This is a genomic window from Microbacterium sp. NPDC055903, assembly GCF_053615555.1.
On sequence record NZ_JBSHCA010000002.1, the window covers coordinates 169182 to 279916 of the forward strand.

A 110735-nucleotide genomic window follows, 5' to 3' on the forward strand; every position below is an offset into this window, starting at 1 on the left:
CGACCGTGTCGGCGTCGAGGACCTCGCTCCAGATGTACGAGTAGTACCCCGCGCTGTAACCACCGGCGAAGACATGCGCGAAGTAGGTCGAGGAATACCGGGTCGGCACGGCGGGGTTGTCCAGGCCCGCCTCCGCCAGCGCGGATGCCTCGAAGGCGGCCACGTCCGTCACGGCATCCGCGACGGTCAGCCGGTGCCATGCCTGGTCGAGCCAGGCGGCGGCGAGATACTCGCTCGTCGCGTGGCCCTGGTCGAAGGTCTCGGTCGCGCGGAGTCGACGGACGATCTCCGCATCCAAAGGCTCGCCGGTCTCGTGGTGCCTCGCGTAGTCGGTCAGGACCTCGTCCCAGAGGATCCACATCTCATTCACCTGGCTCGGGAACTCGACGAAGTCGCGGAACACGTTGGTCCCCGCGAAATGCGGATAGGTGACCTCTGCGAACAGACCGTGCAGCGCGTGACCGAACTCGTGGAACAGCGTCGTGACCTCGTCGAGCGTCAGCAGCGTCGCCTCCCCGTCGGCGGGCTTGGCGACGTTCAGGTTGTTCACCACCACCGGGGCCGTTCCTCGGAGGCAGGACTGGCTGACGATCGGATTCATCCACGCGCCGCCGCGTTTGGAGTCCCTGGTGTACAGATCGAGGATGTACAGCCCGAGAGCGCTGCCGTCGGCCTCGTGCACCTCGAACACGCGCGCGTCGGGGTGGTAGGCGACGAGATCCGTCCGTTCGGTGAAGGTGACGCCGTACAGGCGGGTGGCCGCCGAGAAGACGCCCCTCTGGAGCACCCGCTCCGCTTCGAACCAGCTGCGCAGCGCCGCCGTGTCTATCTCGTACTCCGCAGCGCGGACCTTCTCGGTGTAGAACGCCCAGTCGTGCGCCTCCAGAGGAAACGGCTCCGCCTCCGTGGTGTCGATGATCCGCTGCAGCGCGGCCTGTTCGGTGCGGGCGTTCGCCGCTGCGGAGGGAGCCAGTCGGAGCAGTAGATCCGCGACCGCTTCGGCGGTGCCGGCCGTCTCATCGGAGGTGACGTAGGCGGCATGGGTCGCATGGCCGAGAATCGCCGCTCGTTCGGCTCGCAGACGGGCGATCTCGGTGAGGACCTCTCGATTGTCGTTGGCGCCGGCGCGGGATGCACGAGAACGGGAGGCGTCCATGATCCGCCGCCTGCTCGTGCGATTCGTGAGGGACGCCAGGTACGGGTGGCCGGTGAACAGCGGGAGCGTGACGAGCAGCTTGCCGTCGAGACCGCGGTCGGCGGCTGCACGAGACGCCGCGGAGAGCTCGCCGGCGCTCAACCCATCGAGCTCAGAGGCGTCGTCGAAGACCACCGCGAGCTCGTTCGTGTCGTTGAGCAGGTTCTTCTCGAACGTGGTCGTGAGCGTGGACAGCTTCTGGTTGAGGACGGTCAGTCTGTGCTTCGCCGTGTCATCCAGCGCCGCGCCGGCATGCGTCATCTCCCGGAAGTGACGTTCGACGAGGTAGCGATCCTCCGGTCCGAGGTCCAGCTCATCGAGACCCTCGTGGAGGGTGCGGATCCGCCAGTACAGTGCTGCATCCAGCGCGACGGCGTCCTGGTGGGCGGCCATCAGCGGAGCGAGCTGCTCGTCGATCTCCTGGATCTCGGCGGTGGCATCTGCGGAACTCACGGTGTAGAAGGCATGCGCAACGGCCTCCAGGAGAGCGCCGGACTGCTCGAGGGGCACCATCGTGTTCGCGAATGTCGGCATCGAGCGCACCATGGTGATCCGGTGGATCTCGCCCAGATGCTCTTCGAACGCGCGACGGAACGCGGGGAGGTAGTGCTCGGGGCGGATCGCCGCGTAGTCGGGGAGCGCGTAGGGAAGCGCGGATGCGGTGAGCAGCGGGTTCGTGGCCTCGGTCATCCCCTGAGCCTATGCGCTCCGCAGCCTCGCCGTCCGGCGGCTTCGGGCGTTCGGGTCATGCGCGGAAGAATGCAGAGAGAGTTATGCAAAGAAACACTTGCAAAACGTGTACTGCAAAGATATCTTTGCTTTATGACCGCAGCCGAACCGCAGAGAACTCTCGACGCCAGGGCGCTCAAGGCGCTCGCGCATCCGCTCCGGGTGCGGATCTACGACCTGCTCAGCGAGCGAGGGGCGCAGACGGCCAGCACGCTCGCGAAGCTCATCGGCGAGACCTCCGGGGCGACCAGCTACCATCTCCGTGCTCTCGCCGCGCATGACCTGATCCGTGAAGTGCCCGACCGGGGGACCGCGAGAGAGCGATGGTGGGAGCTTCCGAAGGGGGCCATCAACCTGCCGGGTCCCGGCGAGATGTCATCGCCGTCGGCGAGAGCGGCTTCCCAGGTGGTCATGAGCGAGTTCTTCCGGCTGCGGAACGATTCCCTGCTCGAGTACCTGAATCGCTCCTCCGCCGATGAGTCCGAACAATGGCGCCACCTCGGGCTCGTTCATACCTCGCGTCTGGAGCTCACCCCCGAGCAGATGGTCGCCGTGCGCGACGAGCTCAAGGCCGTTCTCGACAATGCGGTCGAGAAGTACAGCGGTCAGGTGGGGGAGCCGGGCACGCGCCGGATCTCCATGCGCATGGAGATCTTCGACCTCCCCGATGGACCGGATCGTCTTCCCCCGATGAAGGAGACATCATGACTGCTGCGATGGTGAGCATCGCCGCGCCCACGCTCGTCGAGCGCACCCTCCTGCGACTGGCCGACCGGCTCACCGCGTACGTGGCGCATCGTCGTGAGCGCCGCGCCGAGCGCCGTGAGATCGCTCTGGACCTGCTCCGAGAGCAGCAGGCGCGCAGGCAGGATCCGCACGCCGTGGAGCACCTGCTCGCGCAGATGGGCCTGCCGAGGAAGTGATCCCTCTGCGTCAGTCCTCGAAGGGGCGGGCGACCAGCTCGCCGGATGACGTGACGAGCACTTCCCAACCCGCGTCGAGCTCGGCGATCGGCCGGCCTTCGAGCCAGGTGAGCGTCCAGGAACCGCGGTGGCCGTCGGCCTCCACACCGGCGATGCCGGGGCGGAGCGATGCCGGCACGGATGCCGGCGGCTCCGACCCCGCAGTCCAGCGGGTGCCCAGCTGCATCATGCCTCCTCGACGGGCGCGAGCTCGATCTCGGTGACGGCCAGCGCTTCGCCCTCCGTGATCTCCAGCGCAGCGATCCGCCCGACGGCGGACAGATCGGCCGCGGCCGCGCGCAGTGCCTCGAGCCTGTCGGCCGGTGCCGTGATCACGGCCCTGGCCACAGGCGTCTTCTGCGATGCCTTCGCCTCCGTCTTCGCCCTGCGGATGCCGATCAGCGCCTCGCTTGCGACGGCGAGCACCGAGGTGTCGCCCGCCGCGCCCAGGGCGGTCGGCCATGTCGCGGTGTGGATCGATCCCTCCTCGAACCAGCTCCACGCCTCTTCCGTGGCGAACGAGATCACCGGTGCGAGGAGCCTCAGCAGCGTGGAGAGCGCCGTGCGCAGCGCGAGCGCCGCCGAAGGCTGCCCGACATCGGAGCGGTCGTAGGCGCGCTCCTTGACGAGCTCCAGGTAGTCGTCGCAGAAGGTCCAGAAGAACGCCTCGGTGATCTCGAGCGCCCGTGCGTGGTCGAAGGCGTCGAAGGCCTTGCCCGCCTCGTCGATGACCTCGTCGAGGGTGGCGAGCATCGAGGCGTCCAGGGCGTGCGTGATCTCCGCTCCCTCCGGGACGGGGAACGACAGCACGAACTTCGCGGCGTTGAGCACCTTGATGGCCAGGCGTCGGCCGATCTTCATCTGCGTGGGGTTCTGCGGGTCGAAGGCGGCGTCCACCCCGAGCCGGCTGGAGGCGGCCCAGTAGCGCACGGCATCCGAGCCGTGCTTGTCGAGGATGTCTGCCGGCGTGACGACGTTGCCCTTGGACTTGGACATCTTCTTGCGATCGGGGTCGACGATGAAGCCGGACACCGAGGCGTTCGCCCACGGGGAGCGGCCGTCTTCCAGCGTGGAGCGCAGCATCGTGGAGAACAGCCAGGTGCGGATGATGTCCTGCCCCTGCGGCCGCACGTCGAACGGCGCCACCAGGTTCCACAGCTCGGGGTCGCGCTCCCAGCCTCCGGCCAGCTGCGGAGTAAGGGACGAGGTCGCCCACGTGTCGAAGATGTCGACCTCCGCCTCGAAGCCGCCCGCCGCGCCGCGCTGCTCCGCGGTGTAGCCGGGCGCGACGTCCGTGGTCGGGTCGATCGGAAGGGACGCCGCGTCAGGGACGATCACGCGGTCGTAGTCCCTTTCACCGTTCTCGTCGAGGCCGTACCAGACCGGGATCGGCACGCCGAAGAAGCGCTGGCGGGAGATAAGCCAGTCGCCGGTGAGGCCGCCGACCCAGTTCTCGTAGCGCACGCGCATGAAGTCGGGGTGCCAGGTCAGCTCCCGTCCGTGCGCGATGAGCGTGTCGCGGAGCTCCTCGTCGCGAGCGCCGTTTCGGACGTACCACTGGCGGGTGGACACGATCTCGAGCGGGCGGTCGCCCTTCTCGAAGAACTTCACCGCGTGGTTGAAGGGCTTGGAGACCTCGAGGAGCTCGCCCGAGGTGGTGAGCAGCTCGACCAGCTCCTTGCGTGCGCTGAACACGGTCTTGCCGGCGAGCGCCGCATAGGCGGCCCTGCCCGCATCGGAGGTGATCGCCTCCGGCGCCTCGGCGATGACCCGGCCGTCCTGACCCAGGATCGTGCGGTTGGGCAGGTCGAGCTCGCGCCACCACACGATGTCGGTCACGTCGCCGAAGGTGCAGACCATCGCGATGCCGGATCCCTTGTCCTGCTGGGCGAGGTGATGCGCCAGCACGGGCACCTCGACGTCGAAGATCGGGGTGCGGACGGTGGAGCCGAAGTACGGCTGATAGCGCTCGTCGTCCGGATGCGCCACGAGGGCGACGCAGGCGGCGAGGAGCTCGGGCCTGGTCGTCTCGATGTGGATGTCGCCCGAGCCGTCGCTCTTGTGGAAGGCGAGACGGTGGTAGGCCGCCTGCTGCTCGCGGTCCTCGAGCTCGGCCTGGGCGATCGCGGAGCGGAAGTCCACATCCCACAGCGTCGGCGCGAGGGCCTGGTACGCCTCGCCGCGCTCGACATTGCGCAGGAATGCGAGCTGGCTCTGGCGGATCGTCTCATCGGAGATCGTGCGGTAGGTCTGGGTCCAGTCCACGCTGAGACCGAGCTGGCGGAAGACGTCCTCGAACTGCTTCTCGTCCTCGACCGTCAGCTTCTCGCAGAGCTCGATGAAGTTGCGGCGGCTCACCGGGATCTGGTCAGCGGCCTTGAGGCTCTTCGCGTCGCCCTGGAAGGGCGGGACGAAATCGGCGTCGTAGCGGAGCGAGGGATCGCAGCGCACACCGTAGTAGTTCTGCACACGGCGCTCCGTCGGCAGGCCGTTGTCGTCCCAGCCGATCGGGTAGAACACGTTCTTGCCGCGCATGCGCTCGTAGCGCGCCTTGACGTCGGTGTGCGTGTAGGAGAACACGTGGCCGATGTGCAGCGAGCCGGATGCCGTGGGCGGCGGGGTGTCGATGGAGTAGACCCCGGCGCGGCCCAGCTCTGCGGCGCGCAGCCGATCGAACAGGTAGGTGCCCTGCTCGGTCCAGACGCCGTCCCACTTCGCTTCGAGACCTTCAAGTGCGGGCTTGTCGGGAATCACGGACATCTGGGTCTCCTCGAGCGATGTATGCGGCACGGTGTCTACGTGCCTGAGTGTGGTGGGTGCGTTCATTCTATCCGGAACGTCCTCTCGGCGATCCTGCATAGATCGACCGCGTCCAAGAATCGGCGGTAGACTCGATCCATCCCTTCCGACTCTCCCGAGGTCCCGCATGCCTGCTGCGTTCACGCGTCGTCTCCTGCCCGTCACGGCGATCACCGCCGTCGCCGTCCTCGCGCTCGGCGCCTGCGCGACTGCTTCCTCGGGAGGTGGAGCAGATGACCAGGGCGAGATCGTCTGGGCGATCGAGGGCGCGAACCTGTCCGCGGGGCACATGGATCCGCAGACCAGCCAGCTCGATGTCTCGGCGATGGTCCAGCGCGTCGTGCTCGACTCCCTCGTCTTCCAGGAGGCTGACGGCACGTTCTCGCCCTGGCTCGCCACCACCTGGGACGTCTCGGACGACGCGACCAGCTACACCTTCCAGCTGCGTGAAGACGTCACCTTCACGGACGGCGAGCCCTTCGACGCTGCGGCGGTGAAGGCGAACTTCGACCGCATCGCCGACCCTGAGACGGCGTCCGCGCAGGCGGCCAGCATGCTCGGAGGCGAGTACTACGCGGGCACGGAGGTGCTCGGAGACTACGAGGTGCGGGTGAGCTTCTCGCAGCCCTACGCGCCGTTCCTGCAGGCCGCGAGCACGGCCCTGCTCGGCTTCTACTCGCCGGCCGTGCTGGAGAGCTCGGCGGACCAGCTCAAGGCGGGCGGGCCTGGAATCACCGTCGGTACCGGCCCGTTCGGGCTGACCGAGTACACGCCGGATCAGGAGATCGTCTACACGCGCAACGAGGACTACGCCTGGGGGCCGGATGGCGCAGGCTCGGCGGCGTTCGAGACGCTGCGCGTCGAGATCCTTCCCGAGGCGGCCGTGCGCACCGGCGTCGTGGAGAGCGGCGAAGCCGACCTCGCGAGCCAGTTGCCGCCGAACCTCGTCGCCGACCTGCCCGCGGAGCTCACGGTCGACTCGATCGAGTACCCCGGTCTGCCGTACTCGCTGTACCTGAACGAGAAGTACGGCGTCTTCGCCGACGAGAAGGTGCGACAGGCCTTCGCCCGCGGCATCGACATCGATGCCGCGGTCGAAGAGATCTTCTTCGGTCAGTTCCCCCGCGCATGGAGCATCCTCGGATCGACGACGCCCGGATACGACGCTTCCCTCGAAGGGAGCTGGCCCTTCGACCAGGACGAGGCGAACCGTCTGCTCGACGAGGCGGGCTGGACGGAGCGCGACGGCGACGGAATCCGCATGAAGGACGGACAGCGGCTCTCGGTGCGGTGGATCGCGTGGACCCCCGTGCCCGATGACCGCGGGGCCCTGGCCGATGCCATCCAGTCGGATCTGGCCGGCATCGGCTTCGAGGTCGTGCGCGAGGTCCTCGAGCCCGGCGCCTACAACGAGCAGTACGGTCCGAAGACCTTCGATCTGACGGACTGGGGATTCTCCGGCGTGGACCCGGACCTGCTGCGCAGCCATCTCGCGACGGACGGTTTCCAGAACGCGTCCCAGGTCTCCGACCCCGCCGTCGACGGCCTGCTCGAAGAGGGTATCGCCACGACCGACCAGGATGCCAGGAACGCCGTCTACGCCGAGCTTCAGCAGTGGAACGCGGTGCACACGGCGATCGTGCCGCTGTACAGCCCTTCGCTGATCACCGCGGTCGATCAGGATGTGCATGATCTGTCCTACGATCTGTACGGCCGACCGCTGTTCTACGAGGCGAGCGTCGGCTGAAGGAGCCGCATTCCGTGAACGAGCCGCACCGACGGGCAGCGGTCCTCGCGCGCGTCGGCGGGATGCTCGTGAGCGCGGTGCTCGTGCTGTGGGGGGCCGCGACGCTCGCCTTCCTCGCCTTCCGCGTGATCCCCGGGGATCCGGTGTCCGTCATGCTCGGCCCGCAGGCGCAAGTGGACGAGAGCGTCAAGGACGGCATCCGCGTGGAGCTGGGGCTGGATCGTCCGGCGCTCGAGCAGTATCTGTCGTACCTCGGTGGCGTGCTCCGCGGCGACCTGGGGGAGTCGTACCAGCTCAGGATGCCCGTCGCCGAGGTCATCGGACGACAGCTCGGCGCGACGCTGCAGCTGTCGGCGCTCGCGCTCCTGCTCGCGGCGATGATGGCCTTCGCCGTCGTCCTGCTGGCACGGGGGCGCGTCTCTCGCGCCGTCGCGGCGGGCGTCGAGCTGATCGTGCTGTCGTCGCCGGTGTTCTGGATCGGACTCGTCCTGCTCAGCGTGTTCGCCTTCGGCCTCGGCTGGTTCCCGGTCTCCGGTACTCGAAATCCCGCCACGATCGTCCTTCCTGCTGTGACGCTCGCCCTGCCCGTCGCCGCACTTCTGGGCCAGGTGCTGCGGGATGGCGTGGAGCAGGCGGAGCGGCAGCCGTTCGCGGAGACGGTGCGCGCGCGCGGCGCCGGCCCCGTGTGGCTCACGCTGCGGCACAGCATCCGGCACGGCGCCGCAGGGGCGCTGACTCTCGCCGCCTACCTCACCGGATCGCTTCTCGGCGGGGCCGTCCTCGTCGAGACCGTCTTCGCCCGCCCCGGACTCGGAAGGGTGACGCTCGCGGCGATCACCGACCGTGATCTGCCTGTCATCAGCGGGATCATCCTGCTCAGCGCGCTCGTGTTCGTCGTCGTGAGCATCGTCGTCGAGCTCGCTCATCCGCTCCTCGACCCTCGCCTGCGCCGGGCGGTGCGTCCATGAAGACCTCTCGGAGGATCCTCGTCCTGGCCGCGCTCGTCGTGCTGGCGTTCGTCACCCTCGCGGCTGTCGCGCCCGGCCTGCTCGCCACACACGATCCGCTCCAGACCGATGTGCGCGCCGCCCTCCTGCCTCCGGGCGCGGAGCACTTCTTCGGGACGGACCGCAGCGGCAGAGACGTGTACTCGCGCGTCATCCACGGTGCAGGGCGCTCCGTCGGGATCGGACTGCTCGCCACGGCGATCGCCGTGCTCGCAGGGCTCGTCGTCGGATCGTTGTCCGGGGCTGCGCCGAGGCCGGTCGACGCGGCGTTCATGCGTGTGAACGACGTCCTGATGGCGTTTCCCGAGTTCCTCGTCGCTCTCGTCGTCGTCGCCGTGCTGGGGCCGGGGCCCGTCAACGTCGCGATCGCGGTCACGATCGCCGCCATCCCCGTGTACGTCCGCCTCGCGCGGGTGCAGACGCGCACGCTGCGCCTGGCAGAGCACGTCGAGGCTGCGCGCATCCTCGGCGTGGGCCGCGTCCGTGCGTTCGTGCGGCACGTCATGCCGGGCGTGCTCGGATCGCTCAGCGTGCTCGCCACGATCGGCATCGGCTCCAGCATCCTCGCCGCGGCGGGTCTCAGCTTCCTTGGCCTCGGTCCGACGGACCCGACTCCGGAGTGGGGCCTCATGCTCTCCAGTGGACGGAACGTGCTCGGGCAGGCCTGGTGGATCTCCGTCTTCCCCGGAGCGGCGATCACCCTCACCGTCATCGCCGCGACCGTCGTCGGGCGGACACTCCGCGCCAGTGCGGAAGGGAGGGTGTCATGACCGTGCTCGAGGTGGAAGGGCTGCGCGTCCGCTTCGGCTCCTCGGTCGTCGTCGACGACGTCTCCCTGGCCGTCGAGCCGGGAGAGTGCCTGGCGATCGTGGGCGAGTCGGGAGCGGGCAAGTCGCTCACCGCCCGTGCGCTGCTGGGGCTCACTCCCGACGGAGCGGTCGTCGAGGCCAAGACCCTGCGTCTGGACGGGATCGATGCGCGCTCCCTGCCGGAACGTCGGTGGCGCGGCCTGCGTGGTTCGACCGTCGCCCTCGTCGCGCAGGACGCGCTCGTCTCGCTGGACCCGCTGCGGCGGATCGGCTCCGAGGTCGCGGAGCCCATCCGCGTGCATGAGCTGGCGGTCGGCCGTGCGGAACGGCGGCGGCGTGTGCAGGATCTCCTCGAGCGCGTGTGGATGCCGGATGCTGCGCGGCGCGCACGACAGTATCCACATGAGCTCTCGGGTGGTCTCCGGCAGCGCGCGCTCATCGCCTCCGCACTGGCGGCCGCCCCGGCCGTGCTCGTCGCAGATGAGCCGACCACGGCATTGGACGCCACGGTTCAGGCCCGCATCCTCGATCTTCTCCGTACGATCGCCGATGCCGGGACTGCCGTCGTGTTCGTCAGCCACGACCTCGCCGCAGTCCGGCGCCTCGCCGATCGGATCGTGGTGATGCGGGCGGGGCGGATCGTCGAGGCCGGTGCCGCCGCGGAGATCCTGGACGACCCGCGGCACGAGTACACGCGGCAGCTGCTGGCCGCGACGCGGCACCGGCCGAAGGCTGTGGCGGGGGATCCGGCGCGGCCGATCGTGACTGTCTCGCATGTGACGAAGAGCTTCGGCAGGATCTCGGCCGTGGCGGATGCGTCCTTCGAACTCGCGCGCGGGCGGACGCTGGGCGTCGTCGGCGAATCCGGCTCGGGCAAGACCACGCTGGCGCGGATGATCCTCGGCGTGGAGCGACCGGATGCCGGTGACGTCCGGTGGCACGGTGACCACCGGGTCCAGTTCGTGCACCAGAATCCTCTCGGCGCCTTCGATCCACGCTGGAGCGTGAGCCGTTCGCTGCGCGAGGCGCTGCAGGCCGCCGGGGTGCCGCGGGCGCAGCGCGCAGAGCGAGCCATCGAGCTCCTCGAGGAGGTCGATGTCGACCCAGGGCTCGGCTCACGTCGTGCGCGGCAGCTGTCCGGAGGACAACGTCAGCGCGCCGCGATCGCGAGGGCGCTGGCCGCAGACCCCGAGGTGCTGATCCTCGATGAGCCGGTCTCGGCCCTCGACCCGTCGGTCCGTGAGCGTGTGCTCCGCCTGCTCCGTCGACTGCAGATCGAACGAGGCCTGACCATGATCTTCGTCTCGCACGACCTGGATGTCGTCGCCGCGGTCGCGGACGAGGTCGTCGTCATGCAGGAGGGGCGCGTCGTGGAGCAGGGCGCGCTCTCCGCAGTGTTCGCGGCGCCGCAGCATCCGTTCACCCGTGAGCTCCTCGCCGCCGGCGGGATCCGCGGGATGGACCCGCCCGCACAGGCCTGACGCCTGGTCAGTCCGTGACGTGGATCCCGACGCCGGCGGCGAGCACGCCGGCGAGCTGCTGCACCTGGAATGTCGACAGCGTGACGCCTCGCAGACTGTTGGCGTCGGTGTAGGCGAGGGCGTCGAGCCCTCGCAGGTCGACGTCGGTGGCGCGCAGGCCGCGCGGATCGACCTCGTCGCTGCGGCAGGAATCGAAGCGGACGCGGGTCAGCGTGGCCTGCGGCAGATCCAGAGTGCGGATGAACGAGTCGGCGATCCGGATGTCGGCGCCCTTCGCTCCGGCCAGCGACAGATAGTCGATCCTGACGTCACGCAGTTCGAGTTCGTCGATGCGCGCGCCGCTGAGGTCGAGAGTGCCGATGCGCCCACCGCTGATCCGCACGCGCCGGACGCCCGCGTCGCGCATGCTCAACGAGGCCGCCTTCGGTGCGGTCATCTCGACGTCGAGCAGTGTGGCTCCGACGAGGTCGACGACGCCGGCCTCGGCCGCCACGGTGCACTGCTCGATGACCGAGTGTGCGAGATCGACGTCGCCGACCAGCGTCAGGCGGGCGGCGATCAGGTCGGCGCCTCTGGCCGGCCGGCCGTCGTGGAGGACGGATGGGATGTCGGGTGCCGAGACGCGGGGCGCTGCGGGGGAGTCCGGGAGACGTGCCATCCGTCGAGCGTAGGCGCGACCGGCGACATTCGCCCGCCGAGCTCTCCACTGATAGATTGCTAGCATGACAGCATCCGACCCGAAGGTGCAGTTCAACGTCTATCTGCCGCCGGACCTCGTCCGCAGCGTGAAGCATCGCGCGATCGACGAGGGCGCCAGCCTCTCCGCCCTCGTGGAGAAGGCGCTGCGGACATATCTCGAGGAGGGCTCATGACCGTCGTGCAGCAGATCGTGTACACCGCAGCCCCGGAGCGCTGGTGGGCTCTTGCCGAGGCGCTCGGATTCGTCGCGGCCGCTCCGCCGTCGCCGGAGTGGGGCGAGTTCCACGCCGACGGCATCCTCGCCGTGCACCGCGCGTACGCCGATCGCGCTCCAGGCCGCGCCGATATCCATCTCCTCGTCGACGACCTGGATGCCGCCGAGGCTGCGCTGTCCGGCTTCGACGTCTCCCGCGCCGAGATGGTCGGCGTGGGAGAGCTCCTCACGGTCACGGCCGGCTCGGGAGTCGCGATCACGGTCGCCGCGGGGTCGGCTCGGACGTCTGGCCCGATCTCGGTCCAGCCGATCTGGTTCCAGTCGGACCTCGCCGAGCCGCGCGCCGTCCTCGCCGCGCTCGGACTCCACGCCGACATCGCCGCAGACGGGGGCGGATGGGTGGAGTTCCGGGCGGATGCCGGTTCGGTCGGCCTGCATGCGGGGGATCCCGGCATCGGCGCGAGCTTCGAGGCGAGGGGAGATCTCGAGGCGCTCGCTGCGCGTCTGGGGGAGGCGGGGTTCTCGGCATCCGTCGTCGACGAGGCCTATGCCCGCACCATCCGCATCGCCGACCCGGACGGTGGAGAGGACATCTGCGTCAACGGCGTGCAGGAGGACCTGTACGGCTATCACAGGGAAGGCTGATGGCCTTCGAGAAAGACCTCGGAGACGGTCTCGCGCTCGCACTGCGCACACCGGAGGTGGGGCGGGCGCTCCGGCCGGTCATCGCCGCGAACATCGAGCGTCTGCGGCTCTGGGAGCCGTGGGCGCACGGCTTCGACCCGGATGAGGCGCATGACGACTACAACAGGGAGCAGCTGCGGCGCTTTCTCGACGGCACCGCGCTGCCCGCGGTGCTGATGCGAGACGGCCGGCCGGTGGGGGCGGTCTCGGCGCAGATCGATCGCTATGCGGGCACCGCCGAGCTCGGCTACTGGATCGATGCGGAGTCGGAGGGCAAGGGCGTCGTCCGGCGCGCCTGCCGAGCCGTCATGACAGACCTCTTCTCCGATGGCGTGCAGCGCATCGAGATCAGGACGGCGACGCACAACCGGCGGAGCATCCGCCTTGCGGAGCGGTTGGGGTTCGAGCGAGAGGGGACGCTGCGCAGCGCTCTCCCCGTCGGCGGAAGCCGCCACGATCTCGCCGTGTTCGGATGCTTGCCCGGCTGAGTACAATAGATCCAAAGCATCGATCCGGCCATCACCGGGGAGCTCTCGGAAGAACGCCTCGACCCGCGGTATGAACGGTCGTGGTCATTAGAACCGAGCGGGGCAGGCCCGTCATCGCCGCAGTGAGAGTGGCTCGGTCTCCTTCGGCCTGCTGAGGGGAATCGAGCACGCGGGGTGGTACCGCGGTCCTCGGATCGTCCTCGCAGCAACCGCCACGACGAGCACTGCGAGACACGATGACCTACCCCCGCCCTTCGACAAGCTCAGGGACCGGATCCTCCTTCGGCCCCGCCGCCGACTCCGTCGCGCCGAGCCCCCGCTTCCCGCAGATCGAGGAGGACGTGCTCGCCTTCTGGAAGGCGGACGACACCTTCCGCGCCTCGATCGAGCAGCGCGAGGGCGCCGAGGAATGGGTCTTCTACGACGGCCCGCCCTTCGCCAACGGTCTCCCGCACTACGGGCACCTGCTGACCGGGTACGCCAAGGACCTCTTCCCGCGTTTCCAGACCATGCTCGGCAAGAAGGTCGATCGTGTGTTCGGCTGGGACACGCATGGCCTGCCCGCCGAGCTCGAGGCGATGAAGCAGCTCGGGATCACCGAGAAGAGCGAGATCGAGGACATGGGCATCGATGTCTTCAACGGCAAGGCCAAGGCCTCCGTGCTCGCCTACACCCGCGAGTGGCAGGACTACGTCACCCGCCAGGCGCGCTGGGTGGACTTCGAGCGCGGCTACAAGACCCTCGACCTCGGCTACATGGAGTCCGTGCTCTGGGCGTTCAAGACCCTCTACGACAAGGGCCTCGCCTACGAGGGCTACCGCGTGCTGCCGTACTGCTGGCGCGACGAGACGCCGCTCAGCGCGCACGAGCTCCGCATGGATGACGACGTCTATCAGGACCGTCAGGACCCATCGGTCACGGTCTCCTTCCCGCTGACGGGGCCGGATGCCGGTGCCACAGGGCTCGAGGGCGTCAAGGTCGTCGCGTGGACGACGACCCCGTGGACGCTGCCGACCAACATGGCACTCGCCGTCGGGCCCGAGATCGTGTACGCCGTGATCCCCGCCGGGCCCGGAGGGGCCGCGGCAGGGGCGGGGCGCTACCTGCTCGCGCAGGACCTCCTCGCGGGCTACGCCAAGGACCTCGGCTACGAGGATGCCGGAGAGGCGGCCGCCGCGGTGGAGCGGACGCTGACGGGCGCGGAGCTCGGCGGGCTCGCGTACGAGCCGCTGTTCGACTACTACGCCGACACGTCCGCATACGGCACCGAGAACGCGTGGCATGTGCTCGTGGACGACTACGTGACCACCTCCGACGGTACGGGCGTCGTGCATCAGGCGCCTGCCTACGGAGAGGACGACCAGCGGGTCGCGACCGCCGCCGGCATCCCGACCATCCTGTCCCTGGACGACGGCGGACGCTTCCTGCCGAACGTCACGGACGTCGCCGGTGAGCTCTGGATGGACGCCAACACGCCGATCATCCGCCTGCTCAGGACGAAGGGGCGGCTGCTGCGCGAGCAGAGCTACGTGCACAGCTACCCGCACTGCTGGCGCTGCCGCAACCCCCTCATCTACAAGGCCGTGTCGAGCTGGTTCATCCGTGTGCTCGATGTCAAGGACGACATGCTCGCGAACAACGAGCAGATCACCTGGGTGCCGGAGAACGTCAAGCACGGCCAGTTCGGCAAGTGGCTCGAAGGCGCGCGCGACTGGTCGATCAGCCGCAACCGCTACTGGGGCTCGCCCATCCCGATCTGGAAGAGCGACGATCCGGCCTACCCGCGCGTCGACGCCTACGGATCGTTGGAGGAGCTGGAACGCGATTTCGGCACGCTCCCGCGCAACCCGGAGGGCGAGGTCGATCTGCACCGCCCGTACATCGACGACCTCACCCGTCCCAACCCCGACGACCCGACCGGCAAGAGCACGATGCGGCGCATCGAGGACGTCTTCGACGTGTGGTTCGACTCCGGGTCGATGCCGTATGCGCAGGTGCACTACCCGTTCGAGAACCAGGAATGGTTCGACTCGCACTCCCCGGCGGACTTCATCGTGGAGTACATCGGTCAGACCCGTGGCTGGTTCTACGTGATGCACGTGCTGTCGACAGCGCTGTTCAACAGGCCGGCCTTCACCGGGGTGAGCTGCCACGGCATCGTGCTGGGCAGCGACGGCCTGAAGATGTCGAAGTCGCTGCGCAACTACCCCGACGTCTCAGAGGTCCTCGACCGCGACGGCTCGGATGCGATGCGCTGGTTCCTCATGTCCAGCTCCGTGCTGCGCGGCGGGAACCTCTCGGTGACGGAGGAGGGCATCCGTGCGGGCGTGCGCGAGTTCCTGCTGCCGCTGTGGAGCTCGTGGTACTTCTTCGCGACCTACGCCAACGCTTCGACAGGCTCAGCGGGGGCCGCTTCGACAGGCTCAGCGGGGGCCGCATCCGGCGGATACGAGGCGAGCTGGCGCACGGATTCCACCGACGTGCTCGACCGCTACATCCTCGCCAGGCTCGGCGATCTCGTCCGTGACGTGCAGGCGGATCTCGAGGGACTGGATTCGACCACGGCATCCGCGCGGCTGCGCGACTTCGCCGAGGTCCTCACGAACTGGTACATCCGTCGATCGCGTGACCGCTTCTGGGTGGGCGTCACAGACGACCCGAAGAGCCGTGAGGCCTTCGACACGCTCTACACGGTGCTGGAGACCCTGACCAGGGTCGCCGCCCCGCTCGTGCCGCTGATCAGCGAGCGCATCTGGCAGGGTCTCACCGGGGGACGGAGCGTCCACCTGCAGGACTGGCCGGATGCGGCCGCCTTCCCTGCAGCGGACGACATCCGCGATGCGATGGATGCGGTGCGTGAGCTTTCCAGCGTCGGCAACGCGCTGCGCAAGAAGGAGAAGCTGCGCGTGCGTCTTCCCCTCGCCCGCCTGACGGTCGTGTCGCCTCAGGCGGCGTCGCTCAGCCGCTTCGAGGACATCCTGCGCGAGGAGCTGAACGTCAAGACCGTCGAGCTGGTCGCTCAGGGCGACGGCACGGCGGCCGAGTACGGCATCAGCCACCGTCTCAGCGTGAACGCCCGCGCGGCGGGACCGCGGTTGGGCAAGCAGGTCCAGCAGGTCATCCATGCGGCCAAGGCCGGTGACTGGTCCGAGGCGGCCGGCGTGGTCACCGCGGGCGGCATCGCCCTGGAGCCCGCCGAGTACGAGCTGGCCCTCGAGACGACCGGCCGGCCGGAGGGCGAGGCGCTGGCCATCGTGCCCAGCGGCGGCTTCGTGCTGCTCGACACGCAGACCACTGCGGCGCTCGAGGCGGAGGGCGTCGCCCGCGACGCCGTCCGCGTCGTGCAGGAGGCGCGCAAGAACGCCGGGCTCGAGGTGAGCGACCGCATCGTGCTCGCGCTGAACGTCGGTGCGGAGGAGGCCGCCGCGCTTCAGGAGCACGCCGAGTTCATCGCCGCCGAGACGCTCGCGGTCGCCTTCTCCGTGCAGTCCACCGCTGAGATCGAGTCGCTGGTCGATGGTGTGACCAGCCCCGGCGACGGCGTGTTCCGCTCCGGCGCCCGTGCTCTCGGCACGGCGAAGGCGGCGGTCATCGTCACGATCGACACCAACGGCGTCGAGGAGGCGGGAGCATGAGCGATCGCAGCAGGGCGGATGCCGTCTACGAGGCGCTGCTGACGCGCGCGGGAGAGCGATGGGTGCAGCCGCGCAAGGAGCGCACCGCGCGCATCCTCACGCTCCTCGACGACCCGCAGCGCACCTACCGCGTCGTGCACATCACCGGCACGAACGGCAAGACCTCCACGGCGCGGATCATCGAGAGCCTCCTGCGCGCGCACGGCCTGCGCACGGGGCTGTTCACCAGCCCGCATCTGGAGCGCTTCACCGAGCGCATCATGATCGACGGCGAGCCGATCGCTGATGCCGCAGTGGCGGATGCCTGGGACGAGATCGAACCTTTCGTCGACATCGTCGACGCCGAGCTCGAGGCCGCCGAAGACGCGCCGCTGACCTTCTTCGAGCTGCTCACCGTCCTCGCCTTCGTCGCCGCAGCCGACGCGCCCGTCGACGTCCTCGTGCTCGAGGTCGGCATGGGCGGGGAGTGGGATTCCACGAACACCGCCGATGGCGATGTCGCGGTGTTCGCCCCGATCGACATCGACCACGCCGACCGGCTCGGGGAGACCATCACGGAGATCGCCGAGGTCAAGGCGGGGATCATCAAGGAGGGCGCGGCCGTCGTCTCGGCCCAGCAGCCCGCCGAGGCGGAGGCGGTGCTGCGGCGTGTCGCCGCTGAGAAGAGCGCGACCATCGCCTTCGACGGCGCCGACTTCGGGCTCGCGGAGCAGAAGCTCGCCGTCGGGGGACAGCTGCTCACGATCCGCGGCCTCGCGGGCCAGTACGTCGAGGAGTATCTGCCGCTCTACGGTGCGCACCAGGGTCACAACGCGGCCCTGGCCGTCGCGGCCGTCGAGTCGCTCATCGGGGGAGGTGCGCAGGCGATCGCCGGCGACATCATCACCGAGGGTCTGCAGGGGGCGACGTCGCCGGGGCGGCTCCAGCTGCTCGGCATCGCACCGACGGTGGTCGTCGACGCCGCCCACAACCCGCACGGCGCCGCAGCGCTCGCCCAGGCGCTCGGCGACAGCTTCGACTTCGACGAATGGGGCCTGGTCCTCGGCATCCTCTCGGACAAGGACGCCGCGGGGATCGTCGCAGCGATCGCGCCTGCCGCAGCCCACGTCTTCGCCACGGCGCCGGACACCGATCGCGCCAGCGACGCCGATGCCATCGCCGACCTCGTCGAGCAGGCCGGGCATCGGGCGACCGTGCACCCCTCGCTCGCCGATGCCGCCGATGCGGCTCGCGAATGGGCGGCGTCCTCGGAGCGTCGCGCCGTCGTGATCGCCGGTTCCGTCGTGCTGGCCGGTGAGGCCATCGCCCTGGCGGAGGAGGAGGACTGGAAGGCGGGGTGGCGGGCATGAGCGGTCCAGCGCCCCGCCGGCAGCGCACCCTCGTGCAGAAGCTGGCACCCATCGTGCTCGGCTTCGAGGCGATCGTCGTCTTCCTCGCCGGCCTCACCGTGTTCGGTCTCAAAGCGCTCCCTGATGCCGTGCCCGATTGGTGGGGAATCGTCGGAGGAGGCGTCCTCGCGCTCGCGTGCATCGCCGTCGCCGGCATGATCACGAAGCCGTGGGCGATCACAGCGGGCTGGGTGATCCAGGTGCTCATCGCGGTCTCCGCGATCCTGGTGCCGGCCATCCTCGTCGTGGTGCTGGTCTTCGGGGGCATGTGGGCGTATGCGACGATCATGGGAGCCCGTTTGGATGCGCGGCCCCCGCAGGAAACGGACCCAGCGTCCCAGACAGAGAGTGAATGACATGGCCACCGAAGAAACCCTCGTCCTCGTCAAGCCGGACGGCGTCGCGCGCGGCCTGACCGGCGCGATCCTGGCCCGCATCGAGGCGAAGGGGTACGCCCTGGTCGACATCCGGCTCGTCGAGCCCGACCGCGACCTCCTCGCCGCCCACTACGCGGAGCACGAAGGAAAGCCCTTCTACGAGCCGCTGCTGGAGTTCATGCTCTCCGGCCCCTCCGTCGCGATTCGCCTGGCCGGCAACCGCGTCATCGAGGGCTTCCGCTCGCTTGCCGGAACGACCGACCCGACCACGGCGGCCCCCGGCACCATCCGCGGAGATTTCGGTCGCGACTGGGGTCTGAAGGTTCAGCAGAACCTCGTGCACGGCTCCGACAGCCCGGAGTCCGCCGCGCGTGAGCTCGCGATCTGGTTCTGAGCGCCGACATCACGCAGAAGGCCCGTTCCCTCCGGAGGGAACGGGCCTTCTGTGTCCGAGCGTCAGAACAGCAGGTCGGCGATCGCTCCGAGGAAGTCCATGTGGTTCACCTGCATGAGCAGGATCACCAGCGCGTAGGCGAGGAAGGTCGCCAGCGGCACCCAGGACATCGCCTTCGCGCCGAACGCGGTGACCTTCTCGTTGCGGGTGAAGGTGCCGTTGCGCACGAGGTGCACCATCGTGGCCAGGAACGTCGGGATCGTGACCGCCCAGGTGATCAGGCACCACGGGCACAGCACGAAGAGCTCGAACACGGTCTGCCCGATCAGCCAGCAGACGAAGCCGAAGGCGAATGTGATGCCGGCGCCGAACAGCGCCCAGAACCACCGCGGGAACCGTGCCCCGGCGATCAGGGCGACGCCGACGACGAGCGGCGCCATCCACCCGGTGAGCCCGAGGAGCGGATTGGGGAAGCCGAAGACCTCGCCCTGCCACGAGCCGAGGTTCGTGCTGCACTGCAGGAACGGGCTGATGTCGCAGGCCAGGGGATCGCCCGGGTTCTCGAGGAGGATGAACTTCTCGACGGTCAGCTGGAACGCCGCCCACCAGCCGACGACGCTCGCGATGATCAGCCAGATTCCGTACACGACATGACGTGGGCGCGCTTCGCTCATAGCGTCAGTATCTCAGCGGTTGCTATGGGCCGGGCGTGAGCCGGCCATGACAAAGCGGGTGCGGATGCCGCGATCGGCGCCACATGATGCGATAATGACCTGTGATGCACTTCGCGGCGCCGCCGCCGAACGCATCGATGAAGACTTCGGGGCGCACGCCCCAGGCGATCAGAGCACACAGCCGATCGCCGGCCGAGTGAGTTCGCGGCCCGTGCCGCATGAGATTTCGCGGAGCACACAGTGCCCGTGCAGGGAGTACGCCAGAGATGGCCGATGAGAACAATGACACCAACACGACGACCCTCGATGAGCACGCGGAGCACGCGCTAGACGCGCCGCAGGCTCCGGCTCCCGCCGCGGCGGAGCCGGCGGGTGAGGCCGTGGACGCGCCCGCTGACGATACGCCGACGCAGGACGTGGACATCGCCGAGTCGGACGCCGTTGCCGAATCCGCTCCGACGCAGGACGCGGATGCGGCAAAGCCGGCCGAGTCCATCGTCGCCGAGACCGGGGAGGAGCAGGCCTCTGCTCCCGCCGAGGCAGAGGCGGCAGTCGAGGCCACACCGGTCGCCGAGCCCGCACCGGCGGTCATCGAGCCGGAGCCGCTCACGGCGGTGAGCCTGGGTCTGCTGCCCGAGGTGTTCGTCTCCCAGGTCTCCACCCGCCTCGCCTTCTACGCTCCTGAGGTCGTCCCGCTGCCCGCGCGCCCCGGCAGGGACGCCCGCGAGCGCGACGTCGAGCAGGATGAGTCGTCGAGCGCATCGGGCCGTCGCGGCCGTCGTCGCCGCGGCGGGAACGGCGACGGCGAGGACGAGCGCACCGAGCCTCGTCAGCGTCAGCGCGTCGTCGAGTACATCACCGAGCCGAAGGCCATCAAGGGATCCACGCGTCTCGAGGCCAAGAAGCAGCGCCGTCGCGACGGCAGGGATGCCGGTCGCCGTCGCCCCGTCGTCACAGAGGCGGAGTTCCTCGCTCGTCGTGAAGCGGTCGACCGCGAGATGGTCGTGCGCTCCAAGAACGGGCGCACGCAGATCGCCGTCCTCGAGGACAACGTCCTCGTCGAGCACTACGTCGCGCGCAGCCAGGACGCGTCGCTGATCGGCAACGTCTATCTCGGGCGCGTGCAGAACGTGCTCCCGAGCATGGAGGCCGCCTTCGTCGACATCGGCCGCGGTCGCAACGCAGTGCTGTACTCCGGCGAGGTCGACTGGGACGGCGTCGAGACCGGCAACCAGCCGCGTCGGATCGAGCTCGCGCTGAAGCCGGGCGACCGCGTCCTCGTGCAGGTCACGAAGGATCCGGTCGGACACAAGGGCGCCCGTCTCACGAGCCAGATCTCGCTGCCGGGACGCTACCTCGTGTACGTGCCGGGCGGATCCATGAACGGCATCTCCCGCAAGCTGCCCGACAACGAGCGTGCGCGGCTCAAGCGCATCCTCAAGGAGGTGCTCCCCGAATCGAGCGGCGTCATCGTTCGCACGGCGGCCGAGGGGGCGACGGAGGACCAGCTCACCCGTGACGTGCAGCGCCTCACCAACCAGTGGGAGCACATCCGCAAGCAGGTCGAGAGCCAGCAGGCTCCCGCGCTCCTGCACGCGGAGCCCGATCTGCTCGTCAAGATCGTCCGTGACGTCTTCAACGAGGACTTCACCAAGATGCTCATCCAGGGCGAGGACGCTCAGCGCACCATCCGCGCCTATCTCGAGAGCGTGGCACCCGACCTGCTCGAGCGCGTGGAGGCGTACGAGGACGACATCGATCCGTTCGATGCGTTCCGGGTGACCGAGCAGATCGAGAAGGCGCTGGACCGCAAGGTCTGGCTGCCCTCCGGTGGATCGCTGGTCATCGACCGCACCGAGGCGATGACGGTCGTCGACGTCAACACGGGCAAGTTCGTCGGATCCGGCGGCAACCTCGAGGAGACGGTCACCAAGAACAACCTCGAGGCGGCGGAGGAGATCGTCCGCCAGCTGAGGCTGCGCGACATCGGCGGCATCATCGTCGTCGACTTCATCGACATGGTCCTGGAGTCCAACCGCGACCTCGTGCTGCGCCGCCTGGTGGAGTGCCTGAGCCGCGACCGGACCAAGCACCAGGTCGCCGAGGTCACCTCGCTGGGCCTCGTGCAGATGACCCGCAAGAAGCTCGGTCTCGGCCTGCTGGAGACCTTCAGCGAGCCCTGCGACGTCTGCGCGGGCCGAGGAGTGATCGTCCACCACGACCCCGTCGTCAAGCACCGGGCTCCGCAGAGCACCCAGGGCAATGGCCGGCGTCAGCGCGGAGGGAACGGCGGCCAGAGCAGCAGCCAGGCTCCCGCCGCCGCCGTCGGTGTCACGCACAGCATCCCGGAGGGGGCGAAGACCGCGCTCGCACAGATCGCAGCGTCGACCAGGCCCGCTGCGACGGAGACCGTTCAGGAACCCGTCGAGCAGGCCGCCGAGCGTCCCAAGAAGGCGCGGAAGAAGCGCTCCGACCGGTCCAAGGCTCCTCGTACCGAAGCAGAGCAGCTGCTCGACTCCGTCCTGGATGCGCTCCCCGAGCCGAAGGCTCCGGGGCAGGGGCGCAACCGTCGACGCGTGACCACGGCGGCGCTCACCGGCACCCCCGTGTCGGTGAACGGCGAGGCGTCAGCGGTCGCGGGCGGGGATCCGCAGTCCTGAGGCGATGAGCCGGCGGGTGAGCTCCTTGCCGCCCACTGGCTGCGCCCCCGCGGCGATCAGCCGTTCGATGGCCTCTTCCGGCACGTCGTAGTGGTCGAGGTCGAAGGCGCGCGCCGGGAGGTCGTTGGACATGGCGAAGGCGTGCAGCTCATCGAGGCTGCGGTCGCTGACGAGGTGCGCCCACAGCCGTCCATGCGCGGGCCAGAGGGGATCATCGACGAGCACGGTCACGATGACAGCCTATTCCGCGACACGGCACCGAGCGCTTTTGCCGTATCGCCCCTGATCCGGTAAAGTTGTCCTTTGGTGCGCGAGCCGAGTCGTCCCCACGATGCGGCGCGACGAAGCCCTGTGCTCGCACCAACGCCCTGCGGTGAACGCAGGCACAGTCTTCCCGTGAGATTTTCGGAGCGGAATGCTCCCCGATGAAACAGGTATGAAGTGGTTTACGCAGTAGTGCGCGCCGGTGGACGGCAGGAGAAGGTCGAGGTCGGCACGATCGTTCAGCTCGACCGTGTTCAGGCCGCCCAGGGCGAGAAGATCGAGCTGCCCGCAGTGCTGCTCGTCGACGGCGCCACGGTGACCACCGACGCCGACAAGCTGGCCAAGGTCAAGGTCACCGCCGAGGTCCTCGGCAACCTCCGCGGCCCGAAGATCGTCATCCAGAAGTTCAAGAACAAGACCGGCTACAAGAAGCGCCAGGGCCACCGTCAGGAGCTCACGCGCGTCAAGATCACCGGCATCAAGTAAGCACGGAAGAGGCTAGGACATGGCACACAAAAAGGGCGCAAGCTCCACCCGTAACGGTCGTGACTCCAACGCCCAGCGACTGGGTGTGAAGCGGTTCGGCGGCCAGCAGGTCAACGCCGGCGAGATCATCGTCCGCCAGCGCGGCACGCACTTCCACCCCGGCGTCAACGTCGGTCGTGGCGGCGACGACACGCTGTTCGCCCTCGCCGCCGGTGCGGTCGAGTTCGGCGCGAAGGGCGGCCGCAAGGTCGTCAACATCGTCGCCGCTGCCGAGTAGGCTTCGACAGGCTCAGCCACCGATCCGGTGGCCTAGGAACGGGGCGGGCTTAGGCCCGCCCCGTTCCTGCATTTACCCCGTCGCGAGACACACAACCGAGGAGTTCCAGGCATGGTCACGTTCGTCGACACGGTGACGCTTCATCTGCGCGCCGGCAAGGGCGGCAACGGCTGTGTCTCGGTGCACCGCGAGAAGTTCAAGCCCCTCGGGGGACCGGACGGCGGCAACGGCGGCGACGGCGGCGACATCGTGCTCGTCGCCGATACCCAGACCGGCACCCTGCTCTCGTACCACCACTCTCCGCACCGCTCCTCCGGCAACGGCGGCTTCGGCATGGGCGATCACCGTTCCGGCTACGCCGGTGAGACGGTGGAGCTCCTTGTCCCGGTCGGCACGGTCGTGAAGGACACGGACGGCGAGGTGCTCGTCGACCTCCTCGTGCCCGGCGAGAAGTTCGTCGTCGCTCGGGGCGGACGAGGCGGTCTCGGCAACGCGGCGCTCGCGACCACGAAGCGCAAGGCGCCCGGTTTCGCACTGCTCGGCACCCCCGGATTCGAGGGCGATGTCGTCCTCGAACTGAAGACGGTGGCCGACGTGGCGCTCGTCGGCTATCCCTCCGCTGGCAAGTCGAGCCTCATCGCGGCGATCTCCGCGGCACGCCCCAAGATCGCCGACTACCCCTTCACGACGTTGCACCCCAACCTCGGCGTCGTGCAGGCCGGTGACGCGCGCTACACCGTCGCCGACGTGCCAGGGCTCATCGAGGGCGCGAGTGAGGGGCGAGGCCTCGGTCTGGAGTTCCTGCGGCACGTCGAGCGGTGCTCGGCGCTGCTGCACGTGCTCGACTGCGCGACGCTCGAGCCGGGGCGTGATCCGCTCAGCGACCTCGACGTGATCCTCGCCGAGCTCGCAGCCTATGAGGTCCCGGAAGGCCAGACACCGCTCCTGGAGCGCCCGCAGCTGGTGGCGCTGAACAAGATCGACGTGCCGGAGGCGCGGGAGCTTGCCGAGATGGTGCGCCCGGATCTCGAAGCGCGGGGTTTCAGGGTCTTCGAGATCTCCACCGTCTCGCATGAGGGGCTCCGCCCGCTGACGTTCGCCCTCGGCGACATCGTGGAGAAGCACCGCGCGGAGGCTGCGGTCGAGGCGCCGCGCGAGCGCGTGGTGATCCGTCCGAAGGGCTCGGAGAAGCCGTTCACCGTGCGCGTCGAAGGCGGCACGTACGGCAATGTCTACCGCGTGCTCGGCGAGAAGCCGGTGCGCTGGGTGCAGCAGACGGACTTCCAGAACGAAGAGGCGGTCGGCTATCTCGCCGAGCGTCTGGAGCGCCTCGGCGTCGAGGACGAGCTCTTCCGCGTCGGTGCGACGCCAGGGGCGACCGTCGTGATCGGCGAGGGGGACGGTCTCGTCTTCGACTGGGAGCCGTCGATGTCCTCGGCCGCCGAGCTCTTGGTCTCTCCGCGCGGCACGGATCCGCGATTCGCCTCCGGTGGCGGGGCCGGCCGGCGAACCACCAGCGAGCGCCGAGAGCAGTACTACGAGCGGATGGACGCCAGAGCGGCGCAGCGCGCCGAGGCGGAGGAGCGCCGCCGGGTCACCGACGACGACTACGCCGGGGACGAGGAATGACCGCAGCGTCCAGGGAGGACCTCGCGACGGCGGCGCGGATCGTCGTCAAGGTCGGGTCCTCATCGATCAGCGGAGAGTCGTCCTGGCGCATCCCGATGATCGTGCACGCGCTGCAGGCAGCCCACGGCCGTGGGTGCGAGATCGTGCTGGTGTCCTCCGGGGCCATCGCCACGGGCATCCCGTTCCTCGCGCTCGATGCGAGGCCGACGGACCTCGCGACCCAGCAAGCGGCCGCCGCCGTCGGTCAGAACATCCTCGTCTACCGCTACCAGGAGGCGTTGCGCCCGTTCGGGATCGTCGCAGGGCAGGTGCTGCTGACTACGGGCGACCTCGAGAACCCGACATCGCGGAGCAATGCCCGCCGGGCCATGGAGCGTCTGCTCGGGCTGCGCATCCTCCCGATCGTGAACGAGAACGACACGGTCGCCACGCAGGAGATCCGCTTCGGGGACAACGATCGGCTCGCGGCGCTGGTCGCTCAGCTCGTCCAGGCCGATGCGCTCGTCCTGCTCAGCGACATCGAGGCGCTGTACACCAAGCCCCCGACGGATCCGGGGGCGGAGCCCATCGACGTGATCCTCCCCGACGCAGATCTGTCCGGACTCGAGTTCGGTGCGACGGTGGTCAACAGCGTCGGAACAGGGGGAGCTGCCACCAAGGTCTCAGCGGCGCGCCTGGCCGCCGCATCGGGCATCGGAGTCCTCGTCACGAGCGCCGACCTCGTCGGCAAGGCGCTGACCGGCGAGCACATCGGCACCTGGTTCGCGCCCTCCGCGCGCGCCTGATCGAGAACCGCGCCTCTTCGCCGCGGCCCATCGACGCGCGGGGCGTCGATACACTGGGCGGATGAGCGCCGAAACCCTCTCCGACTCCGTCATCGCGGCCGACATCGACACGCCGCAGACACGTCTGACCCTGGCGAAGGACGCATCCCGTGCGATCGCCCGACTCACCAGCGGTGAGAAGGCGCAGGCGCTCGAAGCCATCGCTCGGGCGCTCGAGGCCGGATCGGCGCGGATCATCTCAGCGAACGCCGCTGACATCGCGCGCGGCGAGGCGGACGGGATCGGATCGGCCCTCATCGACCGTCTCCGTCTGGACGAGAAGCGGGTCAGCGCGCTCGCGTCCGCCGTCCGCGAGGTCGCCGCGCTTCCCGACCCGGTCGGCCAGGTCGTCGGAGGACACCGGATGCCGAACGGCGTCGCGCTGGAGCAGGTCCGAGTCCCGTTCGGCGTCGTCGGGGCGATCTATGAGGCGCGGCCCAACGTGACCGTGGACATCGCCACCCTCGCGCTTCGCTCCGGCAATGCGGTGGTGCTCCGCGGCGGCAGCGCGGCGCGCGACTCCAACACCGTCCTGGTCGCCGTCATGCGCGACGCGCTCGCGAGCATCGGCATCACGCCGGAGGCGATCCAGACCGTCGATGACTTCGGACGAGACGGCGCGAAGGCCCTCATGCACGGTCGCGGATTCATCGACGTCCTCGTTCCCCGCGGAAGTGCGGCGCTCATCGAGACCGTGGTGACCGAGTCGACCGTGCCGGTCATCGAGACCGGTGCCGGTAACGTGCACATCGTGCTCGACGAGTCCGCACCGGAGGACTGGGCGCGGGACATCGTCGTGAACGCCAAGGTGCAGCGCCCGAGCGTGTGCAACGCCGCGGAGACCGTGCTCGTGCTCCGCGCGGCCGCGCCTCGACTCGTCCCCCTCGTCGCGAGCGCTCTGCAGAGCGAGGGCGTGACCATCCACGGCGATGACGTCGTCGCCGGTCTCGTGAGCGGCGTCGTTCCCGCGACGGAGCAGGACTGGGAGACCGAGTACCTGAGCCTCGACATCGCGATGAAGGTCGTGGACTCGCTCGACGATGCGCTCGCGCACATCCAGCGCTACAGCACGGGGCACACCGAGTCGATCGTCTCCACGGATGCGCTGAGCATCGAGCGCTTCCTCGGCGAGGTCGACTCCGCCGTCGTGATGGCGAACGCCTCGACCAGGTTCACGGACGGCGGAGAGTTCGGATTCGGCGCCGAGGTCGGCATCTCGACCCAGAAGCTGCACGCGCGGGGGCCGATGGGGCTCGCTCAGCTCACCAGCACCAAGTGGCTCGCGCGTGGGGCGGGGCAGACGCGCGGCTGAGCGATAGGATGGGGACGCGTCTTTTCGCCCCAGGTCACGAAATGGAGAAACGATGAACCTCATCGCTCAGCTTGCGATGGCAGCCGCCGAAGGAGAGCACCACGGCAACGTGCAGGCCGAGACCTTCATCTTCGGGGTGATCGCCGCCATCGTCTTCGCTGCGCTGGGCCTGGTGACGTTCTCGTACCGGCACGTGGCGAACCGCCACTCCGCGAAGGCGGAGGCCTGGGCCGCGCAGCACGGCAAGGACGGACACGGGGCGGGGCACGGCCACTAAGGCCGCGAATGAACAATCCGACCGGGCGAGCGCCGCGCATCGGGGTGATGGGCGGGACGTTCGATCCCATTCACCACGGTCACCTGGTGGCGGCGAGCGAGGTCGCGCACTCCTTCGATCTCGACGAGGTCGTCTTCGTCCCCACCGGGCGCCCCTGGCAGAAGAAGGCCGTGACGGCCAGCGAGCACCGCTACCTCATGACGGTGATCGCGACCGCGTCCAATCCGCGGTTCACCGTGAGCAGGGTCGATATCGACCGCGACGGCGACACCTACACGATCGACACGCTGCGCGACCTCAAGGCCGAGCGCCCGGACGCCGATCTTTTCTTCATCAGCGGCGCGGATGCCGTGGCGCAGATTCTCAGTTGGAGAGACCATGATGAGTTGTGGGATCTGGCCCACTTCGTCGCGGTCTCGCGTCCAGGACACGTTCTGAGCACCGACGGTCTTCCCAGCGAGGACGTCAGCCAGCTCGAGGTTCCCGCGCTGTCGATCTCCTCGACGGACTGCAGACAGCGCGTCAATGACGGCGACCCGGTCTGGTACCTGGTCCCCGACGGAGTCGTCCAGTACATCGCGAAGCATCATCTGTATCGGAGCAAGGCATGAGCACATCGGACAGCCACGAGAAGGGACCGCTGACCCGCAAGCAGATGCGGGAGTTGCGGCTGACCGGAGCGACCCCGGTGTTCGCCGACAATGCGGAGGGGGAGTCCGCGGCAGAGCCGGTCGCCCCCGAGCCGGTCGCGCCTGCGCCGGTCGCCCCTGAGCCGGTTGCGCCTCAAGCGGCAGCGCCGTTGACCGAGGACGAGGTGGATCTCGACGCTGCGCCGCTGACGCGCAAGCAGGCGCGTGCGCAGGAGCGCATCCGCACGGCCTCGGTGCCGATCGTGCCCGCCGATGCTCCATCCGTCGAGGCGGACGAAGAGACGCCGCAGGAGCCCGAGGAGGCATCGGAGCCGGAGATCGTCTCCGGTGTGCCCGCCTTCGCCCCCGTGCCGGCGCAGCAGACGTCCGCGGCACAGGACGACCAGGACGCTCGGATCGAGTCCGAGGAGGACGTCCACCCCGATCCTGAAGAGGCGACCGACGCGGTGGAGCAGGGCGAGACGTCCGACGACGTCGCGGAGGACAGCCCCGCCGTCGTCGAGGACCGGCACTCCGAAGCCGCCGTGGACGACGCCCACGACATCGCCGCTCTCGGTGTCGACGCGGACGCCATCGAGGACATCGATGACGACACGGATGCCGAGACGGAGCGTCCGACGGTGAAGGCCGATTTCGGCAGCGCTGTGCTGGCCGCGCAGGCCACGCCCCCCGCGTTCACGCCGTCGTTCGACGACCTCGTCGCCGTCAATGACTCGACGGGCTCCCAGAGCATCGCGCCGAACGCGCTCATCTTCACTCCTTCGCCGGGCGAGGGCTCGCTGTCCGGCCCGGTCGCCTCGACGGGAGAGGTGCTCATCACGGGCACCTACGAGCTCCCCGAGGGCATCGGATCCCAGGGCCATGCGAAGGGCGTCGCGGACGGCAAGGACGTCGACGCGGTCCTCATCGATGGCGAGCTGCCTCCGGCATCCTCGCCCACCCCGATCGCGGCGAGTTCCGCGATCAGCACGAGCAAGCCGGCCGGGGAGATCATCCGTCCTCCGGCACCTGAGAAGGGCAACCGGCTCATGCTCATCCTCGCGATCACCGCCGGTGGTCTTGCGCTCGTCCTGGCGGCGGCCCTGGTCATCGCCTTCACCGGAAACGTGTTCTGATGCAGTCACCAGAAACCGCTGAGGAGATGCTGCGGATCGCGGCAGACGCCGCAGCATCCAAGGGCGGCGAGGATCTCCTCGCCCTCAACGTCTCGGAGCCGCTGCCGCTCGTCGACATCTTCCTTCTCGTCACAGGCAACAGCGAGCGCAATGTCGCCGCGATCGCCGACGAGATCGAGGACAAGCTCGTCGAAGCAGGGCACAAGCGGGTTCGACGCGAGGGGCGCGCCGAGGCGCGCTGGGTGCTGCTGGACTTCGGCGATCTCATCGTGCACGTGTTCCACTCGGAGGAGCGCGTGTACTACGGCCTGGAGAGGCTCTGGAAGGACTGCCCGGTCGTGCCGATCGAGCTGACCGCACCCGCCGACGACCGCGCCTGACGTGGGCGTGCACCTGATCACCGGTGCCGGTTCCGGCATCGGTGCTGCGCTGGCGCGACGGATGCTCGCACGCGGCGATGAGCTCGTGCTGCTCGCCAGGGATGCCGGACGTGCCAGAGAGCTCGCGCAGATGCATCCCGGGGCGTCGACTCTGGTGGGCGACCTCGCTCAGCCGGGCAGGCTGTCGTGGGCCTTCTCGAAGCAGGCGTTGCCCGGTCGCCTCGACGCGCTGATCCACGTCGCAGGCGTGGTCGACCTCGGCGGCGTGAGCGATCTCGCTCCGAGCGTGTGGGAGAGCCAGCTCGCCGTCAACCTCGTGGCGCCTGCAGAGCTCACCCGTCTGATGCTGCCGGTGCTGCGGGTATCCCGTGGGCAGGTCGTCTTCGTGAACTCGGGCGCTGGTCTGAGGGCTAACGCGAGATGGTCGGCGTACGCGGCCTCCAAGCACGGGTTGAAGGCGCTGGCCGACGCTCTGCGGGCGGAGGAGGCTGCTCACGGCGTGAGGGTGTCCTCGATCTATCCAGGACGCACCGCGACGCCCATGCAGGAACGCGTGCATCAGCAGGAGGGCGAGGACTATCGCCCCGAACGATTCATCGATCCGGAGTCGGTCGCGACGACGATCCTCGCCGCGCTCGATCTGCCCCGCGATGCCGACGTCACCGATCTCACGGTGCGCCCCGGGGCCTGAATGAACCCGCTCCGCGGGGCGGGATGAGGGACGGCCGTCCAGCCTCCCTCACCCCACCCGCAGTGATCGATCAGGGGGCGACGGCCACCTGCTGCAGGGCTTTCTCGTCCGCCTCGCGCAGCGCCCGCTCGACGCGATCGACGTCGCGCACGGCGCCCTTGTCGGCGGACAGCGCCATGGCGGCGTAGGCGCGCAGAGCGGGGGAGACGACACGCTCACGATCGCGTGGGCGGTAGCCGGTCGAATCGAGCAGCCGTTCGCGGCGCTCGGCGAGCTCGGCGTCGGACACCTGCAGGGCGATGTCACGGGTGGGGATGTCGATCGAGATGAGATCTCCGTCCTCGACCAGCGCGATGATCCCGCCGGAGGCCGCCTCGGGGGAGACATGGCCGATCGAGAGGCCGGAGGTCCCGCCGGAGAAGCGTCCGTCGGTGATCAACGCGCACTTCTTGCCTAGGCCGCGCCCCTTCAGGAAGGAGGTCGGGTACAGCATCTCCTGCATCCCTGGACCGCCCTTGGGCCCCTCGTAGCGGATGACGACGACGTCGCCCTCCTTCACCTGCTTGTTGAGGATCTTCTCGACGGCCTCGTCCTGCGATTCGCAGACGACGGCCGGCCCCGTGAACGTCCAGATCGAGGGGTCGACGCCGGCGGTCTTCACCACGGCGCCGTCGATCGCCAGGTTGCCGCGAAGGACAGCGAGGCCGCCGTCCTTCGAATAGGCGTTCTCCACGTCGCGGATGCATCCGGCGGCCGCGTCGAGATCGAGTTCCTCCCAGCGTGCGGACTGCGAGAAGGCCTTCGACGAGCGCACGCCGCCGGGGGCCGCGTGCCAAAGCTCGAACGCCTGCTCCGAGGCGGAGCCCGAGCGGATGTCCCACTCGTCGAGCCATGCGCCCATCGTCGCCGAGTGGACGGTGTGGACGTTCTCATCGAGCAGGCCGCCTCGGCGCAGCTCGCCGAGGATTGCGGGGATGCCACCGGCGCGGTGCACGTCCTCCATGTAGTAGATCTTCCCCGCGCCCGCGGCGTTGGGGGCGACCTTGGCCAGGCATGGCACGCGCCGCGACACGGCGTCGATCTCATCGAGGCCGAACTCCACACCCGCTTCGTGCGCAGCGGCGAGCAGATGCAGGATCGTGTTCGTCGAGCCGCCCATGGCGATGTCGAGCGCCATGGCGTTCTCGAACGCGGCGGGCGTCGCGATGTTGCGCGGCAGGACCGAGGCGTCGTCCTCGTCGTAGAACTTGCGGGTGATGTCGACGACGAGCTTGCCGGCGTCCTCATAGAGCGCCCTGCGAGCCGTGTGCGTCGCGAGGGTCGAGCCGTTGCCTGGCAGGGAGAGACCGATCGCCTCGGTGAGGCAGTTCATCGAGTTCGCGGTGAACATGCCGGAGCAGGAGCCGCAGGTCGGGCAGGCGGCTTCTTCGATACGCTGCATGTCGGCATCCGAGATGTTCTCGTTGACCGCATCCGAGATCGCGTCGACGAGGTCGAGCGTGCGGATGGATCCGTCGACGAGCGTCGCTCGGCCGGACTCCATCGGACCGCCGGAGACGAACACCGTCGGGATGTTCAGGCGCAGGGCGGCCATGAGCATGCCAGGGGTGATCTTGTCGCAGTTGGAGATGCAGATCAGGGCGTCCGCGCAGTGCGCGTTGACCATGTACTCGACCGAGTCCGCGATGAGATCGCGCGAGGGGAGCGAGTACAGCATCCCGCCGTGGCCCATGGCGATGCCGTCGTCGACGGCGATCGTGTTGAACTCCCGGGGGATGCCGCCCGCCGCCGAGATGGCATCGGAGACGATACGGCCGACGGGCTGGAGGTGGGTGTGGCCGGGGACGAACTCGGTGAAGCTGTTGGACACGGCGATGATCGGCTTACGGCCGAGATCCGCGCCGTCGACGCCGGCGGCGCGCAGCAGCGCGCGGGCACCCGCCATGTTGCGTCCGTGGGTGATGGTGCGTGAGCGAAGAGGAGTGGGCATTGAACCATTCCGCCACAGTGTGCGCGGATGCTCCAGATGGCATTGATACTAGTAGTGGCACTACTAGGGGGAACGATGGATGCTGACGACAAGCGTCGCGAGGAGCTGGCCGCCTTCCTGAAGGATCGGCGCGCTCGTGCCGACCGTGCCTCGCACGGGCTTCCGGAGGGCGGGCGGGGACGGCTCATCGGGCTTCGCCGGGAAGAGGTGGCCACGCTCGCCGGGCTCAGTGTCACGTGGTACACCTGGCTCGAACAGGCGAGACCCATCAACCCGTCGCGACAGGTGCTCGATGCCCTCGCCAGGCTGTTCCGCCTAACGCCGGTCGAGACCGACTACCTTCTGGCCCTCGGTGGCCACCGGGAGTCGGCGCCCGGCTCGCCGGCATCCACTCCGCCTCCTGCGGCGCTCGGACGCCTGCTCGCCTCGATCGATTTCCCTGCGTTCCTGCTGTCCGCGGACTGGACGATCATGGCGTGGAACACCGCGTACGCGGAGCTCTATCCGCGGATCGAGACGATTCCCGTCGAAGACCGCAACCTTCTGTGGCTCGTGTTCACCGACCAGACGCTCCGGCGGATGCTGCCGGACTGGAGCGAGCAGAGCAGGGGATTCGTCGGCGCCTTCAGGGCGGAGACTCGCGGGTGGCTCAGCCCTGCCGGCGGGGGAGGGATCGTCGCCAGGGTGTCCGAGGCGTCTCCCGAGTTCGCCGCCATCTGGCAGGAGCGCGACGTCGCCGGCTTCGAGACGAAGGAGCGCCTGTTCGTGCATCCCACGCGCGGCGTGACCCGTTACGAGCAGCACAACCTCGTCCCCGCCGATTCGCCGGACCTCACGTTGCTGTTCTACGCGCCGAACTGATACGTACATCTGTACACTTGATGGGGTGTACGCGCTTCTTCTCGCCATCATCTACGTCGCCTTCGTGAGCCTCGGCCTCCCGGACTCGCTGATCGGGTCCGGATGGCCGGACATGCACGGCGATCTCGGCGTCCCCGTCTCCTATGCCGGCATCCTGACCATGATCATCGCCGCGGGCACGATCGTGTCGAGCCTGCTCTCGGACCGGCTGACACGCCGGCTCGGCGTGGGCCTCGTCACCGCGATCAGCGTGGGGATGACGGCGGCCGCGCTCGTCGGCTTCTCCTTCTCCGGCGCGTTCTGGATGCTGTGCCTGTGGGCGATCCCCTTCGGGCTCGGAGCGGGCGCCGTGGACGCGGCCTTGAACAACTACGTCGCCCTGCACTACGCCGCGCGGCACATGAACTGGCTGCACAGCTTCTGGGGCGTCGGCGCCTCCATCAGCCCGTTCATCATGGGATTCGCGATCAGCGGTGGGCTGGGCTGGACCGGCGCGTATCAGATCGTCGGCGTCATCCAGTTCGGGTTGACCCTGCTCCTGTTCCTCAGCGTGTCGTTGTGGGGGCGCGTGAACGCCAAGGTCCCTCATTCGGACGATGTCGCCGAGCACGCCGAGGAGAGACACGGGCGTCCCGTCTCCCTGGTCGCCGCGCTGCGGATCCCCGGCGTCCGGCTCGTGCTCGGGGCGTTCTTCGCGTACTGCGCGCTGGAGAGCACGCTGATCCTCTGGGCATCGACATACCTCGTCGGCGAGCGTCAGATCGATGTCGCGACCGCGGCGTTCTTCGGCTCGCTGTTCCTCCTCGGGATCACGGTGGGACGCTTCCTGGCCGGGATCTTCGCCGACCGCATCGGCGACCGGGCACTCATCCGCGGAGGCTTCATCGCCGTCGCGTTCGGCGTGATCCTCATCGCCTTGCCGCTGCCCACCGGATTCGCCCTCGCCGGCCTCGTCATCGCCGGGCTGGGGAGCGCACCGATCTATCCGGCGATCATCCACTCGACACCGGCCAACTTCGGCAAGCGCAACTCGCAGGCGATCATCGGGATCCAGATGGCCGCCGCCTACACCGGGTCGACCTTCATGCCGCCGCTGTTCGGGGCGCTCTCCGCATGGGCCGGCCTGTGGATCCTGCCCGGCTACGTCGTGCTGCTGGTGGTCATCGGTCTCGTCATGTCGGAGCGCTTGAACCGACTCGTGACCCGCGCGTGACGGTGCGGCTCTAACGCGTCTCAGCGCTCGTCGACGGGGGCCTTCACGACCTTGTTGAACCCGGTGACGGCCTGATTCTCGTCGAACGCCACCACCTTGCGCCGGAACCCCTTGGTGATCACGGCGAGGTAGATCACGCCGAGCGCCGTCCAGGTGAGGCCGCCGACGAGCGCATCGGAATGCAGGTTGACCCAGAGCAGCCCCGTCAGGAGCATCCCGAGCCCCGGCATGACGATGTACGCGAAGATCTCGCCCGGCGTCCTGCGCATGCCCTTGCGGATCGCGAACCAGGCGATGACGGAGATGTTCACGAACGTGAACGCGATGAGGGCGCCGTAGTTGATCCATGCGGCGATGAGCTCGAGGGTGAAGGGGATCGCGAGCAGGCAGATCGCGCCGACGAGAACGATGTTGAAGGTCGGTGTGTGGGTGCGCGGGTTGATGTACCCGAAGACCCGCTGCGGGAGCACGTTGTTGCGGCCCATCACCAGCAGCATGCGCGACACGGAGGCGTGGGACGCCAGGCCAGAGGCGAGCGTCGCGCAGAATCCGGCCGCGGTGAGAACGGCCATGAGCACGTCTCCACCGACGAGGCTGCCGATGATCGGCAGGGTCGAGTCCTCGACGTACTGCATGTCTCCGCCGGGGGCGAAGGAGTTCCAGTCCGGGAAGCGAAGCTGGGTGAAGTACGCGGCGGTGATGAAGATCGCGCCGCCGATCAGCACGGTCAGCAGGATCGCACGGGGGACGATCTTGGGATCCTTCGCCTCCTCGGCGTACATGGTGACGGCGTCGAAGCCGATGAAGGAGAAGCAGACGATCGTCGCCCCCATCAGCACGGCGGACATCGTGACGCCCTCGTGCAGGAACGGTGCTGCGGATGCGACGGTCGCAGCGCCCTCGCCGCGCATGAGCTGCGCGAAGACCATGACGATGAAGACGATCATCACGACGATCGAGAAGACCAGCAGCAGCATGTTCAGGTTGGAGGTGCCGCGCATGGTCAGGTAGATCACGCTCGTGACGAGGATGCAGTACAGCACCACCCAGATCCAGCCGGGGATGTCGGGGAAGAGCGCCTCGAGGTAGCTGCGGATGATCAGGCAGTTGACCATGGGGAGCAGGACGTAGTCGATGAGGGACGTCCACCCGACCATGAAGCCGAGATTCGGGTGGATCGACTCGCGCACATAGGTGTACGCGGAGCCGGCGCTGGGGAACGCGCGCGCGATCTTGCCGTAGCTGATCGCGGTGAAGACCATCACCACGAGTGCGACGAGATAGGCCGCGGGGACCGCATTGTCGGTGTCGCGGGCGACCATGCCGAAGGTGTCGAAGACGACGGTCGGGGTCATGTAGCCGAGGCCGAGCCCCACGATCGCCCAGAGGCCGAGGTTGCGGCGCAGCGCGCCACCGCCGTGCGCGAGCGGCTTCGTCTTGTTCGTCATCAGCACTCCCCAGGTGTCGGTGCGCCGGGATTCGGGCCGCCGGCGTTGGGGATCAGCATGGACCTCGGCTCGCCGCACTGGCAAGGCACGGATCGATACGTCTGGCGGATCGCCCGGACCAGCCCCGAATCCGGGCAGATCGTGCGGAATCGGGTGGCGTGTCGCAGCGCGCGCTCGGTCACCACCCTTCGGTGAGCACGCGGTCCAGCATCGCGACGACGTGATCGGCGCTCTGCGCGGAAAGACACAGCGGCGGCTTGATCTTCAGCACGTTGGAGCGTTCGGAAGTGGTCAGCACGATGACGCCGAGCTCGCGGAGGCGTTCGCAGATCGCCGCGGCCTCCGCGGCGGCCGGTTCCCTCGACTCCCGGTTCCGGACGAGCTCCACGCCGAGATACAGGCCGGCTCCGTGGATCGTCCCGATGAGCGGATGCCGGTCGGCGAGCTCGCCGAGGCCTGCGGCCAGACGCCGGCCGATCTCCGCGGCGTTGCCTTGCAGGCCCTCCTCGGCCATCGCATCCAGTACGGCGAGGCCCACGCGGCAGCTGACGGTGCTCCCTCCCGCCGAGGAGAAGAACTGCCCCTGGCCGCTGAGCGCATCGGCGATCGCCCGAGAGGTGATCACACCGCCGAGGGGGAACCCGTTTCCCATCGGCTTCGCCACCGTGACGATGTCCGGAACGGCACGGGTCTGCTCGAAGCCCCAGAAGGTCGTGCCCATCCGTCCGAAGCCGACCTGGACCTCGTCGGCGATGCAGATCCCGCCGTGCGCGCGTACCCGTTCGTACGCACCGGGGAGATAGCCGTCCGGGAGGAGGACGCCCCCGGCATTGCCCAGCACCGACTCGCAGAGGAAGGCGGCGACCTCTCTGCCCTCCCGATCGAGCCGATCCAGATCTCTGGCGAGGTCGGCCAGATAGTGCTCGGCCGACCCCTCGCCTCGATGGGTCCCGCGGTACGGGTTGGGCACATCGGCGACGTGGACCCATGCCGGGCGGGTGGTGAGGGCATCCGGGTTGTCGTAGGCGCTGGTTGTGACGGCATCGCTCGCCATCGTCCAGCCGTGGTACGCCTCGCGGAGCGCGACGACGGTCGTCCGGCGGGTCGCCGCCTGAGCCAGCCGGATCGCGAGATCCACCGCCTCGGATCCGCTGTTCACCAGCAGCACGGTGTCCAGCCCGCTGCCTTCCGGCATGAGGGCGATGAGCCGTTCGCTGTACTCGGCGAGTTCGCGGTACAGGAAGCGCGAGTTCGTGCCGAGCATCCGCAGCTGCGCGTTCGCGGCGTCAGCGACACCAGGATGGCCGTGACCGAGCCCTGCGACGTTGTTGACCATGTCGATGTACGCGCGAGCGGTGGTGTCGACGAGATGGTGCCGCCACCCTCGTTGGATCTGCGGCGGATGCGCGTAGTACCGCTCCTGCGCCTTCGCGAAGATCCGCTCCCTTCGGTTCAGCTCCGAGGCGGACTCGTCCTGTTGTGCGTGCGGGGTGATTCCGAGCATGGCGGCGGGGTCGGCGCTGAGCCGGCGCCACGCTGGCACGCGGGAGGGCTCGACGAGGCGCGTGCCGTCCGCGGAGGCGGCGGTCTCGGGAGCGTCGCCGCGGAGGATCGCGATCCTGAGGGTTCGCGCGTCAGCCGATGCGGTCAGCCGGGCGATCTCGGCGCCTTGCGATACGTCTCCCGGTGGCATCGAGGCGACGACATCCCCGCGGACCTGGACGCACCAGCCGTCCACGGTGTCGATCGCCAGACCGGCCGGCTCGAAGCGGAGCACGCCGTCCAGGGGAGCGACGATCCGCGTCGATACGGCGGGGGAGACGTGCACCTCGGTCTCGATCGGCCAGGTGCTCGCGGCCTCCGCGGTGTCGATGAGGGTGCGGGTCAGTCGGAAGACGCCGTAGGGGAGCACCGCGGCGTGCGTCCCGTCGCGCTGGATCGCGTCTACCAGCTCCTGCTCGATCTCCGGTCGTGTCCATGCCCCGCCGTCCAGCGACACGGACTCGACGCCGGGGTCGGCCACGACGGGGATGCCCAGATCGGGGAGCAACGGGACGACGTCGTGATCGAAGCGCGTCGCGGGGAGACCGAGGCGTGCGAGCACATGCTCGGTGGCTTCGACGAGCGGGATCGATGTCGCGGCGTCGAAGATGGCCTGCTCGCCGGCGACACGTTCCCTGGCGTACTCGTTGCCACCGTCGATCTCGAGCTGACGCCACCCGCTCGCGACGAGGAGCGCGGCGCGCAGCACGATCAACGGCCATGTCGCGGCGGCTTCGTCCTCGGAGAGGGGAGAGCACCCGTGAAAGGCCTCGACGGCGTCCAGGACACGGAGCGGTCGCTCCGGTTCGTGGTGGAGCAGCGAGGACGCGCATACGGCGAGTTCGGCGATGCGCCAGCCGTAGGCGAGATCGCCGAGGTCCAGGACGACGTGGGGGTGCAGGCGGGAATCGTCGCCTCGTCGCCCCGTCACGTTGTCGTCGGTGAGGTCTCCGTGCACGGCCTGCACGGGGAGCCGGTCCGCGACCGTGCTCAGAGACGCCGCCGCCCGGTCGGCGGCGCGGACCACGCGCTCGCGCAGTGCCGCATCGGTGATCGAGGGTGCGAGCGCGAGCGTCTGCGCGTGGGCGACACGCATGTCCCACATGTGTGCGCGGTCGAGGCCAGGATGCCGCAGCCCGGCGAGCGCCTCGACGGAGGCCGCGGCGAGCATGCCGAACTCGGCGAGCACGACCGGGGCGAGGTAGCCGGCGTCCACCATAGGCTCGCCGACGGCGAACTCGCTCCGCCGGATGGCGAAGCCGTTCCATCGTTGGATGAGCCCGCCGTCGAGACCAGGGAGCACAGCGGGAACGGCGACCCCTGCCGCGCGATAGGCGTCCAATGCCGCGTGCTGGGCGTCGCGCGCGTCGTCCCCGAACACGGGGTTGTCGATCCGCAGCACGCTGCGCGTGCCGTCCGCCGCCACGAGGACGAAGTTGCGGTCCTGATTGCTCCCCAGCTCCCGCGCCATCGCCTCGACGCCGTAGCAGTCCCGCGCGATGCGCACGGCATCCGCTTCGCTCACGTCGGGCCTGACCAACCCTGCGCCATCCGTCATCGGAGACCTCCTTCGGTGCTCGTGGGGGATGTGAGCGAGAGTGTAGCCGCCCGCAGCGGCCGGTGATGTCGACGGCGTCGATAGAGTGCTGTCATGGCTGCGACGAGGGTGCTCTTCATCGGTGGGACCGGAACGATCTCCTCCGCGGCGAGTGCGCTCGCGGCGCGGCAGGGCATGGAGGTGACGCTCCTGAACCGGGGGAGGTCGCGCCGTGCACCGGCGGAGGGCGTCGAGGTCCTCACCGCCGATATCTCGGATGCGGCGGCGGTGGATGCCGCACTCGCCGGCCGCGAGTTCGATGTCGTCGCGGACATGATCGCCTTCACCCCTGAGCAGGTCCAGCGCGACATCGACCGCTTCGAGGGCCGTACGGGCCAGTACGTGTTCATCAGCTCGGCATCCGCGTATCAGAAGCCGGTCTCACGCCTCCCCATCACCGAGTCGACGCCGCTGCGCAACCCGTTCTGGCAGTATTCGCGCGACAAGATCGCCTGTGAGGATATCCTCGCCGGCGCCTACCGGGAGCGCGGATTCCCCGTGACCGTCCTTCGCCCGTCGCACACCTACGACAAGTGGAGCGTGCCCGCCTTCGGCGGCTGGACGGCGATCGATCGCATCCGCCGGGGCGAGGAGATCGTCGTGCACGGGGACGGCACATCGCTGTGGACGCTCACGCACGCGGACGACTTCGCGGTCGGCTTCGTCGGGTTGCTCGGCAACCCGCTGGCCTACGGCGACACCTTCCAGATCACCAGCGACTTCGTCTACACCTGGAACGAGATCTACGCGATCCTCGGACGGGCCGCGGGTGCGGAGCCGAAGGTCCGTCACGTGACCAGTGCCGCCATCGAGCAGGCGGCCCCGGAACGGGCAGGGCAGCTGACCGGCGACATGGCGCACTCGGTCGTGTTCGACAACACGAAGATCCGCCGTCTCGTGCCGGAGTTCGCGCCGACGATCGCCCTGCACCGTGCAGCATCCGAGATCATCGACTGGCACGACGCGCACCCGGAGCTGCAGCGGATCGATCCGGCGATCGAGGCGCTGTTCGAGCGGCTGCTCGGCTGAAGGCCCCGAAAAGGGCGACCTGGGTCAGCGCGAATCGGCGAACGGGTCTGCGTGTCGCCACGCCCGCCCGAGCCCGACTGCTTCCTTGATCTCCAGCAGCGGCTGCCCAGCCCTATAGGCTCGGCCGCGCTTCTCCCCAGACGCGATGAGCAGGCCAGCCTTCGCCAGGCCGGCCAGGTCTCTGGTGGCCGTCTGCTCGCTGACCTCGAGGCCGGCATCCGCAAGAGAAGCGATGTATCGGCCTCGGGTCAACGTCGCCCCGAAGACGGCGTCGAACAGCGCATCCAAGGCGCGATCATCGATACCTGAGGACGCCACGAGATCGTTCAGTGCGGATGCGGCGTTCCCCGCGGCGATGATCCGTGCGGCTCGCTCCGCGGCCTGGTTGAAGTGGGCAGTGAGGATGAACCGGATCCAGGGGCGGACCTGCTCAGGGTTCGCCCCTTCTGGCGCCCAGTGCCCCTGGCCGACCTTCGCGAGTACGTCGTAGTACGCCTGCGTGTGGCGGCCGAGGTACTCCTCGATGGAGTAGAACACGGGCGAGATCTCCCCATCGGCGGCGAGCACCAGCGACTGCAGTATCCGCGCCATGCGCCCATTGCCATCCTTGAATGGATGGATGAGCACGAAGTTGAGGTGCGCCATCGCGGCATCCAGCAGACGGTCGCCGCCTTCGCTGAACGCCGTCGCGGAGAGCTCATCCATCAGCATCGGGAGGGCGTCGGCATCGGCCCCTTCGTGGACGATGTCGCCGGTGGATTCCTGCAGCACGTACACCGGACCGATGCGATAGCGACCGGGACGCTTCGTGAGGTCGTGGGAGGTCACCATGAAATGCATGCTCTGAATCAGCGTCGAGTTGATCGTGACGGGTTCGTGAGCGAGCTGCAGGACGTAGGTCATCGCGAGTTGATATCCGGCCAGGGCGCGCTCGGTCTCCTCATCGACCGTGGACGGCTTCTCGCCCTGGGCGATAGCGGCGACGTCATCGACACTGGCGTTGATGCCTTCGATGCTGTTGGAGCCCTGCACATTGCGGGCGAACGTCATCCGGCGCAGGGGTGCTGTCCACCGATTTCCTTGGCGCACTTGGAGCGCCAGCCGGTCATTGAAATCCTGGATGTCAGCGCGAACGTCCTGCTCCTGCGGGTCGAGCTCCGGCAGAACGAACATGACATCTCACCCTTCATGATGATTAATTATGATCATATCATCGGAGTGTTGTCTCCTGCGGTTGTCATGCCGAGAGACCGAGGCCGGCGTGTGCTGCGCAACGGAGGGGAGCCGTGACATGACTCTGGAAACAAGAAATCCCGCGATCTCTCGCGGGATTCGTTGTGGACCTGAGGGGACTCGAACCCCTGACCCCCTGCATGCCATGCAGGTGCGCTACCAGCTGCGCCACAGGCCCAGAAGCCGCCCCGTAGAAGCCCGGGGCAACTTGAAAAGAGTACAACAGATCTCGCGCTGTGCGCGAATCGGCCTCGGATCTCGGGAGTGTCCGCACCCCGCGCGGCGGAACACCGCGGGCCGATCAGGTGTTGACCACGACGTGGAGATCCTCGAGAGCATCGTCATCGGAGCAGGCCAGGCCGGGCTCTCCTCGTCGTACCACCTCACGAGGCTCGGCATCCGGCACCTCGTCCTCGACGGGGACGACCGGCCGGGCGGCGCCTGGCAGCATCGCTGGGATGCCCTCACGATGACCGACGTGCACGGCGTCGCCGAGCTCCCAGGCTCCGTGCCCCCGCCGAGGGACGAGGCACAGGCCAATGTCGCGGTCCCTGCGTCGTTCGCACGCTACGAGTCCGAGCACGACCTCCCGATCCTCCGCCCCGTGCACGTCGACCGGGTGACCGATGAGGACGGCATCCTCGTCGTCCATGCCGGAGACCGCCGCTGGCGCGCGCGGACTCTCATCAACGCCACAGGGACGTGGACGCATCCGTTCCTGCCGCACTATCCGGGCATGGAGACCTTCCTCGGCGAGCAGCTGCACACCGTCGCCTATCCGGGGCCGGAGCACTTCCGCGGCAAGCGCGTACTGGTCGTCGGCGGGGGAGCGTCTGCCGTGCAGTTCCTCGGCGCCCTCGCCCCGATCACCGACACGCTCTGGGCCACCCGCCGCGAGCCGGTCTGGAGAACCGACGACTTCACCCCCGAGGCAGGCGCGGCCGCCGTCGCCCTCGTGGAGAAGCGAGTGGCCCAGGGGCTCCCGCCGGAGAGCGTCGTCAGCGTCACAGGGCTGATGCTGCGCCAGCAGGAGCGTGAGGCGGAGCGTCTCGGCGCCTATGCGGACCGTCGGCCGATGTTCGAACGCATCGAGCCGGACGGTGTGCGCTGGGCAGACGGATCGTTCGAACGCGTCGACGTCATCCTCTGGGCGACGGGGTTCCGCCCCGCGATCGGCCACCTGGCACCGCTCCATCTGCGCAGCGCCGCCGGAGGCATCCAGCTCGATCACGGAGGTCGGGGCACGACGGCGGTGGCTGATCCACGCATCCAGCTCGTCGGCTACGGGCCGTCGGCATCGACGATCGGCGCGAACCGCGCTGGCCGTTCCGCCGCGACGGGCGTCCGGCGCGCGCTGGCCGCACGACCGGTCACCAGCGGTTGAGGACGTCCTCCGCCCAGCCCTCGATGCCGTCGACGAGGACTTTCGCGCCGGAGTCATCCTTCACCCAGCCCGTCCAGACGCCGAAGAGCTGATCCGTCCGCGTCGTGATGACGAGTGCATTCGTGCGCGCATGCCGGTGGTGGAACGGCGCGAAGGTGAGGTCGGCCGTGTCGCCGTGCACGCGCCATGGCCTCATCCAGTCACCGGGAGTGTAATCCCAGACGAGCTCCTCGCTGATCTTGCTGAGTCGGCCGTCGATGACGAGCGCGTTCTCCGTCGCGCCGGAGCCGTCGGTCCACTTCGAACCGAGCTGCAGGCCGATGCGCCGGCCCTCGGCGACTCCGCTGCCCGCCGCCCAGTTCCAGTGGACTCGGTACGGCCAGCGACCGCGGCCGTGATCGAGGACTGCCCAGGCATCCTCCTCGACCGGATGACGGACTCCATCGACGCTCAACTCGCCCCTTGCCGGGCGGGCGACGTCCTTAGCGGTGTACTGGAAATGCCGGATGCTCCGCCCTCGTCGCCATGGCACGACCACGCCCAGGGACTCGTGTCCCGCCGGACGCTCAGCGAGGATGTCCACGCGTACGCGATCGCTCTGCGCTCTGAGCCTCGTGCCGCCCTCCTGTTCGTCGACGTCGATCGTGAGGCCGGCGACACGGGCGGTGGCCGGACCATCGCCGAGCGAAGCAGGCAGGGTCGCGGCCCCGGCACCCGGGGACAGCGTCGTCTTCTCGATCTCGACGCCGGTGGCTCTGTCGAGCACCCACAACGAGTTGAGTGAGAGGTAGTCGATGCACGACACCGTCATCGCGACGATGTGCGTCGGCGTCATCGCATTCCAATACTCCCATCGCTTGTTGCGTCCCCAGCGACGACGATCGGGGATCCCCGAGGTGTCGTGCAGGGGCCTGCGCGTCCAGCCGAGCGCCGCGGGGTTCAGGTCACCGGATGCGGTGGTGAGTACGACCGGATCGGTGATCTCTCGTTCGAACATGCGGCGCTCCTTCGTGCCGGTGCATCGGGCCACACCGTGAGCAGTCTACGGCGGCCGCGCCTCCCGACGCGCGGCGGAAGGATGCCGTGCAGGGCATGCGCCGGATACCCTGGGGGCATGCTGCGATACCTCCTCACGGGCATCTGGCTCCTGCTCTCCGCCTGGCTGGTCATCTGGGCAGGGGAAGGGCTGTTCGGAGTCGATCAGCGCTCGTCCATCCTGCCGTTCCGCGGAGAGGACACCCTCGGAGCTCCCATCATCATCGGCGTGGCCTGGGGCATCCTCCTCACCTTCGGCGGCACCATGAGCGGGCTCGGCCGCCGCAAGAACGTGCGCGGCGAGACCCACATCGGCGTCGGACGGATCGTGGAGGCGGGACGCACCGGCCTCACCGTCAACGACGTGCCGCAGTACGACATCTTCCTGCGCGTCTCCGCCTACGACGGCACGGAGTTCGTCAGCCAGCTGCGGATGATGATCGCGCCCAACGAGGAGTCCTTCACCCAGCCCGGTGTTCCCCTGCCCGTCCGCTACAGCCTCACCGACCGCGACACCGTCGAGCTCGCGGACCCCGAGGACCCGGTCGTGCGCGACGCCCTGCTCGATTGGCGCATCCAGCGGGGTCTCATCGACCCGCGCCTGGTCAGGGCCCGTCGTAGCGGTGTGCAGGCCCCTGCCTCCGTGCTCGCGATCCGCCCGACGGGCGTGCGCAAGGAGGGGCAGAGCGAGCTGGAGATCCGCCTCCTCGTGACGCCGGACGGGCAGGCGGGGTGGGAAGCGGACACGACCGTCTTCGTCTACCCCGAAGCGATCTCCCGTGTACAGGTCGGCTCGCCCGTCTGGGCGCGCTATCTGCCGGCCGACCCGCAGACCGTCGCCATGACCATCGAAAGGGAGGCCGAGTGATGGACGTTCTCGACACTCTCGTCTGGCTGGTGAACTTCCCCGTCACGCATGGTTTCGCGATGGTGTTCATCGGCGGGTTCTCGTTGCTGGGCGTCGGAGCGCTCGCGTTCTCGGGCGTCGGCGCATCGTCCAGGCTCGGCATGGTCCGAGAGCGCGAGGGGCTTCCCGAGTCGGACGCCGGCCACCGACGGAGGACGATCGTCGCGCGCATCCGCCGAGGCGCGTTCCGTGTCCTCGGGGCGATCATGCTCGCGGGGCTCGTCCTCGGCATCCTGGGGCTCACGGGTGTGCCGGTCACCTCGGCGTACATCCACGCGAACGGACAGTCCACGATCGGCACGATGGACGGAGACTGGGTCACCTTCACGACCTCGACGGGGGAGACCTACACGCTCGAGAACAACTTCTTCACTCCCTCACTCCACCCGGACCGAGACGCCTGGATCCCCTCGGACAGCGAGTTCGTCGTGCGCTATCTGCCGGATCATCCCCAGGCGTACGTCATCGACACCACCCAGCTCGGCGAGAGGTAGACCCGTGTCCCGCATCATCCTGTTCGGTGGCCACGGCCGCGTCGCGCTCCTGCTCACTCCGCTCCTCGTCGCGAGAGGCGACGAGGTGACCTCGATCATCCGCGATCCCCGTCACGTCGCGGACATCGCCGCCCTCGGCGGGACGCCCGTCGTCGCCGACATCGAGAACGCGGATGCCGAGGGCATGACCAGGCTCGTGGCCGGTCACGACGCCGTCGTCTGGTCTGCGGGTGCCGGGGGAGGAGACGCAGCGCGCACCTATGCGGTCGATCGTGACGCGGCGATCTCGAGCATGACCGCGGCGATGCGTGCGGGTGTCCGTCGCTACGTGATGGTCTCCTGGATCGGCTCGAGGGCGGACCACGGAGTGAACCCCGATGACGGGTTCTTCGCCTACGCCGATGCCAAGTGGGCAGCCGACGAGCACCTGACGGGCACAGACCTGGATTGGACGGTGCTCGGGCCGGGGACGCTCACGTTCGACGAGCCGACCGGTCTCATCGAAGTGGACGAGACCGGCCGCGGCGCCGTCGCTCGGGGCGATGTCGCCGCCGTGATCGCGCAGACCCTGGTGGAGCCCGCCACGATCGACAGGACCATCCGCTTCGGCAACGGCCTCGGCGGCGCTCCTCAGCCGATCGCCCAGGCGCTGCGCTGATCAGCCGCCCAGCCAGGCGATGAGGATGCGCTCGCGAAGCGCGTTGCCGCGCTCGGCGAAGCCGCGCTGCCTGGCGACGTATTCGGTCTTGCCCTCCGTCGTCTCGATCCGGACGGGCACGACGCCCCAGGCCTGCAGGTCGTAGGGCGCTGCCTCCATGTCGAGCAGGCGGATGTCCCGTGCGAGCTCGAACGCGTCGAGCAGAAGCTCGCCGGGAACCAGCGGGCCGAGCTTCATCGCCCACTTGTAGACATCCATGCCCGCATGCAGACAGCCGGGCTGTTCGAGATCGGGCTGCCCCTCGCGGTCGAGCGGCGAGCGATTGCGGGGCACCGCGTCGGGGGTGAAGAACCGGAACGCGTCGAAGTGCGTGCAGCGGAGGTCGTTCGACTCGACGACCGCATCCGTTCCGGATTGCCCCAGACGAAGCGGCGCGGGATGCCTGTGCTCCCGCTCGCGGTAGACCATGGCCCACTCGTGCAGACCGAAGCATCCGAACCGTCCGGGGCGCGCCGCGGTCCTGCGCAGCATCGTCTCGACCAGCGTCGCGAGCGGTGCCTTCTCGGCGGCGAACGCCTCGGCATCCGGCATGACCGACTCCTCGGAGGTCCCCGGCGAGTACCACCGCCATGTCACGCGCTCCGCGGCGTCCTCGAGCTGAACGTCTGCGCCAGGATGCCATCTGCGCAGCTGGGCGGGCTTGTATCCGTAATAGGTGAAGAGGAAGTCCCACACCGGGTGCTTCTCGCCGCGCCGCGCGCGGTCGCGATGCGCGGCGGTCAGGGCGTCCGCACGTGCCTGATGCGCGCGTTCGCGCTCGCGCCACTCGCCGGACGACAGCGCGATGCGCATCAGCGGAGTATCCCCGCTTCGCCGAGGCGTTCCCGAAGGCCGGCCCCGTCGGATGCCGTGACCCACGGCACCGTGTCGTCGGAGTGATCGTCGACGGGCGCGCGACCGCCGGCCAGCATCGCCTCCGTCGTGGAGAGCTGGCGGATCGCGACGCCGGCGACGCATTCCGGATGCTCGTGCTGGAACTGGGTGTAGATCGCCTCGTCGTGCTGTCCGTCGTCGCCGATGAGCAGCCAGCGGACGCCGGGGAACTCTGCCGCGAGCCGGCGGAGATTGGTCAGCTTGTGCTCGCGGCCGCTGCGGAACCATCGGTCGTGCGTGGGGCCCCAGTCGGTGAGCAGCATGGAACCCAGCGGGAAGAGGTGTCTGCTGAGGAATCTCCGCAGCGTCGGAGCCACGTTCCACGCGCCGGTGGAAAGGTAGATCATCGGGGCACCTGGGTGCTGACGCACGAGCTGCTCGAGGAGCACGGCCATCCCCGGCACGGGGATCCTGGCGTGCTCGTCGACGACGAAGGAGTTCCACGCGGCGATGAAGGGCCGGGGGAGGGCCGTGACCATCACCGTGTCGTCGACGTCGCTGACCACGCCGAAGCCCACCTGCTCGTCGACGATGAACACCGTGCCGGCAGTCGGCTCACCGCCGTCCACCGAAACCGAGAACGCCTGCCATCCCGGCTCCAGATCTGCGCGGACGACCGTGTCGATGACGCCGCCGCGGTCGGCGACGACGTCCTGGGTGCGCCCGCCGATCGTCACCTGCACCGTCGCGAAGCCGACCGGGATGCCGACGAAGCTCCGCCAGCCGCGGACGCTCGCGGCGTCGCCGTTCGTTCGCTTGCGCTGCGGCGGAAGGATCAGGACCCGCCCGACGATGCGCACCCAGCCCGCGCCGCCGTAGCCGGGGAACGGCAGGATGCTCGCCGTCCGTCCACGTCGTCTGGCGCGCTTCTCGCGCCAGACGTGGAAGCGGTGCTCCAGGCGTGCGAACCAGTGGATCCTGGCCTGGGGGGCGGCGTGATCGGGCATCCCCCTCAGTCTTTCATGCCCGGCGCGGTCCCTTCACCCCCTGGAGCCCCCTCGACGGGATCCATATGGCGCTGCTCCCACTTCTGCAGGAGCTTCTTGCCCAGCATGAGCAGCACCAGGAAGACGACGATGACGCCGACGAAGATGTAACCGGCGTAGTGCACCTGGTCGACCAGGCGACGGAAGCCGCCGGCGGCCAGGGAGGTGACACTGACGTACGCGCCGGCCCAGAGCACGCACGCCGGAGCGGTCCACGCGAGGAAGCGTCGATAGGGGTAGCCGCTCATGCCGACGGTCACGGGGACGAGCGAATGCAGCACGGGCAGGAACCGGGACAAGAAGATCGCGATCCCTCCTCGCCGGCGGAGGTAGTTCTCGGCGCGCTGCCAGTGCGTCTCACCGATCCTTCGGCCGAGCCAGGATGTGCGAAGGTGAGGTCCGAGCCACCGGCCCAGCGCGAAGCCGATGCTCTCCCCGATCAGGGCCCCGATGACGACGGCGACGCCCAGCCAGACACCCTCTGCGACGCCCGCGACACCGAGGGAAGCGATGATCACGATGGTGTCGCCGGGTACGATCAGGCCGATCAGGACGCTCGTCTCGAGCATGACCGCGACGCCCGCGATCACCGTGCGCCAACCGGGGGGCACCGACTGCACGGCGGCGAACAGCCAGTTCAGGAAGTCGTCCATCGAGACGAGAATACGCGGAGCCCGCCGCCCTTACGCTGGGAGAGTGCCCGCCCCGATCGTGCTGCGTTCCCGTCTCCTCACGGCGACGGCACGGGCCGATGCGCTGTTCACGGCCCTGACGAGGGACGAACGCGACCTTTTCTGGCTCGATGCGGGCCCTGATGCGGCATCGGGGTGGAGCATCCTCGGTACCGGGACGCGGGAGGAGGACGCCGCAGCCCCTGGCCGAACACGTGTCGATACAGCGCCGTCGAGCGATCCATCCGCGCCGCCGTTCCATGGCGGATGGGTCGGCTGGCAGGACTACGAGAGCGGGGCGCGCGCCGTAGGAGCGCCCGTCGCGGGTTCCTCGGGAACACCCGCCTGGGTGCGCGTCGACCGGGCGATCGCGGTCGATCACGCCCGTGACGCGGTCTGGGCCCTCGCCGCGCCGGCGGAGATCGTCGCGTGGTCTCGCGAGGTCGAGCATCTCTGCGCGACGGCTTCCTCACCGGAGCCGCGCGACGCTGCGGCGGCCGAGGCGGTGGCGCGTCATTCGCCCGCCGACTACGCGGCGCTCATCGAGCGGTGCAGGGACGCGATCCGCGCAGGCTCCGCATACCAGCTGTGCCTCACCACCCGCTTCACGGTGCCGGGGGAGCACGACCCCGTGCAGGCGTATCTGCGCCTGCGGGCCGCCACCCCCGCGCATCACGGCGGCTTCATCCGGATCGGGGAGCGCGCGCTGCTGAGCGCGAGCCCCGAGCTGTTCCTTCGCACGGAAGGCGGGCGGGTGTCGACCCGCCCGATCAAGGGGACGCGCCCCAGGGCCGTGGATCCGATCGAGGATGCCGCGCTCGCGACCGAGCTCGTCGAAAGCACCAAGGAGCGCGCCGAGAACGTGATGATCGTGGACCTGATGCGCAACGACCTCTCCCGGATCTGCGAACCGGGCAGCGTCCGGGTCGATGGCCTCTGGGAGGTGGAGAGCTACCCCGCCGTCCACCAGCTCGTCAGCACCGTCAGTGGACGGCTGGGGCCCGGCATCACCGTGGCCGATCTCTGGTCGGCCGCGTTCCCCGCCGGCAGCATGACGGGTGCGCCCAAGCTCTCGGCGATGGCGATCCTGCACGGCCTGGAACAGGAGCCGCGGGGCGTCTACAGCGGATGCTTCGGCCACATCGGCCTTGATGGAACGGTCGATCTCGCCATGGTCATCCGCAGCGTCGTCGTCGAGAGCGACGAGGCCTGGATCGGCGCGGGCGGCGGGATCACGTGGCGCTCGGACGCCGCCGCGGAGGTCGCGGAGGTCGCGACCAAGGCGAGGGCGCCGCTGGGCGCGCTCGGCGCCGTGCTGCCCGACGCCTGGCTCGCCGATTGATCCGATAACCTGGAACTTCGCGATTCCGCACGCCCTGCACTCCCAGATTGGCCGTTCGCTCTTGTCCGAGAACCTGTCCTCCACGCCCGACGACGCATCCGCCCTGCCGTCCCCGCACGCACTCCAGGCGAAGTGGCAGACCTACTGGGCCGAGAACCAGACGTTCCTCGCCGGCGGCGCGGAGGACACGCGCCCCCGCAAGTACGTGCTCGCGATGTTCCCGTACCCCTCCGGCGACCTGCACATGGGGCACGCGGAGAACTATCTCTACTCGGACATCGTGGCCCGGTTCTGGCGCCACCGCGGGCACAACGTGCTCAACCCCATCGGCTGGGACTCCTTCGGCCTGCCGGCCGAGAACGCCGCGATCCGCCGTGGCGCTGACCCGCGCGAGTGGACGTACAAGAACATCGCCCAGCAGAAGCGCGGCTTCGAGCAGTACGGCGTCTCCTTCGACTGGACGCGCGAGCTGCACACATCGGACCCGGAGTACTACCACTGGAACCAGTGGCTGTTCCTGAAGCTCTATGAGCGAGGCCTCGCATACCGCAAGAAGAGCCCCGTCAACTGGTGCCCGAACGACCAGACCGTGCTCGCGAACGAGCAGGTGGTCGACGGCCGTTGCGAGCGCTGCGGTGCAGAGGTCGTGAAGAAGAAGCTCACGCAGTGGTACTTCAAGATCACCGACTACGCCGACCGTCTCCTGGACGACCTGAACCAGCTCGAGGGCTTCTGGCCGCACAAGGTGCTGCAGATGCAGCGCAACTGGATCGGGCGCTCCGTCGGTGCGGACATCGACTTCGTCATCGAAGGCCGCGACGAACCCGTCACGGTGTTCTCCACGCGCCCCGACACGCTGCACGGCGCCACCTTCTTCGTCGTCGCCCCCGATGCGGACCTGGCCGCAGAGCTCGCGGCCGATGCCTCGGCGGAGGTGCGTGAGCGCTTCGCTGGCTACCTCGCCGAGGTGCAGAAGACGACGGACATCGACCGGCAGTCGACGGAGCGACCGAAGACCGGTGTGTTCCTGGAGCGTTACGCGGTCAACCCCGTGAACGGCGAGAGGCTGCCGATCTGGGCGGCCGACTACGTGCTGGCCGATTACGGGCACGGCGCCGTCATGGCGGTGCCGGCACACGACCAGCGCGACCTCGACTTCGCCCTCGCGTTCGATCTGCCGGTGAAGGTCGTCGTCGACACGACGGCGCCGATCACCGGTGCCATGCCGGTCATCGAGGTCGACGAGGACGGCGTCCCCGTCGACACGCTGCCGAGCCTGGACGACCAGCATCCGTCGGTGACACGCGTGGCGCTGACCGGCGAGGGCCGCCTGATCAACTCCGGTGAGCTCAACGGCATGTCCAAGCGCACGGCCATCGCCCGCACCATCGAGCAGCTCGAGGCCGCCGGCACCGGTCGTGCCGCGAAGAACTACCGCCTGCGGGATTGGCTGATCTCGCGACAGCGCTTCTGGGGAACCCCGATCCCTATGCTGCACGCGGAGGACGGCCGGATCATCCCCGTCCCCGAGGAGCAGCTGCCGGTCACGCTGCCGAGCGTCGAGGGTCTCGATCTGTCGCCCAAGGGCGCCTCCCCGCTCGGCGCGGCGGAGGGCTGGGTGCGCACCACCGACCCGGCGACGGGCGATCCGGTGCTGCGCGACCCGGACACGATGGACACCTTCGTCGACAGCTCGTGGTACTTCCTGCGGTTCCTCTCGCCCGGCAGCGACGAGGTGGCCTTCGATCAGGCCGAGGCCGATCGCTGGGCGCCCGTCGACAGCTACATCGGCGGCGTCGAGCACGCCATCCTGCACCTGCTGTACGCGCGCTTCATCACGAAGGTGCTCTTCGACATGGGGCTGATCGACTTCACCGAGCCGTTCTCCAGCCTGATCAACCAGGGCATGGTGATCCTGGACGGCGCGAAGATGTCGAAGTCCAAGGGCAATCTCGTGCTCTTCCAGGAGGAGCTCGACGCCCACGGCGCCGATGCGCTCCGCGTGGGTCTCGCCTTCGCCGGTCCGGTGGAGGACGACAAGGACTGGGCCGACGTCTCGACCACGGGCGCGCAGAAGTTCCTCGCCCGCGCCCTGCGCATCGCGCAGGAGGTCGCGAGCCCCGTCGACGTCGTCTTCGCCGGCGGCGACCAGGCTCTGCGCCGCGGGACGCACCGCCTCCTCGCGGATGCGCCGTCGCTCGTCGAGCAGACGAAGTTCAACGTCCTCGTCGCGCGTCTCATGGAGCTCGTCAACCTCACGCGCAAGACGATCGACTCGGGCGCCGGCGCCGCGGATCCCGCTGTCCGCGAGGCGGCCGAGACGATCGCCGTCATGCTGGATCTCATCGCGCCGCACACGGCCGAGGAGATGTGGGAGCTGCTGGGGCACGAGCCTTCCGTCGGTCTCGTCTCGTGGCGCTCCGCCGATCCGGCGCTGCTCGTCGAGGACACCGTCACGGCTGTCGTCCAGGTCAACGGCAAGGTCCGCTCTCAGCTCGATGTGTCGGCCAAGATCGGCGCGGAGGAGCTCGAGGCTCTCGCCCGCGCGGATGAGCGCGTGATCAGGTCGGTCGGAGACAAGGAGATCGTCAAGGTCGTCGTCCGGGCACCGAAGATCGTGAGCATCGTCGTCAAGGGCTGAGTGCTGCGACGTCGCGAAGCGACGTCTGAGGTCTCTGCACAGTTCGGGATCTTCACGACTTGTCCACGGATGCGGGGATCCGCGCCGGATGAAGGCCGGCTGGGCCGGACTCCCGCCGTAGCGTGGCGGCGTGCCGCAAGAAACCGAACCACCCCCGCGCGCCACGTCGCGTCTGCGGCTGAGCATCGGCGCGGCCGTCGTGACCGGTCTTGTCGTGCTGTCCGGCGCTGTCGGGCTCGGCATCATCCGCGGACAGGCCGCGCCAGGGCAGGTCATCGAGCAGAGCGATGAAGAGGGCGCAGCCGTCGTGCCGGCGGAGCTCTACGTGCATGTGCTCGGGGAGGTCGCCAGCCCCGGCCTCTACGTCCTCGAGCAGGGCGCACGCGTTGCCGATGCACTGGCGGCGGCGGGCGGAACGCTGGAGGAGGCCGATCTCGGCGCCGTCAATCTCGCACGCCCTCTGGCGGATGGCGAGCAGGTGGTCGTCCCTGCCCTGGGTGCTGCGACGGCGGGGGAGAGCACCGCGTCGGGCGTCACCGCCGACGGCGTGATCGACCTGAACACGGCCGACCAGTCTGCGCTGGAGACGCTCCCGCGGATCGGCCCGGCGCTCGCGCAGCGGATCATCCAGTGGCGGGAGGAGAACGGTCGTTTCGCCTCCGTGGACGACCTGCTCGCGGTACCAGGTATCGGCACCAAACTGCTGGAGGGGCTTCGAGGCCAGGTCAGGGTATGAAAGGGCGCGATCTGCGGATGCTGCCGGTCGCCGGGGGCGCCTGGGCCGCCGCGCTGGTGTGCGTCTCGCTGCCGAAGGCCGTCGGCGGCGTGCTTGGCGTGGCCGGGGCATGCGCCGTCGTGGCGCTGCTGTTCGCGGTGCGGCGGGGGAAGGCGGCGACGAGAGCGGCACTGCTCGTGGTGGTCGCAGCGGTCGGCGCGGGTGTCGCCGTATCAGCGTCGCTCGCGGGACCTGTGAGGGCGGAGCTGGCAGCGGTGGACGGGCGGTACATCGTCCTCGAGGCGCGGGTGTCGTCCTCCTCGTCCATCGGAGCCGACGGGCGGCTCTGGTTCGCCGCACAGACGCTCACGGTGAGCCGCGCGGGAGAGACGGTCGAGCTGGATGCGCCGGTGCGGATCGGAGTGGAGCCCACGGCTGGCGCGGATCTGGGCGCGCTGATCCGGGTGAGCGGGCAGGCCATGGCGACGGATGCCGGAGAGGGGGCTGTGCTCGTGGTGTTCGCGAACGAGGCGGAGATCGTGTCACCGGCCGAAGGCGTCTTCGCCGTGGCCGCGCAGACGCGCAGCGACTTCGCCGCACGGGCGACGATGCTGCCGGAGCCGGGCGCCGGCCTGCTGCCAGGGCTTGCCGTCGGCGACACCCGAGCCGTGTCGCCGGAGCTGAACGATGCGATGCTCACGAGCGGGCTCTCCCATCTGACCGCGGTGTCCGGGGAGACTGTTGACTTAAGAGGTGGGTAAACAGATCTCTTGGAATGACTGGGATCGCGGGGGAGCGGCGGCCCTCGCCTACGAGCGTATCTCGGGCGTGGAGGGGGATCGAACCGGGCTCCAACGACGACCGAAGGCGAGTTCAGGTGACAGTGCTCACAGCTATGCCGGATTGCTGCGCGGCGACCGTCGCTTCCCCTCGACCGCTTCCGGTAGCAGAGGAGTCCATCACTCGGTGGCGCGCGGAGCTTTAGTAAGCGCGCGACGACGTCGCCAGGTCGGGGACGGCGAGTCTCAAATGTCGGCAGGTCTCGGTAGGTTTGGGGGTAGCCATACCTTGGCCACATCATCGCAACGAGGTCCGGAGTCAGTACGTCGTGTCAGTCTTGTCGAGTTTCGTGTGGAGTGTCGCCGACACGCTCCGTGGCCCCTACGCGGAGGCCGAATACGGGTCTGTGATCCTGCCGTTCACGGTGCTGCGCCGCCTGGAGTGCGTCATGGAGCAACACCGCGACACGATGGCTGAGATCGTCGCGAAGCACGCTGGTGAGCAGCAGCGACGCACGCACCTGAAGATCGCGACCCGCACAGAGGACAGCGCCGGGTTGTCGTTCTGGACCACCAGCGCTTACACGCTGAAGAAGGCGCTGCAGGACCCGGATAACCTCGCCGAGAACCTCATCGACTACGTGGGCGGCTTCTCTGCAAACCTGGACGTGTTCAAGTCCTTCGGGTTCGAGAACGTCATCCGCACGCTCGACGAGCGCGACCGGCTCGCACAGGTCGTCCGTCATTTCGACAAGATCGACTTGTCGCCTGACGCGGTCTCCAACGCCGACATGGGTGACCTCTTCGAGAACCTCATCTATCGGTTCGCCGAGTCCGCCAATGACGGTGCTGGCCAGTTCTACACGCCCCGCGACGTGGTGCGCCTGCTCGTCGACCTGGTCTACGCCGAGGACACCGAGGCGCTACGAGATCGCGGCACCGTGCGGTCGATCTACGATCCCACGGTTGGCACAGGTGGCATGCTGACCGTCGCCGACGAACACCTCCATGGCTTGAACCCTGACGCCTCCACTGCGCTGTTCGGGCAGGAGATCAACCCGCGCACCTACGCGATCTGCAAAGCCGACCTGCTGATCAAGGGCCAGGACCCCTCGAACGTCCGCCAGGGCGACACGCTCGTCATCGACAAGTTCGAGGACCGCCGCTTCGATTACGTCCTGTCCAACCCGCCATTCGGCACGGATTGGAAGGCCGTCGAGTCCGTCGTGAAGAACGAGCACGATCGCGGCGGACAGGGACGCTTCGCGCCCGGCCTCCCTGCAGTCGGCGACGCGGCAATGCTGTTCCTGCTGCACGTGGCATCGAAGATGCGCGACGTCGACGAGACGGGCCGTGGCGGGAAGGCCGGCATTGTCCTCAACGGTTCGCCGCTGTTCAATGGCGGCGCGGGGTCCGGGCCGTCCGACATCCGCGGTCACTTGCTTGAGCGCAACCTCGTGGAGGCCATCGTCGCGCTCCCGAACGACATGTTTTACAACACCGGAATCGCCACGTATCTGTGGATCTTGTCGAACGCGAAGCCCGAAGCACGCGAGGGCAAGGTGCAGCTCATCGACGCCACCGGGCTCGGGTCGAAGTTGCGGAAGTCCATCGGCTCCAAGCGCGTCGAGATCGCCGACGAGGGTCGCGAGGCGATCGTGCGGGCCTTCGCCGGGACCGAGGGCGAGACGTCGGACATCAAAGTGCCCGTGAAGGTGTTCGACAACCTCGACTTCGCCTACTGGGCCGTCACGGTCGAGCGGCCGCTCCAGCTCCGGTTCGAGTGCACCTCGGAGACCATCGGTGCCGTTACCGAGCACAAGACGCTCGGCAAGATCACAGGGCTGGTCGAGTCGCTCGAGTCATTCGGTGACCAGCCGTACCTGAACCGGGAGAAGTTCAATCTGGCACTGGGCAAACATCTCGGCGACCATGGCCTCCGCCTGACTCCGGCGCAGCGCAAGACCCTGTGGCAGACCATCGGCGTCCACGACGAAGATGCCGACATCTGCGTGTACGCCTCGGGTGCCCAGAAGGGCGACCCCGAACCAGACGCCACGCTGCGCGACACCGAGAACGTCCCGTTCGGATGGGGCGGGCACCCCAAGACGCACGAAGCTCAGCAGGAGACCGTGCAGGCCTACTTCGACGCCGAAGTGAAGCCGCACGTCGACGACGCGTGGATCGACTGGTCGAAGACGAAGACCGGCTACGAGATCCCCTTCACCCGGCACTTCTACACATACGAGCCGCCCCGGGCGCTTGACGAGATCGATGCCGACCTTGAGCGGGTCGTGGGTGAGATCATGACTCTGCTGCGTGAGGTGGAGGAGGGATGAGCCCCGCAGCGCAGCAGGGTTGGCAGCGGATGCCGCTGCGTCGACTCGCTATTTGTCGTGACGACCTTCGGGAGCCCGTAAACGCGACCGAGCGCGCCAACATGCAGGGAGACATCCCGTACTGGGGCGCGAACGCCATCCAGGACTATGTGAATCGCGCCAAGGTAAGTCGTCCAGTCGTACTCGTGGGCGAGGACGGCGCACCCTTCTACGATCGGGACAAGCCGGTGGCGTTTTACATCGATGAACCGATCTGGCCGAACAACCATATTCACGTCCTTTTTCCGAATTCGGGGATCGACGGTCGCTGGCTGGCCTATGGGCTGAATGCGGTTGACTACTCGACGGTGATCACGGGAGCAACCCGTGACAAGCTCACTCAGGGCGCGTTGAAGTCGATCATGTTGCCAGTTCCGCCGTCCGACGAACAATGCGCCATCGCCGACTACCTGGACCACGAGACGGCCCAGATCGACGCCCTCGTGGTGAAGCAGGAGGAGCTGCTTACGCATCTGGCCGAACGCAAACGGTCAGTGCTGGACCACGTGTTGGCGGACGTCGATGGTGAGACGCGGCGCTTGCGATGGCTGTACCGCCCCTCGATCGAGGCGAGCAAACCCGATGAAGAGGTGTTGTCGGTCTACCGCGAATACGGCGTCATCCCGAAGTCTTCCCGAACGGACAATTTCAACAAGACGCCTGAGAACGTCGATCGTTATCTTCTGGTTCGGCCCGACGACTTGGTTGTCAACAAGATGAAGGCGTGGCAGGGGTCGTTGGGGATCTCAGCCCATCGCGGAATCGTCAGCGGGGACTACGAGGTGCTGCGCCCGACGACGCCGGACCTGGATCCCGAATATGCCCACTTCCGTCTGCGGTCGCCGGAGATGGTTCTGGAGTATCGGCTCCGCTCGCGGGGCATTCGACCATCCCAGTGGCGTCTCTACTGGCAGGACCTGGCAGATATCGAGGTGATTGTCCCGTCCCTCACGGAGCAGCGAACCGCCGCTGCGCGGATCAAGTCCGAGACGGCCCAGATCGATGCTCTGGTCGCCAAGGCGGAGGAGCACATCGCCCTCGCCAAGGAGCGTCGCTCGGCGTTGGTCACGGCGGCAGTAACAGGCCAGATCGACGTACGCACGGCATGGAAAGTGAGCTGACAATGGCAGCACCTGATGGCACCCGCGAGGAGGCGTTCGAGCGAGAGATCGCCGAGCATCTCGCCGCGAACGGGTGGGAGTACAGCGAGACCGACGACGGCTATGACGTCGAGCGGGCGATCTGGCCCGAGGACGTGCACTGGTGGCTGAGCGAGACGCAGCCTGACGAGTACGCCAAGGTCGTCCGTGTCGGCACCGGCGCTGAGGCCGCCGACCGCGAGGCTCTGCTGTCTTCTCTCGTCGCACGTCTAGAGACGCCGATGAGCTCGGGTGGCGGGACGCTCAACGTGCTGCGGAGGAAGTTCTCGCACACCCGCGGCGCGACTGCGCACCTTCGGATGTGCCAGTTCCGCCCGGCCACGACTCAGAACTCGACGACGACCGAGCACTATCGGAAGGTCCGGCTGCGCGTCGTCCGCCAGGTGCACTTCTCGCCGAAGCGCGGGGACAACCGCTCGATCGATCTGGTGCTGTTCGTCAACGGGCTGCCTGTGGCGACCATCGAGCTGAAGTCGTTCTTCAAGCAGGAGTGGCGCACAGCGGTCAGTCAATACCGGAACGACCGGAATCCGGCGGGGCAGCCGCTGCTGGGCTTCGGCACCCGCGCCCTGGTTCACTTCGCCGTGGATGACGACCAGGTCCACATGACGACGAAGCTGGCGGGGGAGAAGACCTACTTCCTGCCGTTCAACCGTGGCCATGAAGACACCGGAGCTGCCGGGAACCCGCAGAACCCGGGGGGCGCTGCCACATCGTACCTGTGGGAGCAGATCCTACAGCGCGACAATTGGCTGAGCATTCTCGGCTCGCAGATGTTCCTGAAGACCGAGGCAGATGAGGACCCCGCCACGGGAAAGATTAAGCGCTCGACGACGCTGATGTTCCCGCGCTTCCACCAGTGGCGTGCGGTCAAGAAGCTTGTCGAGACGATCGCTGACGAGAAGCCGGGCCGGCGCTACCTGATCGAGCACTCCGCCGGGTCAGGTAAGACCAACACCATCGCGTGGACGGCGCACCGACTCGCGCGGCTTCACAATAGTGACAATGAGAAGATCTTCGACAAGGTCCTGATCGTCTCGGACCGGCGTGTCCTCGATGCGCAGCTGCAGCAGGCGGTCGAGCAGGTCGACGACACCGTCGGCACCGTCGCCATCATCGACTCTGCGGCCGTGCGTCGATCAGGCGGCTCCAAGTCGCGTGCGCTGCGCGATGCGCTGACCGGCTCGGCGTTGATCATCGTCGTCACGATCCAGACCTTCCCGTACGTCAAGGGCCTGTTGGAGACGACGCTGGGCGACAAGAAGTTCGCGGTGATCATCGATGAGGCGCATACCTCGCAGTCGGGTAAGACGTCGTCGGATCTGAAGAAGGTGCTCACCGAAGGTGGGCAGATCGCCGTTGAGGAGGAGCTAGACGAGCAGGACATCGTCAACGAGCTTGTCGATGAACAGGACGCCAGGGAGCGGCAGATCGCAGGGGAGACCGCGGCCCGGGCGGGCGCACGCAACGTGTCGCTGCTGGCGTTCACGGCAACCCCGAAGGCGAAGACCAAAGCGCTCTTCGGTCGCGAGAACGACGAAGGGCTACCTGTTTCCTTCGACGTGTATCCGATGCGGCAAGCGATCGAGGAGGGCTTCATCCTCGACGTGCTCCGTGGCTACCAGACGTACAAGACGGCGTTCGAGATTGAGCAGCGAGGTGGCGATGGTGTCGTCACCGGCATCGTCGAAGGCGATGACCGGCTGGTAGATCCCAGCATCGCATCCCGCAAGATCATGCGTTTCGCGAACCTGCATCCGACGAACATCGGCCAGAAGGTCGAGATCATCGTCGAGCACTTCCGTGCCAACGTCGCCCACCTGCTGGACGGAAACGCCAAGGCGATGGTCGTCACTGATTCCCGGCAGGCGGCGGTCCGGTACAAGGTCGAGGTTGACAAGTATCTCGCGCAGAAGGGATACGGCTATCAGTCGATCGTCGCGTTCTCCGACAAGATCAGTGACGACGAGTATGGCCTGGCCGACGTCACCGAGGCGTCGATGAACCCCGGTCTCGGCTCAGACCTGGCCAAAGAGTTCCGACGACCCGAGTATCGGCTCATGATCGTCGCCGATAAGTTCCAGACCGGCTTTGACCAGCCGCTGTTGTGCGCGATGTACGTCGACAAGAAGCTCCCGGATGTGCACGCGGTTCAGACGCTGTCGCGGCTCAACCGCACGTATCGTGCGCCGTCGGGGGAGGTGAAAGACCGCACCTTCGTGCTCGACTTCGTCAACGACCCCGTAGAGATTCGTGAAGCGTTCCTGACGTACTACATTGAGGCACACGTCGAGACGGCCACGGACCCGAACCTGGTGCATCAGCTTGCGACGAAGCTCGCCCAGTCGAGGGTCTACACGACACATGACGTGGAGCGCTATGCGAAGGCATGGTGGACTCCGAACCAGTCACATGCCGCGCTGGCGGCTGCTGTGACGCCTGCGCGCGATGAGTTCGTGAATCGCTGGCGCGAGGCGATGGGCGAGCAAGACAGTCAGGCGCTCGACGAGTTGCGGACCTTCCGCAAGGACTGCGGTTCCTACGTTCGCCTCTACGACTTCATGTCCCAGGTCGTCGACTACGGCACCAGCGATCTGGAGAAACTGGCCGAGTTCCTGAGGCAGCTCTCGCGGCTGCTCCCGTCCGATGACTCCGGAATAGACGCCGACGTCTCCGGGCTCGAGTTGCGCCGTGTTCGCCAGATCGATCAGGGCAGGGCCGACATCGGCCTGTCCGGAGACCAAGACACCCCGGGTCTGCGGGGGATCTCCAGCGTCGGATCCGGGGTCTCTCGACCCGACCCGCAGCAGGAACTCCTGTCGCAGGTCGTCGCACGGATCAACGCCCTCTTCGGTGCGGAGTTCGCCGACCCGCAGATTGAGGGCTTCATCATCGCGGCCGCCGGTATGGCTGAGGAGGACCAGCGCATCGCTGACCAGATCGACCACAACGCTGTCGATCAGTTCTTGGCCTCGCCCGAGCTTCGCGAAACGCTGACTGACGCGGCCGTGTTGAACGAGGGCGCGTTCGGCAAGCTCACCGGTGCGTTGACGGGCGAGAACGAGCGTGCTGACGAGTTCATCCGGCTCATCGGTGAGTACCTCTACCAGTCTCGGCGTCTTCGAATGGAAGAGGACCCCGGTTCGGATGACGGCGCGGCCACAGACTCGGGAGAGGATGAGGGCGAGTAAGGCGATGGCGACCAGGAGCGCACCGCACCCGGCGATTAACGCCGTGCTCGAGGATTCGCAGGACCTCCCGTATTCGGACGCCGACCGAGGACCGGTCGGCGTGGAGCACGCGACGACCGTGTCCTTGGCTCGGACGCTTGCCGTCGGCGTCCTCAGCCGACTTGACCCGAGCCTCACGACGGTGAACATCTGGGACCCTGCGGCCGGGCTCGGGTTCGCCGGATACCTCCTTGTCGACGCGCTGCAGAGATCGGGAGTCCAGGCCCGCTACCGCGGCCAAGACATCAACGAGGCCGCCGTGACCAGGAGCCGTCGACGCTTCGAGACGGTCCCTGACGCGCAGATCGCCCAGGCGGACACATTGGCGCACGATGCTTTCGAGGACTTCAGTGCCGACCTGGTGATCGTCGATGCTCCCTGGGGAGTGGACTGGCGGGACTCGGCCGATGCAGTGGACGAACGCCAGAAGCACGGTGAGTTTCCATTCGGTCTGCCTCAGCGCTCCGACAGCACCTGGCTGTTCATTTCCTTGGCGCTCCAGAAGCTCCGCTCGGCAGCGGAGGGCGGGGGACGCGTCGCCGCTCTGGTTCACCCCGGCGCGCTAAGCGCCGGTGGTGCGACTGCTGTCGTGCGGCAGCGGATCGTCGATGCAGGTCTGCTGGAGTCGGTTACCCGTCTCCCGGAGGGGCTCGCGCTGAACACGGCGATTCCGTTGTATCTATTGACCTTTTCGAACCGAGCCGAGGACGTCAGCCGCGGCAAGGCGATGATCGCGGATCTGCAGACGATGTTCACCATAGGGCAGCGCCGCAAATCGATTCCGGTCGGGGCACTTCATGAGCTCGAGTCCAGTTTGAGGACGAACAAACCGGGCCCGCGCAATCGCAGCATCGCCGTTGGGCACTTTACTCGTCGAGATGCGCGCCTCGAGCGGGTGTCGAACGACGACTCGCCGCTGTCATGGCCTGTGACGACGTACGCCGACACTCCAATCGACGACAGGTTTCTGGAGTCTCGCTATGGGCCGGCCTCTGGGGTGTCGGTGATCGGTGACCCGCGGGAGACGATTGACCTCGACCCGAGTCGCTTCTTCGGGGATGACTCGCGTGAGTTTCTCAACAGCATCGAAGCGAAGGGGTGGACAGCACGCCGCTTGAGCTCCCTGCTCACGGCCGCCCCTGCGCCAGCGAAGATTTCGGACGGTGCGGTGCCAGACGGGGACCTCTACATCCCGATGACGCAAGAGGGCAAAGCGGCTTCAGAGATCTCGGCCACAGGCTCCAACGGTCGGGTCCTCTCCATCCGTGTGGACGTCGAGGCGGTCGAGGCTAGCTTCTTGACGGCCTGGCTCAACTCGGAGCAGGGCGTTTCCAGTCGTCGGCGGGCTATCGATGCCAGCAGCACCGGGATAGTCCTGAATGCACTCAGGTCGGACGCCAGCTCCTTGATGCGCTGGGCGGATGAGCTCATCGTCCCTGTGCCGGATCGCGGCACGCAGCTCGCGCTCGCGTCTGCCGCTGAACGACTCGCTTCCTTCGAAGCTGAGTTGAGTGCCCAGCGCGAGCTCGTCTGGGCTTCGCCCGAGATCGCGGAGTTGGTCGTGGACAGAATCGCGAGTGCATTCGAGGACTCGCTCAGCGCCTGGCTGGACCAGCTGCCGTACCCAATCGCTTCGGCGTTGTGGACTGCGGAGACTGCGTCGACACCCGGCGAGCAGCAACGTGCCTATATCCATGCGTGGGAGGCAATCGCGACCTTCCATGCCACCGTCCTGCTCTCTGCGAGTCGCACGGATCTCGGGCACAGTGGCAAAGTCGAGGCTGCCATCGGAGAGACGTTGCGGCAGCAGAACATGGGCATCGAACGAGCCTCGTTTGGCACTTGGGTGATCATCATCGAACGCGTTTCGAAGGAGTTCCGTCGAACGCTCGAAAAAGGTGACGCCGATGAGATCGCTCGCGTGCGCAGGACCTTCGCCGACCTCGGCCAGGGTGGAATAGAGCGGCTGGTCTCGAAAGACCTCGTCAAGAAGCTCAACGAGGTGAACACCAAGCGTAATCGTTGGCTGGGCCACACCGGCTACACCTCGGACGCGGAATGGCGGGCGCAGGTGGTGTCCCTTGAGTCGGACCTCAGTGAGTTGCGGCAGATACTCGGCAACGTCTGGGCGCAGCTGGTCCTCGTCCGTGCCGGTGGCTCCAAACTGCGGCGTGACGGGCGCGTACAAACGGCAGAAGTGGCGGTCGGGACCCGATCTCCATTCAAGACCAGAGAGTTCAACGTCGGGGACGAGATGATCGACGGGGACCTGTATTTGACCAAGGATGGTTCGCAGTCGCCCTTACCGCTGGGGCAGTTCGTGCAGCTGCGCGCAGCTCCGCAAGACGCGCAGTACACGACCTATTTCTACAACCGCACGGAAGGCGCGCGCGTCCGGATGGTCAGCTATCAGTACGGGCCGGAGAGCGAGATTCAAGACGACGCTGAGGTCTTTCGCTCTGCGTTCGGGAGCCTGACTCTCGAATGACTCTCTGACGCTCGAGGCGTCCGCCAGCGTTGGGGCGCGTGCGCGGCCACGGGCACGGCAGCAACGTCGAGCTGCGCGGCATGGACCCGGCGACGTTCCGCTATTCCATCCTGCGTGTCTTCGAGCCGGCGACGCCAACGCGTGTGATCGATGAGGCCGAAAGTCACTTCAAGCTCGCGCTGAACGCGAGGCGGCACGGTCTGAATCGGAACTGATCGGCGGCGTCTGGCAACAGCGTGCTGCGCGGCTCAACCTCCGAGCGGTGGCGTTTGATTGAAGCGCGAGCGTAACCCCAGAGGTTGGTTGACGTAGCGATCGCCCCTCTGCGCTGATGCGTTGTCCGAGGCTGCGACATCAGGCGACCGCACGGGCGACGCGATGTACAGATCATCCTCGCTGTTGACCGTCCAGCCGTACTCGCGATAGAAGACCTTGAGCTGCGTGTCGTTGGTGGCCAGCGGGATCCCCGTGACAAGGGACGTGGCGGCAACGTACATGTCGTTCATGGTGTTGCGTATGGTCCCCTTCACATGCAGGCCACTATTGACGAACTGATTCGCCAGGGCAATAGCGCGCGCGACGATGGCGTCGTCGAGGGGTATCACCGCATCCAATTCCGAGCGCATGAACTCCCACTTTTCCAGCACTCTTCCGAGTTGCTTGGCCCGTAACCCTCTGGAGGCGAATGCGCGAAAGAGCCGATCTTGACCCTTCTCGTGAGCTATCGCAATTGCTGTGTGCCCAAGTTCGCGCGACTCCCCGCGGAGTCGGGAAGCGGGCACGATGCGGCTGTCGGTCTGCCTCGAGACCGGTGCGTACTTCGCGTGCTCGGAGGCCCAGCGCAAGTACTGATCGGGGGGCGTTTCGGCACGTAATCTGAGGCGGCTGTCCACCACGGGCAGCGCGTATCGGTAACGCGCGTCCCGGTCCGGTCTCTGCATCCCCAGGACTTCCTGAGCGGAGGTCGACGCCGTGACAAGCGTCAAACTGTTCCACGAGACGTTCTCTGCCAGCTTCTCAGGCGACAACACATTCGTATCGAGCAGTAGCAAGTTCGAGAGCTCCAGTGACATACTCCCGCTCGCTACTGTGTGTACGTGCCGGTCAGGTCGACACAGAGCCTGTTGCCGTAGTTGTAGGCGAGCCACCTGCGTCGATGCATCTGGTGCACGGCGAGACCAGGAGCGATGCCAATCTCGCGCGCCTTGCGTTCAATTTCCCGGTCATACGACAAACCGCGGAACTGCTCGACCACGTCGTCTCCTCCGAACAGGATCTCGGTCGCGAATGCGTTGGCACCCTTCTCTGCAGCGGTGTTGCGCTTCTTCTCCGTGCTGTACTCGACGTGCATCTCGCCGCGCGGATCGTTGAGGACGTGGCCGATCTCGTGGAAGAGCGTCCAGATGGCAAAGCCGTCCCGGCCCCAACGACCGGTTTGCTGAATGACGGGCACTCTCCTATCGATCCAGCGGGTCATGCCCATCAGCGGAAGCTTCGCGGGCGGCTCAACCACTAGGAGGACGACTCCCACGTCCAGGAGCATGTTGGCGAGGTCGCGCATCATGGTCGAGTCCGGCGTCGCCGCACGGGAGCGAAGAGCCGGCAGGGCTCCCCGGAGACGATCGGCGTCATAGTCGAGGCGGCGGCCCCGCTCGAACGCTTCGGTCAGTTCGGCCGCGCGCAACCAGGACGACAACAGCGTCGGCTCGAGCACCGACTTCGAGTCCTTGAGGGCGGCAAGGGCATAGTCGCCCTTCGATGCTTCCTCATGAAGGTGCAGGTAGGCCTCCCACGTGCCGCAGCGATGGAACGCAAGGAAGTCCGAGACGAGCCGGCCTGGGGACCGCTTGGTGGCGGTGGTCGCGCCGAGCCCTCGCAGGTACGAGATCGCAGCGGGAGCGATCACGTCTACGTGCTGGGCCAGGTCCTCCTCGTCGGCGATGCGGGCGAGGTCGGCGCGGTAGAGAGCCTCGTAGCGGAGCCAGGTCTTCGCAGGGATGCCGACGACACGCTCGAGGCGCATCGCAGTGTCGCTCGTGATCGGGGCTCGTCCGTTGACGATCTCGTTGACCTGCTTGCGGCTACTTCCGAGGAGTTCGGCCACGCGCTGCTGAGAGAGCCCGTTGTCCTCGATCCACTCCTCCAGGTACTCCCCGGGAGCGACGGCGTAGTTGGTGGCGGTCATGGTCTCTCCTTCCTCAGTGGTAGTCCTCGATGTCAACGACGGTGACATCAACGGCAGTCAGCGAATTGGGGTTTGGTTCCACGATCAGTCGCCAGTTGCCGCTGAGCTCTCCGGCCCATGTCCCGGCCCGTTTCCCCTTGAGATCGTGCCAAGCTCCCCCTGGGTCGTCATCCGGCAGGTCGCCGAGGGTTTCCGAGTTCTCGAGGGCCTTTATCCGGAGCCGGAGCTTCTTCTTGATGTCAGGGCGCTTCTTCTGCATCTCGCGCTCGTCCGTGCACAGCTTCGCGAGCTTGTTGTCTTTGTACTCTACGTGCAACCAGTGTCACCGATCTCGTTACAGTCTAACGCCGTCCAGTTGAGATTATGCCCGATGCCGGTGACATCACGGGTTTGACACACGATGGACGTCGAGCTGAGACTGACCGCGAGCTTGGTAACAACGTCAATGCGAGAGAGAGCGCGGTGCTCGACGAGATCCGTGTGCGCTGTGCTGCTGACGAGGTTGCATGAGCGCCGTTGGGCGCTCTATGCGCCCAACTCCGCCTTCCCGCTGATCTGCCTGACGTATGTGGCCGGCGACAAGCGGCGCGATGCGGGCTATCGCCGATCGCTGAACGGGTCGACGATGCTCTGCGCCCCGTGCTCAGGACAAACGAACGCGATCCGCACGCCCGTGCCGTCGGCGCTCAACGCCGTGTCCGGTTCGCAGTCGCCTCCGCACACCGAGCACGTGCGGTAGTTGTCGCTCGTGGGCACGCGCACTGGCACGCCATCGACGTCGCCGAGTTCCTCGTACTCCATGACGCTGAGCCTATGTGCGGCGACCTGAGTGTCGTCAAGCGCTGCGCTTCCGCGTCAGCTCACGTAGACCTTTGGTCCGAGCATCGGCAGCGGTCGACCGGGCGGGCTCGGATGCCGGGGGTTGCCCTGCTTCGTCAGCGGGTCCCAAGTGAATACCTTCACGCCCATCCGATCGAGCAGCGACTGGACGTCGAGCTTAGCGCGCTTCAGCGTCTTGTGCGGCGTGTTGCCCCACGCGCCGAGTACTTCGGTTGAGCCGTGCTTCAGCAGCACTTGCTCGATCGCAGCGCAGTTCAGCGCCGAGAGCCTGGCGTCATACGCTGAGAGCTGGTTCGGCTGGGGCGAGCGCTCCGGATACAGGTTCAGCATCACCCAGCCCGAGTAGCCGTGGTGGACGCTGGCCTCGATGAGCCGGTTCACGGTCCGGTCGGCCTGCGTCTCGGCCGCGTGCGACGGGTTCATGCCGATCGCGATGAGGGGCGGTGCACCGGCAGCGCTCGACCGTGACACGTTTCCGAGGGCGAAGCGGTGCGAGCCCACGCCGGGGTCCGGCTCCCAGAAGTTGGGCTCGTGGCCGGTCAGGTACTCGATCATGTGTGAGTCCCCTGTCGCCGCGGTCAGGAGTTCTGGTCGAACATCGCGGGTTCCACGCCCTCCAGCAGCTCTCCTGGGTCTACGGCCAGCGCGGCTGCGATCCGGACCAAGGAGCGAACGTTCATCAGCGAACGTCCCGTCTCGTACGACCGGATGTTGGAGCTGTCGATCCCGCTCTTGTAGGCCAGACCGTCGACCGACAGTTCCTGGGCCTTACGGAGATCGGCGATGCGTGACCCGATGTGAGCTGCGGCGGGGGATGGGGTGCGTGCCATGGCTCCATTATCGGGTACTTATGCCCGGTGACACCTATGGAGTGCGGGCACGAGCCCACGCGTCGCGGATGCAAGTGATGAGGTCGCCGATCAGGGCTCGATCGTCTCGAGCATCTCCGACGGCTTCACGTCGAGTCCTCGTGCGAGCTTGACGATGACGTCGAGAGTGGGATTCCGGGTCCCGCGCTCCAGCCCACTGATGTAGGTGCGATCCAGGTCGACGTGGTGGGCGAATGCCTCCTGAGAGCCGTAGCCGCGCTCTTGCCGCAGTGCACGGAGATTCTCTCCGAAGGCACGTCGGTGCGCGGGACTCGTCATGTCTTCAAGCGAATCGATATGATGACTTCCAGTCCACGGACTATGAGTCACAACTTGTTTCGGGGGGAAGAAGAACCATGAAGACCACGCGACTGAGGTCTCGATCGGCTGGCACCATTGTCGGTATTGCAGGCATCAGCCTTGCTCTTGCAGCGTGCGGAACAGCAGATAGCGGCACGATTGCGTCATCGCAGAGCGCTGAATCGAGTACGGACACAGCTGAGGCGGAGACCGGGAGCGTCTATCAGTTCGATGAGGCGCGCGTCGTCAACCAGGACGAGCAGGTGCCGTTCGTCTCGACAGACGCAGACAGCCCGATCGTCGTGCAACTCTCTGAGGACCTGTCGGCAGTAGTGCCGGCAGACCGCACGATCGCGATCGAGCAGTACAGGGTGACGACCGAGGCGTTCACGACCGGGATCTGCCGCCTGGACGCCGAAGTGACCTACGCGTCGAATGGACTCGACGCGCTTGCCACTCCGACGCCGAGCATCGACGCTGAGCCGATGCAGAACGTCGCGGCGTCGCTCACCCGCGGCATCACCGCCGACCGAGTGGAGGTCGTCGACACCGTGCCGAGTGACGACGAGATCGAGTATGAGACCGTCTACATCACCTCTGACGGCAGCACTCTGACCATCGTGGATGACTGCAGCGAGGACCCGCAGGACACCGATGGATCGCCCGAGCTGCAGTTCCCCCACACGGATGTGCTCGAAGGTATGGGCTATCGAGAAGTCCTCGCCACGGCGTATGTGGCGGTGCTCCTTGGCGGAGGCCAGAACGGCGGAGCAGGCACGACCACGGTGATCACGGGAGAAGTCGACGCGGACGTTAGTCCGAATGGAACCTGGCAGACGAAGTGATGACTTTCGCGGGAGAAGCCGCATCAGCGGGCGTAGCTCGGCGAAGACCCTCGGGCAATGTGTTCGAGGGGTATCACCGAAAGGAACCGACATGGTTACTCGCAACATCCGAGTCTCGGATCTGAGCGGCGAGGAAAACGCCTCCACCGTCAAGCTGGGGTCCGCCGGTAGCTGGTACGAGATCGACCTCACTGAGACGGAGGCGCAGGATCTCTCCGAGCTCCTGCGCCCGTACGTCGCGGTGGGGCGCAAGGTCGCAGGGCCGCCGTCCAGGCGCATCTTCCCGACGACCACCTTCGAAGAGCGTCTGCAGATGCGCTCGTGGGCGCGCGGGCAGGGTTACGTGGTCGCCGATCGCGGAGTGATCCCGAAGCAGGTGTATCGGGCGTACGTCGACGTCCACCGCGAGCAGGTTCCCTGAGCGGCAACGGTGTCGGTCTCGCTATCGGGCTGAGTAGGGGAATGGGGCGAGCGTCTGGCTTGCCCGCGTTGCACGGGCTTGATGGAACATCGTGCCGGAAGTCTAGAGGATCCGGCACGGCGTTCCACGGGGTCGGTCAGGTATCCGGCCACTGCTCTCCGACGTAGTAACCTGCGTCGCGCAGATACTCCGCTTGCGCGCGAAGCCACTGTGCCACCTCAGGGTCGCCAGGCCACGCGTCGGCAGCGTAGTCGAAAGCAGACGCTGCGACGCGTGCACCGAACTTGCCCTGAATCGCATCCATCCGCGCGTTGTGCTGGTGCGAGATGAACTGCTGGCCGGTCAGATGCTCGCGGGAGGAGGCTGGCATCCAGGTATCTGCGAAACCGCGCCAGCCGCATCCACAGGTCGGCACGAGATCGCCTTCGATTGACTTGAGCTTTGCTTCGACGATCTCCCGAGACGCGAGGTCACGCGCGCCGAGCTTCGTGAGGATCTGGATGACCTCGCGGTCTTCGTCGCTGATGACGTTCACCGGCTCCCAGCCGGCGAAGACGTGCTCAGCCATGTCATGACTGCGCATGGTTGCGCCCCCACTCTCGCTTGATTTGTCGAGGTTAATCGATGCGGGCGACATTGGGGCGAGCGGCAGCGCGCGACCGTCATCCTCGAGCCAGTTGAGCTCGCTTCGTCCGAATGGCAGGAGCAACAAGATCCGCTCGTATACGTGCACAAACGACGAACCGTCTGCTAGGTTCATCTCGAACGCCGTTGACTTGAAGACTCTTGTTGCGTAGCGATCATGATCCGCTCTGGATAGATCCTCCGCTCCGGCCGGCGCTCGCATCACTCACCCGGACCTGGGTGAACCGTGCGTCGAAACAGGAGTCATCATGAAGAAGAACCGTTCCGCGAACACCGTGTCCCGCAAGCGAGCGAAGGTCGCTCGCAGAGCCGCCCGGCGAACCTCGTCGGAGCCGACGACCCCGATCCGTCGGCGAACCGCGGTGATGCTCGGTGGCGAGCTCTTGATCTGCAGCCGATGCGGGCGCACCGCCGTCGACATGGCGGACGCCGATCGGTGGAACGCCGTCTTCGACTCGGGATACGTCCGCGGCCACATCTGCCCGGAGGACCAGTCGCCGCTCGACTCGCTCGAGGCCCAGATCAACGATGTAGATTTCGGAACACCCGTCTCGTGGAACGACCTCGACTCGCGTCAGGTTGCCGAGCTCGTTGTGCGGACGATCCAGGAGCGCACGACGCGCGTGATTCGCGGTCACGCAGACCGTGCGGCCGCAGCGGGAGCGACGATGATCGAGCTCGACGTTCAGGGGTGACTGGACGAGATCATCGACGTCCGCCATCCACTCTTCCGGGGGCAGTCCGAAGCAGCGCTCGACAGTGCACGAGCCGTCGCCATCGACGAGATCCGCGGGATTCTGCCGGCTGGCCTGGCCATCTGAGAGGACCTCGCGGCAGAAGACCCGATCGGCTCCATGGGGCCGATCGGGTCTTCTGCCGCCTGCGGTCGACGCATTGGTGTGAATACCTTGCATAACTCGCAATGTATGCGATGCTTAACCCAATGATCAAAACTATCGCGATATAAGCGAGCAAACCGATGGAGGGGTCATGGGTCTGATGAACGAGGCGCGCGAGGAGCTGCGACGGCGAATCGAGGAGGCTGCGCCGGGCGACCGGGTCGCTTCCGTCCGCACGCTGAGCGCGGCGACGGGCGGTCTGTCGACTGCTTCGACCGTCGCGGTGCTACAGGACGCGATCGACGACGGCTGGATCTACAGCACGCGAGGCCCGAAGGGTGGCTACTGGCGGACCGACAAGAAAGCCAAGGCTGGTCTGGACGAGGCCCTCGACGAGCTCATCGGCAGCCTTCGTGCGGCCACGAACGCAGCCCAGACGGTGCGCGACATTCTCGCCACGACGCCGTGAGCCGAGTCTCATAGACATCTCCTGAACGAGACAAGACCCGAGCCCGCGGTTCCCCGCAGGCTCGAGTCTCATAGGTCTGTCTCGACGAGGCCCCATCCGAGACAAGCTTTGCGAGACGAACTGCTGCCGGGTTCCTCCGTCGACGGCGACGAGCCGATCCAAGCGAGGTTGGTCATTGTCAGATCTCGGTGGGGGCGTCCGCGGCGATCGAGTCGGTTTCGTTGATGAAGGCGAGGAAACGCCGGCCCTTGTCGGACGTGCGCGGGCCGAAGATGCCTTGCGCGGTCATCATCGTCGTAAGCGGGATGGAGGCCAGGCCGTTGCGGTCGAGGTCGGTGGCGGCCTGTTTCACGGGGCCGTCCCAGACGTGCGGGGGGACGTTGAAGGCGGAGCCGAGCGGGCCATCGATGCCGCCCATGCTGGTGTTCGCGTGTTGTTGGTAGAGATCTCGTGCTTGGAGCCAGCTGGCGGGGTCTGTGAAGTAGTGCAGCAGCCAGATGTGAAGGGCGTCGAACTCGTCGACGAGACGGGTGAACTGCTCGCGTTCGGTCGCGGCGAACGGAGCCCAGCTGCCGCCGTTCGCGACGGCGGCAGCGAGGCGTTGGCGTTTCTGCTGGCTCGCTGTCTCGGCTGCCGCGCGTTGCGCGCGGGTGACCGCGGCGATGAATTCGTCCGAGCCGATGACGTCTTCGATCGTGGTGGACTCGTCGAGCTGTTCGATAGCGGTCGTGAGTGCGTGGGCGATCGCGACGTTGAACTCGTGCTGGCGTTGCGCCTGTCGGCTCTCGAGGGAGTGTGCGAGGGTCTCGGCCGCGAGCGGGCCGAGGACGGGGACCATCGACAGGGCCGCCTTCCCCGCGAACGCGAGGGCGTCCTCGGCTGGTTCGTGTGGTGGGACGAGGGCATCGAGATCGGTCATGTTCCCATGATGGATCAGAGTGCAGACACCGCGGCCAGCTGCTTCCTTCCGAGGATCGTCGTGACCGCGGGCTTGACGTCGGAGTGCTGTCACCCCCTATGTTCAGAATGAGGGTGAGTCTCCGGGGCGCGGTTTCGTCGAGAGACCAGTCGTGACTCGCGACCGTTGAACCCCCTAATGTGAAACTGAGCGCGTGTCGCGCACTTGCAGCGAGCGGCTCGTCGTATGGTGTCACTGCGCGATACTCGTGTGCCAAGCCCGGTCCCAGACCGGGCTTCGTCGTTTCCGGGCGGCATGTCGCAATCGTCGTGAGTGTTTGCCGCCCCTAGCGTCAAAGTGTCCGGATCTTTGCGCTCCTGACATTCGTGCCCGGCCTGGCCCGTTCCTCGAGCGGGCCTTTCTTGTGCCTGCTGGCCCCGCAGCTTCGCAGCGGATCTCCGTTGCGGCCTCGCTCGCCCCATTGGCGAGCACCACCCTGAGGGGAGGTCGCTTGATGACGTTGCTCAACGACATCACGACGTTCCTCGCTTCGCTGACGGGTCTGGTTCTTGCCATAAACCAGACCATCTCCTTGCTCCGTAAGCCGACCGGCAAGCGGAAGCGCAAGGGCAACCGTCGGCGTCGCTAGGAGCCTCGAAAAGCGTCACATCGCCAATGGTTAAGGAGAAACTCTGCCCAAAATCAGGTGTCAGAGCGTCGCCCGTCCGCCCGGTGATCGAGACTCGCCGCGTCCGGTCGCGATGGAGTCAGGCAGCCAGCAACTCGTCGCGGAGTTGAGTGGCAACGGCCTCGCGCAGCGGTCGGACGTTCTCCGGGGTCCAGTCGGTGGGGTCGGGGAACGACCACTCGAGGAACCGGCCCGTGGGTGTGGCGGGAAGGGCAAGCCCGGGCTTCATCGCGATGACGATATCCGCGGTGACGAGATTGTCGGTGGTGACGGCGCGTGGGATTCGGGCGCTGATGTCGAGGCCGAGCTCGGCGATCGTCGCGGCGATCGCGGGGTTGACCGCGTCGGCGGGCGCTGTGCCGGCGGAGGTGACCGTGAACTGGCCGGGGGCGAGGATCTCGAGCAGCGCTGCGCCGAGTTGGGAGCGTCCGGCGTTGTGCTTGCAGAGGAAGAGGACGGTGGGGGTGCTCATGCGAGTGTTCCGTTCGGGGTGTGGGTGCGGGACCAGGTCTGGGTCGCGACTTGGACGGCGTCCCAGGGCGATCCGAGGGGTGGGGTGTAGGAGAGGTCGAGGTCGGAGATCTCCGCGATCGTGAGACCCGCGTGCAGGGCGGTGGCGAACGTGTCGACGCGTTTCGCGGTCTCGGTGCCGAGCCGTCCGACGAGCTGGGCTCCGAGGAGCCGCCCGGTGGTGGTGTCGCCCGTGATCCGGAAGGTGATGGGCTGCGCGCCCGGGTAGTAGCGCTTGTGATCGTCCGCAGCCGATTGGACCGTCGCCGGGGAGTAGCCGGCGGTCGCGGCGTCCTGGTCGCGCAGGCCGGTGCGGGCGGCGACGAGGTCGAACACCTTCACGACCTGGGTGCCGACCGACCCCGCGAACCGGGCCCGGTCGCCGACAGCGTTCGCGCCGGCGACGCGACCCTGCTTGTGGGACGTGGTGCCGAGCGGCAGGTACGTGGTACCGAGGAGCCGGTGATGGGTGATCACGCCGTCCCCGGCGGCGAACACGTGCGGCAGGCCGGTGCGCATCTGCTCGTCGACGACCACCGCCCGACCCGCCCCAAGCGACGCTCCGGCCGCCTCGAGGAGAGACGTGTTGGGACGGACGCCGACGACCGCGAGGACCAGGTCCGCCATGTGGGTCACGGGCTGCCCGTTTCGGGTTCCGGTGACCACGAGCCCGGCCGGGGTCTTCTCGACGCCGGCGACGAGGGTGCCGGTGTGGACCTCGACGCCGTGCTCCTCGAGCTCGGCGCGGACGAGGCCGGCGAGTTCCGGATCGAGGGTGGACAGGACCTCACCGCCGCGCTGCAACTGTGTGACCTTCATGCCCCGCGCGGCAAACGCTTCCGCCATCTCCAGGCCGACGTAGCCCGCTCCGATGATGATCGCCGAGGCAGGGTTCCGCTCCGTGAGGTGCCGGTCCAGGGCGAACGTGTCGCCCATGGAGTGGATGACGTGGACGCCGTCGTCGGGGCCGAGCTGGTCGAGGCCGGCGATGCCCGCGTGGGAGGGAAGCGCGCCGGTGCCGACCACGAGCTCATCGTAGGCGATCATCGACTCGACCCCGCCCTGGTCGCGAACGGTGAGACGGCGACCGGCGACGTCGATGCCGGTGGCGAGGGTGTTCAGTCGCAGCTGCATGCCGGTGGCTTCCAGGTCCGCGTGGGTGCGGTGCGCGAGAGACTGCCAGGGAGCGACCTCGCCGGTGAAGTAGTACGGGATCCCGCAGATGGAGTAGTTCGGGTAGGCGTCCGCGACGACCACGGTCACCTCGACGGTCGGGTCGAGCTCCCGGGCGCGCAGAGCGGCGGAGATGCCGGCATCGCTGCCGCCGATCACAGCAACATGGGTCATGCGAGAGACTCCTTCGAGACGGCGGCCGCGGGGTGCGGGCCAGCCGGGGCGGGCGGGGTGAACAGGAAGACAGCCGTGACGACGCCGATCGTCGCGCCAAGGATCTGCGCGGCCAGGAACGGCAGGACCGAGGCGGGGGCGATGCCGGCGAACGTGTCCGTGAACACCCGCCCGATCGTGACCGCCGGGTTCGCGAACGACGTCGACGAGGTGAACCAGTAGGCCGCGCCGATGTAAGCGCCGACCGTGACGGCGATCACCGGCAACTTCTGACCGGTGCGGGTGAGGCCGGTGATCAGGAGCACCAGGCCCGCGGTGGCGACGACCTCGCCCAGCAGCGTCCCTGCGGCAACCCGTTCGGTGGACGCGATCGCGGTCGGGACCTGGAACATCAGGTTCGCGAGCACCGCCCCGCCGATCCCGCCGACCACCTGCGCGACGACATAGACGCCCAGCTCCCGGGCCTGCAGGCCGGTGCCGGTGCGACGGCCGAGGAGGGCGTCCGCGGCCGAGACGACCGGGTTGAAGTGCGCTCCGGAGACCGGGCCGAGCAGCAGGATCAGCACCGCGAGACCGAACACCGTCGCCGTCGAGTTCTCCAGCAGCTGCAGGCCGATATCGGTCGACAACTGCTGCGCGGCGATCCCAGAGCCGACAACGACGGTCACCAGCAGCCCAGTGCCCAGGAACTCCGCCAACGCCCGACGGGCCAGCAGGGGACGAGCGCTCATGCGGTGGTCGCCGTCGACGGCCGGAGCAGTTCACTGATGAGGGTCTCGACGCGCGCGCGGATCTCGTCCCGGATGGGCCGGACCGCGTCGATGTCTTGACCGGCCGGGTCATCCAGCTCCCAGTCCTCGTAGCGCTTCCCTGGGAAGATCGGGCAGGCATCCCCGCAGCCCATCGTGATCACCGCATCCGACTCGCGGACCGCGTCGACGGTCAGCAGCTTCGGTGCGTTCCCGGTGATGTCGATACCCTCCTCCGCCATCGCCGCGACCGCGACCGGATTGATCTGATCCTTCGGCGCGGACCCGGCCGACAGCACCTGAATGCGCTCCCCGGCGAGAGCCTGCAGGTAGCCGGCGGCCATCTGCGAAAGGCCGGCGTTGTGCACGCAGACGAACAACACGGTGGGCTTCACGGGCATGGCAGGGTCCTCTCGACGGGATGCGCGGGGTTGCTCATCCAGCTTGACGAACCGACTATAGCTCAGTCAAGATTGAGGCAATGAACAGTGAGCGAATATTCTCGGTGGAGGAGCGGGCCCGCAAGCACGCCGCTCTCGCGGATCCCGCGCGGCTGCGGATGCTCGACATGCTGACCTTCGGCGATCTGTCACCGACCGAACTGCGTGAAGAGCTCGGGGTGCCGTCGAACCTGCTCGCGCATCACCTCGGCGTGCTCGAGCGGGAGGGGATCATCACCCGTGGCCGCTCCGAAGGCGACAAGCGGCGCAGTTATGTGCGGCTCGTGCCGGGAGGGCTGACGGGGCTGGGATCGTCCGCCGCGGCCGGCGCGGACCGGGTCGTGTTCGTCTGCTCCGCGAACTCCGCTCGTTCCCAGCTGGCTGAGGCTCTGTGGAACACGGTCAGCCCGCTGCCTGCCCAGTCCGCCGGCACTCACCCCGCCGACCAGGTCGCGCCCGGCGCAATCGCGGCCGCGGCGCGACACGGGCTCGACCTCTCCGGGGCGGTGCCGCGGCTTGTCGACGATGTCGACATGGAGGGCGCGTTCATCATCACCGTCTGCGACCGTGCGCATGAGGAATACCCGGCCGGGACCGTGCACTGGTCTGTGCCCGACCCGGTCCGCGTCGGAACCGATCAGGCGTTCGAGGCCGCGTTCGACGACCTCCGTCGCCGCGTCGACCAGCTCGCCCCACGCATTCTCGCCCTCACCTGAACGCCCCTGCCGCAGCGACTCAATCGGTGCCGTTGCGGGCGGAGCGGCGTTCGATGAGCACGGTGTCCCGCCAGAGGACCGCGTGCGGGCCCAGGGCTGAGCGGGCGATCCGCTCCCGCCGCCCCACGACCCGGAACCCGGCCTGCTCGTGCAGGCGCAGGCTCGCGGTGTTCTCCGGGAAGATGCTCGACTGGATCGTCCAGAACCCCGCTTCCTCCGCCGCGTCGACGAACGCGCCCAGCAGTACCCGCCCGACGCCCCGCCCCTGCCAGTTGGGGTCGATGTAGACGGAGTGCTCGATAACCCCGGCATAGACCTCCCGGGTGGAGACGGCGGATGCGGCCGCCCAGCCGACCACGAGTCCCTCGTCGTCGGTGGCGACCAGGCGCGGGTTGGGGATCTTGCTCGTGTCGAACTGTTCCCAGGTGGGGGTTCGGGTCTCGAAGGTGGCCTCGCCGCCGGCGATCCCGGCCGCGAAGATCTCCTCAACCCGCCCCCAATCACCCGGGAGCATCGGACGGACTGACGTCATGAGCAGCAGGATCCTCCGGTGCTCTCGCCCGTGGAGCAAACCCCGGTCGCCGGCAGCGTGAGCGCGACCTCGGATGCCGCGGGCATGTCGCCGTCCAGCCAGGCGGTGATCGAGCGGACCTGCTCGTAACCGGTCGCGAGGAGGAACGTCGGGGCGCGGCCGTAGGACTTCATCCCGGCGACGAAGAACCCGGGCTCCGGGTGGGTGAGCTCACGGAAACCGTGGGGCTCGACCGTGCCGCAGGAGTGGATGTTCGGGTCGATCAGCGGCGCGAGCCGGCGCGGGGCCTCGACGATGCCGTCCAGCTCTAGGCGGATCTCCCGCAGCATGTCCAGGTCCGGGCGGAACCCGGTCGCGTTCACCACGAGGTCCGCGTCCAGCAGCGCCGGGTCGCCGCGCCGCGCGCCGACCAGCCGGACCCCGGAACCGGTGGATTCGAGGCGGGAGATCTCGAACGAATCGACCACCGAGACAAGACCGGACGCGACCAGGCGGTCCGTGCGGGTGCCGAGCTTCGCCCGGTCCGGCAGCTCGTCATCCGGCGACGACGACACCCGGATCGCGGAGGGGTTCCGGATCACCCAGGTCGCCAACGTGCCCGGCTCGTCCCGAGCCAGCTTCCCGAGCGCGATGAGCGTGTTCGCCGCCGAGTGCCCGGCTCCGACTACGACCGTGTGCTTCCCTGCGAACCGGGCGCGGTCCGCGCCGAGAACATCCGGCAGTGCGTGCAGGATCCGGCCGGTGACCTTGTCGAACCCGAGCGGGGTGAGGCCGGACGAGGCGAGCGGATTCGGGGTCGTGTAAGTGCCGGACGCATCGATCACCGCCCGCGCGGTGGTCTCGGTGATCTGCCCGTCGGGGTGCTGGATGCGCAGCAGGAATGGGGCCTGTGCGCGCCCCGCTGTGCGGGTGCGGTCCATGCCCTCCCGGGAGACCGCGATCACCCGGGACCCGAACTGGATCCGCGACCCGATCTCTGGCAGGTCCGCCAGCGGGACTAGGTAGTCATCGACGAGTTCCTGCCCGGTCGGCGCGCGCCCCTCGGCCGCCGGCATCACCCAGCCCGCCGCCTCCAGCAGACGCCGGGACGCCGGGTCGACCAGGTGCTTCCAGGGCGAGAACAGGCGGGTGTGCCCCCAGAGCTGGACCGAATCCGCCACCCGGTCCCCGGCTTCGAGGACCGTGAAGTCGATGCCGCGCTCGGCCAGGTTCGCCGCCGCGGCCAGACCGATTGGGCCCGCGCCGATGATCACGACCGGCAGCGTCGCCAACCGATCCGACACGACCGCCCGGGGAGTGAGATCCAGCATCGTCACCATCACAAAACCTCCGTATATCGATGAACGTCGATACGAGTATGCGGGCATCTATCGATGACTGTCAATATCGATTATCATCGATGCATGGTTCAGTTACTCGAGGTCACCGATGTGTCCGCCGGCGTCGCCTGCTGCGCGCCGCTCGTGAAGGAGCCCCTCGGGCTGGAGGAGGCGGAGCAACTCGCAGCCCGGTTGAAGGCCCTCGCGGATCCGACCCGGCTGCGGCTGCTGTCGATCGTCGCGTCCAGCGCGGACCAGGAGGCGTGCGTGTGCGATCTGATCGACCCGGTCGGGTTGTCGCAGCCGACGGTGTCCCATCACCTCAAGGTGCTCACCACAGCCGGATTTCTGACCCGCTCCCAGCGAGGGACCTGGGCGTATTACCGTCTCGTGCGCGAATCGCTGGGCCAGGTGGCTGCAGTCCTCGAATCCGCATAGCCGAAGCAGCGCGACGGTCCGAGTCAGAGCACGGGGATACGAACGCGGGCGTTTCCGAGGATCCTGCGGTTTCCCTAACGCTGCCGAGACGTCTCAATCATGGGGTTCCGCAACCACGCCAGCGTGCATTGAGCTTCCGACAGCAGCGCGATGCCGGTAGTACGTGGCCTTTGACCAGCCGACCGTCTTGGCAGCCTCGACGACGCCGAGCCCCTCGTTCTCCATGAGGTGCTCAACCGTGCGCACGTGAAGTGCCACGGTCGCCGGCTCGGGAGCGGGTCGCCCGAACTTCACGCCCCGCGCGCGTGCCGCGTCGACGCCGGCCTGGACACGCTCCTGGATGAGCTCGCGCTCGTACTCGGCGAAGGTCGCCATCAGGTTGAGCATCAGGCGGCCCTCGCGGGTCGACGGGTCCATGCCGTCCGAAAGCGATCGCACCTGGACACCGCGCTCCGTGAGCCCGTGGACCGTGGTGATCACGTCGATCATCGACCTGCCGATTCGGTCGATGCGCCAGACGACGAGTTCATCGCCCCCGCGCAGTCGCATGTCCAATGCCGCCCAGCCGGGTCGCGACCGAGTGAGCTTCGCACCCGAGATCTGATCGGAATAGATGTGGCGCGCGTCGACGCCTGCATCCAACAGCGCCCGACGCTGCAGATCATCGCTCTGCTTGTCCGACGTCGACGTGCGCGTGTAGCCGTACCTCATCGCTCAGTCCGACTCGGGGGTGGCGCGCATGGCCTCGAGCCAGATCTCCATCGCCCGCCAGAGTCCGCTGTTCCTCTCCACGGGGAGATCCGCGACGACCGGAGCCTCGTCGTCTCGACCGTCGCGGTTGTAAAGGTAGATGTTCACGTCGAGCAGTTCTCCGCCAGCGCCAACGCTCGCCCCGGCGCTGACACGGAGATCGCTGGTGAGAAAGACTTCGAGCGTGGCGATGAAGATCATGCCGCGCTGATCGCGCAGCACCGACTCTTCGAAGTCGGCGGTGGTCGTGAGAAGACGGTCGAACTCGTCGAGGTGCGTCTGCAGAGTGATGTGGTTGTCGGTCATTGTTCTGTTCCAATCTCAGTTGAGTACGAAGCTGGCGATCGTCTCGCCGGCGTCCTGGCACATCCCAATGAACTTCTGGAGTTCGATCTCGGTGCTGCTGGTCGCGCTCTCGGTGCCGAGGACGAGGGCGCGGTCGGTGATGGCCACACGCTCGGTCGCGCCGCTGGTCAGCCGGAGGGGACTGTCGCCGTCCCAGGTGACCTGCCACTTGTCGCCCCTGTACGGCGCGATCGCTCCGGTGCCGCCGTCATCGAGCCGGCCCAGGCACGTGTAACGCATGTAGCTCAGCGAGCCGCCGTCCTGGTCGACGACCCAGCTCTCCAGGAGGGGGCTGAATGCCTGAACGGCGTGGAGGTACTGGACTCCGCTTTCGGGCGCGAGATCGACCTCTTCACCCGACGACTCGTCCTCCTCAGCGGCGTCACCGTCATTGACGTCCGCCGTGGACTCGGCATCGTCAGACACGTCCGCCTCCGCGGGAGAGTCCGGGGCGGCGGTGACCGTGACCGTCGGCACGGGCTCGGCAATCGGCGCGTCCCCCGGATAGGTGCATCCGGTGACGGCGACCGCCATCAGCGCGAGGCAGCCGCAGACTCCTGCGAGCATGTTCTTCGTCATCACTTCGTTCCCTTCTTCGTCTTCATCGAGTGCACGATCCCTGCGAAAAGCGTCGGGAAGCAGATCACACTCGCGAGGAGGCCGCCGGCAGCAAGGGCGACCCAGATGTTGCCGAACACGCCCAGAGAGAACTGGATGACGGTACGCAGCAGCACGAAAGCGATGCCGTAGCCGATCGCGAGGAGGACCAGACGCAGCAGTGAGCTGCGGTCGATCCATGCCTGGACCATCCCGACAATCGCCTTGAGCGCGCTCTTACCCTCCTCGATCCGCGCGTCGTCGCTCTTCGCGCTCGGCAACACGATGAAGCCATTGCGGAGCATCAGCTGCACGAGCATCGAGATCACCGCCGCAGTACCGGTGGCGGCGAGCTCGAGCATGCCGAACTGCGCCAGACCCCAGGCGAGCGAGACGAGAGCGCCGATCGCGAGGAAGGTTGCGAGCACGCGCCACACGTGCGCCCCCGAGTCGAAGTTGGTGTTGTGGATGTGGATGTCGGGGATCCGCGGGGATCCGCTGGCGGTGGTCATGACTGCTCTCCCTTGCTGATGATGCGGACGACCGAGTCGACCTTCGACGGGGTATGCGAACGGGTGGTCGTGGACGGCGCGCTGACGGCGGACGCGCGGCGGACCGCCGGGGCTCCCCAGCCCCAGGCGTACGCATACCAGCCGCCTAACAGGAGCCCGAGGGGGACCTGGATCTCCAGCCAGGAAATCCAGCCAGCGGCGTACCAATGCGACAGCACAGCCGGCGCGATCCGGCCCCCGGTGACGGTCTCGATGACGCCGGCCCAGGCGTGAATCGCCCAGAGGTCCCACCCGAGCGGTCGGCCGATCACGGCGAAGGCACCTGCGAGCGTTGCCGCCACCAGGTAGGGCCAGACACGGACGCGATACCGGTCGGCCGCGAGCTCCCATCCGCGGTAGGACACCCAGCCGATCAACCATGCCAGGCCAAACCAGACCGGCAAAACCCATCCGTAGACGAGTACCCACGCGACCAGACCCAACGCCGAGGTCGTCGCGTCCTCATGCCGCGTCCAGCGGTGAAACGAGCCCTTGGTCTCCGTCTCCGCGAATGCGGCGTCGCCCAGACCAGCGGTCGCGCGGTCCCGCTGACGTGCTCGACGCGCCAGGATCTCGGCACGCCGGGCAGCGCCCGCGCGGTCGAGCCAGCGCCGCCCCTTGATCCACGCGGAGCGCTCGGACTCGAAGCGTCCGCCCTCAGACATGACCGAGGTCCAGGCCGGGCACGGGCAGGATCGCCGCACGCGGCAGAGGGGTGACGGTCGTGCCGACGATGAAGCCGATGAAGAAGGCAGCACCGAGGACGACGAGAAGAATGATCGCGCCGAAGACAAGCTTCCACATGGGCGGTCCAATCCGAGATCGAGACGTCATCCCGGATATGGAGAGCAAGCGGACTCAGGCGTGAGCGCTCCGGTGCACTCCCAATCATGCTGGCACCCTTGAGATAAATCAAGACATCCAACATGATTTATGCATGCGGATTGACGTTGATGAGGTGTACGCCGCGCGGCTGACGCGGCTCGCCGAGGCCGCAGGTCTGTCCAGTGCACGATGGGTGCGCGGGGCAATACAGGCCGCGGACGAGGAACCGACGATCGCGAGTCGGATTGCCGATGCTGCTCCGGCATCAACTCACGGTGGGCACAGACCTGGTGCCGGACGCCCGCGGCGGGAAACCGCAACCGAAGGGTCCGACGATGCTATTCGACACAATCAAGGCGAAGGTCGCTGACCTCGTCTCCGAAGGTCCTCGGAGCGTAGGTGCTGATTTGCAGCGCGACGAGCGAACGCCGTTCGCCGGATTCGCGGTCGACGAGCAGACCGGGTACCCCACCGGTCTCGCACCCTGCGGGCCGCACTTGCTGGTGCTCGCCGGCTCGGGCGCGGGAAAGTCGCGTCGGGTGCTGGTCCCGCAGATCCTGACCTGGGACGGACCGGTATGCGCGGTGAGCGCCAAGAGCGATCTCGCGGAGATGTCGGCAGCCCATCGGGCGCACCGTGGCGGACCGCAGTATGTGATGGATCTGACGGGGCAAGCAGACTGGGACCAGCTGCCCGACGACATGATCCGTGTCGTTAACGACCCCTGTGCGCTGCTGGTGCCGGATGCCGATGGCTCCACGGATGACTCGGCGATGGACCTCGCCACGCTTCTCACGCAGGTGGGTACGTTGGGCATGGGCGGCGGCTCGGGTGGGGGAGGCGATTCCGCCTTCTGGATGACGCTCGCGCTTGGCACGCTGGCCTGTCTCATCCAGGCCGGTGGCTGGTACCCCGATCCCGCGACCGGTGAGCCGGTGTGGGGCGGCGGGATCGGATGGGTGCTTCAGGCAGCGCTCAACCCTGGAGCCGAGACCGACGCCGAGACCGACGAACTGGACCTGGAGACGCCGAGCTGGGACGTCGCCGCCCTGCGCGGTGAGCTGCTCGGCTCCAGTCACGTCGCCGAGATCGAGAGCACCAAGATGCTCGACCCGAAGCAGCGAGATTCGGTCGGGATCAACCTGCGCGTCGCGCTGTCGAGCTGGAAGAAGCGAGCGGTGCGAGGCGACGGCAGCGAGCAGCCCTTCACCCCGGCGCTGTTGGAGGACCCCGCGGCGACGCTGTACTTGGTCTCACCGTCCTCGGGTACGGCGGCGGGAGCTGCCGCGTCGGTGATCGAATCGATCGTCGCGCACTGGACGCTCAACGCCATCAAGCGCGGTCTGCCGAAGATCGCAATGGTTGTTGATGAGGCACCGCAGATCTGCCCGCTCCCGCGCCTGCGCGAGCACATTGGCCTCATGCGCTCCTACGGGTGCCACTTCACCGTCGCCGCGCAGCACTCGACGCAGTTCACGGCGCGCTTCGGTGAAGCCGAGAGCAAGGCGCTCCTCCAGGTGTTCCTCGGCACCGGAGTCCTCATCGGCGTCGGCGCGATCGAGAAGGACATCCTCGAGCAGGCCGCGTGGACGGAGCCGCCGACCGAGCGTCAGGTTGCGTCCTGGGATGCCTCAGGCCGGGAGAGCCGCTCCGCGGATCGCGTCGAGCTGCACGGTGCGGAGCTGCTGCCGCGCCACCAGGGCGAGGGGCGGCTCCTCGTGCGCGGCCGGAGGGGCTCGTTCGTGCGGCTGATCGACTACACGGAGATGCTCGCGTGATGATGTTGCCCGGCGCAATGGCGGTGTAGCGCGAGCGGAGCCATGTCAGTCGGCCTTCCTGCGCCGCTCTGCCTCCCAGGTGTCGAACAGTGCTCGAATCTCAGGCTCGGTGAGCGGGCGTGCCGTGCGCGTGACGTAGAAGTCGACGAAGCGGCGCACGTCGGATGAGTAGTACACGGGGCCGTCCGCTCCCATGGCGTGGGCCTTCATCATCATGTACTCGTGAAAGCGCCCCATGTGGTCGCCGAGCACGCCAGCGAGGAGGGCCTCCGAGTAGCCGAGCTCATGATCCGGCTCGGGGAGCGGATCGGAAGCGTGCGATGCCATAGCCTAATTCTCTCGATGTCGTCCGGTTCGCGGAAGGTCGGCGAGGGACCGAGCGGCTCAGCTCGAATGGTAGAGCCGCTCGGCCTCTCGTGACGACGTGCTCGCTACCTCTTGATATCGAGCTGCGGGCATCCCGGACGGTGGTGCACCTCGTCGTCCGTGAGATGGGTGCCCTCGTCGCAGTCGACGCAGAAACGCCAACCAGCTCCGCCGATGATGTACTGCCCGCCGATCCCGAGGGTCGCCACGTTCACATCCCCATGCCCTGCGGGCGGTTCGCGCCGCGATCCCTCAGACGCGCGTTCTGCCGCGCCTGAGCCTGCTGGCGCTGGGCGATGCGCTGCTGCGCCGCGGTCGGTGCCGGCTTCTGCCGCCCCTGCTTGTTCGTCTGCTGCTTCTCGTTCATCGTCGTGTTCTCCTTCGTCGTGGTCGCTTGCGCGCCCTCAACGCGCGCCGTGCGATGACGGTTCACCGCACGCGCCTGGCCCTGCTGCAACTCGCGCTGGACCTGCTGCATCTCCGGGGAGCTCCCGAACCGGCGCTCGGCCTGCTTCTGCCCGTCGAGCGCGATCGCCGTCCTGATCTTCCGCACTTCGCGCGGGTCGGTCTTCTGTTCTGCCATGTCCTCGTCCTCTCACCTGTCTTGCTGGAGCTACATCTCCATGCCCTGACTCTCGGTCTCCGTGGCCTTCTGGTTGTCCCTCCTCTGCCTCATCTGCTTGTCGAGGAGCCGCTGCTGTGCCGCCGTGCGCGACGTCGCAGCCGGCTCCGGGGCCTCGGTTCCGCGCATCGATCCAGGGCGCTCGCTGGACATCGTCGCTGCGCGGTCGTACTCGCCCGCACGGGTGAGCTCACGCGCCTTTGTGGAACGAGCCAGATGCGCCTGATAGTCATCAGTGCTATCCGAATCGCGCGCCAGCTCGAACTCCCGACGGCCGACCGCTTTCGCGGTCTCGCGACGCTCGAAGTGACTCGTAACCGCCGGGTGGAAGCGCACGCCGAGCTTGCCCTCGAGCGTGTCGCGCCCGATCCCGATCTGCGTCGCGCGGCGCTCGAACTCGGGATCGGGCAGCTCGCCGCGCTCGAAACGTCCCGCGTAGTCCTCGTCGAGCGCGATCAGCGCGTCCAATCGGGCCTGCGCTTTCGGATTCCGACCCCTCAGCTCGCGCAGACGAGACCGGAACTCCTCGGGTGCGACTTGGGTCTCTGCGGGCTCATGGGCCTCCTCAGCGCGGGTGATGAGGAGGCGACGCTTATCCTCGGCCGGTGCCTCTGCAGGCGCTGCAGTCTCCGACTTCGCCTGCGCCGTAGCGGCAGCAGCCTCGCGCTCGGCGCGCAGCCGCTCAAACTCGGCCTCGTCCTCACCACTGTCGCGCCACTCCTGCATCTGCTTCTTGGCTCGCTCCAGGGCGGACAACGGCTGCTCATGACCATCACCCGTCGACAGCTCAGCTGCCTGCTGCTCTCGCTCAGCCTGCGCCAACGCCTCGACGTCAGCCTTCAGCTGCTCGAGCTCCGCTTGCTCCTGAGCACTGAGCGGCTGACCGTCGACCTGTTCAATCGGCAACGGCTTACTGGGGCCAGTCTGCTGCCTGATCACGAGCGGCTTGAGCTCGAGACCCTGCGCCTTCCGGTCGAGCTGCTCACCAATCGTCGAGTACGTGAACCCGGGGCCGAGGGTGCCGCCCCGCACCGACCGCTTCCCCGTGGCGACGCGGTAGCGGTAGTCGTGGTTCTTGCCGGGCTTGCCGCGACGCAGACCGATCTCGTCGACGACGATGCCGCGCGATCGCATTTCGGCGACGAACGAGTCGTGGTCGACCACCGTTTCGTCCTGCAGGGCCTCTGCAACTTCGAGTCGGATACGGTTCTGACTGCTTTCCCTGCCGCGCTTCTGGTCCCAGTAGCTCTTCTGCCCATCGCGCTGCTGCGCGTCCATGTACTCCTGCGTGCCGACCCGCGCCAGCGACTGCCGAAGCCCGAGCTCCGGATGAGCGTCCAGGTGCTGCTCGAACGCCGCCCGGATGCTGTGAACGCGGGTGAGATCGCCGGCCATCTTCTTGCCCGCGGCGTAGTGGGCACCATCCAGCGTGAAGGCTTCGTAGATCGTGGCGTTGGAAGCGACATGAACGTGCACCAGGCCGGACTCGCCGTTGCGCTCCAGCCACCTCGACTCCTGCAGCCCCGGATACAGCGCATCGCGCGCGGCGTTCACGGCCGCCCAGAAGCGTTCGATGTCCTCGGGGTTCTCCGGATTCACGATGTCGGCGCTGGCCGCGTAGATCGTGTGTACCGCCTCGGACTCCTTGACCACGAGGTCGCCGGCCTCGATGCGCAGATGCGTGGGCGTCTCACCGGGACCTGCCAGGCGCTTCCGCCACCGCTTCCCATCGTGGTAGCGAACGTGTGTGCCTCGCTGTCCGCTGGCATGCATGCCGGTGTCGGGATCAACGCTCTCGTAGGTCGCCTTCTCCGTGCGTCGCGCGCCCTGCGTGCCGTGCTCCTCGCGGACGCGCTTCCACTCCGCGATCTGCATCTCGACATCATGTGAACAGTGACGCGTCGTCGCCAGAAGGTGCGGCTCCTGGCCCTCCTTGGTCGAGTCGCGATATCGCTGCAAGCTCGCAGCGGTGCGGCCAGTGAGCACCTTGACGGTGATGCCACCCGCTGTCGGCTCGCTCACGCCCGCCCTCGCATCTGTTCCACGAGGGCACGCACCACGGCACGCAGCGTGTCGTCGTCGCGCTCGGCGTCGGACTGCTCGGTGAGCCGCCGCTCGATGCCCTGGAGGGCGAGCACCAGCGACTCGATGTCGTCCTGAGATACCGGCGCGCCCTGTCGCGCACGCATTCCGAGCACGTTCGCCAGTTTCGCGATCTGATTGGTGTGGACGCCGATGCGCTGTCGCTGCAGCGCACGGTGCCCCCATGCATCGCTCAGATCACGGAGTGCATCTACGAGCGCCTGCATCGACTCCGCTCCCGCTTCGTCGGCCTCAAGCCGTGCGAGAAGACCGGCGACGAGGTCGCCGCGGTGCATGTCGTAGACCTTGGCAAGGAACCCGCCGCGCGACAGATCGAGCTTCGACCTGTCTTCGTCGAGCCGCTTGAGCCGCTCGGGCGTCATCGTGACGTAGACACCCTTCGCATCCGGCGAGAGCTTGCGCTTCGCCGACTGTGACGTGATCGCTGCACTCATGGAGACAGCACCCCCTGGATTCGATCCGTGCGATTACATGTGACAACTCACGGCTCGGAATGCCGGAGGACAATCGATCGCAGATCGATTCGGGTTACCTGCGATTATTGCACCCGTACCCCACATACCTCAAGGGGGTACGGGTAGTAGGCAAGCAGTCTGACTCCATATGTAGATCGGGCTGCGCCCGCCCGCGCTTCGCGCGATGAGTCAGGCTGCTTGCCTCGGTCGAGCTGACGCTCGTCCTCGGGAGAGGGGGCTTCGCCCCCTGGCTCGCTTCGCGAGCCACCCCCGAACACGCGCTCTGCACACGCGGTGTGAGAGAGGACCGTCGACGCTGCACCTGCGGTGACCGTAGCGGGAGCGGAGACACCGCCCACGGTCGCAGTAGGAGCGCAGAACGTGGCCATGCAGCAGCGCGCGCTCTCCATGGAATTCGGCTATCGCCGGACCTCCCCACCTCGCTGCGCTCGGAGGGGCCCCGCAGGTCCGGCGTCGCCAGAAGGCCGATGCGGCGACCGGTCCGGTCGCCTGAATACGACCTGATCCGGTGACCAGGCGAAATTGTCGGCGGCACCGTGACATAGGGCACCTGCACCCTGAGATGTCCTTCATGTGTCTCCGCGGAGACACCCGGGGGACATGTGGGAGGACGCAAGCCGCACAAGAAACGGCATGGCCCGCAGGTAGCCCCGAGTGTTCACGCAGAGACACCTCAACGTCCCTGAGGTGTCTCTGAGGTGTCTCCGGAGAACACGCGCTCCGCAGTGTCCCTCGAGTGCTTCCGAGGTGTCGCCCGTGTGTCCTTCAAGGGACTCCGACGTGTCCCTCGAGAGCGCTGGCTCAGCGGGGTCCGCAAGACGTCTCCGGGGTGTCCCCGAGGCGTCCCTCACGTGTCTCCTGGGTGTCGCCACTGTGCGAGCACGTAACGGCGTGCTTTGCAGTGTCCTCAGAGTGTCTCCGATGTGTCCTCTGCGCGCTCGAGCACGTTGCGGCGCTGATGCATCCGCATCCTGGCAGCCCGGCTCCGCCGGGTGCCTGCATGGAATCGGTCAGGATGAGGCGCGGGCGATCGGCCACCCGGTGGCTGCGCTGCCGGCGTGCGCGAGCACCTCGAGCACGAGCTGCAGCGTGGCGGGGTCGAGACCGGTGATCGCGTCGCCGAGGTCGACCGGGTGATCGCTGCTCGCGAGGCTGGAGGCGATGGCCAGCAGCCGTCGCTCACCGCCGCTGAGGTAGCCGCCCTCCAGCGCTGCCAGGTCCGCGTCGAACCAGACCCCGCCCGAGACGTGGCGGCGGACCCACGGCCCGTCGAGGAGCCGGCCGCGCGCGCCTTCGATCAGGAGCGCGACGGCGGCCTCCAGAGCGAGGTCGCCCTCGGCCCAGGCACGGAGCGCCGCGGCGCGGGGATCGAGGTTGGCCTTCACCGTGTGCCTCCGCGTCGACGCAGCATCTCAAGGCCGTCGGTACGCGCGATCACCGCTGCCACGTCAAACTGCCGGGTGAACTCGTCGAGGAAGTCCCTGATGCGCGGGTCGGCGAGCGGGTCGCCGTCGGCGGCCTTCGTCAGCTCGCGGGTGAATGCCTCGAACGAGAGGGGGGCAGTGGGGCGCTGCGCCTTGCGTCGGGTGCGACGGTTGCTCATCGGTCAGTCGTCCTCGGTCGTGTTCGTGTTCGTCGTCACACCGCGGCACTGATCCGCGTCGCGGACAGCTGCGTCCGCAGCAAGCGACCCTTGTCTCATGCCGGCCGCGACCCATGCCTCGTACACGTCGCGGCGCATCAGTCCGCGCACCTGTCGAGGGGCGGACTTCGGGAGGCCGCGCGGCGGCCCATAGTCCGAGTTCACCCACTGCCACTTACTCACCTCATCGATGTAGTGGTACTCGTCAAGCACCGGCTCCGAGGACGTCAGCCAGCTGCGGGTCGTGAGCTTCTGGTCGTCACTGCCGTCAGAGGTGGCGACCTGAGGCGTGACCCACACGTCCTGATCGAAGAGCGCCTTGATCTCCTTGGTGAAGGAGTTCGCACTCACAGGCTTCGAATCGGGGCGGTTGTCCTTCAGCCATGCGGCGTACAGGGCGCGCAGCATGGGGAAAGGCAGGACAGGCCGCTGGAACTCGGAGTGGTACTCGTCGAAGAAGGCGAGCACCGTGTTGGTCTCGCGTTTGTGTGCCCGGAGGGCGTCGCGTACAGAGGCCGGCTCCTCGAGCTCCCAGTACTTCGGGATCTCGACGAGCACCTTGTACGCCATGTATTCGAGGACCTCGGTGCGGCGCAGGTAGTCATCCTTGATGGCCTTGTTCTTCACGCCGTCCGGGAACCGCTGGGTCATCGGCACGATCGCCAGGCGGCGGTCCATCGACTCGGTCTTGTCCCGAAAATTAAGCGCGCCGTTGAGGGTCAGGATCGTGAAGATCGACGGCTTGTAGGTAATGACCGGCTTGTGCTTCCGGTCGATCCGGATCGGATCGTTGGTGATGATCGCCTTGAGGTCGCTGGCATCCTTGATGAACTCACCCACGGGGGTCTCATCGGGTGCGTTGAGATGAATGCCGATCAGCTGCTCCTTGCCGAACTGCGAGCCGTAGTCCTTGATCGGCACGCTCGCGCAGTTGCGCTCGCCCACCAGCGCGCGGACGTGCGCGAGGATCGTGCCCTTGCCGTTGGACCCGGACTCGGCGTGCAGCGACGGCATCTTCTGCCAGTCGTGTCGTGGACGGAGTGCCGCGCCGATCATCCTCATGAGGTACGCGCGGGTCCCTTCGTCGGGGATCGTCTCCTCCCAGAACTGCTCGAGGTCCCAGACGTTGCCGTTCTCCTCAGCAATGCGGGGAACCGGATGCTGCTTCTCGATCAGGCGTACGTCGCAGTTGCGGGCGAGGAACACGCGATCCGGGGAGAACTCGAAGCGCTCGCCGGACCGGTAGTCGAGGATGCAGTCGCGCATGACGACGAGATCGGGGTCCTGCATCTCGGTGACCTTCGCGGCATTCAGGCGGACCTGGCGCTCGAACTCCGCAAACCACTTCTCGCCGTGGCTGAAGTTGAACGCCTTCGCGAGCTCACCCAGCAGGCCCATGTCGGTGCGGCGGTAGAGCCCTTCGTACTCGCCCGCCTGCTGGTAGATTGCGAGGACGCCGAGGCCATCGTCCGAATTTGCCCCGCCTGGGGTGACCTCCGCGACATGGTGCAGGTGATGGACGACCAGCGCGACCTGGACCGGGTAGAGCGTCCTCGGCATCAGGTACTTCGGCTCGCCCTTCGGGATCTTGACGTTCTCTGCGCGCAGGACGCCCTGACAAGCAGAGAGCAAGACACGCTCGATCTGCGCAGGCGACGGCGGATTGGCCGGATCGATCGCGCTCAGGTAGGCGAGAGTCGTCCGTCGAAGGACCTCGTTGAGCGGAGCCACGTCGAGCTTGCCGGCAAAGTGCTTCTTGTTGGCAATGATCGCATCGATCAGCGGGCTGCTGCGCTTCGCAACCTTGTTGTCATCGCTGGGTGTCTGTGAAAAAATGGGCTTAGGCATCGGGCAGACCTCCGTCTAGGTCGTTCGTGTCGGGCCGTCGAGTTGCAGCTCGACGGCCCCGCTTCGTATTAGGGGGACGCGCGACGTCAGGTTGCGAGGAGGCGTCCGAGTTCGCGCTTCCGCTCGGCGGTCAGGCGCGGCCACGTCGACACGACCTGAGCCGCGAAGTTCGCAAGCCCGTCGTACTCAGGAGGTGCGACGACGGTGCGCTGCGGCATGGGAAGCAGATGCAGATTGGACTCACGGACGCCAATCGTGCCCCGCCCATCCAGGATCTCGACCGGGATGTCGTGCTCTCGAAGGTTGTGCCGGACAGTGTTCTTGTGTCCGTAGCCGCGCGAGCACAGCTCGTCGACGGTGAAGACCGTCTCATCAAATTTCGCCTTTGTGCGCTCGGCGATGGATACAGCAGGCATGCGAGGCTCCCTCGTGCAGTGTGTCGAGTGCGCTCTCATCGTGGAGCGGGGCCGGCTCGACGAGCGGCCCCTACACGGCCACGCGGTATCTCAACCGCGGAGCTGCACTATCGACGAAGATGCCGAGTCTGCCGACTCGTGCACCTCACCGCCGGGCGTCTCAGCTCCGGCGACTGCACTGGGTCCTGTCACCCATCCGCCGGTCAGCTACCGGTCGTGCGGTGGGATGACCCTTGCGGGCCATGCGACTATCGTAACATGGTGTTGCGATGAGCGCCAATAGGCGTCGCCAATATCGCGAGAATCTGTGTAATCCGCACTAAAATCTGCTCGTATGTAAGGGGATCCGGCATGACCTTCGCGACCGAGACCTTCGCCCGTCGCATCCGAGAGGAGCGCCAGCGCGCGGGTCTCAGTCAGGCTGCTGTCGCCGCGAGGCTCTCCGAGCTGGTCGGCAGGACGATCGACCACAGTGCCGTCGCGAGGTCCGAGAAGCACGAGCGGCCCGTCCGACTGGATGAAGCGGTGGCGCTGGCCGAGATCCTCGAGGTGCCGCTCACGTCGCTGCTCCGCGACCGCACCGCCGTCGACGAGCAGCTCGGGGAGCTGCAGCGCGATCTCGCGTTGGCCGAGTGGCAGTCGAGCACGGCGCGAGACGACTACGAGAGGGCGCAGGTCACGGTCAGCGCCATCCAGCGACGCATCGCCGAGCTCGAGGACGTCGACGAGGGCTGATCGGTGGTCTCGGCGAGGTGAGGCACTGAGGCACTCGACGCCATATAGTGCCCCACGTGCTGCCTCGCACATCATGCCTGGTCAGGTACTAGTTTCTGCGAGTTTGAGGCGCTGAGGCACTGGATTAGCCAGAAAGCCCACCGTGGAGATCTTTGTGGTGCTCCCAAGCGGGGCCAGCTGCGTGCGTTCCCGCCACGCATTAACTTCTTAGTTCTAGTGCCTCAGCGCCTCAAAGCATCCAAATATCGACCTTGACCTGCGGTAATGAGTGAGGCACTGGGTGAGGCATTGAGTGAGGGGTAGTGCCTCAGCGCCTCATCACCCCCTGCCGCCCTTCCTCCGGTCCAGCCCACAGCGAGCGCAGTCAGCCGCCCACGCCCACGCTTGCGCCCCGCCCTCATCGCTCGGCTCCACCACCTGCCCACCCTCACACGTCCTCGTCTCCGAGCCGATCCGGCGTCCCCGGCACGGCGGAGGGGCCGATCGCATGCCGCGCCCATCCATCACCTCCCACGCCGTCGGCGACGCGATCGCCCGCTACCGCGAGCTCCGCCAGCTCACCCGCGACGAACTGACCTACGCCCTGAGCGTCGTGGGCCACGACCTCGACGTCGACGACTTGCGCCCGATGGAGCAAGGCCGAGCCATCGTGACGGTCGACGACCTCGTCGCGATCGCCGTGGTCCTGGACGTCCCGCCCTTCGTCCTGCTCACCCACGGGCCCGCGGGCCTGCTCGCCGAGGAGTCCCTCGGCACCGGCGTGCCCGCGGGCGTCGACCAGCTCGAGCTGGTCGCCTGGGCGCAGGGCCGGACGGGCCTAGAGCGCCCCGCGCGGCTCTCTTGGGCGCAGGACCGCCTTGAGCGCCTGCGGATCCTCGCCGCACACCACCAGGAGCACGTGGAGGCCGCGCTGGCGGAGCAGGACGAGCTCGGGGAGCCTTTCATGGCCCAGGAGGCCGACGCCGTGCCCGTGCAACGCCTCCTGGAGCGCATCCAGCAGGGCGAGCACACCCTCCGCGAGGCCGACCGGGCCCTCGCCTACGCCGAGCACAGGCTCGACGCGCTGCAGGGTGCAGGCGGCGGGTCGCCCAAGGAGGTCGCGCCGTGAGCACCTGGCGCTACCTCCCTGTCTTCGTGGAGCGCGACGGCAGCCCCGAGTACTCGCGCTGCGAGGTCTACCTCGACGACGCGGGCCTGGTCGAGGCGTGGACCGAGAGCCATCAGATCGCCGCCTCCGGCGATAGCGCCGATGAACTGCGAGCCGACCTCGAGCACATGCGCGATGACCTCGCCACTTGGTAGCCCATCGCGTTCGCGTCGCTCGCGGTCGGGACGCGCCTGGAGCCCCGAGAGTCAGCGGTGCCAGACTGCTGATCGGACTGCGAGCGGCCTGCATGAGGCCCGCCGGCACGCCCGCCATCGAGGACAACCGACCTCATCCGCTTCCGTTCGAATGTCGGTGTGCCCGCCTAGTCTGGCGATACAGATGCTTGAAGCGCGAGAGAGGCCATGAGTTGAAGCTGAAGTCATTCCGGGTTCACCGGTACAAGAACGTGCTGGACTCGACGGAGGTGGCGGTCGAGATCGACGTGACGACGCTCGTCGGGATGAACGAGTCCGGGAAGTCGACGATGCTGGATGCGCTCTACCGGCTGAACCCCGTGTATGGCGACAGGTTCGTGGAGCTCGACGACTATCCGCGGTGGCGGCGCAGCCGCGACAGCCGAGCCGGAGACCTCCAGGCGATCACTCCGATCGAGGCGACGTTCACGCTCGACGGTGAGGATCTCCGAGTCCTCGCGGGGAAGCTCGGTGAGGGCGTCGTCGGCTCCGACACGGTGAGAGTCGGCCGCCGGTACGACGGTGAGGCCTGGGCTGAGGTCACCATCGACGAGCGCCGATTCCTTCAGGACGCGCTCGAGGGTCACCGGGACGCTGAGGAGCTCCTCGGATCGCACGCCACAGTTGCCTCTCTCAGGGATGCTCTCGCGGCCAGGGCCAAGGAAGAGGCCGCCGCTGCCGCGGCCGCTGCTGCGGAGACCACCGAGGTGTCGGGCGACTCTGAAGAAGAGCCGGCCGCGACGGACGACGAGGCGACGAGCATGACGACGGCGGACGTTCTGGCGCGCATCGCTGACAGGCTCGGTGCTTCTGGCGATCTCGCCACCATCGCAGAGGCGATCGTGCTCGCGTGCATGCCGAAGTTCTTCCTGTTCAGCGACTACCAGCGCCTCGACGGACGAGTGGACGTCGCGGAGCTCAGGACTCAGGTAGATGAGGAGCCGGGTGCATCAGCTAAGCAAACCGCGCGTGCACTGCTGAAGCTCGCCAACACCGACGTGAATGCGATGACGGACTCGAACTTCGAGGCCAGCACCGCCGAACTCGAGTCGGTCTCAAACGACTTGTCTCGCGAGATGAAGGAGTACTGGAGTACGAACCCCGAGCTGCGGATCAAGATCGTGACTGAGCCGGAGACGGTCTCGGATGGGCGGGGCCAACATAGCGTGGTCCGCTACCTGAACTTCCGAGTCGAGGACCGCAAACACGAGTTCACGAACAACTTCTCGCGCCGGTCCTCCGGGTACCGGTGGTTCTTCTCATTCCTCGCGGCGTTCAGTGAGTTCGAGAGCCGTGGCGGCGATGTCGTGATCCTCCTGGACGAGCCTGGCCTAACCCTCCATGCCAAGGCGCAGCGCGACTTCCTCCGATTCATCAACGAGCGGCTCGCTCCGGCAGGCCAGGTGATCTACACCACGCACTCGCCCTTCATGGTCGAGCAGATCGAGCGTGTGCGCGTTGTCGAGGACCGTGGTGACGACATTGGCTCGGTGACCTCGTCGGATGCTCTCGAGGTCGGGGAGGACAGTGCGTTCCCCCTGCAAGCTGCGCTGGGCTACGACCTCACGCAGAACCTGTTCATCGGCGAGCGGAACCTCCTCGTAGAGGGGCCATCCGACCTCGCATACTTGGACCTGGTCAGCCGTCGGCTGCGCGAGCTTGGGCGCGAGGGCGTCGACGAACGCTGGCGGATCCTGCCGGCAGGCGGGTCGTCCAATGTCCCCGCATTCGTGTCCCTGCTCGGGCGGAAGGTGTCCGTCACCGTCCTCCTCGACTCCGGGACTGAAGGCGGCGGGAAGGTCGAGGCCGCAATGAACGCGAACAAGATCGACGGCGGTCGGATAGTGCTCGTCAGCGCCGTGCTGGAGCAGAAGCACGCGGACATCGAGGACCTCTTCACCGAAGAGGACTACGTGAAGCTGTACAACGCCGCGTTCGGTAAGTCCATTCGGGCCGAGGACCTGCCAAACCACCACGAGCGCATCCTGAAGCGGCTGGAAGGCTTGGGCGAGCCCAAGTTCGACCACTGGCGTCCCGCTGCCGTCCTGCTGCGCGACCCGTCGCGAGTTGAACAGCTCTCGGAGGCGACTCTGGCCAACTTCGAGGCGCTCGCGACGAAGATTAACTCCACTCATTCGTGATTACGGACGCTCAGCATGTCAAGCGGAGAGGCATCTGAAAAACCGCGACTCAAATCGTGCCTTGTGCCCCGGGATTCGGTGTCGGTACGTGTCGCTAGGGTGACTCCCACAGCTGCCAGCGTCACGCGCTGACAACGTCGCAGAGGGGACGGCATGATCGATTGGTGGGCAAGCTTCGCGGACGAGTGGACGTGGTCGAGTCCGGCAAATGTTCTGGGAACTGCAAGCATTCTGGTGACGGCGCTCATTCCGCTGTTCCTTTGGCGTCTCGGAGTCAAACAGGCTAAGCGGGACGGCGAGCTCAGGGCGCAACAGGTTTCGATCCTCGAGCGTCAGGAGCGTATCTTGCAGCGCCAGCGACGTGACGCGTTGTTGTCCATCGTCGACGACTCCAGCGATGCGACGCACTTGGAACTTCTCTGGGAGGAGGTCGCCGAGTATTCAGGTAGAGATCGTGTGTTGCTGCAGGCTACCTTCCGCGCGAATGTGGCGGTGTCACTGCCGGGAGACCATCTGGGAATCAGGGTTGCGGACCAACTGGACTCGGTCGCTGTAGCCCAGTACGTGGCGGGACTCGAACGCAGATACGCATCAGCACACCGCGGCCCTCGCAGGTTCGATGGACTCTTAGCGTTCCTCGAACACGCAAGGACGCGGAACCTGGACGTTGACATCTCGGCGATCGTCACGCTTGTCACTGGAAAAGCGGCCGAGATCCAGCGACCCGGACACGGCTTCTATCGTGAGCTGGTGAATCTTCTGCCGGAAGCTGCCGGCGGTCTCCTGCACCGCGTCGAAGATATCGACTACCTCATAGCAGGAGGCACACGTCTTAACGTGCTTACTGGCGTCCTCCTCGGGATCAAAGACGCCGAACTGAACAGAGCACCAGGCAGACGGCCGCCTCTCGTTACGGCTGTATCGACGCTCCGGAGCGGCGTCCCCTCTGCACTTGCGCAACTACTTCACCGAGACAATCTGAGGTCGCTAGACCGGTGGTCGCTTGAAGGTTCGACAGAGCCCGTGTCGGCGACCATCGCCTGGCTCATCAGGGTCGTAGGCTGGCTGGCTGACGGCGATTCGCACCTTGCGATGCGGATGGTGGAGAACTTGGCCCCAGCGATCCGCTCTATACCCGACGGGGATCGCGGCTGGGGAATTGACGACCGCGATGTTCGCCAAGGCTTTGCGTGGATTCGCGAGAAGCAACCTGGGCTCTGGAGCAACTACGGCGATGAATTGATGGCCGCGGCGAGCAGCATCGGGAAATGGCGCGAGGCATGGGCATAGTCACGCAGCCTGCCGCCGCGATTCTGACGCCTCTCGCCGTCCGCCGCTCGTACCCACAACCATCACAGCACGAAGCTGCTGGAACTGGTCGTCGGCCAGTGGGGGAGCCAGGGCGGCGATGCGCCGAGCCCAGTCCTTGACGGACTCCTCGGTGGTGGATTTTGCGGCGACTGCCGACATGCGCGGGCTCCTCATAGTGAGGAGTGCTTCGTGCGGCGACCCCGCGGCTAAGACTTCGCGAGGCGGGCATGTCTCCGCCTCAGCCAACCGCCCACGTCGGAGCGGCGACACTCGTGTTCAGATATGGCTCCATTTTACCGAGAGAGCGCAGACACAACCATGGACACAGCTACTTCCACGCGAACTCGACCCGTTCGCGGTTGACCCCCTTCTTGCCGCGCCAGCCCTTGCCGACCGGCTTGATCCGTGGCGTCACAAGGAGCCGGATGACCTGACGGCGCTCGACGATGGACAACTCCTGCCAGCGGGCCTCGACGTCGTCTGCGCCGGCAAGCTCGATGATCAGAGGATCGGTCCTCGCCAACGCCTCGAGCTGCTTCTGCGCCGCATCGATCTGCGGCAGGATAAGCGCGCGCTGCTCCGTGAGCATACCCAGGTCCTTGTCCTTCGCCGCCTGCTTCGCAACGTCGTCCAGCCAGGCCTTGTGCGCGCGGATCTCCTCGAGTAGCGCCTCACGCTGCTCGTCCACGCCCTCGTCCTCCTGGCCCACGCGTGCGAGGAAGTCTGGGCGCTGGAGGCGGGCGAGCACGACCTCGGTCACCAGGAGGTCCAGATGCTCCTCGCGCATCGCAACATGGAAGCCCGTCTTGCCCGGAGTGCCATGGCAGAGATAGGCGTTGTAGTGGCGGCGGGGGAGCTTCTCTCTGGTCTCCTTGTCGTACTGCTGCTTCCCAGCGTTCTGCTTCCCAATGCGGGTCCCGGACCCGCAGACGGCGCATTCAGCGATGCCGCCGAGCAGGTGCTTTGCCGGCCACGTGTTTGCCCCTTGCTGACTACGTCCAGCCATGACCGCCTGCAGTCGGTGCCAGGCTTCCGGTTCGATAAGTGGTGGCCAGATAGCTTGGACGTCCTCGAGGATCTTGCCCTGATGCTGGCGCAGACCCGCGTACGCCGGCATCGACAGCATCTGCTTCACCGCCGGGGGAGTCCAGCCCAGCACCTCCCGGCGCGAGGTGAAAGCGCGCCGTCGGGGCGGGATTCCCCGGGCATTGAAGTCCTTGGCGATGGCGTAGTAGGCTTCGCCGGCCAGTACTCGCCGCGCAGCCTCCCGAACGACCGGTCCGTGCTCGGGGTGCTCGATGACACCGACCAGCTGCCCGGTCGAATGATCGTAGACGCGCTCGTAACCATAGATCTGCTTCCCGTGCGGTCGCCCCTTGAGCGCGTTGGCTCGCATGTCCCGTCTCAGGCGCTCGCTCGTCTTGTCGCTCTCGTACTCTGCGTCAGACGCATCCTCTCGAAGGGAGCGACGATCGCGGGCGTTCGTTGGATCGTAGACGCGCCCATGTGTCAGCACCCAGATGCGGACATCGCGTTCGGCGCACAGCTCGATGAGGTCGAGCCACTCGCCGGTTCTGCGTGAGCCGCGACTCGACTCCCAGATGCCGAGCATGTCCGCACTGAAGCGGTCTTCTTCCAGATCAGCCATCAACTCCGCGAAGCCCTCGCGCGTCTTGCGGGCGTACCGGCTCGCGCTACGGTCCGTGTCCCGGTAGGGGTGAGGGTGAAGCACCCAACCCTGCCGTTGTGCGCCCTCGACCATCTCATCGTGCTGTTGGTTGGGGCTCTTACCGGTGCCGGACCGGTCCTGCGATACACGTAGGTACTCCCGTACGACGAGATGCTTCATGCATTCAATTTTACCCACCTCATAGACAGACAGTCTCTGGAGCGAACTGCGCGATCGTCGTGGCCGCCGCGTTCTGGTTCGTGGCGCTGTGCCGAGGGGGAAGAACGGTGCGCGTCATCACGGCGGCCGCCTCGCTCGCGGCGTTCATCGTCCTCGTGACCCCCGAGCCGAGCGTTATCAGGGCGGGGACGATGGCGGGCCTGGCCATGCTGGCCGTGCTGCTCGGGCGGCCGAGTGCGGGGACGAGCGTGCTGTGCCTGGCGGTGACCGCGATCCTGATCGCCGACCCCTGGCTCGCGGCGACGCCGGGGTTCGCGCTCTCGGCAGCCTCGACGGGCGCGCTGATCCTGCTCGCCCCCCGCCTCGCCGGTGGGCTCGAGCGATGGATGCCGGCATCCGTCGCTCTTGCGATCGCCGTTCCGCTCGCCGCTCAGCTGGTCTGCGGCCCGATCGTGGCGCTGTTCTCCGAACAGCAGTCCCTGATCGGCATCGTCGCCAACCTGCTCGCCGCCCCGGCTGCGCCGATCGTGACCGTCGTTGGCCTTCTGGCGTGTCTTGCCGCACCTGTGCCCATGCTCGCCGATCTGCTCGCCGCCTCGGCGTGGCTGCCTGCGGCGTGGATAGCGACGACAGCGTCGGTCACGGCCGACCTGCCCGGCGCCAGGATGCTTGTCGTCCCTGGCATCGCGACGGCATCCGTGGTGCTGGTGCTGGGCATCGCGCTCGGCGCGATCCTCTGGCGCAGCAGAGCGGGACGACGCGCACCGGCGCTCGTCCTTCGGACCGCCGCGACGCTGCTGATCGTCGCCACGGCAGTCGCCGGCGCGCGGATGCTGTTGACCGGCCCGCTCGCGGTCTCGGCGACGCCGGAGGGATGGTCGATCGCAGCCTGCGACGTCGGACAGGGCGATGCGCTCGTCGTGAGATCGGAGGGCAGCACCGCCGTCATCGATACGGGTCCTGAGCCGGAGCTGCTCGAGGCGTGCCTCTCCTCGCTGGGCGTAGACAGAGTCGACATGCTCGTCCTCACGCACTTCGACCTCGACCATGCCGGCGGGGCGCAGGCGCTCATCGGGCGTGTGGCCCTCGTCCTGCACGGCCCTGCCGGCGGGCGGGAGGATGACGACCTGCTGACGGCGTTCGCCGAGGATGGCGCGGAGATCGTGCCGGCTGCCGCGGGTCAGCACGGGATGCTCGGAGAGGCGCGATGGCGTGTGCTCTGGCCGAGGCCGCAGCAGAGTGCGTTCCCGCCCGGCAACGATGCGAGCGTCGTGATCGACGTCGACGGGGGCGGCGTTCCCCGCGCACTCTTCCTGGGTGACCTGTCCGCAGCGCCGCAGCAGCTGCTCGCGGCCTCCGGCACGCTGAGACCGCCCTATGCCGTGGTCAAGGTCGCCCATCATGGCAGCGCCGACCAGGATCCACGGCTCTACGCCCTCGCACGGGCGTCCGCCGCGATCTTCAGCGCAGGGACGGGCAATGACTACGGGCACCCGAGGGCGGAGTCTCTGGCGCTTCTGGAGGCCTCCGGTGCGGTGGTACTCCGCACCGACCTGCAGGGACGGATCCTTCTCGGGATTCAGGACGGACGCCTGACGGCGTGGACCGAGCGCGAGACCGAGCCACCGGGATCGGACGGTGACGGAGGCCCCGGGTAGGCTGAAGGACATGGCTGCTGCTCGAACTCCCGCGAAGAAGCCTGCGGCGAAGATCGCGCAGGTGTCGTGGCGGGAGCCGCGACCGGCGCCGATCGTGCTCGTCTCCGGGCCGGAGGAGGTCTGCGCCGAGCGGGCGATCGCGGGAGTACGCGACTACCTGCGCGCCGAGGATCCCGCCCTCGAGGTCAGCGACGTCCGGGCAGATGACTACGCTCCGGGAACGCTGCTCTCACTGACGTCGCCGTCGCTCTTCGGAGAGCCGCGGCTGGTCCGTGTCGCCGGGGTGGAGAAGTGCTCGGACGCCTTCCTCCAGGAAGCGGTCGCCTATCTGGAGAACCCTCAGGAGGGCGCCACCGTCATCCTGCGCCACACCGGCGCGAGTGTGCGCGGAAAGAAGCTCCTCGATGCCGTCCGCGCTGGAAACGGGGGCGGTATCGAGATCGCCTGCCCCGCCGTCAAGCGCGATGGCGACCGTGTCGATTTCGCCGCCGGCGAGTTCAAGGCGGCAGGGCGGCGGATCCAGCCGCAGGCACTGCGCGCTCTCGTCTCGGCGTTCGCGGATGATCTGACCGAGCTCGCCGCCGCCTGCCAGCAGCTCATCAACGACGTCCAGGGCGATGTGACCGAGGCCGTCGTCACGAAGTACTACGGGGGTCGCGTCGAGGTCTCGGCCTTCGTCGTCGCCGATACCGCCATCGCCGGTCGCTACGGAGAGGCTCTGGTCGCGCTCCGGCACGCGTTGTCCTCCGGGGCCGACCCTGTTCCGCTCGTCGCGGCGTTCGCGATGAAGCTCAGGACCATGGCGAGGGTCGCCGGTGTCCGGGGCTCGAGCCGGGATATCGCTGCTCGGCTGGGAATGAAGGACTGGCAGGTCGACAGGGCCAGACGTGACCTCGCGGGCTGGAACGAGCGCTCGCTCGGCCTCGCCATCCAGGCGACGGCCAGGGCGGATGCCGAGGTCAAGGGCGCTGCACGCGATCCCATCTTCGCTCTGGAACGCATGGTCACCGTGATCGCGACCAGGGAGCCTTTCACGGCCTGAGGTCCCGGGGGGATGCCAGGCCCGGGCATTCAGCTCCGGCAGAAACGACGAAGGCCCGCCCCTTGCGGGACGGGCCTGTCGAAGACAGCGGCTCAGAGAGCGGCGACCTGCTTCGCGATGGAGGACTTGCGGTTCGCAGCCTGGTTCTCGTGGATAACGCCCTTGCTGACGGCCTTGTCGAGCTTCTTGGTCGCGGTCTTCAGCGCGGTCTGCGCGGCGGCCTTGTCGCCGGCGGCGATGGCCTCGCGGGTCTTGCGGACAGCAGTCTTGAGCTCGGACTTGACGGCCTTGTTGCGCGCCGTAGCCTTCTCGTTGGTCTTGATTCGCTTGATCTGCGACTTGATGTTTGCCACGTGTGGAAGCTTTCGTTCAGAGTTGGATGGAAGTGCCGTGAGCAGTAGAGGGGCTGCTTTCCGGCGGTCGTGAGGGAAATCCCACACGCAAGCCAAGAATCAAGCTTACCAGGTCTCGCGGAATGTCCGTGCCCAGCCCCTGCCTCGGCGATACTCTGAGCCGACGGGGGAGACGCGAAGGAGCGCGGGATGGGAACGATGGACGTCGCGAACGGGCATGCGCGCGTCGGCAGACGGTGGATGCTGCTGTTCACCGTGGCCTGGCTCGCGATCTGGACCGTGCAGCTGACGCCGGTGCAATTGCTGCTCCCGCTTCAACTGGACACTTCGGACGACGAGGGCGCCTGGGTCGAAGGCGTGATGTGGTCGGGCCTCGTGCTCTCCGTCGGCGGATTGGCAGGCATACTCGCTGGACCGCTCGCCGGCTATCTCTCCGACCGCACGCGTTCGCGCTGGGGCAGACGCCGTCCGTGGGCCATCGGCGGAGCATTGGTCACCGCTGCCGCGCTCATCGCCACGGGGCTCGCAAATGGCCCGATCGCGATCGGTGCGGCGTGGGTCGGGGTGTGGATCGGACTCGCGGCGCTGTCGGCCGCGTTGACGGCCATGATCGCCGATCAACTCGACCAGCAGCGCGGCACGGCGTCGGCCGTGGTGAGCTCGGCGCAGGCCGTGGGCATCGTCCTCGGCGTGGGAACGGTCGTGCTGCTGGGCCTCGGAGTCCTCGACAGCTACCTCTTGCTCGCCGCGTTCATCGCGGTCGTCGGCAGCGGCACGGCCGTGCTGCTCCCGGATCCGCTCCCGGACGGACGAGGAGAACCCGCAGCACGATCAGGGCGCGGCGCGCTGCAGAGCCCGGACTTCCGGCGCCTCCTCGGCGGTCGGCTGCTTGTCAACATCGGCAACGCGCTGGGCACGGCGCTGCTGCTGTTCTTCCTGATGCACGGCATCGGCTCGGCGACCGCGGAGGACGACCTCCTGCTGCTCATCGTGATCTACACGGTGTTCGTCGTCGCCGCGTCGATCCTCACCGGTGCGCTGTCCGATCGGCGGCGGGTGCGCAAGCCGTACGTCGTCGCGGCGGCGATCGTCCAGGCGCTCTCTGCGCTGCTGATCCTCACCGCTCCGACCTTCGTCGGGACGGCGATCGCCGCAGCGATCATGGGCGCAGGGTACGGCGCCTACATGGCCGTGAGCCTCGCGTGGGCGACAGATCTGCTCCCTGACGATGCGGACAACGCCAGGGACCTCGGCATCATGAACGTCTCGGCGAACCTCGGGCAGCTCATCGGGCCGCTCCTCGGCGCGGGCCTGGTCGCCCTCGTCGGCGGTTTCTGGCTGCTGTTCCTCGCCGCGGGCATCTTCTCCGTGGCGGGTGCGGTCATGACGCAGTGGACGCGAGAGTCGCGATCGCCACATCCAGCAGGGCATTGAAGACGCGAGGACGCATCGCGGTCACGAGATGCGAGGTGCGCGGCACGACGATCAGCTCCGACTGCGGCGTCAGGCTCTGGAAAAGCCGTTCCTGGAGTCGGAGCTGATCGAACTGGCCGTTGATCCACCACGTCGGCATCCGTAGGCGGGGCAGAGCCGAGGCGAGGTCGAGCCCCGCGAGGCTGGCCAGCGCCACGTCCTGAGCATCCAGGGCATAGCCGCCGGCGGAGAAGTCGGCGCGCGTCTCCACGGGCAGCGTTGCGGCCAGCACCTGCGCGCTCAGCCAAAGACCGCGGTCGGGGAGCCCGTCGAAACGGCGCGCGAGGAATCGGTAGGAGGAGAGACCTGCGCCGCGGGGGAGCGCGGTGCAGGATGCGCCGATGAACCCCGCCACGGGCGGAGCATCCGCCTGTCCCGCATAGGCGACGCTGAGCAGCCCGCCCATGGAGTGGCCGACCAGGAGCACGGGCGCCGATTCGGCGGCCGACCGCACGGCCTCGTCGATGGTCTCCATCGCGGCGGGGAGGGTGAAGACTTCGTCCATTCGTGAGCCGTGGCCGGGAAGGTCGACCGCTTCGGCGTGCACGCCGCGCGCGGCGAGGTGCTCGAGCTGCGCCCGCCACATCGTCTTGGACGTGCGGATGCCGTGCACGAGGACGACGCGGGGCTTCACGTGCCCAGCATAAGGAAAGCGGGGCCGGTGCTCGCGCACCGACCCCGCCTGACGTTCACTGCGACGAGCGCAGCGACCGGGTTACTTCTCCCAGCCGACGTTCTCGACCGGCTGGACGCCGAAGCCGTCCAGGCCGACGTACGGCTCGGGGGTGAGGTTGGCAAGACCCGTCTTCACAGCCGAGATCGACGGACCGTTGTACAGCGGGATGATGCCCCAGTCCTGGAAGATCTCCGCCTCGAGCTTCATGGCCGCAGCCGTCTGCTCGTCCGCGGTCGGAAGCGACTCGACCTCGGTGTGGATGCGCTCATCCATCTCCGGGGTCTGAACGCCCGAGAGGTTCAGGCCCATGTCCATGCAGTACAGCTGGCAGAACCAGGCGGCACCGAACGGGTCGGAGGAGGTGAAGCGGAGGCCCGAGACATCCCAGTTCATGTTGTTGTAGTCGTCCGAGAAGTCGGTCGACGGGCGGATGTCGATCTGAAGGTCGATACCGACGTCCTTCATCTGCGCCTGCAGAGCCTTCGCGAGGGCCTCCTGCGTCGGGTCGTCGCTCCACACCGGGTAGACAACGGAGAGCTTCTCGCCGTCCTTCTCGCGGATGCCGTCCTCGCCCTCGGTCCAGCCGGCCTCGTCGAGCAGGGCCTTGGAGTCGTCGGGGTTGAACTCCCAGCCGGCCTCTTCGAGGGCGTTGCTGTAGCCGGGCTGGAACGGGAAGAGCGTCAGGGATCCCGCCGGAGCCTCGGTGTAGTCGAGGCCGTTCCAGGCGATCTCCTTCTGCTGCTCGATGTTGATCGCCTTGAAGAACGCCTCGCGGACCTTGATGTCCGAGAACTGCGGCTTCGTCGAGTCGACCTGGATCAGCGTGTTCGCGGTCTGCGTGGAGCGGTAGATGGTGATGCCATCCATGTCCTTGACCTGCTCGAGGCGGTCCTTCGTGCCGACGCCGACCGAGTCGATCTCGTCAGCCTTGAAGGCGTTGATCGAGGCAGCGGCGTCCATGCCCTGGAAGGAGACCTTGTCGAGCAGCGGAGCGTCGCCCCACCACTGCTCGTTCGGGACGAACGAGACGTAGTCGGTGTTCGCGTCGAACTCGTCGATCTTGTACGGGCCGGCACCCCACTCGGGGTGCGGGTTGTCGATCATCGCCGTGTTGAAGGTCTCGGGGTCGGCGAGCGCGGGGTGGATGATGCCCGTCAGGAACGGCATCTCGGGCCAGGCGAAGATGCCGTCGAAGGTGACGATGGCGGTCTTCGGGGTGTCGCCCTGCTCGACCGAGGCGATCTGCTTGTAGCCGTCGGTCGCGTTCGGGTTGAAGCCCTCTTCGATGGAGCGGTTGGCCTTCCACGTGGCGTCGATGGCGGTCCAGTCCATGTCGGTGCCGTCGTTCCAGTGCGCGTCCGCCGTGAAGGTGAACGTGATCTGGGTGTTGCCGTCGACCTCTGCGATGTCCCAGGCGTCGAGGTACGCGTCGTGCTTGTAGGGCGTGCCGTCGTCCTTCTGCAGGAGGATCTGCGGCATGTACCACGCGGCCACGCGTGCCGTGTCGGAGGACGCGTCGCCGTTGAACGAGTTCAGCTGCTCCGGGATCTCGTTGATCGGGAAACGGACCTCGCCGCCCTCCTGGAGTGCGTCGCGCTCCTGCGGGTTGTAGTCCGCGAACGCGGTCTCGACCGCTTCGCCGTCGCCCTCGTTGCCGCCGCCGTTGCCGGTGTCGGTCGCGCAGCCCGCGAGAACGAGTGCGAGGGCTCCGCTGAACGCGATCGCCCCCATCAGCTTGTGCTGCTTCATGGTGCTCCTTTCGCCTGTAGGCGTGTTCGCCTGTCGGCGTGTCATACCGGAAGAATAGTTCGCTCGGTGGACGAATACCCGCCCTGTGAGTGAAGAGCGCCTAACTGTTATCGGACAGTGACCGAGCGTTACCTCGGGGTAACACGGCGGTCTCCGCCACGCCGAAGAGCGGCCGATCGACAAGGCGATGGCCGCTCTTCGGGACACGCACGGATCAGGCCGTGGCGGACTCCGCAGTCAGGCTCTCCGGGTCGAAGACGACGCGCTGGCGGGTGCGCTCGATGTCGGGATCCGGCACCGGGATCGCGGAGAGGAGCGCCTTGGTGTACGGATGCTTCGGGTTGTCGAAGACCTCGTCGACGTCGCCGTGCTCGACGAACTCGCCGAGATACATCACGGCCACCCGGTCGGCGATGTGACGCACGACCGAGAGATCGTGGGCGACGAAGAGGTACGACAGCCCGAGCTTGACCTTCAGGTCGTCGAGCAGGTTGATGACACCGGCCTGGATGGAGACATCCAGCGCGGAGACCGGCTCGTCGAGGACGATGATCTTCGGGTTCGTCGACAGCGCGCGGGCGATGCCGATGCGCTGGCGCTGGCCGCCGGAGAACGCGCCGGGGAAGCGGTCGATGTGGGCGGGGTTGAGGCCCACCAGGTCCATCAGCTCCCTGACGCGGCGGTGGACCTCGTCCTTCTTCGTCCCGATCGCGTTCAGCGGCTCCGCGATGATGTCGGCCACCGTCATGCGGGGGTCGAGAGCGCCCATCGGGTCCTGGAAGACGATCTGGATGTCGCGGCGCAGCTCGCGCTCGAGCCGGTGGTTGGTGATGTCGTTGACGCTCGTGCCGTTGATGACGATGTCGCCGTCGTGCTGCTTCACGAGATCCATGATCTGCAGCAGCGTCGTCGTCTTGCCGGACCCCGACTCGCCGACGATGGCCATCGTCTCGCCCTCGCGGACGTCGAAGGTCACGCCCTTCACCGCGTGGACCTCGCCGACCTTGCGCTTGAAGAAGGCCCCCTTCATGAGTGGGAAGGTCTTCGTCATGTTCTGGACGTCGAGGGTGACCTTGCGCTGCTCGCGAGGCGTGCGGGTCAGAGCGCTCTCGGGCGCCTCACGGACGGGGTACACCGGCTGACCGTCGATCAGGCCGTCCATGCCGATCTCGTGGGAACGGATGCACGCGGCCTGGTGCGGCGCTCCGGATGCCGACGCCACGTCAGCAAGCGGCGGCTCGCCCTCGCGGCAGGCGCTGATCGCGATTGGGCAGCGATCGGCGAACGGGCACGCGTCCGGCAGGTTGATCAGCAGGGGCGGATTGCCCTTGATCGGAGTGAGCGGCTCCTTCTCCTTCTTGTCCACGCGCGGGATCGCGCCGAGGAGTCCGATCGAGTACGGCATGCGCGTGTGGTGGAACAGCTCGCGGGCCTCCGCGTGCTCCACCGGCTTGCCGGCGTACATCACCAGGACGTCGTCCGCCATGCGCGCGACGACACCCATGTCGTGGGTGATCATCACGGTCGCCGCGCCGGTCTCCTGCTGCGCCTTCTCGATGAGGTCGAGGATCTGCGCCTGGATGGTGACGTCGAGCGCGGTCGTCGGCTCGTCGGCGATGATCAGCTTGGGGTTGTTGGCCATCGCGATCGCGATCACGACACGCTGGCGCATTCCGCCGGAGAACTCGTGCGGGAAGGCCTTCATGCGCTTCTCGGGCTGGGTGATGCCGACGAGCTGGAGCAGCTCGATCGAGCGGTCCCACGCCTGCTTCTTCGACATCCCGCGGTGGATCGTCAGTGCTTCGATGAGCTGGTCGCCGATCGTGTACACCGGGGTCAGCGAGGTGAGCGGATCCTGGAAGATCATCGCGAGGCCGTTGCCGCGGATGACGGACATCTGCCTGTCGTTCTTGCCGAGCAGCTCCTGCCCGTCATAGATGATCGAGCCGGTGACCTTGGCGTTCTCGTCGAGCAGGCCCATGATCGCCAGAGAGGTCACGGACTTACCCGAGCCGGACTCGCCGACGATGCCGAGCGTCTTGCCGGCCTCCAGGTCGAAGGAGACGCCGCGGACGGCATCCACACGGCCTGCCTCGGAGGCGAAGCTGACCTTGAGGTCGCGGACGGAGAGAATGGTGCTCATGCGCGGCCTCCTGCCGCCGAGGTGGGATCGAGCGCGTCGCGCAGACCGTCGGCGACGAGCGCCATGGAGACGGTGAGCAGCGTGAGGGCCGCTGCGGGGAAGTAGAACAGCCACGGCGCGCTGGTGATGGTGTTCGCGCCGGACCCGATGAGGGAGCCGAGCGAGACGTCGGGGATCTTCACGCCGAAGCCGATGAACGACAGGCCGGTCTCGGCCATGACGGCGTTGACGATGCCGAGGGTGAAGTTGATGACCAGAAGCGATCCGATGTTCGGCAGCAGGTGGCGCACGACGATCGTCATGCCGCGCACTCCCATGTAGCGGGAGGCGTGCACGTACTCGCGCTCGCGCAGCGAGAGCGCCGTCGTCCAGATCACGCGGGCGGGGAAGTACCATCCCACGACGAAGATCATGATGAGGGCGATCACGCGCCAGTCGCCGCCGGAGCGGTTCGAGAGCAGCGAGAGGATGAGGAAGCTGGGGATCACCATCATGAAGTGGATGACCGCCAGCGAGATCTTCTCGGTCCAGCCGCCGAAATAAGCGGCCGCGGTGCCGACCAGCGCGGAGATGATCGTCGTTCCGAGCGAGACCGTCACCGCGATCATGAGCGAGCGCTGGAGGCCGATCGCCACCTGGGCGAAGGTGTCGTTGCCCGACGGCGTGGTGCCGAACCAGTGATCGGCGGACGGCGGCGTCCCGAGGTTGAGGAAGTCGAGCTCGACGTGGTCGTAACGCGCCACGAGGGGGCCGATCACAGCGAACAGGACAAGGGCGATGAAGATGAAGATGCCGGCGACGGCGGGCTTGTTGCGCATGAAGCGCCGGGTGTAGAGCGTCCACTTGGACAGCGGCTTGGCTGCTTCCGTCGCGCCGTTCGTGGTCGGCTGGTCGATTGCTTCGATGGTCATGATCAGCTAACCCTCACTCGTGGGTCGAGGACGACGACCGCGACGTCGGAGAGGATCGCTCCGATCGCGGTCAGCAGGCCGGCGAACGCCGCGGTGGCGACGACGCCGTGGACATCGCTCTTCGTGATCGTCTCGATGAAGTAGCTCCCCATACCGTTCCACGCGAAGATCTTCTCGGTGAGGATCGCTCCTGTGAACACGGCGGGGATGCTGAAGGCGACCTGCGTGGCGACGGGGATGAGCGACGTGCGCAGCGCGTGACGACGGATGGCCTGCGGCTTGGTGAGCCCCTTCGCCCGAGCCGTGCGCACGTAGTCCGCGTTGATGTTGTCCAGAAGCAGCGAGCGCTGCAGGAAGTGGGTCTGCGCGTATCCGACGATGACGAGGGCGATCGTGGGGAGCGTCAGGTGTTGGAGGGTGTCTATGAACACCGGGAAGAAGCCCTCGACCCCCTTGCTCGAGGAGCCCGTGACGTAGAAGATCCGCACGCCGGTCCACGAGTTGAGGGCGATCGCCAGGAGCACGATGCCGAGCGCGGCCACGATCGTGTTGATGTTCATCGTGATGATCGAGGTGGCCTGGCCGATGCGGTCGGCGAGCTTGTACTGACGGGAGGCCGTGTAGACGCCGAGCCAGATGCCGAGGACCGTCATGATGATGGTCGCGCCGAGGACGAGCTCCGCGCTCACCCACATGCGGAAGGCGAGCTGCTCGTTCACCGATCCGCCTGTGGGGCTCACGCCCCAGTCCCAGCGCAGGACGATGCCGGTGATCCAGTTCCACCAGCGCTCGAAGATCGGCACCTGGGAGTCGAGGTTGCGCGGGCGAAGCAGCTGGGAGATCTGCTCCTCCGACATCGGAGGCCGACGTCCCACGAAGTTGTTCTTCGGGTTGAGGAAGCTCCAGGCGAGGAAGTACGTGATATTGGTCGCTATCACGATCATGAGCAACCAGCCGAGGGCTCGGCGCACGAGATACTTGATCAAGGTGTTGATTCTTTCTCTTTTACAGACGCGCTCGGGATCTGCCGACGCAACGGTGAGTCGGGGTGCAATTCTGGCACCTTCCGCGTGGATACGCGACGGATGTCAGCCCGAATGTCTGTGACGGAGTCGTATCACCTGTGGAACTCAGTACCAACGAGCGCCCCAAGGCAACCTCGCGAGACTATCACTGGTTCGGGGGAATCGGGGATTAGGCGGGCCTGACCGTAGAATCGTCTGGACATGTCACCACGCGCCCTCTCTCCGCTCGCGCCTGCCGCGACTCCGCCATCGCAGATCCGCAACTTCTGCATCATCGCCCACATCGACCACGGGAAGTCGACCCTCGCCGACCGGATGCTCCAGATCACCGGCGTCGTCTCCGACCGCGACATGCGGGCCCAGTACCTCGACCGCATGGACATCGAGCGCGAGCGCGGCATCACGATCAAGAGCCAGGCCGTGCGGATGCCGTGGCAGATCGACGGCGAGACCTTCGCGCTGAACATGATCGACACGCCGGGGCACGTCGACTTCACGTACGAGGTCTCCCGCTCGCTGGCCGCGTGCGAGGGTGCGATCCTTCTCGTGGACGCGGCCCAGGGGATCGAGGCGCAGACCCTCGCGAACCTCTACCTCGCCCTGGAGAACGACCTCCAGATCATCCCCGTGCTGAACAAGATCGACCTCCCTGCGGCGGACCCGGAGAAGTACGCCAAGGAGCTCGCCTCGTTGATCGGCGGCGATCCGGACGATGTCCTCCGCGTCTCAGGCAAGACCGGTGTCGGCGTCGAGGCTCTGCTCGACCGCCTCGTGCAGGAGATCCCCGCACCGCAGGGCGAGGCGGATGCTCCCGCCAGGGCGATGATCTTCGACTCGGTCTACGACGCCTACCGCGGCGTCGTCACCTATGTCCGCATGGTGGACGGCAGTCTCGCGCCGCGCGAGCGCATCCAGATGATGTCGACCGGCGCCAACCACGAACTGCTAGAGATCGGCGTCTCGAGCCCGGAGCCGATCCCGTCCAAGGGCCTCGGCGTCGGCGAAGTGGGCTACCTCATCACGGGCGTGAAGGACGTCCGCCAGTCGAAGGTCGGGGATACCGTCACGACGGCGCGGAAGCCGGCATCCGAGGCCCTCGCGGGGTACACCGACCCCAAGCCGATGGTGTTCTCCGGGATCTACCCGATCGACGGAAGCGACTACGCGGAGCTCCGCGAGGCGCTGGACAAGCTCAAGCTCTCCGACGCCTCGCTGCAGTACGAGCCGGAGACCTCGGTCGCGCTCGGCTTCGGCTTCCGCTGCGGGTTCCTTGGGCTCCTGCACCTCGAGATCGTCACAGAGCGGCTGTCGCGTGAGTTCGGACTCGACCTCATCACCACCGCACCCAGCGTGATCTACGAGGTCCTCACCAGCGACACGGGGGAGACGGTCACCGTCACCAACCCCAGCGAGTATCCGGATGGGCGGATCGGGTCCGTCTCCGAGCCGATGGTGAAGGCGGCCATCCTGCTGCCGAAGGACTACGTCGGCACCGTGATGGAGCTCTGCCAGTCGCGCCGAGGGGCGCTCCTGGGCATGGAGTACTTCAGCGAGGAGCGCGTGGAGCTGCGCTACAACATGCCGCTCGGCGAGATCGTGTTCGACTTCTTCGACCAGCTGAAGTCCAAGACCCAGGGCTACGCGTCGCTCGACTACGAGCCGGCCGGCCAGCAGGAGGCGGACCTCGTGAAGGTCGACATCCTGCTCCAGGGTGAGAAGGTGGATGCCTTCAGCTCGATCGTGCATCGGGACAAGGCGTACGCCTACGGCACGATGATGGCCGAGCGACTGCGCAAGCTCATCCCTCGCCAGCAGTTCGAGGTGCCGATCCAGGCGGCGATCGGCGCGCGCATCATCGCCCGCGAGACCATCCGCGCGATCCGCAAGGACGTGCTCGCCAAGTGCTACGGCGGTGACATCACCCGCAAGCGCAAGCTCCTCGAGAAGCAGAAGGAGGGCAAGAAGCGCATGAAGATGGTGGGTCGCGTCGAGGTTCCGCAGGAGGCGTTCATCGCGGCGCTGAGCGGTGACGTCGAGGGCAAGGACAAGAAGTAGGTGGCCCTCCCGCCGTATCGGCGCGGGATCACACGCGGTGCGCTCGCGACGGCGCCTGCCGGGATGCGGTTGTCCGTGCACTCCGTGCGGGTACCGGTCGAGTCGCGCGCCGCGGTCGCCGCTCTCGTGAGCGGCTGGGAGTTCAAGCGCCGCGCCGGCTTCGAGACCCCGCAGGAGCCGCCCGCGGTCGGCCTCGAGACCGAGCTGGCGAAGCATCTGCTCGGGATCCGCTTCGCCGAACCCGTGCGGGTTGTCTGGGCGGACGAGAGCGGCTTCGGATACGAGACGCGGCCCGGGCACCCGATATACGGCGAGGAGTCGTTCCGGATCGACCACGAAGGGC

At 67.4% G+C, this 110735-nt stretch carries 109 protein-coding genes and 1 tRNA gene (2 of these 110 cut by a window edge); 57 read left to right on the top strand and 53 right to left on the bottom strand.

Annotated elements, in window-relative coordinates; genetic code table 11:
- Window positions 1-1885, bottom strand: the 5' portion of a protein-coding gene (locus ACWGJP_RS10160; protein ID WP_452329674.1) for a M3 family metallopeptidase. It extends 164 nt beyond the left edge of the window; only the first 1885 of its 2049 coding nucleotides appear in the window; its start codon is at window positions 1883-1885; the stop codon falls past the left edge of the window.
- A 132-nt stretch (window positions 1886-2017) separates the two neighbouring features.
- On the opposite strand from ACWGJP_RS10160, the gene ACWGJP_RS10165 reads away from it, so the two are divergent.
- Together ACWGJP_RS10165 and ACWGJP_RS10170 are read left to right on the top strand one after the other, a co-directional pair.
- A complete protein-coding gene (locus tag ACWGJP_RS10165; RefSeq protein WP_452329675.1) occupies window positions 2018-2632 on the top strand; it encodes a winged helix-turn-helix domain-containing protein in 615 nt (204 codons plus the stop codon).
- A complete protein-coding gene (locus tag ACWGJP_RS10170) occupies window positions 2629-2847 on the top strand; it encodes a hypothetical protein (RefSeq protein WP_452329676.1) in 219 nt (72 codons plus the stop codon). Before ACWGJP_RS10165 ends, ACWGJP_RS10170 begins: the two co-directional genes overlap by 4 nt.
- A gap of 10 nt (window positions 2848-2857) precedes the next feature.
- Here ACWGJP_RS10170 and ACWGJP_RS10175 read toward each other — a convergent pair whose 3' ends face one another.
- Window positions 2858-3073, bottom strand: coding sequence for a hypothetical protein (locus tag ACWGJP_RS10175; protein ID WP_452330363.1), 216 nt, complete (start codon window positions 3071-3073; stop codon window positions 2858-2860).
- Entirely contained in the window at window positions 3073-5646 is a 2574-nt protein-coding gene (gene valS, locus ACWGJP_RS10180) for a valine--tRNA ligase (RefSeq protein WP_452329677.1), read from the bottom strand. Before valS ends, ACWGJP_RS10175 begins: the two co-directional genes overlap by 1 nt.
- 166 nt (window positions 5647-5812) lie before the next feature.
- On the opposite strand from valS, the gene ACWGJP_RS10185 reads away from it, so the two are divergent.
- The 4 genes from ACWGJP_RS10185 to ACWGJP_RS10200 are packed head-to-tail and all read left to right on the top strand — an operon-like array spanning window position 5813 to window position 10729.
- Complete coding sequence (locus ACWGJP_RS10185; protein WP_452329678.1) at window positions 5813-7432, top strand: ABC transporter substrate-binding protein; 1620 nt, start codon at window positions 5813-5815, stop codon at window positions 7430-7432.
- 14 nt (window positions 7433-7446) lie between these two features.
- Window positions 7447-8400, top strand: a complete 954-nt coding sequence (locus tag ACWGJP_RS10190) for an ABC transporter permease (protein ID WP_452329679.1) — start codon at window positions 7447-7449, stop codon at window positions 8398-8400.
- On the top strand, window positions 8397-9209 hold the full coding sequence (locus ACWGJP_RS10195) for an ABC transporter permease (RefSeq protein WP_452329680.1): 813 nt from the start codon (window positions 8397-8399) through the stop codon (window positions 9207-9209). Before ACWGJP_RS10190 ends, ACWGJP_RS10195 begins: the two co-directional genes overlap by 4 nt.
- Window positions 9206-10729: an ATP-binding cassette domain-containing protein gene (locus ACWGJP_RS10200; RefSeq protein ID WP_452329681.1), complete on the top strand. Its 1524-nt coding sequence runs from the start codon at window positions 9206-9208 to the stop codon at window positions 10727-10729. The genes ACWGJP_RS10195 and ACWGJP_RS10200 overlap by 4 nt, the downstream gene beginning before the upstream one ends.
- Before the next feature lie 7 nt (window positions 10730-10736).
- Here the strand turns inward: ACWGJP_RS10200 and ACWGJP_RS10205 are convergent, their stop codons facing one another.
- Window positions 10737-11387 carry a pentapeptide repeat-containing protein gene (locus ACWGJP_RS10205; RefSeq protein ID WP_452329682.1) on the bottom strand — a complete coding sequence of 217 codons (651 nt, stop codon included), beginning with the start codon at window positions 11385-11387 and terminating at the stop codon, window positions 10737-10739.
- 64 nt (window positions 11388-11451) lie between these two features.
- Between ACWGJP_RS10205 and ACWGJP_RS10210 the strand changes: the two genes are divergently transcribed.
- From ACWGJP_RS10210 to ndk, 7 genes are all read left to right on the top strand, one after another.
- Window positions 11452-11601: a ribbon-helix-helix domain-containing protein gene (locus ACWGJP_RS10210; protein WP_452329683.1), complete on the top strand. Its 150-nt coding sequence runs from the start codon at window positions 11452-11454 to the stop codon at window positions 11599-11601.
- The gene (locus tag ACWGJP_RS10215) at window positions 11598-12287 is read left to right on the top strand and encodes a hypothetical protein (RefSeq protein WP_452329684.1); all 690 of its coding nucleotides are present in this window, start codon (window positions 11598-11600) and stop codon (window positions 12285-12287) included. The genes ACWGJP_RS10210 and ACWGJP_RS10215 overlap by 4 nt, the downstream gene beginning before the upstream one ends.
- Entirely contained in the window at window positions 12287-12814 is a 528-nt protein-coding gene (locus ACWGJP_RS10220; RefSeq protein ID WP_452329685.1) for a GNAT family N-acetyltransferase, read from the top strand. Before ACWGJP_RS10215 ends, ACWGJP_RS10220 begins: the two co-directional genes overlap by 1 nt.
- A 236-nt stretch (window positions 12815-13050) precedes the next feature.
- Window positions 13051-16449: an isoleucine--tRNA ligase gene (gene ileS / locus ACWGJP_RS10225; protein ID WP_452329686.1), complete on the top strand. Its 3399-nt coding sequence runs from the start codon at window positions 13051-13053 to the stop codon at window positions 16447-16449.
- Window positions 16446-17798: a bifunctional folylpolyglutamate synthase/dihydrofolate synthase gene (locus ACWGJP_RS10230; protein ID WP_452329687.1), complete on the top strand. Its 1353-nt coding sequence runs from the start codon at window positions 16446-16448 to the stop codon at window positions 17796-17798. Before ileS ends, ACWGJP_RS10230 begins: the two co-directional genes overlap by 4 nt.
- A complete protein-coding gene (locus ACWGJP_RS10235; protein WP_452329688.1) occupies window positions 17795-18193 on the top strand; it encodes a DUF4233 domain-containing protein in 399 nt (132 codons plus the stop codon). The genes ACWGJP_RS10230 and ACWGJP_RS10235 overlap by 4 nt, the downstream gene beginning before the upstream one ends.
- 1 nt (window position 18194) lies before the next feature.
- Window positions 18195-18608: a nucleoside-diphosphate kinase gene (gene ndk / locus ACWGJP_RS10240; protein ID WP_452329689.1), complete on the top strand. Its 414-nt coding sequence runs from the start codon at window positions 18195-18197 to the stop codon at window positions 18606-18608.
- A 62-nt stretch (window positions 18609-18670) separates the two neighbouring features.
- Here the strand turns inward: ndk and ACWGJP_RS10245 are convergent, their stop codons facing one another.
- Window positions 18671-19282 carry a vitamin K epoxide reductase family protein gene (locus ACWGJP_RS10245; RefSeq protein ID WP_452329690.1) on the bottom strand — a complete coding sequence of 204 codons (612 nt, stop codon included), beginning with the start codon at window positions 19280-19282 and terminating at the stop codon, window positions 18671-18673.
- 266 nt (window positions 19283-19548) lie between these two features.
- Here ACWGJP_RS10245 and ACWGJP_RS10250 point away from each other — a divergent pair, with 266 nt between their 5' ends.
- Window positions 19549-21942: an Rne/Rng family ribonuclease gene (locus tag ACWGJP_RS10250; RefSeq protein ID WP_452329691.1), complete on the top strand. Its 2394-nt coding sequence runs from the start codon at window positions 19549-19551 to the stop codon at window positions 21940-21942.
- Here ACWGJP_RS10250 and ACWGJP_RS10255 read toward each other — a convergent pair.
- Window positions 21910-22173, bottom strand: a complete 264-nt coding sequence (locus ACWGJP_RS10255) for a DUF4031 domain-containing protein (protein ID WP_452329692.1) — start codon at window positions 22171-22173, stop codon at window positions 21910-21912. The genes ACWGJP_RS10250 and ACWGJP_RS10255 overlap by 33 nt on opposite strands.
- A gap of 210 nt (window positions 22174-22383) precedes the next feature.
- On the opposite strand from ACWGJP_RS10255, the gene rplU reads away from it, so the two are divergent.
- The 10 genes from rplU to ACWGJP_RS10305 all read left to right on the top strand — a co-directional run bounded on the left by rplU (window position 22384) and on the right by ACWGJP_RS10305 (window position 29847).
- Entirely contained in the window at window positions 22384-22692 is a 309-nt protein-coding gene (rplU, locus tag ACWGJP_RS10260) for a 50S ribosomal protein L21 (protein WP_243225900.1), read from the top strand.
- Between the two features lie 19 nt (window positions 22693-22711).
- Complete coding sequence (rpmA, locus tag ACWGJP_RS10265) at window positions 22712-22969, top strand: 50S ribosomal protein L27 (protein ID WP_452329693.1); 258 nt, start codon at window positions 22712-22714, stop codon at window positions 22967-22969.
- A gap of 111 nt (window positions 22970-23080) precedes the next feature.
- Window positions 23081-24598 carry a GTPase ObgE gene (gene obgE / locus ACWGJP_RS10270; protein WP_452329694.1) on the top strand — a complete coding sequence of 506 codons (1518 nt, stop codon included), beginning with the start codon at window positions 23081-23083 and terminating at the stop codon, window positions 24596-24598.
- Window positions 24595-25383, top strand: a complete 789-nt coding sequence (gene proB, locus ACWGJP_RS10275; RefSeq protein WP_452329695.1) for a glutamate 5-kinase — start codon at window positions 24595-24597, stop codon at window positions 25381-25383. Before obgE ends, proB begins: the two co-directional genes overlap by 4 nt.
- Window positions 25384-25444: 61 nt before the next feature.
- The gene (locus tag ACWGJP_RS10280; RefSeq protein ID WP_452329696.1) at window positions 25445-26734 is read left to right on the top strand and encodes a glutamate-5-semialdehyde dehydrogenase; all 1290 of its coding nucleotides are present in this window, start codon (window positions 25445-25447) and stop codon (window positions 26732-26734) included.
- A 52-nt stretch (window positions 26735-26786) separates the two neighbouring features.
- Window positions 26787-27011, top strand: coding sequence for a hypothetical protein (locus ACWGJP_RS10285; RefSeq protein ID WP_452329697.1), 225 nt, complete (start codon window positions 26787-26789; stop codon window positions 27009-27011).
- 8 nt (window positions 27012-27019) lie between these two features.
- Window positions 27020-27622, top strand: a complete 603-nt coding sequence (nadD, locus tag ACWGJP_RS10290; protein WP_452329698.1) for a nicotinate-nucleotide adenylyltransferase — start codon at window positions 27020-27022, stop codon at window positions 27620-27622.
- On the top strand, window positions 27619-28776 hold the full coding sequence (locus ACWGJP_RS10295) for a hypothetical protein (protein WP_452329699.1): 1158 nt from the start codon (window positions 27619-27621) through the stop codon (window positions 28774-28776). Before nadD ends, ACWGJP_RS10295 begins: the two co-directional genes overlap by 4 nt.
- A complete protein-coding gene (rsfS, locus tag ACWGJP_RS10300) occupies window positions 28776-29156 on the top strand; it encodes a ribosome silencing factor (protein ID WP_452329700.1) in 381 nt (126 codons plus the stop codon). Before ACWGJP_RS10295 ends, rsfS begins: the two co-directional genes overlap by 1 nt.
- A 1-nt stretch (window position 29157) precedes the next feature.
- Window positions 29158-29847: an SDR family oxidoreductase gene (locus tag ACWGJP_RS10305; RefSeq protein ID WP_452329701.1), complete on the top strand. Its 690-nt coding sequence runs from the start codon at window positions 29158-29160 to the stop codon at window positions 29845-29847.
- A gap of 70 nt (window positions 29848-29917) precedes the next feature.
- Here the strand turns inward: ACWGJP_RS10305 and ilvD are convergent, their stop codons facing one another.
- Window positions 29918-31837 carry a dihydroxy-acid dehydratase gene (gene ilvD, locus ACWGJP_RS10310; RefSeq protein ID WP_452329702.1) on the bottom strand — a complete coding sequence of 640 codons (1920 nt, stop codon included), beginning with the start codon at window positions 31835-31837 and terminating at the stop codon, window positions 29918-29920.
- A 75-nt stretch (window positions 31838-31912) separates the two neighbouring features.
- Here ilvD and ACWGJP_RS10315 point away from each other — a divergent pair, with 75 nt between their 5' ends.
- Together ACWGJP_RS10315 and ACWGJP_RS10320 are read left to right on the top strand one after the other, a co-directional pair.
- Entirely contained in the window at window positions 31913-32698 is a 786-nt protein-coding gene (locus ACWGJP_RS10315) for a helix-turn-helix transcriptional regulator (RefSeq protein WP_452329703.1), read from the top strand.
- Window positions 32699-32723: 25 nt separating this feature from the next.
- Window positions 32724-33911 carry an MFS transporter gene (locus ACWGJP_RS10320; RefSeq protein ID WP_452329704.1) on the top strand — a complete coding sequence of 396 codons (1188 nt, stop codon included), beginning with the start codon at window positions 32724-32726 and terminating at the stop codon, window positions 33909-33911.
- 20 nt (window positions 33912-33931) lie between these two features.
- Here the strand turns inward: ACWGJP_RS10320 and ACWGJP_RS10325 are convergent, their stop codons facing one another.
- A complete protein-coding gene (locus tag ACWGJP_RS10325; RefSeq protein WP_452329705.1) occupies window positions 33932-35359 on the bottom strand; it encodes an APC family permease in 1428 nt (475 codons plus the stop codon).
- A 178-nt stretch (window positions 35360-35537) separates the two neighbouring features.
- The gene (locus tag ACWGJP_RS10330; RefSeq protein WP_452329706.1) at window positions 35538-38459 is read right to left on the bottom strand and encodes an aminotransferase; all 2922 of its coding nucleotides are present in this window, start codon (window positions 38457-38459) and stop codon (window positions 35538-35540) included.
- A 93-nt stretch (window positions 38460-38552) separates the two neighbouring features.
- Here ACWGJP_RS10330 and ACWGJP_RS10335 point away from each other — a divergent pair, with 93 nt between their 5' ends.
- Complete coding sequence (locus tag ACWGJP_RS10335) at window positions 38553-39527, top strand: NAD-dependent epimerase/dehydratase family protein (RefSeq protein WP_452329707.1); 975 nt, start codon at window positions 38553-38555, stop codon at window positions 39525-39527.
- A gap of 24 nt (window positions 39528-39551) precedes the next feature.
- On the opposite strand, the gene ACWGJP_RS10340 is transcribed toward ACWGJP_RS10335, so the two are convergent.
- Together ACWGJP_RS10340 and ACWGJP_RS10345 are read right to left on the bottom strand one after the other, a co-directional pair.
- Entirely contained in the window at window positions 39552-40700 is a 1149-nt protein-coding gene (locus ACWGJP_RS10340; RefSeq protein ID WP_452329708.1) for a Fic family protein, read from the bottom strand.
- 165 nt (window positions 40701-40865) lie between these two features.
- Window positions 40866-40938: transfer RNA gene (locus ACWGJP_RS10345), tRNA-Ala, on the bottom strand.
- A gap of 141 nt (window positions 40939-41079) precedes the next feature.
- Here ACWGJP_RS10345 and ACWGJP_RS10350 point away from each other — a divergent pair.
- Window positions 41080-42144, top strand: a complete 1065-nt coding sequence (locus ACWGJP_RS10350; RefSeq protein ID WP_452329709.1) for an NAD(P)-binding domain-containing protein — start codon at window positions 41080-41082, stop codon at window positions 42142-42144.
- On the opposite strand, the gene ACWGJP_RS10355 is transcribed toward ACWGJP_RS10350, so the two are convergent.
- Window positions 42131-43141: a DUF2804 domain-containing protein gene (locus ACWGJP_RS10355; protein ID WP_452329710.1), complete on the bottom strand. Its 1011-nt coding sequence runs from the start codon at window positions 43139-43141 to the stop codon at window positions 42131-42133. The two genes, ACWGJP_RS10350 and ACWGJP_RS10355, sit on opposite strands and share 14 nt — an antisense overlap.
- A gap of 117 nt (window positions 43142-43258) precedes the next feature.
- Here ACWGJP_RS10355 and ACWGJP_RS10360 point away from each other — a divergent pair, with 117 nt between their 5' ends.
- The 3 genes from ACWGJP_RS10360 to ACWGJP_RS10370 are packed head-to-tail and all read left to right on the top strand — an operon-like array spanning window position 43259 to window position 45238.
- Window positions 43259-44047, top strand: coding sequence for a hypothetical protein (locus ACWGJP_RS10360; RefSeq protein WP_452329711.1), 789 nt, complete (start codon window positions 43259-43261; stop codon window positions 44045-44047).
- Complete coding sequence (locus ACWGJP_RS10365; protein ID WP_452329712.1) at window positions 44047-44580, top strand: hypothetical protein; 534 nt, start codon at window positions 44047-44049, stop codon at window positions 44578-44580. Before ACWGJP_RS10360 ends, ACWGJP_RS10365 begins: the two co-directional genes overlap by 1 nt.
- Window positions 44581-44584: 4 nt before the next feature.
- Window positions 44585-45238, top strand: coding sequence for an SDR family oxidoreductase (locus tag ACWGJP_RS10370; protein ID WP_452329713.1), 654 nt, complete (start codon window positions 44585-44587; stop codon window positions 45236-45238).
- On the opposite strand, the gene ACWGJP_RS10375 is transcribed toward ACWGJP_RS10370, so the two are convergent.
- The 3 genes from ACWGJP_RS10375 to ACWGJP_RS10385 are packed head-to-tail and all read right to left on the bottom strand — an operon-like array spanning window position 45239 to window position 47810.
- A complete protein-coding gene (locus tag ACWGJP_RS10375) occupies window positions 45239-46090 on the bottom strand; it encodes a 3-methyladenine DNA glycosylase (protein WP_452329714.1) in 852 nt (283 codons plus the stop codon).
- Window positions 46090-47118, bottom strand: a complete 1029-nt coding sequence (locus ACWGJP_RS10380; protein WP_452329715.1) for an App1 family protein — start codon at window positions 47116-47118, stop codon at window positions 46090-46092. The genes ACWGJP_RS10375 and ACWGJP_RS10380 overlap by 1 nt, the downstream gene beginning before the upstream one ends.
- 5 nt (window positions 47119-47123) lie before the next feature.
- Window positions 47124-47810 (bottom strand): DedA family protein, encoded by a 687-nt coding sequence (locus tag ACWGJP_RS10385; protein ID WP_452329716.1) that lies wholly within the window; start codon window positions 47808-47810, stop codon window positions 47124-47126.
- A gap of 43 nt (window positions 47811-47853) precedes the next feature.
- On the opposite strand from ACWGJP_RS10385, the gene pabB reads away from it, so the two are divergent.
- The 9 genes from pabB to ACWGJP_RS10430 all read left to right on the top strand — a co-directional run bounded on the left by pabB (window position 47854) and on the right by ACWGJP_RS10430 (window position 62776).
- Entirely contained in the window at window positions 47854-49170 is a 1317-nt protein-coding gene (pabB, locus tag ACWGJP_RS10390; RefSeq protein WP_452329717.1) for an aminodeoxychorismate synthase component I, read from the top strand.
- 61 nt (window positions 49171-49231) lie between these two features.
- Window positions 49232-51811 carry a leucine--tRNA ligase gene (gene leuS, locus ACWGJP_RS10395; protein ID WP_452329718.1) on the top strand — a complete coding sequence of 860 codons (2580 nt, stop codon included), beginning with the start codon at window positions 49232-49234 and terminating at the stop codon, window positions 51809-51811.
- Window positions 51812-51941: 130 nt separating this feature from the next.
- Window positions 51942-52547 carry a ComEA family DNA-binding protein gene (locus tag ACWGJP_RS10400; RefSeq protein ID WP_452329719.1) on the top strand — a complete coding sequence of 202 codons (606 nt, stop codon included), beginning with the start codon at window positions 51942-51944 and terminating at the stop codon, window positions 52545-52547.
- Entirely contained in the window at window positions 52544-53287 is a 744-nt protein-coding gene (locus ACWGJP_RS10405) for a hypothetical protein (RefSeq protein ID WP_452329720.1), read from the top strand. The genes ACWGJP_RS10400 and ACWGJP_RS10405 overlap by 4 nt, the downstream gene beginning before the upstream one ends.
- Before the next feature lie 347 nt (window positions 53288-53634).
- Window positions 53635-55644, top strand: a complete 2010-nt coding sequence (locus ACWGJP_RS10410) for a type I restriction-modification system subunit M (RefSeq protein WP_452329721.1) — start codon at window positions 53635-53637, stop codon at window positions 55642-55644.
- Entirely contained in the window at window positions 55641-56804 is a 1164-nt protein-coding gene (locus tag ACWGJP_RS10415) for a restriction endonuclease subunit S (protein ID WP_452329722.1), read from the top strand. The genes ACWGJP_RS10410 and ACWGJP_RS10415 overlap by 4 nt, the downstream gene beginning before the upstream one ends.
- Window positions 56805-56806: 2 nt before the next feature.
- Window positions 56807-60034: a type I restriction endonuclease subunit R gene (locus ACWGJP_RS10420; RefSeq protein WP_452330364.1), complete on the top strand. Its 3228-nt coding sequence runs from the start codon at window positions 56807-56809 to the stop codon at window positions 60032-60034.
- 4 nt (window positions 60035-60038) lie between these two features.
- Complete coding sequence (locus tag ACWGJP_RS10425) at window positions 60039-62561, top strand: HsdM family class I SAM-dependent methyltransferase (protein WP_452329723.1); 2523 nt, start codon at window positions 60039-60041, stop codon at window positions 62559-62561.
- Window positions 62562-62599: 38 nt separating this feature from the next.
- Entirely contained in the window at window positions 62600-62776 is a 177-nt protein-coding gene (locus ACWGJP_RS10430) for a hypothetical protein (protein ID WP_452329724.1), read from the top strand.
- A 33-nt stretch (window positions 62777-62809) separates the two neighbouring features.
- On the opposite strand, the gene ACWGJP_RS10435 is transcribed toward ACWGJP_RS10430, so the two are convergent.
- The 7 genes from ACWGJP_RS10435 to ACWGJP_RS10465 form a co-directional block, all read right to left on the bottom strand.
- Window positions 62810-63634 carry a type II toxin-antitoxin system VapC family toxin gene (locus ACWGJP_RS10435; protein WP_452329725.1) on the bottom strand — a complete coding sequence of 275 codons (825 nt, stop codon included), beginning with the start codon at window positions 63632-63634 and terminating at the stop codon, window positions 62810-62812.
- 11 nt (window positions 63635-63645) lie between these two features.
- Window positions 63646-64794, bottom strand: coding sequence for a HigA family addiction module antitoxin (locus ACWGJP_RS10440; RefSeq protein ID WP_452329726.1), 1149 nt, complete (start codon window positions 64792-64794; stop codon window positions 63646-63648).
- Window positions 64760-65062 carry a type II toxin-antitoxin system RelE/ParE family toxin gene (locus ACWGJP_RS10445; RefSeq protein WP_452329727.1) on the bottom strand — a complete coding sequence of 101 codons (303 nt, stop codon included), beginning with the start codon at window positions 65060-65062 and terminating at the stop codon, window positions 64760-64762. The genes ACWGJP_RS10440 and ACWGJP_RS10445 overlap by 35 nt, the downstream gene beginning before the upstream one ends.
- Window positions 65063-65343: 281 nt before the next feature.
- A complete protein-coding gene (locus tag ACWGJP_RS10450; RefSeq protein WP_452329728.1) occupies window positions 65344-65547 on the bottom strand; it encodes a hypothetical protein in 204 nt (67 codons plus the stop codon).
- A gap of 54 nt (window positions 65548-65601) precedes the next feature.
- The gene (locus ACWGJP_RS10455) at window positions 65602-66141 is read right to left on the bottom strand and encodes a DUF1643 domain-containing protein (RefSeq protein ID WP_452329729.1); all 540 of its coding nucleotides are present in this window, start codon (window positions 66139-66141) and stop codon (window positions 65602-65604) included.
- A gap of 23 nt (window positions 66142-66164) precedes the next feature.
- Window positions 66165-66416 (bottom strand): helix-turn-helix domain-containing protein, encoded by a 252-nt coding sequence (locus ACWGJP_RS10460; RefSeq protein WP_452329730.1) that lies wholly within the window; start codon window positions 66414-66416, stop codon window positions 66165-66167.
- Window positions 66417-66506: 90 nt separating this feature from the next.
- Window positions 66507-66734, bottom strand: a complete 228-nt coding sequence (locus ACWGJP_RS10465; protein WP_452329731.1) for a helix-turn-helix domain-containing protein — start codon at window positions 66732-66734, stop codon at window positions 66507-66509.
- A 77-nt stretch (window positions 66735-66811) separates the two neighbouring features.
- Between ACWGJP_RS10465 and ACWGJP_RS10470 the strand changes: the two genes are divergently transcribed.
- A complete protein-coding gene (locus ACWGJP_RS10470) occupies window positions 66812-67600 on the top strand; it encodes a hypothetical protein (protein WP_452329732.1) in 789 nt (262 codons plus the stop codon).
- 91 nt (window positions 67601-67691) lie between these two features.
- Window positions 67692-68021 (top strand): Lsr2 dimerization domain-containing protein, encoded by a 330-nt coding sequence (locus ACWGJP_RS10475; protein ID WP_452329733.1) that lies wholly within the window; start codon window positions 67692-67694, stop codon window positions 68019-68021.
- A gap of 136 nt (window positions 68022-68157) precedes the next feature.
- Here ACWGJP_RS10475 and ACWGJP_RS10480 read toward each other — a convergent pair whose 3' ends face one another.
- Window positions 68158-68781 (bottom strand): hypothetical protein, encoded by a 624-nt coding sequence (locus ACWGJP_RS10480; protein ID WP_452329734.1) that lies wholly within the window; start codon window positions 68779-68781, stop codon window positions 68158-68160.
- A gap of 133 nt (window positions 68782-68914) precedes the next feature.
- Here ACWGJP_RS10480 and ACWGJP_RS10485 point away from each other — a divergent pair, with 133 nt between their 5' ends.
- Together ACWGJP_RS10485 and ACWGJP_RS10490 are read left to right on the top strand one after the other, a co-directional pair.
- The gene (locus ACWGJP_RS10485; RefSeq protein WP_452329735.1) at window positions 68915-69361 is read left to right on the top strand and encodes a hypothetical protein; all 447 of its coding nucleotides are present in this window, start codon (window positions 68915-68917) and stop codon (window positions 69359-69361) included.
- A 295-nt stretch (window positions 69362-69656) separates the two neighbouring features.
- On the top strand, window positions 69657-69974 hold the full coding sequence (locus ACWGJP_RS10490) for a hypothetical protein (protein WP_452329736.1): 318 nt from the start codon (window positions 69657-69659) through the stop codon (window positions 69972-69974).
- Window positions 69975-70152: 178 nt separating this feature from the next.
- Here the strand turns inward: ACWGJP_RS10490 and ACWGJP_RS10495 are convergent, their stop codons facing one another.
- The 5 genes from ACWGJP_RS10495 to ACWGJP_RS10515 form a co-directional block, all read right to left on the bottom strand.
- On the bottom strand, window positions 70153-70893 hold the full coding sequence (locus tag ACWGJP_RS10495; RefSeq protein ID WP_452329737.1) for a hypothetical protein: 741 nt from the start codon (window positions 70891-70893) through the stop codon (window positions 70153-70155).
- Window positions 70894-71639: 746 nt separating this feature from the next.
- Complete coding sequence (locus ACWGJP_RS10500; protein ID WP_452329738.1) at window positions 71640-72032, bottom strand: arsenate-mycothiol transferase ArsC; 393 nt, start codon at window positions 72030-72032, stop codon at window positions 71640-71642.
- Complete coding sequence (locus tag ACWGJP_RS10505) at window positions 72029-73417, bottom strand: FAD-dependent oxidoreductase (RefSeq protein WP_452329739.1); 1389 nt, start codon at window positions 73415-73417, stop codon at window positions 72029-72031. The genes ACWGJP_RS10500 and ACWGJP_RS10505 overlap by 4 nt, the downstream gene beginning before the upstream one ends.
- Complete coding sequence (locus ACWGJP_RS10510) at window positions 73414-74148, bottom strand: aquaporin (RefSeq protein ID WP_452329740.1); 735 nt, start codon at window positions 74146-74148, stop codon at window positions 73414-73416. The genes ACWGJP_RS10505 and ACWGJP_RS10510 overlap by 4 nt, the downstream gene beginning before the upstream one ends.
- On the bottom strand, window positions 74145-74567 hold the full coding sequence (locus ACWGJP_RS10515) for an arsenate reductase ArsC (protein ID WP_452329741.1): 423 nt from the start codon (window positions 74565-74567) through the stop codon (window positions 74145-74147). The genes ACWGJP_RS10510 and ACWGJP_RS10515 overlap by 4 nt, the downstream gene beginning before the upstream one ends.
- Window positions 74568-74647: 80 nt before the next feature.
- Between ACWGJP_RS10515 and ACWGJP_RS10520 the strand changes: the two genes are divergently transcribed.
- Complete coding sequence (locus tag ACWGJP_RS10520) at window positions 74648-75322, top strand: arsenate reductase/protein-tyrosine-phosphatase family protein (RefSeq protein ID WP_452329742.1); 675 nt, start codon at window positions 74648-74650, stop codon at window positions 75320-75322.
- 19 nt (window positions 75323-75341) lie between these two features.
- On the opposite strand, the gene ACWGJP_RS10525 is transcribed toward ACWGJP_RS10520, so the two are convergent.
- Window positions 75342-75854 carry an N-acetyltransferase family protein gene (locus tag ACWGJP_RS10525; RefSeq protein ID WP_452329743.1) on the bottom strand — a complete coding sequence of 171 codons (513 nt, stop codon included), beginning with the start codon at window positions 75852-75854 and terminating at the stop codon, window positions 75342-75344.
- A complete protein-coding gene (locus ACWGJP_RS10530; RefSeq protein ID WP_452329744.1) occupies window positions 75851-77173 on the bottom strand; it encodes an FAD-dependent oxidoreductase in 1323 nt (440 codons plus the stop codon). The genes ACWGJP_RS10525 and ACWGJP_RS10530 overlap by 4 nt, the downstream gene beginning before the upstream one ends.
- 84 nt (window positions 77174-77257) lie before the next feature.
- Here ACWGJP_RS10530 and ACWGJP_RS10535 point away from each other — a divergent pair, with 84 nt between their 5' ends.
- Window positions 77258-77611 (top strand): metalloregulator ArsR/SmtB family transcription factor, encoded by a 354-nt coding sequence (locus tag ACWGJP_RS10535; protein ID WP_452329745.1) that lies wholly within the window; start codon window positions 77258-77260, stop codon window positions 77609-77611.
- A 93-nt stretch (window positions 77612-77704) separates the two neighbouring features.
- Here ACWGJP_RS10535 and ACWGJP_RS10540 read toward each other — a convergent pair whose 3' ends face one another.
- Genes ACWGJP_RS10540 through ACWGJP_RS10565 form a run of 6 tightly spaced genes read right to left on the bottom strand, consistent with a single transcriptional unit; the run spans window position 77705 to window position 80658 of the window.
- Window positions 77705-78322, bottom strand: coding sequence for a recombinase family protein (locus ACWGJP_RS10540; RefSeq protein WP_452329746.1), 618 nt, complete (start codon window positions 78320-78322; stop codon window positions 77705-77707).
- 3 nt (window positions 78323-78325) lie between these two features.
- The gene (locus tag ACWGJP_RS10545) at window positions 78326-78667 is read right to left on the bottom strand and encodes a hypothetical protein (protein WP_452329747.1); all 342 of its coding nucleotides are present in this window, start codon (window positions 78665-78667) and stop codon (window positions 78326-78328) included.
- Between the two features lie 15 nt (window positions 78668-78682).
- Window positions 78683-79285 (bottom strand): hypothetical protein, encoded by a 603-nt coding sequence (locus ACWGJP_RS10550; protein WP_452329748.1) that lies wholly within the window; start codon window positions 79283-79285, stop codon window positions 78683-78685.
- Entirely contained in the window at window positions 79285-79815 is a 531-nt protein-coding gene (locus ACWGJP_RS10555; RefSeq protein WP_452329749.1) for a hypothetical protein, read from the bottom strand. Before ACWGJP_RS10555 ends, ACWGJP_RS10550 begins: the two co-directional genes overlap by 1 nt.
- Window positions 79812-80519 (bottom strand): hypothetical protein, encoded by a 708-nt coding sequence (locus tag ACWGJP_RS10560; protein WP_452329750.1) that lies wholly within the window; start codon window positions 80517-80519, stop codon window positions 79812-79814. Before ACWGJP_RS10560 ends, ACWGJP_RS10555 begins: the two co-directional genes overlap by 4 nt.
- A complete protein-coding gene (locus ACWGJP_RS10565) occupies window positions 80512-80658 on the bottom strand; it encodes a hypothetical protein (RefSeq protein WP_452329751.1) in 147 nt (48 codons plus the stop codon). Before ACWGJP_RS10565 ends, ACWGJP_RS10560 begins: the two co-directional genes overlap by 8 nt.
- Before the next feature lie 428 nt (window positions 80659-81086).
- On the opposite strand from ACWGJP_RS10565, the gene ACWGJP_RS10570 reads away from it, so the two are divergent.
- Window positions 81087-82457, top strand: a complete 1371-nt coding sequence (locus ACWGJP_RS10570) for a type IV secretory system conjugative DNA transfer family protein (RefSeq protein WP_452329752.1) — start codon at window positions 81087-81089, stop codon at window positions 82455-82457.
- A gap of 45 nt (window positions 82458-82502) precedes the next feature.
- Here the strand turns inward: ACWGJP_RS10570 and ACWGJP_RS10575 are convergent, their stop codons facing one another.
- The 9 genes from ACWGJP_RS10575 to ACWGJP_RS10615 all read right to left on the bottom strand — a co-directional run bounded on the left by ACWGJP_RS10575 (window position 82503) and on the right by ACWGJP_RS10615 (window position 89930).
- Entirely contained in the window at window positions 82503-82784 is a 282-nt protein-coding gene (locus ACWGJP_RS10575; RefSeq protein ID WP_452329753.1) for a hypothetical protein, read from the bottom strand.
- Window positions 82785-82888: 104 nt separating this feature from the next.
- Window positions 82889-83032, bottom strand: coding sequence for a hypothetical protein (locus ACWGJP_RS10580; RefSeq protein WP_452329754.1), 144 nt, complete (start codon window positions 83030-83032; stop codon window positions 82889-82891).
- A 2-nt stretch (window positions 83033-83034) separates the two neighbouring features.
- Window positions 83035-83406, bottom strand: a complete 372-nt coding sequence (locus ACWGJP_RS10585; RefSeq protein WP_452329755.1) for a hypothetical protein — start codon at window positions 83404-83406, stop codon at window positions 83035-83037.
- Between the two features lie 30 nt (window positions 83407-83436).
- The gene (locus tag ACWGJP_RS10590; protein WP_452329756.1) at window positions 83437-85467 is read right to left on the bottom strand and encodes a hypothetical protein; all 2031 of its coding nucleotides are present in this window, start codon (window positions 85465-85467) and stop codon (window positions 83437-83439) included.
- Window positions 85464-85982: a hypothetical protein gene (locus ACWGJP_RS10595; protein ID WP_452329757.1), complete on the bottom strand. Its 519-nt coding sequence runs from the start codon at window positions 85980-85982 to the stop codon at window positions 85464-85466. The genes ACWGJP_RS10590 and ACWGJP_RS10595 overlap by 4 nt, the downstream gene beginning before the upstream one ends.
- Window positions 85983-87034: 1052 nt before the next feature.
- Entirely contained in the window at window positions 87035-87409 is a 375-nt protein-coding gene (locus ACWGJP_RS10600) for a hypothetical protein (RefSeq protein ID WP_452329758.1), read from the bottom strand.
- Window positions 87406-87627 (bottom strand): hypothetical protein, encoded by a 222-nt coding sequence (locus ACWGJP_RS10605; protein ID WP_452329759.1) that lies wholly within the window; start codon window positions 87625-87627, stop codon window positions 87406-87408. The genes ACWGJP_RS10600 and ACWGJP_RS10605 overlap by 4 nt, the downstream gene beginning before the upstream one ends.
- A gap of 3 nt (window positions 87628-87630) precedes the next feature.
- Window positions 87631-89514 carry a DNA primase family protein gene (locus ACWGJP_RS10610; protein ID WP_452329760.1) on the bottom strand — a complete coding sequence of 628 codons (1884 nt, stop codon included), beginning with the start codon at window positions 89512-89514 and terminating at the stop codon, window positions 87631-87633.
- 86 nt (window positions 89515-89600) lie between these two features.
- Window positions 89601-89930, bottom strand: a complete 330-nt coding sequence (locus ACWGJP_RS10615; protein ID WP_452329761.1) for a hypothetical protein — start codon at window positions 89928-89930, stop codon at window positions 89601-89603.
- 351 nt (window positions 89931-90281) lie between these two features.
- On the opposite strand from ACWGJP_RS10615, the gene ACWGJP_RS10620 reads away from it, so the two are divergent.
- From ACWGJP_RS10620 to ACWGJP_RS10640, 5 genes are all read left to right on the top strand, one after another.
- A complete protein-coding gene (locus ACWGJP_RS10620; protein WP_452329762.1) occupies window positions 90282-90665 on the top strand; it encodes a helix-turn-helix domain-containing protein in 384 nt (127 codons plus the stop codon).
- A gap of 487 nt (window positions 90666-91152) precedes the next feature.
- The gene (locus tag ACWGJP_RS10625) at window positions 91153-91773 is read left to right on the top strand and encodes a hypothetical protein (RefSeq protein WP_452329763.1); all 621 of its coding nucleotides are present in this window, start codon (window positions 91153-91155) and stop codon (window positions 91771-91773) included.
- Window positions 91770-91967, top strand: coding sequence for a hypothetical protein (locus ACWGJP_RS10630; protein WP_452329764.1), 198 nt, complete (start codon window positions 91770-91772; stop codon window positions 91965-91967). The genes ACWGJP_RS10625 and ACWGJP_RS10630 overlap by 4 nt, the downstream gene beginning before the upstream one ends.
- Before the next feature lie 92 nt (window positions 91968-92059).
- A complete protein-coding gene (locus ACWGJP_RS10635) occupies window positions 92060-94147 on the top strand; it encodes an AAA family ATPase (RefSeq protein WP_452329765.1) in 2088 nt (695 codons plus the stop codon).
- Window positions 94148-94300: 153 nt separating this feature from the next.
- Window positions 94301-95437: a hypothetical protein gene (locus ACWGJP_RS10640; RefSeq protein ID WP_452329766.1), complete on the top strand. Its 1137-nt coding sequence runs from the start codon at window positions 94301-94303 to the stop codon at window positions 95435-95437.
- Here ACWGJP_RS10640 and ACWGJP_RS10645 read toward each other — a convergent pair whose 3' ends face one another.
- Both ACWGJP_RS10645 and ACWGJP_RS10650 read right to left on the bottom strand, forming a co-directional pair.
- Window positions 95438-95617, bottom strand: coding sequence for a hypothetical protein (locus ACWGJP_RS10645; protein ID WP_452329767.1), 180 nt, complete (start codon window positions 95615-95617; stop codon window positions 95438-95440).
- 169 nt (window positions 95618-95786) lie between these two features.
- Window positions 95787-97307, bottom strand: a complete 1521-nt coding sequence (locus ACWGJP_RS10650; protein ID WP_452329768.1) for a recombinase family protein — start codon at window positions 97305-97307, stop codon at window positions 95787-95789.
- Between ACWGJP_RS10650 and ACWGJP_RS10655 the strand changes: the two genes are divergently transcribed.
- Together ACWGJP_RS10655 and holA are read left to right on the top strand one after the other, a co-directional pair.
- On the top strand, window positions 97205-98965 hold the full coding sequence (locus tag ACWGJP_RS10655) for a ComEC/Rec2 family competence protein (protein ID WP_452329769.1): 1761 nt from the start codon (window positions 97205-97207) through the stop codon (window positions 98963-98965). The two genes, ACWGJP_RS10650 and ACWGJP_RS10655, sit on opposite strands and share 103 nt — an antisense overlap.
- 10 nt (window positions 98966-98975) lie before the next feature.
- Entirely contained in the window at window positions 98976-100007 is a 1032-nt protein-coding gene (holA, locus tag ACWGJP_RS10660; protein WP_452329770.1) for a DNA polymerase III subunit delta, read from the top strand.
- A 92-nt stretch (window positions 100008-100099) separates the two neighbouring features.
- Here holA and rpsT read toward each other — a convergent pair whose 3' ends face one another.
- Entirely contained in the window at window positions 100100-100360 is a 261-nt protein-coding gene (gene rpsT, locus ACWGJP_RS10665) for a 30S ribosomal protein S20 (protein ID WP_452329771.1), read from the bottom strand.
- Between the two features lie 189 nt (window positions 100361-100549).
- On the opposite strand from rpsT, the gene ACWGJP_RS10670 reads away from it, so the two are divergent.
- The gene (locus ACWGJP_RS10670; RefSeq protein WP_452329772.1) at window positions 100550-101794 is read left to right on the top strand and encodes an MFS transporter; all 1245 of its coding nucleotides are present in this window, start codon (window positions 100550-100552) and stop codon (window positions 101792-101794) included.
- On the opposite strand, the gene ACWGJP_RS10675 is transcribed toward ACWGJP_RS10670, so the two are convergent.
- From ACWGJP_RS10675 to ACWGJP_RS10695, 5 genes are all read right to left on the bottom strand, one after another.
- On the bottom strand, window positions 101742-102467 hold the full coding sequence (locus ACWGJP_RS10675; protein ID WP_452329773.1) for an alpha/beta fold hydrolase: 726 nt from the start codon (window positions 102465-102467) through the stop codon (window positions 101742-101744). The genes ACWGJP_RS10670 and ACWGJP_RS10675 overlap by 53 nt on opposite strands.
- Window positions 102468-102548: 81 nt before the next feature.
- Window positions 102549-104258 (bottom strand): ABC transporter family substrate-binding protein, encoded by a 1710-nt coding sequence (locus tag ACWGJP_RS10680; RefSeq protein WP_452329774.1) that lies wholly within the window; start codon window positions 104256-104258, stop codon window positions 102549-102551.
- Between the two features lie 214 nt (window positions 104259-104472).
- Window positions 104473-106401 carry an ABC transporter ATP-binding protein gene (locus ACWGJP_RS10685; RefSeq protein WP_452329775.1) on the bottom strand — a complete coding sequence of 643 codons (1929 nt, stop codon included), beginning with the start codon at window positions 106399-106401 and terminating at the stop codon, window positions 104473-104475.
- Entirely contained in the window at window positions 106398-107312 is a 915-nt protein-coding gene (locus ACWGJP_RS10690) for an ABC transporter permease (protein ID WP_452329776.1), read from the bottom strand. The genes ACWGJP_RS10685 and ACWGJP_RS10690 overlap by 4 nt, the downstream gene beginning before the upstream one ends.
- 2 nt (window positions 107313-107314) lie before the next feature.
- Window positions 107315-108298: an ABC transporter permease gene (locus ACWGJP_RS10695; protein ID WP_452329777.1), complete on the bottom strand. Its 984-nt coding sequence runs from the start codon at window positions 108296-108298 to the stop codon at window positions 107315-107317.
- Between the two features lie 240 nt (window positions 108299-108538).
- Between ACWGJP_RS10695 and lepA the strand changes: the two genes are divergently transcribed.
- Both lepA and ACWGJP_RS10705 read left to right on the top strand, forming a co-directional pair.
- The gene (lepA, locus tag ACWGJP_RS10700; protein WP_452329778.1) at window positions 108539-110392 is read left to right on the top strand and encodes a translation elongation factor 4; all 1854 of its coding nucleotides are present in this window, start codon (window positions 108539-108541) and stop codon (window positions 110390-110392) included.
- A protein-coding gene (locus ACWGJP_RS10705) for a DUF1990 family protein (protein ID WP_452329779.1) crosses the window boundary here: on the top strand, window positions 110393-110735 show its 5' portion. It continues 155 nt past the right edge of the window; the window shows 343 of its 498 coding nt (coding positions 1-343); its start codon is at window positions 110393-110395; its stop codon lies off the right edge, out of view.

Bases quoted from the DNA above. Each gene is read 5' to 3' on its own strand.
- ACWGJP_RS10555 (WP_452329749.1), bottom strand. From the start codon at position 79,815: ATGACCACCGCCAGCGGATCCCCGCGGATCCCCGACATCCACATCCAC.
- ACWGJP_RS10380 (WP_452329715.1), bottom strand. From the start codon at position 47,118: ATGCCCGATCACGCCGCCCCCCAGGCCAGGATCCACTGGTTCGCACGC.
- ACWGJP_RS10485 (WP_452329735.1), top strand. From the start codon at position 68,915: ATGAAGAAGAACCGTTCCGCGAACACCGTGTCCCGCAAGCGAGCGAAG.
- ACWGJP_RS10325 (WP_452329705.1), bottom strand. From the start codon at position 35,359: ATGACGAACAAGACGAAGCCGCTCGCGCACGGCGGTGGCGCGCTGCGC.
- ACWGJP_RS10605 (WP_452329759.1), bottom strand. From the start codon at position 87,627: ATGAGCAACCGTCGCACCCGACGCAAGGCGCAGCGCCCCACTGCCCCC.
- nadD (WP_452329698.1), top strand. From the start codon at position 27,020: ATGAACAATCCGACCGGGCGAGCGCCGCGCATCGGGGTGATGGGCGGG.
- ACWGJP_RS10505 (WP_452329739.1), bottom strand. From the start codon at position 73,417: ATGACCCATGTTGCTGTGATCGGCGGCAGCGATGCCGGCATCTCCGCC.
- ACWGJP_RS10565 (WP_452329751.1), bottom strand. From the start codon at position 80,658: ATGTGGAAGCTTGTCTTCGGCGCGATCATTCTTCTCGTCGTCCTCGGT.
- ACWGJP_RS10245 (WP_452329690.1), bottom strand. From the start codon at position 19,282: ATGAGCGAAGCGCGCCCACGTCATGTCGTGTACGGAATCTGGCTGATC.
- ACWGJP_RS10440 (WP_452329726.1), bottom strand. From the start codon at position 64,794: ATGTCACCGTCGTTGACATCGAGGACTACCACTGAGGAAGGAGAGACC.
- ACWGJP_RS10625 (WP_452329763.1), top strand. From the start codon at position 91,153: ATGCCGCGCCCATCCATCACCTCCCACGCCGTCGGCGACGCGATCGCC.
- ACWGJP_RS10355 (WP_452329710.1), bottom strand. From the start codon at position 43,141: ATGTTCGAACGAGAGATCACCGATCCGGTCGTACTCACCACCGCATCC.
- ACWGJP_RS10450 (WP_452329728.1), bottom strand. From the start codon at position 65,547: ATGGAGTACGAGGAACTCGGCGACGTCGATGGCGTGCCAGTGCGCGTG.
- ACWGJP_RS10170 (WP_452329676.1), top strand. From the start codon at position 2,629: ATGACTGCTGCGATGGTGAGCATCGCCGCGCCCACGCTCGTCGAGCGC.
- ACWGJP_RS10465 (WP_452329731.1), bottom strand. From the start codon at position 66,734: ATGACGAGTCCCGCGCACCGACGTGCCTTCGGAGAGAATCTCCGTGCA.
- ACWGJP_RS10460 (WP_452329730.1), bottom strand. From the start codon at position 66,416: ATGGCACGCACCCCATCCCCCGCCGCAGCTCACATCGGGTCACGCATC.
- ACWGJP_RS10615 (WP_452329761.1), bottom strand. From the start codon at position 89,930: ATGCCTGCTGTATCCATCGCCGAGCGCACAAAGGCGAAATTTGATGAG.
- ACWGJP_RS10210 (WP_452329683.1), top strand. From the start codon at position 11,452: ATGACAGCATCCGACCCGAAGGTGCAGTTCAACGTCTATCTGCCGCCG.
- ACWGJP_RS10340 (WP_452329708.1), bottom strand. From the start codon at position 40,700: ATGTTCGTTCTGCCGGAGCTCGACCCGCAGGAGCAGGACGTTCGCGCT.
- ACWGJP_RS10685 (WP_452329775.1), bottom strand. From the start codon at position 106,401: ATGAGCACCATTCTCTCCGTCCGCGACCTCAAGGTCAGCTTCGCCTCC.
- ACWGJP_RS10415 (WP_452329722.1), top strand. From the start codon at position 55,641: ATGAGCCCCGCAGCGCAGCAGGGTTGGCAGCGGATGCCGCTGCGTCGA.
- ACWGJP_RS10360 (WP_452329711.1), top strand. From the start codon at position 43,259: ATGCTGCGATACCTCCTCACGGGCATCTGGCTCCTGCTCTCCGCCTGG.
- ACWGJP_RS10235 (WP_452329688.1), top strand. From the start codon at position 17,795: ATGAGCGGTCCAGCGCCCCGCCGGCAGCGCACCCTCGTGCAGAAGCTG.
- ACWGJP_RS10165 (WP_452329675.1), top strand. From the start codon at position 2,018: ATGACCGCAGCCGAACCGCAGAGAACTCTCGACGCCAGGGCGCTCAAG.
- ACWGJP_RS10525 (WP_452329743.1), bottom strand. From the start codon at position 75,854: ATGACGTCAGTCCGTCCGATGCTCCCGGGTGATTGGGGGCGGGTTGAG.
- ACWGJP_RS10365 (WP_452329712.1), top strand. From the start codon at position 44,047: ATGGACGTTCTCGACACTCTCGTCTGGCTGGTGAACTTCCCCGTCACG.
- ACWGJP_RS10175 (WP_452330363.1), bottom strand. From the start codon at position 3,073: ATGCAGCTGGGCACCCGCTGGACTGCGGGGTCGGAGCCGCCGGCATCC.
- ACWGJP_RS10280 (WP_452329696.1), top strand. From the start codon at position 25,445: ATGAGCGCCGAAACCCTCTCCGACTCCGTCATCGCGGCCGACATCGAC.
- ACWGJP_RS10220 (WP_452329685.1), top strand. From the start codon at position 12,287: ATGGCCTTCGAGAAAGACCTCGGAGACGGTCTCGCGCTCGCACTGCGC.
- ACWGJP_RS10375 (WP_452329714.1), bottom strand. From the start codon at position 46,090: ATGCGCATCGCGCTGTCGTCCGGCGAGTGGCGCGAGCGCGAACGCGCG.
- rpmA (WP_452329693.1), top strand. From the start codon at position 22,712: ATGGCACACAAAAAGGGCGCAAGCTCCACCCGTAACGGTCGTGACTCC.
- ACWGJP_RS10540 (WP_452329746.1), bottom strand. From the start codon at position 78,322: ATGAGGTACGGCTACACGCGCACGTCGACGTCGGACAAGCAGAGCGAT.
- ACWGJP_RS10585 (WP_452329755.1), bottom strand. From the start codon at position 83,406: ATGGCAGAACAGAAGACCGACCCGCGCGAAGTGCGGAAGATCAGGACG.
- ACWGJP_RS10285 (WP_452329697.1), top strand. From the start codon at position 26,787: ATGAACCTCATCGCTCAGCTTGCGATGGCAGCCGCCGAAGGAGAGCAC.
- ACWGJP_RS10680 (WP_452329774.1), bottom strand. From the start codon at position 104,258: ATGAAGCAGCACAAGCTGATGGGGGCGATCGCGTTCAGCGGAGCCCTC.
- ACWGJP_RS10550 (WP_452329748.1), bottom strand. From the start codon at position 79,285: ATGACGAAGAACATGCTCGCAGGAGTCTGCGGCTGCCTCGCGCTGATG.
- ACWGJP_RS10405 (WP_452329720.1), top strand. From the start codon at position 52,544: ATGAAAGGGCGCGATCTGCGGATGCTGCCGGTCGCCGGGGGCGCCTGG.
- ilvD (WP_452329702.1), bottom strand. From the start codon at position 31,837: ATGCCCACTCCTCTTCGCTCACGCACCATCACCCACGGACGCAACATG.
- ACWGJP_RS10545 (WP_452329747.1), bottom strand. From the start codon at position 78,667: ATGACCGACAACCACATCACTCTGCAGACGCACCTCGACGAGTTCGAC.
- ACWGJP_RS10510 (WP_452329740.1), bottom strand. From the start codon at position 74,148: ATGAGCGCTCGTCCCCTGCTGGCCCGTCGGGCGTTGGCGGAGTTCCTG.
- ACWGJP_RS10595 (WP_452329757.1), bottom strand. From the start codon at position 85,982: ATGAGTGCAGCGATCACGTCACAGTCGGCGAAGCGCAAGCTCTCGCCG.
- ACWGJP_RS10635 (WP_452329765.1), top strand. From the start codon at position 92,060: ATGAGGCCCGCCGGCACGCCCGCCATCGAGGACAACCGACCTCATCCG.
- ACWGJP_RS10620 (WP_452329762.1), top strand. From the start codon at position 90,282: ATGACCTTCGCGACCGAGACCTTCGCCCGTCGCATCCGAGAGGAGCGC.
- ACWGJP_RS10385 (WP_452329716.1), bottom strand. From the start codon at position 47,810: ATGGACGACTTCCTGAACTGGCTGTTCGCCGCCGTGCAGTCGGTGCCC.
- ileS (WP_452329686.1), top strand. From the start codon at position 13,051: ATGACCTACCCCCGCCCTTCGACAAGCTCAGGGACCGGATCCTCCTTC.
- ndk (WP_452329689.1), top strand. From the start codon at position 18,195: ATGGCCACCGAAGAAACCCTCGTCCTCGTCAAGCCGGACGGCGTCGCG.
- ACWGJP_RS10520 (WP_452329742.1), top strand. From the start codon at position 74,648: ATGAACAGTGAGCGAATATTCTCGGTGGAGGAGCGGGCCCGCAAGCAC.
- obgE (WP_452329694.1), top strand. From the start codon at position 23,081: ATGGTCACGTTCGTCGACACGGTGACGCTTCATCTGCGCGCCGGCAAG.
- ACWGJP_RS10185 (WP_452329678.1), top strand. From the start codon at position 5,813: ATGCCTGCTGCGTTCACGCGTCGTCTCCTGCCCGTCACGGCGATCACC.
- ACWGJP_RS10500 (WP_452329738.1), bottom strand. From the start codon at position 72,032: ATGAGCACCCCCACCGTCCTCTTCCTCTGCAAGCACAACGCCGGACGC.
- ACWGJP_RS10490 (WP_452329736.1), top strand. From the start codon at position 69,657: ATGGGTCTGATGAACGAGGCGCGCGAGGAGCTGCGACGGCGAATCGAG.
- ACWGJP_RS10230 (WP_452329687.1), top strand. From the start codon at position 16,446: ATGAGCGATCGCAGCAGGGCGGATGCCGTCTACGAGGCGCTGCTGACG.
- ACWGJP_RS10420 (WP_452330364.1), top strand. From the start codon at position 56,807: ATGGCAGCACCTGATGGCACCCGCGAGGAGGCGTTCGAGCGAGAGATC.
- ACWGJP_RS10200 (WP_452329681.1), top strand. From the start codon at position 9,206: ATGACCGTGCTCGAGGTGGAAGGGCTGCGCGTCCGCTTCGGCTCCTCG.
- ACWGJP_RS10530 (WP_452329744.1), bottom strand. From the start codon at position 77,173: ATGGTGACGATGCTGGATCTCACTCCCCGGGCGGTCGTGTCGGATCGG.
- ACWGJP_RS10645 (WP_452329767.1), bottom strand. From the start codon at position 95,617: ATGTCGGCAGTCGCCGCAAAATCCACCACCGAGGAGTCCGTCAAGGAC.
- ACWGJP_RS10335 (WP_452329707.1), top strand. From the start codon at position 38,553: ATGGCTGCGACGAGGGTGCTCTTCATCGGTGGGACCGGAACGATCTCC.
- rsfS (WP_452329700.1), top strand. From the start codon at position 28,776: ATGCAGTCACCAGAAACCGCTGAGGAGATGCTGCGGATCGCGGCAGAC.
- ACWGJP_RS10495 (WP_452329737.1), bottom strand. From the start codon at position 70,893: ATGACCGATCTCGATGCCCTCGTCCCACCACACGAACCAGCCGAGGAC.
- ACWGJP_RS10425 (WP_452329723.1), top strand. From the start codon at position 60,039: ATGGCGACCAGGAGCGCACCGCACCCGGCGATTAACGCCGTGCTCGAG.
- ACWGJP_RS10560 (WP_452329750.1), bottom strand. From the start codon at position 80,519: ATGTCTGAGGGCGGACGCTTCGAGTCCGAGCGCTCCGCGTGGATCAAG.
- proB (WP_452329695.1), top strand. From the start codon at position 24,595: ATGACCGCAGCGTCCAGGGAGGACCTCGCGACGGCGGCGCGGATCGTC.
- ACWGJP_RS10205 (WP_452329682.1), bottom strand. From the start codon at position 11,387: ATGGCACGTCTCCCGGACTCCCCCGCAGCGCCCCGCGTCTCGGCACCC.
- ACWGJP_RS10295 (WP_452329699.1), top strand. From the start codon at position 27,619: ATGAGCACATCGGACAGCCACGAGAAGGGACCGCTGACCCGCAAGCAG.
- ACWGJP_RS10640 (WP_452329766.1), top strand. From the start codon at position 94,301: ATGATCGATTGGTGGGCAAGCTTCGCGGACGAGTGGACGTGGTCGAGT.
- ACWGJP_RS10435 (WP_452329725.1), bottom strand. From the start codon at position 63,634: ATGTCACTGGAGCTCTCGAACTTGCTACTGCTCGATACGAATGTGTTG.
- ACWGJP_RS10690 (WP_452329776.1), bottom strand. From the start codon at position 107,312: ATGACCATCGAAGCAATCGACCAGCCGACCACGAACGGCGCGACGGAA.
- ACWGJP_RS10480 (WP_452329734.1), bottom strand. From the start codon at position 68,781: ATGAACCTAGCAGACGGTTCGTCGTTTGTGCACGTATACGAGCGGATC.
- ACWGJP_RS10455 (WP_452329729.1), bottom strand. From the start codon at position 66,141: ATGATCGAGTACCTGACCGGCCACGAGCCCAACTTCTGGGAGCCGGAC.
- ACWGJP_RS10610 (WP_452329760.1), bottom strand. From the start codon at position 89,514: ATGCCTAAGCCCATTTTTTCACAGACACCCAGCGATGACAACAAGGTT.
- ACWGJP_RS10670 (WP_452329772.1), top strand. From the start codon at position 100,550: ATGGGAACGATGGACGTCGCGAACGGGCATGCGCGCGTCGGCAGACGG.
- ACWGJP_RS10330 (WP_452329706.1), bottom strand. From the start codon at position 38,459: ATGACGGATGGCGCAGGGTTGGTCAGGCCCGACGTGAGCGAAGCGGAT.
- ACWGJP_RS10315 (WP_452329703.1), top strand. From the start codon at position 31,913: ATGGATGCTGACGACAAGCGTCGCGAGGAGCTGGCCGCCTTCCTGAAG.
- ACWGJP_RS10250 (WP_452329691.1), top strand. From the start codon at position 19,549: ATGGCCGATGAGAACAATGACACCAACACGACGACCCTCGATGAGCAC.
- holA (WP_452329770.1), top strand. From the start codon at position 98,976: ATGGCTGCTGCTCGAACTCCCGCGAAGAAGCCTGCGGCGAAGATCGCG.
- lepA (WP_452329778.1), top strand. From the start codon at position 108,539: ATGTCACCACGCGCCCTCTCTCCGCTCGCGCCTGCCGCGACTCCGCCA.
- ACWGJP_RS10470 (WP_452329732.1), top strand. From the start codon at position 66,812: ATGAAGACCACGCGACTGAGGTCTCGATCGGCTGGCACCATTGTCGGT.
- ACWGJP_RS10535 (WP_452329745.1), top strand. From the start codon at position 77,258: ATGGTTCAGTTACTCGAGGTCACCGATGTGTCCGCCGGCGTCGCCTGC.
- ACWGJP_RS10515 (WP_452329741.1), bottom strand. From the start codon at position 74,567: ATGCCCGTGAAGCCCACCGTGTTGTTCGTCTGCGTGCACAACGCCGGC.
- ACWGJP_RS10575 (WP_452329753.1), bottom strand. From the start codon at position 82,784: ATGGCATCGCACGCTTCCGATCCGCTCCCCGAGCCGGATCATGAGCTC.
- ACWGJP_RS10650 (WP_452329768.1), bottom strand. From the start codon at position 97,307: ATGAAGCATCTCGTCGTACGGGAGTACCTACGTGTATCGCAGGACCGG.
- ACWGJP_RS10215 (WP_452329684.1), top strand. From the start codon at position 11,598: ATGACCGTCGTGCAGCAGATCGTGTACACCGCAGCCCCGGAGCGCTGG.
- valS (WP_452329677.1), bottom strand. From the start codon at position 5,646: ATGTCCGTGATTCCCGACAAGCCCGCACTTGAAGGTCTCGAAGCGAAG.
- ACWGJP_RS10195 (WP_452329680.1), top strand. From the start codon at position 8,397: ATGAAGACCTCTCGGAGGATCCTCGTCCTGGCCGCGCTCGTCGTGCTG.
- ACWGJP_RS10475 (WP_452329733.1), top strand. From the start codon at position 67,692: ATGGTTACTCGCAACATCCGAGTCTCGGATCTGAGCGGCGAGGAAAAC.